106 protein-coding genes and 1 riboswitch (1 of these 107 only partly in view) are annotated in these 111007 nt (G+C 65.9%); of the genes, 56 read left to right on the top strand and 50 right to left on the bottom strand.

Annotation, left to right across the window (positions count from 1 at the left end; all coding sequences use genetic code 11):
- From CAP37_RS20280 to CAP37_RS20295, 4 genes are all read left to right on the top strand, one after another.
- On the top strand, positions 1–394 hold a 394-nt coding region (locus CAP37_RS20280; RefSeq protein WP_179190302.1), incomplete at its 5' end, for an ATP-binding protein.
- Positions 395–468: 74 nt separating this feature from the next.
- Positions 469–888: a hypothetical protein gene (locus CAP37_RS20285; protein WP_086126525.1), complete on the top strand. Its 420-nt coding sequence runs from the start codon at positions 469–471 to the stop codon at positions 886–888.
- The gene (locus CAP37_RS20290) at positions 888–2048 is read left to right on the top strand and encodes a helix-turn-helix domain-containing protein (RefSeq protein WP_086126526.1); all 1161 of its coding nucleotides are present in this window, start codon (positions 888–890) and stop codon (positions 2046–2048) included. The genes CAP37_RS20285 and CAP37_RS20290 overlap by 1 nt, the downstream gene beginning before the upstream one ends.
- 296 nt (positions 2049–2344) lie before the next feature.
- On the top strand, positions 2345–3202 hold the full coding sequence (locus tag CAP37_RS20295) for a lipopolysaccharide assembly protein LapB (protein ID WP_086126527.1): 858 nt from the start codon (positions 2345–2347) through the stop codon (positions 3200–3202).
- 277 nt (positions 3203–3479) lie between these two features.
- Here the strand turns inward: CAP37_RS20295 and CAP37_RS20300 are convergent, their stop codons facing one another.
- From CAP37_RS20300 to CAP37_RS20315, 5 genes are all read right to left on the bottom strand, one after another.
- Positions 3480–5339: a phosphoenolpyruvate carboxykinase (GTP) gene (locus CAP37_RS20300; protein WP_086126528.1), complete on the bottom strand. Its 1860-nt coding sequence runs from the start codon at positions 5337–5339 to the stop codon at positions 3480–3482.
- A gap of 382 nt (positions 5340–5721) precedes the next feature.
- Positions 5722–5865 (bottom strand): hypothetical protein, encoded by a 144-nt coding sequence (locus CAP37_RS21785; protein ID WP_179190303.1) that lies wholly within the window; start codon positions 5863–5865, stop codon positions 5722–5724.
- A gap of 52 nt (positions 5866–5917) precedes the next feature.
- Positions 5918–6325 carry a PaaI family thioesterase gene (locus tag CAP37_RS20305; protein WP_086126529.1) on the bottom strand — a complete coding sequence of 136 codons (408 nt, stop codon included), beginning with the start codon at positions 6323–6325 and terminating at the stop codon, positions 5918–5920.
- A 1-nt stretch (position 6326) separates the two neighbouring features.
- A complete protein-coding gene (locus CAP37_RS20310; protein ID WP_086126530.1) occupies positions 6327–7787 on the bottom strand; it encodes a mechanosensitive ion channel in 1461 nt (486 codons plus the stop codon).
- 83 nt (positions 7788–7870) lie between these two features.
- Entirely contained in the window at positions 7871–9091 is a 1221-nt protein-coding gene (locus CAP37_RS20315; RefSeq protein WP_086126531.1) for a threonine ammonia-lyase, read from the bottom strand.
- A 308-nt stretch (positions 9092–9399) separates the two neighbouring features.
- Here CAP37_RS20315 and CAP37_RS20320 point away from each other — a divergent pair, with 308 nt between their 5' ends.
- Positions 9400–11667 (top strand): ATP-binding protein, encoded by a 2268-nt coding sequence (locus CAP37_RS20320; RefSeq protein WP_373271109.1) that lies wholly within the window; start codon positions 9400–9402, stop codon positions 11665–11667.
- 13 nt (positions 11668–11680) lie between these two features.
- Here CAP37_RS20320 and CAP37_RS20325 read toward each other — a convergent pair whose 3' ends face one another.
- From CAP37_RS20325 to CAP37_RS20335, 3 genes are all read right to left on the bottom strand, one after another.
- Complete coding sequence (locus tag CAP37_RS20325; RefSeq protein WP_179190304.1) at positions 11681–11965, bottom strand: hypothetical protein; 285 nt, start codon at positions 11963–11965, stop codon at positions 11681–11683.
- Positions 11966–12200: 235 nt separating this feature from the next.
- Complete coding sequence (recQ, locus tag CAP37_RS20330; protein WP_086126534.1) at positions 12201–14117, bottom strand: DNA helicase RecQ; 1917 nt, start codon at positions 14115–14117, stop codon at positions 12201–12203.
- A gap of 4 nt (positions 14118–14121) precedes the next feature.
- Positions 14122–14541 (bottom strand): rhodanese-like domain-containing protein, encoded by a 420-nt coding sequence (locus tag CAP37_RS20335; protein WP_086126535.1) that lies wholly within the window; start codon positions 14539–14541, stop codon positions 14122–14124.
- 80 nt (positions 14542–14621) lie between these two features.
- On the opposite strand from CAP37_RS20335, the gene CAP37_RS20340 reads away from it, so the two are divergent.
- Together CAP37_RS20340 and CAP37_RS20345 are read left to right on the top strand one after the other, a co-directional pair.
- On the top strand, positions 14622–15668 hold the full coding sequence (locus tag CAP37_RS20340) for a homocysteine S-methyltransferase family protein (RefSeq protein ID WP_086126536.1): 1047 nt from the start codon (positions 14622–14624) through the stop codon (positions 15666–15668).
- 215 nt (positions 15669–15883) lie between these two features.
- Positions 15884–16834 carry a TerC family protein gene (locus tag CAP37_RS20345; protein WP_086126537.1) on the top strand — a complete coding sequence of 317 codons (951 nt, stop codon included), beginning with the start codon at positions 15884–15886 and terminating at the stop codon, positions 16832–16834.
- Positions 16835–16840: 6 nt separating this feature from the next.
- Here CAP37_RS20345 and CAP37_RS20350 read toward each other — a convergent pair whose 3' ends face one another.
- Positions 16841–17437 carry a cyclic nucleotide-binding domain-containing protein gene (locus tag CAP37_RS20350; RefSeq protein WP_179190305.1) on the bottom strand — a complete coding sequence of 199 codons (597 nt, stop codon included), beginning with the start codon at positions 17435–17437 and terminating at the stop codon, positions 16841–16843.
- Positions 17438–17531: 94 nt separating this feature from the next.
- Here CAP37_RS20350 and CAP37_RS20355 point away from each other — a divergent pair, with 94 nt between their 5' ends.
- The 7 genes from CAP37_RS20355 (at position 17532) to CAP37_RS20385 (ending at position 23742) form a co-directional block, all read left to right on the top strand.
- The gene (locus CAP37_RS20355; protein WP_086127167.1) at positions 17532–18827 is read left to right on the top strand and encodes a PAS domain S-box protein; all 1296 of its coding nucleotides are present in this window, start codon (positions 17532–17534) and stop codon (positions 18825–18827) included.
- Positions 18824–19507 (top strand): response regulator transcription factor, encoded by a 684-nt coding sequence (locus CAP37_RS20360; protein WP_086126539.1) that lies wholly within the window; start codon positions 18824–18826, stop codon positions 19505–19507. The genes CAP37_RS20355 and CAP37_RS20360 overlap by 4 nt, the downstream gene beginning before the upstream one ends.
- Before the next feature lie 146 nt (positions 19508–19653).
- Positions 19654–21063: a CmpA/NrtA family ABC transporter substrate-binding protein gene (locus CAP37_RS20365; RefSeq protein ID WP_086126541.1), complete on the top strand. Its 1410-nt coding sequence runs from the start codon at positions 19654–19656 to the stop codon at positions 21061–21063.
- Between the two features lie 2 nt (positions 21064–21065).
- A complete protein-coding gene (ntrB, locus tag CAP37_RS20370) occupies positions 21066–21929 on the top strand; it encodes a nitrate ABC transporter permease (RefSeq protein ID WP_086126544.1) in 864 nt (287 codons plus the stop codon).
- On the top strand, positions 21919–22791 hold the full coding sequence (locus CAP37_RS20375; protein WP_086126546.1) for an ABC transporter ATP-binding protein: 873 nt from the start codon (positions 21919–21921) through the stop codon (positions 22789–22791). The genes ntrB and CAP37_RS20375 overlap by 11 nt, the downstream gene beginning before the upstream one ends.
- Positions 22792–22831: 40 nt before the next feature.
- The gene (cynS, locus tag CAP37_RS20380; protein WP_086126549.1) at positions 22832–23275 is read left to right on the top strand and encodes a cyanase; all 444 of its coding nucleotides are present in this window, start codon (positions 22832–22834) and stop codon (positions 23273–23275) included.
- The gene (locus CAP37_RS20385) at positions 23275–23742 is read left to right on the top strand and encodes a nuclear transport factor 2 family protein (protein WP_179190306.1); all 468 of its coding nucleotides are present in this window, start codon (positions 23275–23277) and stop codon (positions 23740–23742) included. Before cynS ends, CAP37_RS20385 begins: the two co-directional genes overlap by 1 nt.
- A gap of 9 nt (positions 23743–23751) precedes the next feature.
- On the opposite strand, the gene CAP37_RS20390 is transcribed toward CAP37_RS20385, so the two are convergent.
- Positions 23752–24609 (bottom strand): LysR family transcriptional regulator, encoded by an 858-nt coding sequence (locus CAP37_RS20390; protein ID WP_086126551.1) that lies wholly within the window; start codon positions 24607–24609, stop codon positions 23752–23754.
- 98 nt (positions 24610–24707) lie between these two features.
- Here CAP37_RS20390 and bla point away from each other — a divergent pair, with 98 nt between their 5' ends.
- Positions 24708–25586, top strand: coding sequence for a class A beta-lactamase (gene bla, locus CAP37_RS20395; protein ID WP_086126553.1), 879 nt, complete (start codon positions 24708–24710; stop codon positions 25584–25586).
- A 6-nt stretch (positions 25587–25592) separates the two neighbouring features.
- Here the strand turns inward: bla and CAP37_RS20400 are convergent, their stop codons facing one another.
- Together CAP37_RS20400 and CAP37_RS20405 are read right to left on the bottom strand one after the other, a co-directional pair.
- Positions 25593–26462, bottom strand: coding sequence for a pirin family protein (locus tag CAP37_RS20400; protein ID WP_086126557.1), 870 nt, complete (start codon positions 26460–26462; stop codon positions 25593–25595).
- A 20-nt stretch (positions 26463–26482) separates the two neighbouring features.
- Complete coding sequence (locus CAP37_RS20405; RefSeq protein WP_086126560.1) at positions 26483–27358, bottom strand: pirin family protein; 876 nt, start codon at positions 27356–27358, stop codon at positions 26483–26485.
- Positions 27359–27460: 102 nt separating this feature from the next.
- On the opposite strand from CAP37_RS20405, the gene CAP37_RS20410 reads away from it, so the two are divergent.
- From CAP37_RS20410 to CAP37_RS20420, 3 genes are all read left to right on the top strand, one after another.
- The gene (locus tag CAP37_RS20410; RefSeq protein WP_218776888.1) at positions 27461–28345 is read left to right on the top strand and encodes a LysR family transcriptional regulator; all 885 of its coding nucleotides are present in this window, start codon (positions 27461–27463) and stop codon (positions 28343–28345) included.
- Between the two features lie 12 nt (positions 28346–28357).
- Positions 28358–29404, top strand: coding sequence for an RNA methyltransferase (locus tag CAP37_RS20415; protein ID WP_086126566.1), 1047 nt, complete (start codon positions 28358–28360; stop codon positions 29402–29404).
- A gap of 124 nt (positions 29405–29528) precedes the next feature.
- Positions 29529–30359: an SPFH domain-containing protein gene (locus tag CAP37_RS20420; protein WP_086126570.1), complete on the top strand. Its 831-nt coding sequence runs from the start codon at positions 29529–29531 to the stop codon at positions 30357–30359.
- Positions 30360–30366: 7 nt separating this feature from the next.
- On the opposite strand, the gene CAP37_RS20425 is transcribed toward CAP37_RS20420, so the two are convergent.
- The 7 genes from CAP37_RS20425 to CAP37_RS20455 form a co-directional block, all read right to left on the bottom strand.
- Entirely contained in the window at positions 30367–31623 is a 1257-nt protein-coding gene (locus CAP37_RS20425) for an FAD-dependent oxidoreductase (protein WP_086126572.1), read from the bottom strand.
- Entirely contained in the window at positions 31620–32768 is a 1149-nt protein-coding gene (locus CAP37_RS20430) for an acyl-CoA dehydrogenase family protein (RefSeq protein WP_086126574.1), read from the bottom strand. The genes CAP37_RS20425 and CAP37_RS20430 overlap by 4 nt, the downstream gene beginning before the upstream one ends.
- A complete protein-coding gene (locus CAP37_RS20435; protein ID WP_086126575.1) occupies positions 32765–33340 on the bottom strand; it encodes an OsmC family protein in 576 nt (191 codons plus the stop codon). The genes CAP37_RS20430 and CAP37_RS20435 overlap by 4 nt, the downstream gene beginning before the upstream one ends.
- A 36-nt stretch (positions 33341–33376) precedes the next feature.
- The gene (locus tag CAP37_RS20440; RefSeq protein WP_086126577.1) at positions 33377–34267 is read right to left on the bottom strand and encodes a sulfurtransferase; all 891 of its coding nucleotides are present in this window, start codon (positions 34265–34267) and stop codon (positions 33377–33379) included.
- Positions 34268–34537: 270 nt separating this feature from the next.
- Positions 34538–35446 (bottom strand): hypothetical protein, encoded by a 909-nt coding sequence (locus CAP37_RS20445; protein ID WP_086126580.1) that lies wholly within the window; start codon positions 35444–35446, stop codon positions 34538–34540.
- Positions 35439–36521 carry a type IV toxin-antitoxin system AbiEi family antitoxin gene (locus CAP37_RS20450; RefSeq protein ID WP_086126582.1) on the bottom strand — a complete coding sequence of 361 codons (1083 nt, stop codon included), beginning with the start codon at positions 36519–36521 and terminating at the stop codon, positions 35439–35441. Before CAP37_RS20450 ends, CAP37_RS20445 begins: the two co-directional genes overlap by 8 nt.
- Before the next feature lie 144 nt (positions 36522–36665).
- Positions 36666–38261 carry a sigma-54-dependent Fis family transcriptional regulator gene (locus CAP37_RS20455; RefSeq protein WP_086127172.1) on the bottom strand — a complete coding sequence of 532 codons (1596 nt, stop codon included), beginning with the start codon at positions 38259–38261 and terminating at the stop codon, positions 36666–36668.
- 166 nt (positions 38262–38427) lie between these two features.
- On the opposite strand from CAP37_RS20455, the gene CAP37_RS20460 reads away from it, so the two are divergent.
- Together CAP37_RS20460 and CAP37_RS20465 are read left to right on the top strand one after the other, a co-directional pair.
- Positions 38428–38649 (top strand): hypothetical protein, encoded by a 222-nt coding sequence (locus tag CAP37_RS20460; RefSeq protein ID WP_086126585.1) that lies wholly within the window; start codon positions 38428–38430, stop codon positions 38647–38649.
- A gap of 59 nt (positions 38650–38708) precedes the next feature.
- A complete protein-coding gene (locus CAP37_RS20465; protein ID WP_086126588.1) occupies positions 38709–39020 on the top strand; it encodes a hypothetical protein in 312 nt (103 codons plus the stop codon).
- A 48-nt stretch (positions 39021–39068) separates the two neighbouring features.
- Here CAP37_RS20465 and CAP37_RS20470 read toward each other — a convergent pair whose 3' ends face one another.
- Together CAP37_RS20470 and CAP37_RS20475 are read right to left on the bottom strand one after the other, a co-directional pair.
- Positions 39069–39989, bottom strand: coding sequence for a DNA-binding response regulator (locus CAP37_RS20470; RefSeq protein ID WP_086126591.1), 921 nt, complete (start codon positions 39987–39989; stop codon positions 39069–39071).
- Positions 39973–43398 (bottom strand): ATP-binding protein, encoded by a 3426-nt coding sequence (locus tag CAP37_RS20475; RefSeq protein WP_086126594.1) that lies wholly within the window; start codon positions 43396–43398, stop codon positions 39973–39975. The genes CAP37_RS20470 and CAP37_RS20475 overlap by 17 nt, the downstream gene beginning before the upstream one ends.
- Before the next feature lie 148 nt (positions 43399–43546).
- Here CAP37_RS20475 and urtA point away from each other — a divergent pair, with 148 nt between their 5' ends.
- The 7 genes from urtA to CAP37_RS20510 all read left to right on the top strand — a co-directional run bounded on the left by urtA (position 43547) and on the right by CAP37_RS20510 (position 50208).
- Positions 43547–44815, top strand: a complete 1269-nt coding sequence (urtA, locus tag CAP37_RS20480) for an urea ABC transporter substrate-binding protein (protein WP_086126597.1) — start codon at positions 43547–43549, stop codon at positions 44813–44815.
- 60 nt (positions 44816–44875) lie between these two features.
- Positions 44876–45790, top strand: a complete 915-nt coding sequence (urtB, locus tag CAP37_RS20485) for an urea ABC transporter permease subunit UrtB (protein ID WP_086126600.1) — start codon at positions 44876–44878, stop codon at positions 45788–45790.
- 24 nt (positions 45791–45814) lie between these two features.
- Positions 45815–47020, top strand: a complete 1206-nt coding sequence (gene urtC, locus CAP37_RS20490) for an urea ABC transporter permease subunit UrtC (RefSeq protein WP_086126603.1) — start codon at positions 45815–45817, stop codon at positions 47018–47020.
- Between the two features lie 19 nt (positions 47021–47039).
- Positions 47040–47783: an urea ABC transporter ATP-binding protein UrtD gene (urtD, locus tag CAP37_RS20495; protein ID WP_086126606.1), complete on the top strand. Its 744-nt coding sequence runs from the start codon at positions 47040–47042 to the stop codon at positions 47781–47783.
- Positions 47784–47793: 10 nt separating this feature from the next.
- The gene (gene urtE / locus CAP37_RS20500; RefSeq protein ID WP_086126608.1) at positions 47794–48483 is read left to right on the top strand and encodes an urea ABC transporter ATP-binding subunit UrtE; all 690 of its coding nucleotides are present in this window, start codon (positions 47794–47796) and stop codon (positions 48481–48483) included.
- A gap of 42 nt (positions 48484–48525) precedes the next feature.
- Positions 48526–49752: a formamidase gene (fmdA, locus tag CAP37_RS20505; protein ID WP_086126610.1), complete on the top strand. Its 1227-nt coding sequence runs from the start codon at positions 48526–48528 to the stop codon at positions 49750–49752.
- Between the two features lie 114 nt (positions 49753–49866).
- Positions 49867–50208: a zinc ribbon domain-containing protein gene (locus CAP37_RS20510; RefSeq protein ID WP_086126613.1), complete on the top strand. Its 342-nt coding sequence runs from the start codon at positions 49867–49869 to the stop codon at positions 50206–50208.
- On the opposite strand, the gene CAP37_RS20515 is transcribed toward CAP37_RS20510, so the two are convergent.
- The gene (locus CAP37_RS20515) at positions 50202–50711 is read right to left on the bottom strand and encodes a hypothetical protein (protein ID WP_086126616.1); all 510 of its coding nucleotides are present in this window, start codon (positions 50709–50711) and stop codon (positions 50202–50204) included. The genes CAP37_RS20510 and CAP37_RS20515 overlap by 7 nt on opposite strands.
- Positions 50712–50844: 133 nt before the next feature.
- On the opposite strand from CAP37_RS20515, the gene CAP37_RS20520 reads away from it, so the two are divergent.
- The 5 genes from CAP37_RS20520 to CAP37_RS20540 all read left to right on the top strand — a co-directional run bounded on the left by CAP37_RS20520 (position 50845) and on the right by CAP37_RS20540 (position 57786).
- A complete protein-coding gene (locus CAP37_RS20520) occupies positions 50845–51885 on the top strand; it encodes an aliphatic amidase (RefSeq protein WP_086126619.1) in 1041 nt (346 codons plus the stop codon).
- Complete coding sequence (locus CAP37_RS20525; RefSeq protein WP_086126622.1) at positions 51837–52697, top strand: CbbQ/NirQ/NorQ/GpvN family protein; 861 nt, start codon at positions 51837–51839, stop codon at positions 52695–52697. Before CAP37_RS20520 ends, CAP37_RS20525 begins: the two co-directional genes overlap by 49 nt.
- Before the next feature lie 3 nt (positions 52698–52700).
- The gene (locus CAP37_RS20530; RefSeq protein ID WP_179190307.1) at positions 52701–54338 is read left to right on the top strand and encodes a VWA domain-containing protein; all 1638 of its coding nucleotides are present in this window, start codon (positions 52701–52703) and stop codon (positions 54336–54338) included.
- 7 nt (positions 54339–54345) lie between these two features.
- Positions 54346–54443, top strand: a riboswitch (S-adenosyl-L-homocysteine riboswitch).
- A 31-nt stretch (positions 54444–54474) separates the two neighbouring features.
- On the top strand, positions 54475–57213 hold the full coding sequence (metH, locus tag CAP37_RS20535; protein WP_086126628.1) for a methionine synthase: 2739 nt from the start codon (positions 54475–54477) through the stop codon (positions 57211–57213).
- Positions 57214–57384: 171 nt separating this feature from the next.
- Positions 57385–57786, top strand: a complete 402-nt coding sequence (locus tag CAP37_RS20540; RefSeq protein ID WP_086126631.1) for a DoxX family protein — start codon at positions 57385–57387, stop codon at positions 57784–57786.
- Positions 57787–57810: 24 nt separating this feature from the next.
- Here the strand turns inward: CAP37_RS20540 and CAP37_RS20545 are convergent, their stop codons facing one another.
- The 3 genes from CAP37_RS20545 to CAP37_RS20555 all read right to left on the bottom strand — a co-directional run bounded on the left by CAP37_RS20545 (position 57811) and on the right by CAP37_RS20555 (position 62175).
- Positions 57811–59250 (bottom strand): NAD-dependent succinate-semialdehyde dehydrogenase, encoded by a 1440-nt coding sequence (locus tag CAP37_RS20545; RefSeq protein ID WP_086126634.1) that lies wholly within the window; start codon positions 59248–59250, stop codon positions 57811–57813.
- Between the two features lie 85 nt (positions 59251–59335).
- On the bottom strand, positions 59336–60577 hold the full coding sequence (locus CAP37_RS20550) for a type II toxin-antitoxin system HipA family toxin (protein ID WP_306297843.1): 1242 nt from the start codon (positions 60575–60577) through the stop codon (positions 59336–59338).
- A 44-nt stretch (positions 60578–60621) separates the two neighbouring features.
- A complete protein-coding gene (locus CAP37_RS20555; protein WP_086126637.1) occupies positions 60622–62175 on the bottom strand; it encodes a YifB family Mg chelatase-like AAA ATPase in 1554 nt (517 codons plus the stop codon).
- A gap of 408 nt (positions 62176–62583) precedes the next feature.
- Between CAP37_RS20555 and glnK the strand changes: the two genes are divergently transcribed.
- Both glnK and CAP37_RS20565 read left to right on the top strand, forming a co-directional pair.
- Entirely contained in the window at positions 62584–62922 is a 339-nt protein-coding gene (gene glnK / locus CAP37_RS20560) for a P-II family nitrogen regulator (protein ID WP_086126640.1), read from the top strand.
- Positions 62923–62953: 31 nt separating this feature from the next.
- On the top strand, positions 62954–64390 hold the full coding sequence (locus CAP37_RS20565) for an ammonium transporter (protein ID WP_086126643.1): 1437 nt from the start codon (positions 62954–62956) through the stop codon (positions 64388–64390).
- A 76-nt stretch (positions 64391–64466) separates the two neighbouring features.
- On the opposite strand, the gene CAP37_RS20570 is transcribed toward CAP37_RS20565, so the two are convergent.
- Together CAP37_RS20570 and CAP37_RS20575 are read right to left on the bottom strand one after the other, a co-directional pair.
- Complete coding sequence (locus CAP37_RS20570) at positions 64467–65789, bottom strand: type II toxin-antitoxin system HipA family toxin (RefSeq protein ID WP_086126646.1); 1323 nt, start codon at positions 65787–65789, stop codon at positions 64467–64469.
- 4 nt (positions 65790–65793) lie between these two features.
- Positions 65794–66111 (bottom strand): helix-turn-helix transcriptional regulator, encoded by a 318-nt coding sequence (locus CAP37_RS20575; RefSeq protein WP_086126649.1) that lies wholly within the window; start codon positions 66109–66111, stop codon positions 65794–65796.
- Between the two features lie 143 nt (positions 66112–66254).
- On the opposite strand from CAP37_RS20575, the gene CAP37_RS20580 reads away from it, so the two are divergent.
- The 5 genes from CAP37_RS20580 to CAP37_RS20600 all read left to right on the top strand — a co-directional run bounded on the left by CAP37_RS20580 (position 66255) and on the right by CAP37_RS20600 (position 70020).
- Positions 66255–66482, top strand: a complete 228-nt coding sequence (locus CAP37_RS20580) for a hypothetical protein (RefSeq protein WP_143435995.1) — start codon at positions 66255–66257, stop codon at positions 66480–66482.
- Between the two features lie 78 nt (positions 66483–66560).
- The gene (gene glcE / locus CAP37_RS20585) at positions 66561–67679 is read left to right on the top strand and encodes a glycolate oxidase subunit GlcE (protein WP_086126655.1); all 1119 of its coding nucleotides are present in this window, start codon (positions 66561–66563) and stop codon (positions 67677–67679) included.
- A gap of 13 nt (positions 67680–67692) precedes the next feature.
- Complete coding sequence (glcF, locus tag CAP37_RS20590) at positions 67693–68934, top strand: glycolate oxidase subunit GlcF (RefSeq protein WP_086126658.1); 1242 nt, start codon at positions 67693–67695, stop codon at positions 68932–68934.
- A complete protein-coding gene (locus CAP37_RS20595) occupies positions 68931–69290 on the top strand; it encodes a CidA/LrgA family protein (RefSeq protein ID WP_086126661.1) in 360 nt (119 codons plus the stop codon). Before glcF ends, CAP37_RS20595 begins: the two co-directional genes overlap by 4 nt.
- A complete protein-coding gene (locus CAP37_RS20600; protein ID WP_086126663.1) occupies positions 69280–70020 on the top strand; it encodes an LrgB family protein in 741 nt (246 codons plus the stop codon). The genes CAP37_RS20595 and CAP37_RS20600 overlap by 11 nt, the downstream gene beginning before the upstream one ends.
- Positions 70021–70036: 16 nt before the next feature.
- Here the strand turns inward: CAP37_RS20600 and CAP37_RS20605 are convergent, their stop codons facing one another.
- Positions 70037–70915 carry a LytTR family DNA-binding domain-containing protein gene (locus CAP37_RS20605; protein ID WP_086126665.1) on the bottom strand — a complete coding sequence of 293 codons (879 nt, stop codon included), beginning with the start codon at positions 70913–70915 and terminating at the stop codon, positions 70037–70039.
- A 140-nt stretch (positions 70916–71055) separates the two neighbouring features.
- On the opposite strand from CAP37_RS20605, the gene CAP37_RS20610 reads away from it, so the two are divergent.
- Positions 71056–72249: an acyltransferase family protein gene (locus tag CAP37_RS20610; protein WP_086126668.1), complete on the top strand. Its 1194-nt coding sequence runs from the start codon at positions 71056–71058 to the stop codon at positions 72247–72249.
- Here CAP37_RS20610 and CAP37_RS20615 read toward each other — a convergent pair.
- On the bottom strand, positions 72179–72664 hold the full coding sequence (locus tag CAP37_RS20615; protein WP_086126671.1) for a glutathione peroxidase: 486 nt from the start codon (positions 72662–72664) through the stop codon (positions 72179–72181). The two genes, CAP37_RS20610 and CAP37_RS20615, sit on opposite strands and share 71 nt — an antisense overlap.
- 166 nt (positions 72665–72830) lie before the next feature.
- On the opposite strand from CAP37_RS20615, the gene CAP37_RS20620 reads away from it, so the two are divergent.
- Positions 72831–73874, top strand: a complete 1044-nt coding sequence (locus CAP37_RS20620) for a response regulator (RefSeq protein WP_086126674.1) — start codon at positions 72831–72833, stop codon at positions 73872–73874.
- Between the two features lie 6 nt (positions 73875–73880).
- Here CAP37_RS20620 and lplT read toward each other — a convergent pair whose 3' ends face one another.
- A complete protein-coding gene (gene lplT, locus CAP37_RS20625; RefSeq protein WP_086126677.1) occupies positions 73881–75164 on the bottom strand; it encodes a lysophospholipid transporter LplT in 1284 nt (427 codons plus the stop codon).
- Between the two features lie 189 nt (positions 75165–75353).
- Between lplT and alr the strand changes: the two genes are divergently transcribed.
- Positions 75354–76469 (top strand): alanine racemase, encoded by a 1116-nt coding sequence (alr, locus tag CAP37_RS20630; RefSeq protein WP_086126680.1) that lies wholly within the window; start codon positions 75354–75356, stop codon positions 76467–76469.
- Between the two features lie 13 nt (positions 76470–76482).
- Here the strand turns inward: alr and CAP37_RS20635 are convergent, their stop codons facing one another.
- The 5 genes from CAP37_RS20635 to CAP37_RS20655 all read right to left on the bottom strand — a co-directional run bounded on the left by CAP37_RS20635 (position 76483) and on the right by CAP37_RS20655 (position 80757).
- Entirely contained in the window at positions 76483–78024 is a 1542-nt protein-coding gene (locus CAP37_RS20635) for a glycosyltransferase family 39 protein (RefSeq protein ID WP_086126683.1), read from the bottom strand.
- A 4-nt stretch (positions 78025–78028) separates the two neighbouring features.
- The gene (locus CAP37_RS20640) at positions 78029–78388 is read right to left on the bottom strand and encodes an SMR family transporter (RefSeq protein WP_086126686.1); all 360 of its coding nucleotides are present in this window, start codon (positions 78386–78388) and stop codon (positions 78029–78031) included.
- Positions 78389–78414: 26 nt separating this feature from the next.
- Entirely contained in the window at positions 78415–79890 is a 1476-nt protein-coding gene (locus CAP37_RS20645) for a UbiA family prenyltransferase (RefSeq protein WP_086126689.1), read from the bottom strand.
- Between the two features lie 67 nt (positions 79891–79957).
- Positions 79958–80356 carry a hypothetical protein gene (locus tag CAP37_RS20650; protein WP_086126692.1) on the bottom strand — a complete coding sequence of 133 codons (399 nt, stop codon included), beginning with the start codon at positions 80354–80356 and terminating at the stop codon, positions 79958–79960.
- Positions 80353–80757, bottom strand: coding sequence for a TerB family tellurite resistance protein (locus tag CAP37_RS20655; RefSeq protein ID WP_086126695.1), 405 nt, complete (start codon positions 80755–80757; stop codon positions 80353–80355). The genes CAP37_RS20650 and CAP37_RS20655 overlap by 4 nt, the downstream gene beginning before the upstream one ends.
- A 122-nt stretch (positions 80758–80879) precedes the next feature.
- On the opposite strand from CAP37_RS20655, the gene CAP37_RS20660 reads away from it, so the two are divergent.
- Positions 80880–81767, top strand: a complete 888-nt coding sequence (locus CAP37_RS20660; RefSeq protein ID WP_086126698.1) for a LysR family transcriptional regulator — start codon at positions 80880–80882, stop codon at positions 81765–81767.
- On the opposite strand, the gene CAP37_RS20665 is transcribed toward CAP37_RS20660, so the two are convergent.
- From CAP37_RS20665 to CAP37_RS20680, 4 genes are read right to left on the bottom strand one after another with little or no spacing between them, the layout of a single operon-like run.
- Positions 81748–82377: a Pr6Pr family membrane protein gene (locus CAP37_RS20665; protein ID WP_179190308.1), complete on the bottom strand. Its 630-nt coding sequence runs from the start codon at positions 82375–82377 to the stop codon at positions 81748–81750. The two genes, CAP37_RS20660 and CAP37_RS20665, sit on opposite strands and share 20 nt — an antisense overlap.
- Before the next feature lie 12 nt (positions 82378–82389).
- Positions 82390–83589 (bottom strand): AI-2E family transporter, encoded by a 1200-nt coding sequence (locus tag CAP37_RS20670; RefSeq protein WP_256927072.1) that lies wholly within the window; start codon positions 83587–83589, stop codon positions 82390–82392.
- Positions 83590–83644: 55 nt separating this feature from the next.
- The gene (locus CAP37_RS20675; RefSeq protein WP_086126704.1) at positions 83645–84709 is read right to left on the bottom strand and encodes a hypothetical protein; all 1065 of its coding nucleotides are present in this window, start codon (positions 84707–84709) and stop codon (positions 83645–83647) included.
- Positions 84710–84745: 36 nt separating this feature from the next.
- On the bottom strand, positions 84746–85879 hold the full coding sequence (locus tag CAP37_RS20680) for a PAS domain-containing protein (RefSeq protein WP_086126706.1): 1134 nt from the start codon (positions 85877–85879) through the stop codon (positions 84746–84748).
- A gap of 169 nt (positions 85880–86048) precedes the next feature.
- On the opposite strand from CAP37_RS20680, the gene CAP37_RS20685 reads away from it, so the two are divergent.
- Entirely contained in the window at positions 86049–86468 is a 420-nt protein-coding gene (locus tag CAP37_RS20685) for a hypothetical protein (protein ID WP_086126709.1), read from the top strand.
- Positions 86469–86472: 4 nt separating this feature from the next.
- On the opposite strand, the gene CAP37_RS20690 is transcribed toward CAP37_RS20685, so the two are convergent.
- Positions 86473–87423 carry a LysR family transcriptional regulator gene (locus CAP37_RS20690; RefSeq protein ID WP_086126711.1) on the bottom strand — a complete coding sequence of 317 codons (951 nt, stop codon included), beginning with the start codon at positions 87421–87423 and terminating at the stop codon, positions 86473–86475.
- Between the two features lie 113 nt (positions 87424–87536).
- Between CAP37_RS20690 and CAP37_RS20695 the strand changes: the two genes are divergently transcribed.
- From CAP37_RS20695 to CAP37_RS20705, 3 genes are read left to right on the top strand one after another with little or no spacing between them, the layout of a single operon-like run.
- Positions 87537–89054 (top strand): CoA-acylating methylmalonate-semialdehyde dehydrogenase, encoded by a 1518-nt coding sequence (locus CAP37_RS20695; protein ID WP_086126714.1) that lies wholly within the window; start codon positions 87537–87539, stop codon positions 89052–89054.
- A gap of 7 nt (positions 89055–89061) precedes the next feature.
- Complete coding sequence (locus tag CAP37_RS20700) at positions 89062–89349, top strand: putative signal transducing protein (RefSeq protein ID WP_086126716.1); 288 nt, start codon at positions 89062–89064, stop codon at positions 89347–89349.
- Positions 89346–90989: a GMC family oxidoreductase gene (locus CAP37_RS20705; RefSeq protein WP_086126720.1), complete on the top strand. Its 1644-nt coding sequence runs from the start codon at positions 89346–89348 to the stop codon at positions 90987–90989. The genes CAP37_RS20700 and CAP37_RS20705 overlap by 4 nt, the downstream gene beginning before the upstream one ends.
- Here CAP37_RS20705 and CAP37_RS20710 read toward each other — a convergent pair whose 3' ends face one another.
- Together CAP37_RS20710 and CAP37_RS20715 are read right to left on the bottom strand one after the other, a co-directional pair.
- Entirely contained in the window at positions 90990–91301 is a 312-nt protein-coding gene (locus tag CAP37_RS20710) for a hypothetical protein (protein WP_086126722.1), read from the bottom strand. It abuts the gene before it with no gap.
- Position 91302: 1 nt separating this feature from the next.
- Positions 91303–92715, bottom strand: a complete 1413-nt coding sequence (locus CAP37_RS20715; RefSeq protein WP_256927073.1) for an ammonium transporter — start codon at positions 92713–92715, stop codon at positions 91303–91305.
- Between the two features lie 263 nt (positions 92716–92978).
- On the opposite strand from CAP37_RS20715, the gene CAP37_RS20720 reads away from it, so the two are divergent.
- Entirely contained in the window at positions 92979–93740 is a 762-nt protein-coding gene (locus CAP37_RS20720; protein ID WP_086126725.1) for a TSUP family transporter, read from the top strand.
- Here the strand turns inward: CAP37_RS20720 and CAP37_RS20725 are convergent.
- On the bottom strand, positions 93730–94731 hold the full coding sequence (locus tag CAP37_RS20725) for a helix-turn-helix transcriptional regulator (RefSeq protein ID WP_086126728.1): 1002 nt from the start codon (positions 94729–94731) through the stop codon (positions 93730–93732). The two genes, CAP37_RS20720 and CAP37_RS20725, sit on opposite strands and share 11 nt — an antisense overlap.
- A 137-nt stretch (positions 94732–94868) precedes the next feature.
- Between CAP37_RS20725 and CAP37_RS20730 the strand changes: the two genes are divergently transcribed.
- From CAP37_RS20730 to CAP37_RS20745, 4 genes are read left to right on the top strand one after another with little or no spacing between them, the layout of a single operon-like run.
- Positions 94869–97757, top strand: a complete 2889-nt coding sequence (locus CAP37_RS20730; protein WP_179190309.1) for a VIT domain-containing protein — start codon at positions 94869–94871, stop codon at positions 97755–97757.
- Positions 97754–98467, top strand: a complete 714-nt coding sequence (locus CAP37_RS20735; protein ID WP_086126733.1) for a hypothetical protein — start codon at positions 97754–97756, stop codon at positions 98465–98467. Before CAP37_RS20730 ends, CAP37_RS20735 begins: the two co-directional genes overlap by 4 nt.
- Before the next feature lie 5 nt (positions 98468–98472).
- Positions 98473–99807 (top strand): hypothetical protein, encoded by a 1335-nt coding sequence (locus CAP37_RS20740; RefSeq protein WP_086126736.1) that lies wholly within the window; start codon positions 98473–98475, stop codon positions 99805–99807.
- The gene (locus CAP37_RS20745) at positions 99807–100100 is read left to right on the top strand and encodes a hypothetical protein (protein ID WP_086126738.1); all 294 of its coding nucleotides are present in this window, start codon (positions 99807–99809) and stop codon (positions 100098–100100) included. Before CAP37_RS20740 ends, CAP37_RS20745 begins: the two co-directional genes overlap by 1 nt.
- Before the next feature lie 13 nt (positions 100101–100113).
- Here the strand turns inward: CAP37_RS20745 and mrdA are convergent, their stop codons facing one another.
- Genes mrdA through CAP37_RS20765 form a run of 4 tightly spaced genes read right to left on the bottom strand, consistent with a single transcriptional unit; the run spans position 100114 to position 104647 of the window.
- Positions 100114–102087 (bottom strand): penicillin-binding protein 2, encoded by a 1974-nt coding sequence (mrdA, locus tag CAP37_RS20750; protein ID WP_086126741.1) that lies wholly within the window; start codon positions 102085–102087, stop codon positions 100114–100116.
- A 2-nt stretch (positions 102088–102089) separates the two neighbouring features.
- Positions 102090–102620 (bottom strand): rod shape-determining protein MreD, encoded by a 531-nt coding sequence (gene mreD, locus CAP37_RS20755; protein WP_086126744.1) that lies wholly within the window; start codon positions 102618–102620, stop codon positions 102090–102092.
- Positions 102617–103561, bottom strand: a complete 945-nt coding sequence (gene mreC / locus CAP37_RS20760) for a rod shape-determining protein MreC (RefSeq protein WP_086126746.1) — start codon at positions 103559–103561, stop codon at positions 102617–102619. The genes mreD and mreC overlap by 4 nt, the downstream gene beginning before the upstream one ends.
- Before the next feature lie 42 nt (positions 103562–103603).
- Entirely contained in the window at positions 103604–104647 is a 1044-nt protein-coding gene (locus CAP37_RS20765) for a rod shape-determining protein (protein WP_086126749.1), read from the bottom strand.
- Positions 104648–104918: 271 nt separating this feature from the next.
- Between CAP37_RS20765 and gatC the strand changes: the two genes are divergently transcribed.
- From gatC to gatB, 3 genes are read left to right on the top strand one after another with little or no spacing between them, the layout of a single operon-like run.
- The gene (gene gatC / locus CAP37_RS20770; RefSeq protein ID WP_086126756.1) at positions 104919–105218 is read left to right on the top strand and encodes an Asp-tRNA(Asn)/Glu-tRNA(Gln) amidotransferase subunit GatC; all 300 of its coding nucleotides are present in this window, start codon (positions 104919–104921) and stop codon (positions 105216–105218) included.
- Positions 105215–106705, top strand: a complete 1491-nt coding sequence (gatA, locus tag CAP37_RS20775; protein ID WP_086126759.1) for an Asp-tRNA(Asn)/Glu-tRNA(Gln) amidotransferase subunit GatA — start codon at positions 105215–105217, stop codon at positions 106703–106705. The genes gatC and gatA overlap by 4 nt, the downstream gene beginning before the upstream one ends.
- Before the next feature lies 1 nt (position 106706).
- On the top strand, positions 106707–108161 hold the full coding sequence (gatB, locus tag CAP37_RS20780) for an Asp-tRNA(Asn)/Glu-tRNA(Gln) amidotransferase subunit GatB (RefSeq protein ID WP_086126762.1): 1455 nt from the start codon (positions 106707–106709) through the stop codon (positions 108159–108161).
- 3 nt (positions 108162–108164) lie between these two features.
- Here the strand turns inward: gatB and CAP37_RS20785 are convergent, their stop codons facing one another.
- Together CAP37_RS20785 and pyrE are read right to left on the bottom strand one after the other, a co-directional pair.
- Positions 108165–108836 (bottom strand): DUF4124 domain-containing protein, encoded by a 672-nt coding sequence (locus tag CAP37_RS20785; RefSeq protein WP_086126764.1) that lies wholly within the window; start codon positions 108834–108836, stop codon positions 108165–108167.
- 10 nt (positions 108837–108846) lie between these two features.
- Complete coding sequence (pyrE, locus tag CAP37_RS20790; RefSeq protein ID WP_086126767.1) at positions 108847–109560, bottom strand: orotate phosphoribosyltransferase; 714 nt, start codon at positions 109558–109560, stop codon at positions 108847–108849.
- Positions 109561–109570: 10 nt separating this feature from the next.
- On the opposite strand from pyrE, the gene CAP37_RS20795 reads away from it, so the two are divergent.
- Positions 109571–110362, top strand: a complete 792-nt coding sequence (locus CAP37_RS20795) for an exodeoxyribonuclease III (RefSeq protein ID WP_086127184.1) — start codon at positions 109571–109573, stop codon at positions 110360–110362.
- Positions 110363–110366: 4 nt separating this feature from the next.
- Here the strand turns inward: CAP37_RS20795 and CAP37_RS20800 are convergent, their stop codons facing one another.
- Positions 110367–111007, bottom strand: the 3' portion of a protein-coding gene (locus CAP37_RS20800; protein WP_086126770.1) for an IclR family transcriptional regulator. The gene runs 154 nt beyond the window's last position; only the last 641 of its 795 coding nucleotides appear in the window; its start codon lies beyond the right edge, outside the window; the stop codon is at positions 110367–110369.

Here is a 111007-nt window from a genome sequence, read left to right on the forward strand (position 1 = left end):
CTCCACGGTAGAGTTGGTCAATGCGCTGGAAGAAGAGAAGGCCCAAGGCAAGACAGGGCAGATGGCCCACCGGCTTGCATATGTGGATCTGGTGATTCTGGACGAGTTGGGCTACCTGCCGTTCAGTGCATCAGGAGGCGCCTTGCTGTTCCACCTGCTGTCCAAACTCTACGAGCGCACCAGCGTCGTGATCACCACCAACCTGAGCTTCAGCGAGTGGGCCAGTGTGTTCGGGGATGCCAAGATGACCACGGCACTGCTGGACCGACTCACGCATCACTGCCATATTCTGGAAACCGGCAACGACAGCTACCGATTCAAGAACAGCTCCGCACAGCAACCACCACAGACCACCAGAAAGGAGAAGACAGCCAAGAACTTATCCACAACGTGAGCGTGAAGCTCACGAACCAGGGTGGGTCAAGATTCGATGGAAATGGTGGGTCAGCTTTGCGTGGAAATCAACAGGTGGCCGAACAGAAGCTCGACCTCGAAGCGGCCGAGGTGGTCAAGCTACCCGGCCTGGGTGAGGCTGGCACGGGCGCAGCCCCGGAGGATGAAAAGAAGGCTTTGCGCGAAATCGTCTCAAAGATGAACGACCTGTTCTCAGGGCACATCACCGAAGCAGACTTCCTCGGCGCCGTCACCACCTGGCAGGGGCACCTGGCAAACGACGAGCGCCTGGCCGCTCAGGCTCGCAACAACAGCGAGGAGCAGTTCGCGATGGGCGACTTCAAGGACGCCTTCACCGACATCGTCATCGAGGCTCAGGACGCTCACAACCAGATTGCAGAGCAACTGCTCAAGGACGAGCGCATCTTTGGTGCGATGCAGCGGATGGTTGCCAAGATGGTTTGGCAAGGGTTCCAGCAGCACAAGGGTGCCTGATGATTCAGAAAGATGTGCTCGACCGTTTGCGATACGAATCCGAGGGCCCCGGAATCGATTTCAAGCGAGCCCAATACCAGCTTCTCTCAAAGGAGGAGGACAAGAAGTCTGAGCTGTTGAAAGACGTTCTTGCAATGGCGAATTCATGGCGACAGGGAGACGGCCCTGCCTATATCTTGATTGGATTTCAGGACCGAGCCCCGAGCCCCGCAGAGGTGGTCGGGCTTGATGTGCACCTAGATGACGCTCAGCTCCAGCAGTTTATTGGGAGCAAGGTGAAGCCCAAGTTGGATTTCAGTTACGAGGAGTTCGAATACGAAGGGAAGGCCGTCGGAGTTATTTCAATTCCGAAGCAGAAGCGTCCGTTCTACGTCGAAAAATCATATGGACGAGTGCATTCGAACGTGGTCTACGTAAGGCGCGGGAGCTCGACAGCAGAGGCTGACCCCTTCGAAATCGCGAATATGCGCGACTCTGACCTGGGCCGTCATTCGAGCAGTGAGGTCTCTTTGAGGCTCCTGGATGTGTGCGGCAAGCCTCTTGGAGGCGAGTACGGTCCAGCCAGAACGGCATGGGATTTCGGAGACATCTCCAGTTTGCCATTGCTGAAATCACGCCACTCTTCCTTCTCAATATCCTTGGGAATCTGCAACTCCGAGTATTGGAGAGAGCTCGCCACTTTCATCCAACAAAAAGACGGCGCAGCTTTGACCCGGATTGAGCTTCACAACGCTTCGTGTGTAGCATTAACACACTGCAAATTGGAGGTAGTTGCATTTTTAGCTGGCGAGGAAGTTTCAGTGTTGCAGGACTTTGAACTTGAGCCACGCCCAAGCGCCAACGACCTGTTTGTCGGGTTGAACTTGTCCGAGCAACAGCGGCGAACGGCGATGCGGAAGGAGCTTCCCATGGAGGTTGTGGGGGGCAGAAATACTGCAGTATGGAGAATTGACAAGCTCCTCCCGGGGGAAAGCCTGACCTGTCCCCATGCGCTCGCCCTCTTTCCCAAGGTGTCTGGTGACATTCAGATTCAAGCCAGATTTCTTGCAGCGGACCAAAGGCCTGTCACCTTTGAACCGTCCCTGCGTGTTCAGGTAGAGAACGCAGTCGCAGACTTCGAGCGGCTTCGCGACTTGGAAAGCGAGCTGGAGCCCGAGTAGTCGCTTGCATGCAGAGCACAATAGTCTTGTGATGGCAAAGCACAATACTCGTGTACCGGCAAAGCGCAATAGTCGTGTGTTGGCAGCAAGCAAAGCTCTTGGCCTTACTGGCTTGACGCCCAAGGCACGTCGCAACGGACACAAGTGCCGGTGACCCTTAGTCCCGCCGGAAGGAGGGGGGGGCGTGCGAATCGGTGAGAGGGTTGGCGGTCGATTTCTTGGGGTGGCCCTAAGATGGAAACGACGGGAGAGCTCGGCGCCGTACGGGCCGTCTTTTTGCTCCCCAGGAGGTACCCTTGCAATTTTCCGCGTTTCAAGATTCTGGTGAGTTCAAACCCAATGTGAGCCAGTCCGCATCAGATTGGGCGGAACTGGGCACGAACTTGCTCGCCGTCGGTAGGCCTGCTGATGCGGTGACAGCTTTCAGCACAGCGCTTGCTCTGAAAGAGCGTGGCCTAGACACGATTTGGCCGGAGGATGAGTTTTTCTTCCACCTGGGCGATGCTCTCCTGTACAGCGGGGATGTTTCTGGAGCCCGCGAGGCGTATCAGAAGTCGTACGCACTCGAGGATTCCGGGTCCGTGGATGAGCAAGACCTGCGGCCTTCCCGTGCCTTGCCGCAGGTGCAGCGCCTGTCTACCGAGAAGGGGGTGCAGGAGGCACTGGCCAGGCCATACCGGTCGGCGAACCCGGACATGGACTACCTCCATGCGCTGGGGTGCAGCTTTTCTCGTTGTTATTGGGAGGCGGACGCTATCGAAGTCTTGGCAAACTTTCTGCCGAGCGCAACGACTGCAGGCGCCGAGGCTTGGTGGGGCTTGGGCATCAGCTACATCGAAGACAAACGCTCGCTCGAACTTTGCAAAAGAGCGATGCGAAACTGCACCGAGTGGGACCCGAAGTTTGACCTTGCGTTCTCCGAACTTGGAAGGCTCTACGTCCTGCTCAAACAGCCTCAGGAGGCGGTGGCCTCCTTCGAGGCCGCTATGCGGATTGGCGGGCATGACCCGCAGTACTACGCGCACTATGAGCTCTATGCGCTGGCCGTTGGCCTGACACAGAAGCAGGAGCAAATTGCCGAGGTCGTGAAAGTCCTGCGCGCGCGGTCCAGCACAAACGAGGCGCTACTGCAGGCGCTGGAGGCCACCCCGTAGGTGCGTTGAGCAGGGCCCTGTGTGGGCTCGAGCAACTGCGAAACCCAGCGTGTTGCGCTGGGAAGAGATGGGTTGCTGCCCTCCGAACGCGGGGAGTCTCATTCGAACCGCGACGTATGCAATTTTCCCGTCCGGGAGCCTAGTAGGCCGTACCGTGAATGCGCTAATTCGTTGTTGTTAAAGGATTTTTTGCGTTCTTGGGCCATCAGCTTAATAACACCCCGCCCCAAGAAAAAAGCCACCGCGTGCGGTGGCTTTTTTCTTGGGGCGAGGGGTTTCAGGCCGCCAGGCGCTTCTCGATCTGTGCCTTGGTGTCCTGCAGTTCCTGTGGCAGGTGGTGCGCGAGCTGGGTGAACAGCTCGCCGTGCAGTTCCATCTCCTTGGCCCAGGCTGCGCGGTCGATGTGGGTCACGGTGCGGTACTGCTCGGCGGAGAATTCCAGGCCATTCCACTGGATGTCTTCGTAGCGCGGGCTCACGCCGAAGGCATGTTCGGTGCCTTGTTGCGCGCGGCCTTCCAGGCGATCGATCATCCACTTGAGCACGCGCATGTTTTCACCGAAGCCCGGCCAGACGAACTTGCCGGCTTCGTCCTTGCGGAACCAGTTCACGCAGAAGATGCCGGGCAGCTTGGCGCCCTGGCTCGCCAGCTTCTGGCCCAGGTCGAGCCAGTGCTGGAAGTAGTCGCTCATGTTGTAGCCGGTGAACGGCAGCATGGCGAACGGGTCGCGGCGCACCACCCCCTGAGCGCCGAAGGCGGCGGCGGTGGTTTCGGAGCCCATGGTGGCGGCCATGTAGACGCCTTCGGTCCAGTTGCGGGCCTCGGTCACCAGCGGCACGGTGGTGGAGCGACGGCCGCCGAAGATGAAGGCGTCGATCGGCACGCCGGCCGGATCGTCCCAGGCCGGGTCGAGCGCGGGGTTGTTGGTGGCGGCCACGGTAAAGCGGGCGTTCGGGTGCGCGGCCTTGGCGCCGGTTTCCTTCGCGATCTGTGGCGTCCAGTCCTTGCCCTGCCAGTCGATCGCGTGGGCCGGCGCTTCGCTCATGCCTTCCCACCACACGTCACCGTCGTCGGTGAGTGCGACGTTGGTGAAGATCACGTCGCGGTCCAGGCTGGCCATGCAGTTGGGGTTGGTCAGCGAGTTCGTGCCCGGCGCCACGCCGAAGTAACCGGCTTCCGGGTTGATGGCGTACAGGCGGCCATCGGCATGCGGCTTGATCCAGGCGATGTCGTCACCGATGGTGGTGACCTTCCAGCCCTCGAAGCCCTTGGGCGGGATCAGCATGGCGAAGTTGGTCTTGCCGCAGGCACTGGGGAAGGCGGCGGCCACGTGGTACTTGCGGCCCTCCGGGTTGGTCACGCCCAGAATGAGCATGTGTTCGGCCAGCCAGCCCTGCTGCTTGCCCATGGTGGAGGCGATGCGCAGCGCGAAACATTTCTTGCCCAGCAGTGCATTGCCGCCGTAGCCCGAGCCGTAGCTCCAGATCTCACGCGTTTCGGGGTAGTGAACGATGTACTTGGTGGTGGGGTTGCACGGCCAGGCGTTCTGGTCCTTCTCGCCCTCTGCCAGGGGAGCGCCCACGGTGTGCACGCAAGGCACAAACTCGCCATCGGTGCCCAGCACGTCGAACACGGCCTTGCCCATGCGGGTCATGAGCTTCATGTTCACCGCCACATAGGCGCTGTCGGAGAGCTCGACGCCAATGTGGGCAATGGGGCTGCCCAGCGGGCCCATGCTGAAGGGAATCACATACATCGTGCGCCCGCGCATGCAGCCTTCAAACAGCGGTTGCAGGGTGGCACGCATCTCGGCGGGCGCTTTCCAGTTGTTCGTGGGGCCGGCGTCTTCCTGCTTTTCCGAGCAGATGAAAGTGCGGTCTTCCACACGGGCCACATCCGACGGGTCGGAGCAGGCCAGGAAACTGTTGGGTCGCTTGACCGGGTTGAGCCGCTTCATGGTGCCGGCGTCCACCAGCTGCTGGCACAGGCGCGCGTATTCCTCGTCGCTGCCATCGCACCAGACGATGTGGTCAGGCTGGCACAGTGCGGCCATGTCGGCCACCCAGGCGACCAGTCGCGCGTTCTTCACATGGGAGGGGGTGTTGAGGGCCAGGCCCTGCATCACGGGAGAATTCATGGATGGGCTCCAGAAGTTTGTAAAGCGGCGAGCCTCCAAGACACCGACAGCCGCAGACGTCACGGGCGGTGACGGGGCGGCTGTCTCGGGAATCCCGGGGCAAAAATCTGCGGTCGGCGCCTGGCTGCGGTGCGGGTGGCGCATGCAGCGAAAGAGACAAAAAAACGGGCTTGTGAACCCGGTCTTGATCAGCGTGTCGGCCAATGGGGCAATTTTATGAAAGTGCCCGGATGGTTACCAAGTAGTTACATGCAAAACCCGCATAACGTGATGCATTAAACGGTTTGCGGGGCTGGATGACCGGTTTTCCGGCGCCCACCCATGAAAAAAGCCGGAGTCCCTGGCGGGATTCCGGCCTTTCAACAGGGCGCTGACGAAGCGTTCAGGCCATGTAGATGGCGATGAAGGCCAGCAGGAACATGAGCACGGCGCCTGCGACCGGCAGCACGACGGGCATGTAGGGAACGATGGACTCCACCAGATCCTGGGATGCTTCGCTGGGGGTTTGGTGGTCGTGGCTGGACATCGTGTTCTCCGTCGGTGGGTTCAAAACTTCGAGGATTTTAAGGGAAGCCGCGTCAGAGCAACGCGTAGGTGGTGCTTGCCCGGCACACGCTCTTGCCATCGTTCGCACCGGTGATGTCGATCTCGCCGAACACCAGGTTCTTGCCAGCGCGCACCACGCGCGCGGTGATGCGCGCGTCCTGGCCGGACAGAGGCTTGAGGAAGCTGGTGTTGAGCTGTACCGTTGTCATGGGTCGCTGGTTGCCGAGCTGGGTCACGATCGCCAGCACCATGGCGGTGTCGGCGGCCGACATCATGGCCTGGCCGCACAGCATGCCGCCCACGCGCGAAAGCTGGTCGTTCTGCGGCAGCCGCAGCGTGACTTCGCCATCGGAGAACGACTCGACCTGCAGGCCCATGGCCTGGATCCAGGGAGCGAACCAGTCGGCCAGCAGGCCCTGAAGGGATTCCACAGTCGTCATGTCATTCCTCGCGACGGAAACGGGCGAGCCAGTGGTCCATAAGCTTGCCCGCCGCTTCGCGCCCACCCAGGCCGAACGACAGCGCCACCGCCACCGCCACCGCGCCCAGCGTGAGGCCAAAGGCGAGGTTGACGATGTCGTCGGCAATGCCCATGGCGCGCAGGCCCATGGCGATCACCAGCGCCAGGATGGCATAACGCCCGATGCGCGCCAGGCCTTTGGTGCCGGCGCCACTGGCCCGGTCGATGGCTTCGTAGGCCACGTTGGCGAGCCAGAAGCCAATGACCAGGATCGCCGAGCCGAGCAGGATGTCGCCGCCGAAGCGGATAAAGCTGCTGACGATGTCGCTGACTTGCGCAAAGCCGAGCTGCGCGGCGGCTTCCACGGTGGCAAACAGCATGGCGAAGAAAAGGGCGACGCGGCCGACCACTGCGGAGGCGCTGGTGCGCTCGAAGGCGTGCGCCATCTGGATGCGCGCGGGCAAGGTATCGAAGCCCAGCGTGGCCAGCAGTGTGGCGAGCAACTGGCTGGCAAAGGAGGCCACCAGCCAGGTGACCACCAGAATGAGCGCCGCAGCAATCAGGTTGGGCACCGCCTGCAACATGGTGTGCAGCATGTCGGTGGCCGGGCGCGAGATGGCCTCGACCTTGAGCGCGTCCAGCGCAGCAATCAGGGAAGGAAGGAAAACTGCCACGAAGACCAGCAGCCCGATCACGCGCGAGAGCCGCACGGTTTCAGCCAGGCCGGCGCGGTTGCCCAGTTTGTCCACGCCAGCGGTGTGGCTCAGGTGGGTGGTGAGGTTGCGCAGCACGGTGGCCAGGATCCAGCCTACCCCGCCGATGATCAGTGCGGCCACGGCGTTGGGCAGCATGTCCAGCGTCTTGGTGACCATGGCGCGCAGCGGGTCCAGCAAACCTTCGAGCTGCAGGGCACCCAGGATCGCCGGCACGAACAACAGGATCACCAGCCAGAAGAGCGCACCCGAAAGACTCTGGCCGATCGGCGCCATGTCGGCGTGTTCGGAGAGCTTCTCATCCAGCTGCGTCCGGTCCAGCAGCTTCTGCGAAACCGCGCGCACCACGCTGGCCACCAGCCAGCCCACCAGTGCAAGCACCAGACCACCCAGCATGCGCGGTGCGTATTCAAACAGTTGGGTGGTGAAGGCCGAGAAAGGCCCCGAGACCAGCGCCAGGTTCAGTGAGTTGAACACCGCGACCAGCGTGAGCAGGATCACCAGCCAGAACAGCGCCAGCGCCACTGCACCCTCGATGTCCACACCGGTGCCGGTGAGTTTGCCGAAGCGGTGGTTCACGCCGATGAAGCCCAGCGTCTTGCGCGCTGCCGCCCGCACCAGCACCGCAATCAACCAGCCCAGAATGAAGATGGCCAATGCGCCCAGCAACTGCGGAATGTGGGTGCCGAGCGCGCTTTGCAGCGAGTCCCACAGGGCGTTGGTGTTCATGGCTTCCTCCTTGGGGCGATGGAAATGCGGGGCATGATCTCAGAGCGCGGCGCGCCGCGTCAACCCGACAGCACGAAGATCTCTCACAACAGCGAGGCTTCAAAGCCGGCTTCCTGGAGGCGAGCGATGACTTGTCCCACGTGCTCACGCCCCCGTGTCTGCAACACCAGTTCAATGGCCACGTTCTGCGCCGCCAGCAACGTGAACGCGCGCTGGTGGTGCACTTCGTCGATGTTCGCGCCTGCGTCGGCCACGGTGGCGGTGATGCGCGCCAGGTTGCCCGGCACGTCGCGCGCGTTCACCTGGATGCGTGCGAGCCTACCGGCGCGCACCATGCCGCGTTCGATGATCGAGGCCAGCAGCAGCGGGTCGATGTTGCCGCCGCACAGCACCAGGCCCACGCGCTTGCCCGCGAAGCGTTTGGGGTGCTTGAGCAGCGCGGCCAGGCCGGCGGCGCCCGCGCCTTCCACCAGCGTCTTCTCGATCTCGAGCAGCATCACGATGGCTTGCTCGATGTCGCCCTCGTCGACCAGCACCATGTCGTCGACCAGATCGCGAATGATGGCTTGCGTGATCTCGCCCGGCGTGCCCACTGCGATGCCTTCGGCGATGGTGCTGCTGCCCTGTGGCAGGTGCGTGCCTTTGATGGCGTTGTACATCGCGGGGAACCGCTCGGTCTGCACGCCCACGATTTCAATGTCGGGCCGGATCGCCTTGGCCGCGGTGGCCATGCCGGAGATCAAGCCACCGCCACCCACCGCGATCACCAGCGTGTCCAGGTCGGGTTGCTCGCGCAGCATCTCGAGCGCCACCGTGCCCTGCCCGGCCACGATTTCCGCGTCGTCGTAGGGATGAACGAACACCAGCCCCTGCTGGTCGGCCATTTCGCGTGCGTGCGCCCGCGCTGCTTCCAGCGTATCGCCATGCAACACCACCTCCGCGCCGAAGCCGCGCGTGCGCTCAACCTTCACGCCCGGTGTGAAGCGCGGCATGACGATCACCGCGCGCAGTCCCAGCCGCTGGGCGTGGTAAGCCACACCCTGCGCGTGGTTGCCCGCGCTCATCGCGATCACACCGCGCGCTCGTTCATCGGCGTCGAGCTGCGCCAGCTTGTTGCACGCGCCGCGCTCTTTGAACGAGGCGGTGTATTGGAGGTTCTCGAATTTCAGGAAAACCTGGCAGCCGGTGAGCTGTGACAGTGTGCGGGATTCCACACAAGGCGTGTCCAGAATCTGGCCCGCCAGACGGTCGGCCGCGGCCTCGATATCGCTTGGATGCACTTGAATGTCGTTTGGTTGCTGCATGGCGCGATTGTGAACGCGCGCTGGTCGCCGAGCTGCCGTTAAAGCCCCACAGATTCGTCAAACACGCTGCATCAGTCACTTCCATGATTGATCAAGCTGGGTTATGGTCCGATCGAATGTCCGGCGATGTCCGGCATGGCGTCACTGGAAGGACTTCTGGAGGTGTCTGAATGAACAAGCGATCGTTGCCGCCGCCGGCCGCCGCGACCCGCTCGGTGCTGGATGCACGTGAGGGGCGCTCGCCCTTCGTGGGCGAAGGGCGCGTGTTCGTGCCGCACGGCCTGCGTCAGGCGCCGGTGCTCGATCTCATGTGCTCGCACTTCGTTCTCACCCTGGCCGCCCGCCAGGGTCCGCGCTTCAATGTGCGGCGCGACCTCAACACGCTGCTCTCGCTCGCTGGCCGCCACCTCGTGTGGCCTCACACCGTGCTCTCGCGCCTGCGCGAGTTCCTGCAGCGGCGCTGCAAGGAAAACGAACTCTGGCTCGATCACGACCGCCTGGCCACCAATGGCTTCATGGAGCGCTACGGCGTCTGGCGTGGTCCCTACGAGGAAGGCACGCTGTTCTTCTATCTGGATGAATACGCCAAGGAGTCGCCCAAAGATCTGCTCTCGGTGCTCGCCGTCACCGGCGAGTGGCTCAGCCAGGCGCTGAAGAAGCAGTCGACCCTGGTGGAGAAGAACATCGACGCGCTGGCGGGCTTGCTGCAACTGAACCGCGCCGAGCGCGCGCTGCTGCTGTACGGCACCCTGGCGCGTTACCAGCGCGACCTGCGCTCGATCCTGGTGGAGTTCAAGGTCAACAACGCACCCGAGGCCTACGCGGCCATCGCCGATGTGGCGGGCGTGAAGGCCAGCGAGGTCGGCGAAGCGCTGCGCGCGGGCTCGCGGCTGGAGCGCATCGGCATGGTGGAGAACCTCATCTCCGAGCACAACATCACCGACCTGGCCGATCTCATGAAGGTGAGTGAAAAGCTGCCACCGGTGCTCATGCGCGAGTACCGCACGCAGAGCGAACTGATGGCGGTGTTCACCCGCCCGGCGGCACGCTCGGCGCTCACGCCGAAAGACTTCGACTACGTGGGCGAAGACGTGCGCCTGCTCTGCGGCCTGCTGCGCGAGGCCGTGGCGCGCAAGGAGCCCGGTGTGAACGTGCTCATGTACGGCCCGCCCGGCACCGGCAAGACCGAGCTGGCGCGCGTGGTGGCACAAGCCGCCGGGCTGGAGCTGTTCGAGGTGGAGTACGCCGACCGCGACGGCAACGCGCTCTCGGGCCGCGACCGCTACCGGTCTTTGCAGATCGCTCAGGTGTTCCTGAAAGGCACGGCGCACTCGGCGCTGCTGTTCGACGAGGTGGAAGACGTGTTTCCGCCGATCTCCAGCGAAGCCGCCCAGATCATGGCGCGTGCAGAGCACGTGGCGGCCTCGCACAGCAGCAGCGTCAGCGGCAAGGCATGGGTGAACCAGATTCTGGAAACCAATGCCGTGCCCACGCTGTGGGTGACCAACCGCATCGAGCAGATCGACCCGGCGTTTCGCCGCCGTTTTGCCTACCACCTGGAGCTCAAGAGCCCGCCGCCCGGTGCGCGCGAGCAACTGGTGCGCAAGACGCTGGAAAATGCGCCGGTGTCCGACGCGTTGGTGGCGCGCCTGACCGAGCGCAAGGGACTTACCCCAGCGCAGATTCGCACCGCGCTGCGCTTCGCCCAGCTCGCTGCCAGCCCGGTGCGTCCCGCCACGCGGCGCCGCAGCAAGGCGGCCGATGGCCCGGCCCCCGTGCTGGACGCCTTGATCGAACGCCAGCTCAAGAACGCCGACCTTGCCCTGGGTCGCAAGCCCGATCTGGTGCAGCGGCCCAGCGCCACGCAGTACAGCCTGGACATGCTCAACGTCGAGTCGCGCTACGAGCTGCCGCGCATCATTGCCGCGCTCAAGGCGCGCGGCCACGGCTGCCTGTGCTTTCATGGCGCACCCGGCACGGGCAAGACGGCACTCGCCGAACACCTTGCTCAGCAGCTCGAGCGCCCGCTCATGATCCGCCGCGCCAGTGACCTGGTGAGCAAGTTCGTGGGAGAGACGGAGCAGCACATGGCCGCCATGTTCCGCGAGGCCGAGGCCGAGAAGGCCGTGCTGCTGCTCGACGAGGCCGACAGCTTTCTGCAGGACCGGCGCGGCGCACAGCGCACCTACGAAGTGACGGAAGTCAACGAGATGCTGCAGGGCATGGAGCGCTTCGCCGGCATCTTCGTCTGCACCACGAACCTGATGGACAGCATCGACCAGGCGGCGCTCAGGCGCTTCACCTTCAAGATCCGTTTCAAGCCTCTCACGGCGACACAGCGCGAAACGATGTTCGTGGTCGAAGCTCTGGGTGGCGATGCATCGAGGCTGGAGTCTTCACTGGCCGCGCGACTCGCAAAGCTCGATCAGCTCTGCCCCGGCGATTTCGCCGCCGTGAAGCGCCAGGTGGAAATCCTCGCGGAGGCTCTGGAGCCCGAGGAATTCATGGCCCAGCTCGAAGCCGAGCACCGCATCAAGCCCGAAGTGCGCGAAGCCCGGAACATGGGCTTCACCTGACGGGCAAATCCGCTCAGTGAAGCAGAGCCATTGGGCCGCTGGGGAGTTCTTCTGGCGAATAGTCGGGGTGGTTGGACACGAAGAAGCGCAGCTTCTGGTCCAGCCGCGCCACGCGGGTGTTGGCTTCGCTCTCGCAGTGGTGCTTTGAAATCAGGTTGAACAGCTTGCCGCGCAGGAACCAAAGGTCCTTCGGTGTTTCGCAGGACATGAGAGCGGCGTGGATGCGCGTGCGAAGCGGGTCCTTGATGTCGGCCATTGCCTCGTGGAATTCGTCCACCAGGAAGTCGAGCTCAAGCACCTGGGTGTCCTGGTCGTGAACTGGCTGGGTTTTGCCAAACCATGGCAACCTGAAAAACATGAAGCGCTCCGTTGTCTGACGTCCGGGAGATGAAGGAAATCCCGGCTACCTTCCATTCATCGACAGACGAACGGCGCGCTTGAGCGTGAAACAGTTCCTAAAGAGGGGTCGCCCGATGGGCGGCGTGCCCTGTCAGCCGTTGGTGAACAGTGGCGCAGGCGAGGGGGTTGTCACATCAACCAAAAGCACTCACCACCCGCAGCACCTCGGTGCCATAGGCTTCGCGCTTTTTCTGGCCGATGCCGGAAACGCCGTCCAGATCGGACAGGTTGCGAGGCAAGCGCGTGGCGATGGCACGCAAGGTGGCGTCGTGAAAGATCACGAAGGCGGGCAGGTTGTGCTCGCGCGCCACGCCGGCGCGCCAGGCCTTGAGGGCCTCCAGGCAATCGCGCTCGGCCAGGCTGAGCGGCTGGCCATCGTCGTTCTTCACGGTGGCACGCGATGCGCGCTGGCGGCTGCCGCGCGCCACGCCGGGCGCCTTGTCGGCCAGGGTGCGCAGCCACACCTGGCATTGGCCTTTGAGGATTTCACGCGCCCCATCGGCCAGGTGCAGCGTGTTGTAGGGCGCGTCGTGCACCTGCACGGCTTCACGCGCAATCAGCTGGCGCAGCAGGGCGCGCCACTGCGTTTCCGACCAGTCGGCGCCGATGCCGAAGGTGGAGAGCTTGTCGTGCCCGTGCTGCGTCATCTTCTCGGTCGACTTGCCGCGCAGGATGTCCATGATGTGGCCGGCACCGAAAGCCGTGCCGCTGGCTTGTTGCACACGGTAAATGCAGGAGAGCAGCTTGCGCGCCGATTCGGTGGCGTCGTGCAGCTCCGGCGGATGCAGGCAGTTGTCGCAATTGCCGCAGGGCTGGCTGTCTTCGCCGAAATACTTCAGCAATCTGACCCGACGGCAATCCGAGGCTTCAGCCAGCCCCAGCAACGCGTCGAGCTTGCCGCGCAGCACCTGCTTGAACTCGTCCGCCGCCGGGCTCTCGTCGATCATGCGGCGCTGGTTCACGACGTCCTGCAGGCCGTAGGCCATCCAGGCATTCGCGGGCTCGCCATCGCGGCCCGCGCGGCCGGTTTCCTGGTAGTAGCCTTCGATGTTCTTGGGCATGTCGAGGTGGGCGACAAAGCGCACATCGGGCTTGTCGATGCCCATGCCAAAGGCGATGGTGGCCACCATGATCACGCCTTCCTCGCGCAGAAAACGGTCCTGGTGCCGCTGGCGCACCGCGCCGTCCAGGCCGGCGTGGTACGGCAACGCGTTCAGCCCCGCCTCGCACAGCATCGCGGCCACCTCTTCCACGCGGCGGCGCGACTGGCAGTAGATGATGCCGGCGTCGTGCCCGTCGGGGCCCGTGTGTTCGTCGCGGATGAAGCGCAGCAACTGCGTGGTGGCGTCCTTCTTCTCCACCAGCTGGTAGCGGATGTTGGGCCGGTCGAAACTGCTGATGAAGGTGCGCGCCTGCTGCAGCTGCAGGCGCTCGACGATGTCGGCCCGTGTGAGGTCGTCGGCCGTGGCGGTGAGGGCCACGCGCGGCACGCCGGCGTAGCGCTCGTGCAGCACCACCAGCGCGCGGTATTCGGGGCGGAAGTCGTGGCCCCACTGGCTGACGCAGTGCGCCTCGTCAATCGCGAACAGGCTGAGCTTGCCGCGCTCCTGAAGCGAATCCAGCAACGCCAGAAAGCGCGGTGTGGTCAGGCGCTCGGGCGCGGCGTACAGCAGCGTGAGCTCGCCGCGCAGCATCTGTTTTTCGACCTTCTGGGCGTCTTCGCTGGACAGGCTGGAGTTGAGGAAGGCGGCCGCCACGCCGGCCTCCTTCAGGGCGCCCACCTGGTCGTGCATCAGCGCGATCAGCGGCGACACCACCACCGCAAGCCCTTGCCCAGCGCGCTCGCGCACGATCGCCGGCACCTGGTAACACAGCGACTTGCCGCCGCCCGTGGGCATGAGCACCAGGGCATCGCCGCCCCCACCCACATGCGTCACGATCTCGGCTTGCGGACCGCGGAAGGCGTCGTAGCCGAACACCTCGTGCAGCACGCCGAGGCTGTTTTCCAGCAGTTCGCCCGCGGGGGCGATGTCGATGGTGTCTTCGTGCATCGGGCTACATCTGTTCCCAGGGCAGGCCGTCGAAGCGCCAGCCGTTGAGGCTGGAGCGCTTGAAGGATTCGTTCAGCTCACCCTCGAAACCGTGCACCACGTGAGCCACGTCGGTGAAGCCGGCGGCTTCCAGCGCCTTGCCCGCATCGAGCGTGCGCTTGCCGCTGCGGCAGATGAGCAGCACGGGGCGCTCCTTGTCGCCGGCTTCTGCCGCCACCGCCTCTGCAAATCGCGCCGGGTCGGGCGTGAGGTCGGGGTACTCGTACCAGGGGATGTTTTCCACGCCGGGCGGGCGCCCCACATAGAGCGATTCGATCTCCATGCGCACGTCCACGAACAGCGGTGGCTCTTCGCCACGGGCGACGCGTTGTTCGCGCTCGGCCTGCAGCCAGGCCCAAGCCTGCTGAGGCGTGAGGTGTTTCATGCCCGGTATTGTCGGGGAATTCACAGGGCCGCCCGTCTGGCGCCACCCGGCCCACCCACGGTGCTTCTTACAATCCGGGCATGAAAGTCCCAGCCTACACCCGCGCCCAGGCGCTGCCCGAGTTCCTCCAGCAACGCATCGCCGTCCTCGATGGCGCCATGGGCACCATGATCCAGCGCTTCAAGCTCGACGAAGCGCAGTACCGGGGCGAACGCTTCAAGGACTTTCACAAGGACGTGAAGGGCAACAACGAACTGCTGAGCCTGACGCGGCCCGATGTGATCCGCGACATCCACGAAGGCTACCTGGCCGCCGGTGCCGACCTGATCGAGACCAACACCTTTGGTGCCACCACCATCGCGCAGGACGACTACGAGATGGGCCACCTGGCGCGCGAGATGAATCTGCAATCGGCCCGCATCGCGCGCGCCGCCTGCGACAAATTCAGCACGCCCGACAGGCCGCGTTTCGTGGCCGGCGCCCTGGGCCCCACGCCCAAGACCGCCAGCATCAGCCCCGACGTGAACGACGCCGGCGCGCGCAACGTCACCTTCGAGCAACTGCGCGCGGCTTACCTGGAGCAGGTGCAGGCGCTGGTGGAGGGTGGTGCCGACGTGCTGCTGGTCGAGACGATCTTCGACACCCTCAATGCCAAGGCCGCGCTGTTTGCCATCGACGAGTTCTTCGAGCAGTCCGGCGAGCGCCTGCCGCTCATCATCAGCGGCACCGTGACCGATGCCTCCGGGCGCATCCTCAGCGGCCAGACGGTAAGCGCCTTCTGGGCCAGCGTGCGCCACCTGCAGCCGCTGGCCGTGGGTTTGAACTGCGCGCTCGGCGCCGCGCTCATGCGGCCCTACATTCAGGAGCTGTCCAAGGTGGCGGGCGACACCTTCATCAGCTGTTACCCCAACGCCGGCCTGCCCAACCCCATGAGCGACACCGGGTTTGACGAGACGCCCGAAGACACCAGCCGCCTGCTGCGCGAGTTCGCCGCCGAAGGCCTGGTCAACATCGTGGGCGGCTGCTGCGGCACCACGCCGGATCACATCGCGGCCATTCACAAGAGCGTGAACCCGCTCGCGCCGCGTGCCCTGCGCAAGGACTTCTTCTACAAGGAAGCGGCCTAATTCCCGATACCTTGCGGGGTCAATCGGCCTCGCACACAATCGGCGTTCCCTTCAAGGGGAGTAGTCAGCTTGCCACCCGGCGCCATGCCGGGTTTCGGTGAGCGGGGTTTTCGTCAATACGCAGCCTGACGGCCGCCGGAAACCCCCAGCCACGCATTCAAGCGTGGCGGTGGCAAGACCTTGGGGTGTTTGTTCAACACCAACCCGAGGTTTTTATGGAAAGCATTGCCCCGCTGTGGCTGTGGGTCGTCTTCGTCGTGTTCGTCGTCGCGGCCCTGTTTGTCGATTTTGTCGTGCTCAAGAAGCAGGGCTCCCACGCCGTGGGCGTGAAGGAAGCGCTCAACTGGTCGCTCATCTGGGTGGCCTTGAGCTTTGTCTTCAACGCGCTTTTCTGGTGGGCGGTGAAAGACACCACCGGTTCGAGTGCGCTGGCCAACGAGAAATCGCTGGAGTTCCTCACCGGCTACCTCATCGAGAAGAGCCTGGCGGTGGACAACATCTTTGTCTTCCTGCTCATCTTCACCTACTTCGCCGTGCCGGCGGAGTTTCAGAAACGCGTGCTCATGATCGGCATCGTGGGCGCCATCGTGCTGCGCACGGTGATGATCCTGGTGGGCGGCTGGCTGATCTCGGAGTTCCACTGGGTGCTGTATGTGTTCGGCGCGTTCCTGGTGCTCACCGGCATCAAGATGTGGTGGGCCGCCGGCAAGGAGTCCAGCCTGGACGACAACCCCGCGCTGAAACTGCTGCGCAAGGTGCTGCCCGTGAGCAAGGGCTTTGATGGCGAGAAGTTTTTCACCATCGAGAACGGCAAGCGCATCGCCACGCCGCTCTTCATGGTGATCTGCCTCGTGGGCCTGACCGACGTGATCTTCGCGGTGGACTCCATCCCCGCCATCTTCGCCATCACGCAGGACCCGTTCATCGTGCTCACGAGCAATGTGTTTGCCATCCTCGGCCTGCGCGCCATGTTCTTCCTGCTGCAGGCCGCCGCCGGGCGTTTCCACCTGCTCAACTACGGGCTGGCGCTGATCCTGGTGTTCATCGGCGGCAAGATGCTGTTGATCGACATCTACAAGATTCCGGTGGCGGTGTCCCTGGGCGTGGTGTTCACCATTCTGGCCATCACCATGCTCTGGAGCAGCAAGACGGCCCCGAACACTTGAAGCCGTTCAGTCTGGAATCAGCCGGTCGATTTCCTTCTGCATGGAAAAGACCAGCTGGCTGTAGAGGTGCAGCTTTATGTCGGTCTGCCGCAGGCGCGCGCTCAGTCGCTGGGCCACGGCGCTGAGCAGCTTGGCGGCGGCGGTGGGTTCCTCGAGGATCAGGGCCTCGAGGGATTTGCGCGTGAGCACGGCGCACTGCACGGCGGTGCTCGCGGTGCAGGTGGCCGAGCGGGCAGCGCCGTCCATGAGCGAGATCTCGCCCATCAGGCTGCCCGGCCCCAGCACATTCACGGTCAGCTTGTCGAGGCGGCTGACCACGTCGGCCTCCACGGTCACTTCCCCATCGACCACCAGCGCCATGAAGCCGTCGTCACCGGTGCCGCCGCTGGCGCCCTGGCGGATGATGGCTTCGCCTTCCGCATAGCGCCGCAGCTCCATGAAGCCCATGGCCGTGAGGGCCTCGGCCTCGCTGAGCTGCACCAGCGCATGCGATGAACGCAGCAACTGCGCCGCCCGCAAGGCGGTGGGTGAGCCTTTCACGCGCGCGCGCCTGGCACCCGAAGCATTCAGGTGCGGGTTGAACAGTCGCTGGAGCAGGGCCATGGCAAGGAAGGCTGAGAGCAGGAACGAGCCGCGATTGTCGTCGGTCGAAGGGCGATGCACCGCTTTGGCACATCCGTTGCTTGGGGGATGTTCCATGCCGCTCGAATCTTCCGCCATCGTCAGCCGCCCGGAGGCGCCCCCCACCGACGCGTGGCGCGACCCGCTGGGCCTGTTGCTGGCCTCCACCGGCGAAGGCGTGTTCGGCGTGGACCTGGACGGTCTTTGCGTCTTCATCAACCATGCCGGCGCCCGCATGATCGGCTTCGTGCCCGACGAGCTGCTGGGTTGCAACATGCACGAGCTCACCCACCATTCGCATGCCGACGGCCTGCACTACCCGGTGGAAGACTGCCCGATCTTCAACGCCTTTCGCCAGGGCCTGCCCTGCCGCATCGACAGCGAGGTGTTCTGGCGCCGCGATGGCACGTCGTTCCCGGTCGAGTACTCCAGCCACCCGATCGTGGACGGCGGCCAGGTGCGTGGCGCGGTGGTGACCTTTGTCGACATCACCGAGCGCAAGCGTGCCGCCGACGCGCTGCGGCGCGCCAAGGATGAGCTGGAAGAGCGCGTGCGCGAGCGCACACTCGCACTGGAGACGGCGCTGAAACAAGTGCGTGAACTGGCAGCGTGGTCTGAGACCGTGCGCGAGGACGAGCGCACTCGCATCGCCCGCGAGGTGCACGACGAGCTGGGCAGCCTGCTGGTGGCGCTCAAGATGGACGTGAACTGGATGGACAAGCGCCTGGCCGAACAGGAGCAGCGAACCGCCGAAGCCGCGCACGACATGCGCGACCGCATGCGCTGCAAATGCCAGAACATGAGCCGACTGATCGAGAACGCGGTGGACAACGTCGGCCGCATCATCACCGACCTGCGCCCCAGCATCCTGGACCACCAGGGCCTGTGGGCTGCGCTGGAATGGCAGGCGCAGGAATTCGTGCAGTCGGCCGAGATGGCCCTGGATTGGTGCACGGCCGTGAGCGACGAGCCCGACCCTCCCGAACCGCTGGCCATGGCGGTGTTCCGAATCTTTCAGGAAATGCTCAGCAACGTCGGCCGCCACGCCAGTGCCGACCGCCTGAGTGTGGACATCGTCGTGCAGGAGACCGTGCTGCGCCTGACGGTGCAAGACAATGGCGTGGGCGCACCAGCGCAGGCCTTTGAAGCCGCAGATGCCTACGGCGTGATGGGCATGCGCGAGCGGGCGAGGCATTTCGGCGGCGACATACAAATCGACAGCGCACCAGGAAGGGGCACGCGAATGTGTTTGACTTTGACGCTTCCCCCCGCGCCGCCTGCGGCGTCACCCCCACGGGGGGCGACACCAGAGGCCCGTCCTGAGCCTGTCGAAGGGCGGTTCCTCGGTGTCCCTGGATCGGAGCACCCATGAACACATCGTTTGATCTTCTGGCCGAAACCATCCGCGTGCTCATCGGCGACGACCACCGCATCGTGCGCGAAGGGCTCAAACAGATCCTGGCGGACGCGCCCGACGTGCAGGTGGTGGCCGAAGCGCAGACCGGTGAAGAGGTGCTGGCGCAGGTGCGCGAACTGGGCGGCAGCCTGGGGCTCGATCTGGTGCTGCTCGATATCGCCATGCCCGGACTCGATGGGCTCGATGTGCTGCAGACCATCAAGCGCGAGCACCCGCGCCTGCCCGTGCTGATGCTCAGCACCTACCCGGAGAAGCAGTACGCGGTGCGCTGCATTCGCCTGGGGGCCTGCGGCTACCTGAACAAAAGCGCCGACCCTGACGACATGCTGGCGGCGGTGCGCAAGGCCGCGGGTGGTGCGGTGTTCGTGAGCCAGGCCACGGCCGAGGCGCTGGCCGCCGCCGTGGGCAGCACCGGCGCGCAGGCCGGGCCCGAAGCGCTCTCGCACCGCGAGTACCAGGTGTACCGCTTGCTCACGCAGGGCCGCACCGTGAGCGAGATTGGTGCACAGCTGGGCCTGGCGCCCAACACGGTGAGCACCTACCGCGCGCGCATCCTGGAAAAGACCGGCGCGAAGAACGACGTGGAGCTCGCGCTGTACGCCGAGCGCCACGCCCGCGCGCCCAAAACCGCCTGAACGGCGCGGATTTGTAGGGCTGGCCCTACACGGCGTCGTCAGGCGTCCCACGAAATCCGGCAGGACGCCGCCCGACGGTCGCGCTGGCACGGGTTCTGGCCCGTTGCTTGCAAATGCCACCTCGTCTTCAACTCACGAGGTGCGCCATGTCCGAATTCTTCGATCCCTACAACGCCGACCGTCCGCTCATGATGAAGTGCAGCTGCGGGCGCGACCACACCGTGGCCGACCACCACGCCGAAGTGGCCGCCGACGGTGCGGCGATCGAGCTGCGCCAGCGCAGCGAGACCGCCGAGTTCGAGGCCTACAGCAACGAGTTCATTGAAGCGACGCTGGTCAAGGCGCTGTTCCCGCACGACGAAGTGCGTCGCCGCTTCCTGCGCGCGGTGGGCAAGGGCACGGCGATGGCCGCCATTGCCAGCGTGCTGCCGGTGACCAGCCTGCAGGCCATGGCGCAGGAGAAGCAGGGCGCGCTGGAGAAGACCAACCTCAAGATCGGCTTCATTCCCATCACCTGCGCCACGCCGCTGATCATGGCGCACCCGCTGGGCTTCTACAGCAAGCAGGGCCTGAATGTGGAAGTCACCAAGACGGCCGGCTGGGCCCTGGTGCGCGACAAGATGATCAACAAGGAGTACGACGCCTCGCACTTCCTTTCGCCCATGCCACTGGCGATCAGCCTGGGCCTGGGCAGCAATGCCGTGCCGATGAACGTGGCCACGGTGCAGAACATCAACGGCCAGGCGATCACGCTGGCGCTGAAGCACAAGGACAACCGCGATCCAAAGAACTGGAAGGGCTTCAAGTTCGGCATCCCGTTCGATTATTCGATGCACAACTTTTTGCTGCGCTACTACCTGGCCGAGAACGGCCTGAACCCGGACACCGACGTGCAGCTGCGCGTGATCCCGCCGGCCGAGATGGTGGCCAACCTGCGCGCCGGCAACATCGACGGCTTCCTCGGCCCCGATCCGTTCAACCAACGCGCCGTGTTCGATGAAGTGGGCTTCATCCACGTGCTCACCAAAGACCTCTGGAACGGCCACCCCTGCTGCGCCTTCGGCACCAGCACCGAGTTCATCCAGAAGAACCCCAACACCTTCGCGGCGCTCTACCGTGCGGTGCTCACCTCGGCCGCCATGGCGCGAGACCCGAAGAACCGCGAGCTCATTGCCAAGGTGATCGCGCCCAGCCAGTACCTGAACCAGCCCGAGGCCGTGCTCACGCAGGTGCTCACCGGCCGCTTCGCCGACGGCCTGGGCAAGATCCAGACCGTGCCGGATCGCGCCGACTTCGACCCGATGCCCTGGCAGAGCATGGCCGTTTGGATGCTCACGCAGATGCAGCGCTGGGGCTACATCAAGGGCGATGTCGACTACAAGCAGGTGGCCGAGAAGGTGTTCCTGATCACCGATGCGCGCAAGTACATGAAGGACCTGGGCCAGCCGTTCGCGCCGGGTTCGGGCTACACGAAGCACACCATCATGGGCAAGCCGTTCGATGCCGCAAAGCCCGCCGAGTATTTGAAGAGCTTCGCCATCAGCAAGGCGGCCTGACCATGAAGGCGGCCACCCTCAACCTGCGCGCCGCGCTGGTGTCGCTGCTCATCTTCTTCGTGTTCGTGGGAGCGTGGCAGCTCTCGACCACGGGGCCGAGCATCGGCGGTGCTTCGGCCGGCATGACGGCCGAGGAGATCGAGTACGCGAAGATGATGGGCAAGGACCCCGGTGCCGCCAAGAGCACCGGTTTCCCGCCACCCATCGAGGTGGCCAAGGCCAGTTGGGAGCACCTGTCCGACCCGTTCTACGACAAGGGTCCGAACGACAAGGGCATCGGCATCCAGCTCGCGCATTCTCTGGCGCGCGTGGGTCTGGGTTTCCTGCTGGCCATGGCGGTGGCGATTCCTCTGGGCTTCCTCATCGGCATGTCGCCGCTCATGCGCAAGGCGTTTGATCCCTTCGTGCAGGTCTTGAAGCCCATCAGCCCGCTGGCCTGGATGCCACTCGCGCTCTACACGCTGAAAGACTCGGACGTGAGCGGCATCTTCGTCATCTTCATCTGCTCGGTCTGGCCCATGCTGATCAACACCGCGTTCGGTGTGGCCTCGGTCAAGCGGGAATGGCTCAACGTGGCCAGCACACTGGAGGTGAACCCGATCCGCAAAGCCTTTCAGGTGATCCTGCCTGCGGCCGCGCCCACCATCCTCACCGGCATGCGCATCAGCATGGGCATTGCGTGGCTGGTGATCGTGGCCGCCGAGATGCTGGTCGGCGGCACGGGGGTGGGCTACTTCGTGTGGAACGAGTGGAACAACCTCTCGCTCACCAATGTGATCTTCGCGGTGCTGCTCATCGGTGTGGTCGGCATGCTGCTCGACCTCATGTTCGCCCAGCTCCAGAAGGCGGTGACCTATGTGGAGTGACACCAGCGCCCGCGAAAGCGCGGTAGCCCCGAAGCCTGCCGCACCGGCTCCAACGAAAGCTCACAAGATGACCGGCTTCCTCCAGGTTGAAAAACTCGCCAAGGCCTACCAGGCCGACAAACCGGTGTTTGCCGATGTGTCCTTCGCGATCGACAAGGGCGAGTTCGTCTGCATCATCGGCCACAGCGGCTGCGGCAAGACCACCATCCTCAACGTGCTGGCGGGCCTGGACACCGCCACGTCCGGCCACTGCTTCATGGACGGTCGCGAGATCAGCGGCCCCAGCCTGGAACGCGGCGTGGTGTTCCAGAGCCATGCGCTCATGCCCTGGCTCACGGTGCGGCAGAACATCGCTTTCGCGGTCAAGTCGCGCTGGCCCGACTGGGGCCGTGCCGCGGTCAACCAGCACGTCGAAAAGTTCGTGGCGCTGGTCGGCCTGAGCCCGGCCATCGACAAGAAGCCGAGTCAGCTCTCGGGCGGCATGAAGCAGCGTGTGGGCATTGCGCGTGCCTTTGCCATCCAGCCCAAGATGCTGCTGCTCGACGAGCCGTTTGGCGCGCTCGACGCGCTCACGCGCGGCACCATTCAGGACGAGCTGATGGGCATCGTGCGCGAAACGCAGCAGACCGTCTTCATGATCACGCACGACGTGGACGAAGCCATTCTGCTGGCCGACCGCATCCTTCTCATGAGCAACGGCAACGAGGGCCCGAACGGCTACGTGGCCGGTGGCATGGCCGAGGTGGTGGTGAACCCGCTGCCGCGCGAGCGCACACGCGCGCTGTTGCACCACCTCGATGGCTACTACGAGCTGCGCAATCACATTGTCGATTTCCTGGTCAGCAGGGCAAAAGCCCACTGACCGTCTTTCATCCTTCTTTCAACACACAAAGAGGCAACCCATGAGCCGACTCGACGTCACCGAAAAGATCATCACCACCAAAGTCACCAAGGGCCTGAGCTGGGCCGACGTGGCGAAGAAGGTGGGCCAGTCCAAGGAATGGACCACCGCGCTGTGCCTGGGCCAGATGACCGCCACGCCGGCGCAAGCGAAGGTGCTGGGCAAGATCTTCGGCCTGTCCACCGACGAACAGAAGTGGCTGCAGGTCGTGCCCTACAAGGGCTCACTGCCCACCTCGGTGCCCACCGATCCGCTGATCTACCGCTTCTACGAACTGGTCAGCGTCTATGGCACCACCTTCAAGGAACTCATCCACGAAGAGTTTGGCGACGGCATCATGAGCGCGATCGATTTCAAGATGGACATGCAGCGCCAAGCCGACCCGAACGGCGACCGCGTGAACATCGTGATGTCGGGCAAATTTCTCCCCTACAAGCAGTACTGATGGAGCCGCGCCCGCCGCTGCCACCCTTCACCGCCGAAACCGCCGCGCAGAAGGTGCGCATGGCCGAGGACGCGTGGAATTCGCGCGACCCCGACCGCGTGGTGAAGGTCTACACGGAGGACACGCGCTGGCGCAACCGTGCGGAGTTCCCGGTGGGTCGCGATCAGGTGCATGCGTTTCTGGTGCGCAAGTGGGCCAGGGAACTGGACTACCGGCTCATCAAGGAGCTGTGGGCGTTTGACGCAAACCGCATCGCCGTGCGCTTCGTCTACGAATGGCACGACGACTCGGGCCAATGGTTCCGTTCGCACGGCAACGAGAACTGGCAGTTCAATGAGCACGGTTACATGGCACAGCGTCACGCGAGCATCAACGACCGGCCGATCTCTGAAGGCGAACGGCTGTTCCATTGGCCATTGGGGCGGCGGCCGGACGAGCACGCGAGCTTGAGTGCGCTGGGGCTCTGATCGGCAAATTCAACTGGCGGGCGCTTCCAGCCAGTCCTGGAACGCCTTCATGGCCGCCGTCTTGCGCCGTGTCTTCATGCGCGTGAGCCAGTAGCCGCCCACGTCCACCTCGACATCGAACAAGCGCACCAGGCGCCCGCTCTGCAGGTCGCGGGAAAACATCGGCACCGGCAGCAGCGCCACGCCGGCGCCTTGTGCCGCTGCTTCGGCCAGCACCTGCGAGGTGTCGAAAACCGGTCCCGTGAGCAGAGGCAAGTGCGCGCCCGCGGCTTCGAACCACTGCCCCCACTCGTCCGAACGGTAGGAACGCAGCAGCGTCTCGCGCCCGAGATCGCCCACGGTGCGGATGCGGTGCGACAGCGAGGGTGCGCACATGGGCGCAAGCGGTGCCGCCATCAGGTGCCGCGTCTGCAGACCCGGCCACTGCCCATCACCGAAACGGATCGCGCAGTCCAGCCCCTCGGCCGCGAGGTCGATGCGGTTGTTGTGCGTGAACAGACGAAGTTCCACGAAGGGGTGGCGCGCCTGGAAATCGCGCAGCCGAGGCAGCAACCACCCCACGGCAAAGGTGCCCACCGCGCCCACCGACAGCACTTCGCGCTTGTGCGCACTCTTGAAGCTCTCCAGCGTGGCCGACACGCGCGTGAACGCCTCCACCAGCGTGGGCAGCAAGGCCATGCCTTCGTCGGTGAGCATGAGCCCGCGCGGCACGCGCCGGAACAGCGGCTTGCCCAGGCGCTGCTCGAGATTCTTCACGTGCTGGCTCACGGCTGTCTGCGTGAGGTTCAGTTCGTCGGCAGCGCGCGTGAAGCTCAGATGGCGCGCCGAGACTTCGAAGGCGCGCAGGGCGTTCAGTGGCAGGTCCATGGCATCCCCAAGTTTTTCTCTGGTGAAGCCTTGATTATTTCCGTTTGAGTTTCAGGACGAACTCGACCAGGATGCGAAGCCTGTTTCAAGGAGAAAACATGTTTGCAAGACGCACCTTCCTGCTTACCCCCGGCGCTGGTCTGCTCTGCAGCCTGGCAGGTCTTCCCCCCGGAAATGTCTGGGCAGACACCAGCAACCTGCGCGATTCGCTGCGCGAGATCGAAGCCACCGCGCGCGGACGCCTCGGCGTTCACATCATCGACACCGCCACCGGCCGCGAGCACGGCTGGCGGTCGGACGAGCGCTTCCTCATGCTCAGTTCATTCAAGCTGCTGGCCAGCGCGCTCGTGCTCGATCGTGTGGACCGCGGCGTGGAGAAGCTGGAGCGGCGCATCCGCTATCGCAAGCAGGACCTCGTGTCCTGGTCGCCAGTGACCGAGCGCCATGTGGGCGGCGCGGGCCTGAGTCTGGCGCAACTGTGCGAGGCCACCATCACCACCAGCGACAACACGGCCGCCAACCTCATCCTCGCCAGCTACGGAGGCCCAGCCGCCCTCACCACGTATGTGCGCGGGCTGGGCGATACGGTGACGCGGCACGATCGCATCGAGCCCATGCTCAACAACCGTGCCGCCAGCGGCGAGCCGCTGGACACCACCTCACCGCGTGCGATGGCGCACACGGTGCGCGCGCTGCTGCTGGGCGACGCGCTCAAGCCGTCATCGCGCGAACAGTTGATGAACTGGCTGCTGGCCAACACCACCGGCGGCAAGCGCCTGCGCGCGGGCTTGCCGGCGGGATGGCGCATCGGCGAGAAAACCGGTACCGCCAACGACGACGCCAACGACATCGGCATGGCGATGCCGCCGCAGCGCGCGCCCATCATCGTGACGGCCTACCTGGCGGAAAGCCGCACCGATGCGGCAACCCGAGAAGCCGCGCTGGCGAGTGTGGGGCGGTTGCTGGCGCAGGCCTGAGTCGGCTCAAGCCGGTAACGGAATCCACTCGCCGTCGTCCCCCGGTGGCAGTGGAATGCGGCCAGCCTTCCAGTCGGCCTTGGCCTGTTCGATGCGCTCCTTGCGCGAGGACACGAAGTTCCAGAAGATGTGGCGTTCGCCCAGGGGCTCACCACCGAAGATCATCAGCGTGCTCTTCTCGCGCGCGGTGATCACGGCGTCCGTGTCGTCGCCGAACACCAGCATCTGACCGGGCACATAGGTCTGCCCTGCGTGCTCGATCTCGCCGCGCGCCACGTACACCGCCTGTTCCTTGTGGCCACCGGGCAGCGACTTGCTCGCGCCCGCCTGCCATTCGGTGTGCAGGTAGAACAGGGGTGAGTGCGTCTTCACGGGGCTCGTCATGCCGTAGGCCTCGCCGGCGATCAGGCGCATCCACACGCCATCGCCCTCGCGCACTGGCAGGTCGCGCGCGGGGTAGTGGGTGAAGGCCGGGTCGGCCTCTTCGTCCTTCTCGGGCAGGGCCACCCAGAGCTGCATCAGCTCCAGCCCACCGCCTTCGAACGACTCGGGGTGGCTGAAGCGTTCGGAATGAGAGATGCCGCGCCCGGCGGTCATCCAGTTCACGTCGCCTGGCACGATGGATTGCTTCACGCCCAGGCTGTCGCGGTGCATCACCTGGCCGCTGAGCAGGTAGCTCACGGTGGACAGGCCGATGTGCGGGTGCGGCCGCACGTCGGCACCCTTGATGTCCTCGGGCGCCAGCGTCACCGGCCCGGCGTGGTCGACGAAGATCCACGGGCCGACCATGCGGCGTTTTGCGTATGGCAGCACACGGCGCACTTTGAGCCCGTGGCCCAGATCGGCTTCGCGGGCGGTGATCACCATTTCAAGCATCGTGTTTCCTTTTCTTGGACTCAGGCCGTGGCGCCGACGATTCGCCCCATCTTGCCGCTCTGGAAATCGGCAAAGGCCTGGTGGATCTCGGCCTCCGTGTTCATCACGAACGGACCATACCCCACCACGGGCTCGTCGATCGGCTCGCCGGTGAGCCACAGTACGGTGGCGTCTTCCAGCACCTCGAAGCGCACGTCCTCGCCCTCGCGGGAGAACACCGGCATCTGCGCCGCGCCCACCTCCTGACCGTCGGCCAGGCGCAGGCGCCCGCGCAGCACCAGCGGCGCCGTGGTGTGGCCTTCGGCAGCAGGTAGCGTCACGCTGTGGCCGGCCTTCAGGCGCAGGTCCCACACCTGCATGGGCGTGAAGGTGTGCGCTGGGCCTTGGGCGCCGTTCAGTTCGCCCGCAATGATTCGGGCCACGCCGGCACCGTCGGCCAGCTCCACCTGCGGAATCTGGTCTCGCGTGATGCCCTGGTAACCGGGCGCAGCCATCTTGTCGCGCGCCGGCAGGTTCACCCAGAGCTGCACCATCTCGAACGGGCCACCTTCTTTGGCGAAACGCTCGCCGTGGTATTCCTCGTGCACGATGCCGGCCGCTGCGGTCATCCACTGCACTTCACCGGGGCCGATGGTGCCGCCGCCACCGCTGGAATCGCGGTGCGAGACCTCGCCGTCGTAGACGATGGTCACGGTCTCGAATCCGCGGTGCGGGTGCTGGCCCACGCCGCGCTGCTTCGTGGTCGGCTCGAAGCGCGTCGGGCCGCCGTAGTCGAGCATGAGGAAGGGCGAGAAGCGCTCAGGCCGGTCGTTGTACGAAAACATGCTGCGCACCGGAAAGCCATCACCGACCCAGTGGCCGCCGGCATTGCGTTGGATGAAGGAAACGGTTTTCATGGGGTGTTCTCCTGAATGAATGAGCACTGTACCGGCCCCGTGTTCCCGTGATAAGTCGGTAGGATCACAAATCATTTTTCATTGAGCTGAATAATCGTGGACTTGAACGACACCCTGGTTTTTGTGCGCGTGGCGCAGGCGGGCAGCTTCAGCGCGGCTGCGCGGCTCATGGGCATGCCGGTGTCTACGCTGAGCGTGCGCGTCTCGCGGCTGGAGCAGCGCCTGGGCGTCACGCTGCTTCAGCGCACCACCCGCCGCCTGAACCTCACCGAAGCCGGGCAGGCCTACCTGCTACACGCTGCGCGAGGTCTGGAGGAGATCGCGCAGGCCGAGGCACAGATCGACGCCGGCCGGCACGAGGCGCAAGGCCTGCTGCGCATCACGCTGCCCATCGACATGGGCGACGAACAATTGCTGGAGATCATCAGCACCTACCGCGCGCGCCACCCGGGCGTGTCGGTGGAACTGGTGTTTTCCGATGCCCGGCTCGACCTCGTGGAACAGGGCCTGGACGTGGCACTGCGCGCCGGTGAACTGGCCGATTCCAGCCTGGTGGCGCGGCAGATCGGGCAGGCCCGCTGGGCGCCGTTTGCGCACCCTGACTATCTGAAGCGCGCGCCCGCGTTGCGCCAGCCCAAAGACCTCGCGCAACATGCCGCGCTGTGCTTCAGCCCGCTCGGCCGCGAAAGCTGGACGCTGATGCGAGGCAAGACCCGCGTGAACGTGCCGCTGCAGAGCGCGTTTGCCGCCAACGACATGCGCCTGATCCGCCAGCTTGCGCTGAACGCCCAGGGTGTGGCGCTGCTGCCCGATTACGTGTGCCGCCGCGAGGTGGACCACGGGCACCTGGTGCCGCTGCTGCCGGGCTGGCATGCGCGCACCGATCCCATCCACCTCGTCTACCCCAGCCAGCGCTATGTGCCGGCCAAGCTGCGGCACTTCATTGATGAAGCGGGGCCTGCACTGTCGGCCCTCTTCGAGCGGTAAGCTTCGTTCCCCATGCGCATCGAACACCTCCGCCAGCGCCTGCGTGCGCTCGGCGCCAACCCCCGCCACGAGCAGCGCGTGCTGCGCCTGTGGTCTCAGGCGCTGCCGCAGGACGCCGGCAGGCGAGAGATCGGGAGCTTCCTGCCCTCCACCCTGGTGGCCGCGTTGCCCGCGTTCTCCGAAGAGCTCGCCGGCCTGGCCAAGCTGGTCTCCGAGCACCCCGGCGAGGACGGCTCGGCGCGCCTGCTCGTGGCCCTGCCCGACGGCCAGACGGTGGAGAGCGTGCTGCTGCCGCGCGATGGCCTGTGCGTGTCCACGCAGGTGGGGTGTGCCGTGGGCTGTGTGTTCTGCATGACCGGCACCACCGGGCTGATCCGCCAGGTCGGCAGCGCCGAGATCGTGGCGCAGGTGGCGCTGGCGCGCACGCTGCGCCCGGTGAAGAAGGTGGTGTTCATGGGCATGGGCGAGCCTGCGCACAACCTGGACAACGTGATGGAAGCCATCGACCTGCTCGGCACCGTGGGCAACATCGGCCACAAGAACCTGGTGTTCTCCACGGTGGGCGATCCGCGAGTTTTCGAGGCCTTGCCACAAGGCAGAGTCAAGCCCGCGCTGGCGCTCTCGCTGCACACCACCAAGGCCGACCTGCGCGAGCGACTGCTGCCGCGCGCGCCGCGCATCACGCCGGAAGAACTGGTCGACGCGGGCGAGGCCTATGCGCGCGCCACCGCCTATCCCATTCAGTACCAGTGGACCCTGCTCGAAGGCATCAACGACGGCGACGACGAGATCGAGGGCATCGTGCGCCTGCTGCACGGCAAGTACGCCATCCTCAACCTGATCCCTTACAACACGGTGGAAGAGCTGCCCTTCAAACGCCCCAGCTGGGAACAGGCCGCCGACATGGCGCGCCGCCTGCACCGCAGGGGCATCCTCACCAAGCTGCGGCAGTCGGCGGGGCAGGACGTGGAGGGCGGGTGCGGGCAGCTGCGGGCGCGGGCAGAGCGGCCCGGACGCGGGCGGGTGGTGCCGATCCGGGTGGAGGCCGGTGCGCCATAGCGCACTGCCGGTTCCACAGGCCTGCCGTTCCGTGACTTGATCTGCGAACCCCCGCTTGCTCACAGAGAATCGCCGCGCTTCGCGTCCTGCGCGGCGATATCAATAACTCTGGGAGGAATGATTCATGCGGCAACTGGGTTCTCTTGTACTGATCGCGTTTCTGGGTGGATGCACCCAGATCGACACCGGCAACGTGGGCGTCGAACGGACGCTCGGCAACGTCAAACAGCAGACGCTGGGCCCGGGGGTTTACTTCTCGATGTTCAAGACCGTGGACGAATTCACTGCCAAGGAAATTCCGCTGCAGATTCAGAACCTCAGACCGAAGAGCCGTGACAACCTCACCATGACCGACGTGGACCTGGACGTCTACTTCAAGGTGAATCCCGGCAAGATGGCGGTGCTCTTCACCAAGTACCAGGGTGATGTCTCCCGGGTCATGAAGCCCCATGAAGACGGCTCGTTCAGGGAAACTGGAGATGAGGTGGTTGGTATGGGCCGCGTGCTTCGTGAGGCCCGCGAAGCCGTGTACCGTGCGGTGGCAACTTTTGACGCCACCACCATGCACCTCAAACGCGACGAGATTGCCAACGCGGTGCGCGATGTTCTTCAGCGCGAGCTCAACAAGACCGACCCGGAGTGCTTTGAGATCACGAACATCAATGTTCGGTCGCTGGTGACCGATCCCGCTCTGGAATCCGCGATCCGTGATCGTGCGAAAGTGGATCAGGAGATCGAAGCGAAGCGAAAGCAGGGCGAGCTGGCCAAGGTGGAGGCAGAGCGCCGCCAGATCGAGGCAGAGGGTGAGGCGCGGGCGAACCGCATCATTGCCGACTCATTGACCAGCACGCTCATGCGGGCCCGTGAGATCGAGGCCATGTCGAAGTTTGCCGGCTCGGGCACCCACACCGTGATCCTGCCTTCGGGTGTCCAGCCGCTGGTTCAACTCAAGTGATGCAGTCTCAATGCAGCGTAAGCGGCCTTGAAGTCGTCTTGACCCGCACCACCGCCGGGCGCGGCTCGTAGGGCGCGGGCGTCGTGCCGCAGATCTCCGCCGCAATCGCGCGCGCCTGCCGCGCAATCGGTTCGATGAATCGGCTGGGTTGACCGTCGATGGCGATGCAGTCGCCCATGGCGTGGATGCGCTCATCGCTCGTGCGCAGCGTGGCGGCATCCACCGCAATGCCGTTGTTCCACACGAGGCCTGCGCTCTGTGCCAGACGCGGTGGGGTCTGCAGGCCGGCAGCGGCGATCACCTGGTCGGCGGCGAAGCGCTGGCCGCAGGTGGTGGTGAGGCGGTACCGGCCGGCGATCTGTTCCAGGGCAGCGATCTGAACGCCGCCGACAAAATGAATCGAGAGGTCCTTCCAGGCTTCCAGCAACGGCGCGCCTGCCGCTGCGGTGGGCCAGCGCGCGAGGGGCGCGGCCTGCACGTCGAGCAGCGTGATGCGGTGGCCGCCGAGAGCGAGGTCGTTGGCGAGTTCGCTGCCGATGAGGCCGGCGCCGACGATGGCCACGTCCTTCGGTGTGTCGCCCAGCGCGGTGCGCAGCTTCTGGTAGGCGGACAGGTGGTTGATGCGCCAGCACAGCGCGGCGGGCAGGCTGGCTGGCAGCGCGGCTTGCGCGCCGTGCGCGAGCACGAGCTGGTCGTACTTGAGGGTGCCGCGCGTGGTGCGCAGCGTGCGGGTGTCGGGGCAGATGCGCACGGCCTGCGTGTTCGCCAGCAGTCGCACGTTGAGGCGGTCCGCTGCCGCTGCGCCGCTCTGCCGTGCCAGCGACTCGGGCGCAAGGCCGCGCGCCATGGCGATGGACAGCATGGGCTTGTCGTACACGTCGCCCGCGCAGTTGCTCACGATCGTGATGGGCAGGTCGGCATCGTGCGCGCGCAGGGCTTCGGCCATCTGCCATCCGGCGCGGCCCGCGCCAACAATGACCACACCCGCTTCACCTCGCGTGGCCACCGGCGCGCTGCCGGCCATGCCGGCGCGCAGAGCGTCCATCGTGGGCGCGGTGTAGGGCGTGAAATCGGCCTTGGTCACGCCGCACAGCGGACAGGACCAGTCGTCGGGAATGTCGGCGTAGCGCGTGCCTGGCGGCAGACCACCGTCCGGGTCGCCGTCGGCTTCGTTGTAGATGTAGCCGCAGGCTTTGCAGATGTACGACTGGTACGGAGCAAGTGCCTGCACCGCCGCCGCGACGGTGGTCAAGGCGGTCTTCATGACGGCATCACCTCCGCAGACAGCCGCGCCATCTCTTTGCGCAGGTGCTTGATGGCTGGCGTGACGATAGCCACGAAATGAGATTCGCGCACGCGGCGCTGCACCTCCGAGCTCATGAGGTAACCGCGCGCGCCCTGATGCAGCAGCGCCGACTGCGCAGCACGCAGGCAGAGCTCGGCGCCGTGCGCGCGTGCATCCAGCACGTCGATGAAAAAGTCCACTGAAGGGTTGAACGGTGTCTCTGCGAGCCGCATCACGCGAACGGTCAGAGCGTCCAGTTCGGCCTGCAGCGCATCGGGCCGGTCTTCCAGGAACTGGTTCACGTGGCCGAGCTGTGCTTCCACCGCCCACATGGAATCGATGGCGCCCTGCGTGACGCCCACGGCCATACCGCACTGGAGCATGACGAAGGCGGCGCGGATGCGCGCGATGTACGGCTTGGCCGGGTCGGCCATCACCTCGTCGCTGCCGATGAACACGTCCTTGAGCCGCAGCGCGTAGGTGCCGGTGCCCTCCATGGCCGAGAAGCTCGGGCATTCGCGCAGCTCCACGCCAGGCGCGTCGCAGCGCAGGAGAAACATCACTTCCCGGCCCGCAAGTTGGTCGCCGTCCATCAACGCCGCCAGCACACCACAGGCGTGGTCGGGCCCGAGGTTGCTCACCCAGGGCAGGCTGCCGTTGACGAGATAGCCACCGTCCACCGGTGTGGCCTTGAGCAGCAGGCTTTCGATCTGGGCGTAGCTCTTCATGGGGTTGGACATGCCGGTGCCGCCCAGGGTGACGCCGCTGGCGTGTGCCGACAACGCATCACCCATGAGCGCCGGATTGCCCGAGGCCTGCATGTACAGGCCACACACCGCCTGGCACCACACCATGAAGCCGGTGGCGCCGCACACGCGCGAAACTTCGGCCATGGCGCGAATCGCCAGGCCGTAGTCGGCGCGGCCCACGGGAGCGTCCAGGTGTGCGCTGAAGGCGCCGAGTGTGCCGAGCTGCTGCAGCACCTCGCGCGGGTAGAAGCCTTCGCGGTCACAGGCTTCCACCACATCGGCCAGCGGGCCCTGCGCCACGGCGCGCACGGCGGCGATCAGCTCGTCGGCCGATGTCTCGTGGGTGAGCTCGCGGGGCAGGTCGTTCGGGTTCATGCGTCCACCAGTCCGATCGTCATCGGAATCGGATTGCGCATGGAGTTCGCCACCGGTGAATAGAAGTTGGCGTGCTGCACGATTTCATCGAGCACCTCGCGCGTGGCATCGCCTTCCACCAGCACCTTCACGCGGATCGCCTGAAAGCCCATTTCTGGTGGCGTTTTCTCCAGCGCGCCACCGGCACCCCAGGCAGCGGGGTTGCCGATGTCGCCTTCCAGAAACACCTCCAGCTTGCTGAGTTTCACGCCTTTCCAGGTGGCCACCGCGGTGATGCCCACCGCCAGGCAACCGCCCAGGCCCGACAGCACGATCTCGCCCGGCGCGGGCGCCGTGTCTTCACCGAACAGGTGCAGCGGCTCGTCCACCACCACCGGCGCGTGCTGGCCCACATACGACAGCGAGCGGTACTGCCCCTCCATCACGGTGTGGACCTTGTTGGTGCCCCGGCTGGCCGGGTTGCCCTTGCCCTTGGCGGCGAAGGCGGCGAGGCCGGTGCCGTCGATGGGGCGAAGGTATGCCTTTACGGTGGTGACAGGGCTGGTGGGTTCTAGGGTGTCGGTGGCGGACATGGTGTCTCCGGGGTGTTGAATGGATGCGATGAAAAATCAGGCGGCGAGGGCGAGACTGGGCTTGCGGCTCGACTTCGCCACCGGCAGGCCGGTCTCGATCGGCAGGCTGTCATCGCGCGACCACTCGTTCCACGAGCCGAAGTACATGCGCACATCGCTGAAGCCGGCCTGCTTGAGCGCGAGGAAGGTGTTGGACGCGCGCGCGCCCTTGAAGCAGTAGAGGTACACCGTGTCGTCGGGCGCCACACCGGCGGTGGCGCACTCGGCCTTCACCTCGTCGGGCGTCTTGAACACCGGGCCTTGCGCCGAAGGCTTCATGAAGCGGTACCACTCCACCCACTTGGCGCCCGGCAGGCGGCCCTTGCGCGGCGCGAAGTCCTTGCCGTAGGGCGACGAGCTGTCGCCGATCCACTCGTCCACATCGCGCACGTCGAGCAACACGGTGTCGGTGCCCAGGGCAGCCTGCACGTCGGCCTGGGTCAGCATCACGTCGGCCATGGGCAGCTCGGGGAATGTGGCGGGCACGGGGGTAGCGGCCTCGGTGGACACCGGCAGGTCAGCGGCTTTCCACGCGCTGAAGCCGCCATTGAGCACCTTGATCTTCGGGTAGCCCAGCCAGGTCAGCAGGTAGTAGCCCCGGCACGACTGGCCGTAGCCGCTGTTCATCGCGTCTTCGTAGAACACAGCCGTTTCCTTGCCCGAGAGTCCGGCGGCGCCCAGCGCTTCGGCGAAGGTGGCCTTCAACGCCTGCAGGCCTTCGGGCGTGGAGGTGGCCAGATACGTGAAGACCTCGCGCAGGTTCACCGCGCCGGGAATGTGGCCAGCGGCAAAGGTGTCTGCGTCTCGCGTGTCGATGACCACGACGGGTTCGGACGACTGCAGGGCCTGCAACTGGGCGGGGGCGATCAGGATGGCGTCGATGCTCATGGCAACCTCGTGAAGAAGGGGTGGTGGGCGGGATGGCCTGTGACCTTCTTTGCAACTGGCGTGCCAAGGTGGTGAGCACGTGGGTTAATGAGCGAGGAGCGTTGAATTTGCTGGAGTTATTGGGGGTGGGGCGGGCATGCGTCGGTGGCGGTAGCAACCTGGATGGTCCGCAGCACCAACACTGTGTCGACATAGTGTCGACACAGTGTTGGTGCTATGGGTGGCGTATGGTTGGGGGCCGTTTGAAGCTGTTCGGTGACCTTGACGTTGTCAACGCACGCCCTGCGCGATCGCAGCCTGCACCAGCTGCACATATCTTTCGACCAGCGAGCTTGCCTGCCGCTGGAGCAGCAGGCGTTCTTCGGTGTTGTCTGGTTGGTGGAACCGCCCGAACGCAAGCGCGCCCTTCATGAGGTGGCCATCCGTGTCACCGTGGGTGCAAAAGCTTCGCTGCATGCAATCGAGTGCCGCTTCTAGCGAAGTCCGATGCGGTCCTCGGTGAAACTGTTCTGCGAAGGCGCGGGCGCCCTCTTCCAGTTCACAGCCGTATTGCAGGACATGGACAAGATCGCCCGCATCTTTGTTGGCGCTGCGTTGATCGAATGCGATGGCCTTCAAAACGACAAACGCGAGTTGGTTGGCGTAGTGCACGCGCTCCACCGCAATGCCCTTTCCATCCAGAAGCTCGGCCTTGACCTCCTTCGTCTCATAGAGCGTTTGAGCAATGGACATATGGGGCATCGACATCACCGATATCGATTCCGCCCCAAGGGTCTTGAGTTTCGCCAGCTCTTCCTCGGACGCGTCGCACAGAAACTCCACGCGCACGGGCACGCCTCCCAAAGTCTTCGCTTCCCACTGCCAAGAGGAGACGCCGCCCTTCTCAAGCCGCATTTTCGAGAACCCGCGTTGCTTGAGCCGGTCGGCGATGGGAGCGTAGTCCTGGCCAGCGGCGATCACGGCAAGGTCGATCACCAGATCGAGGTCGGACGTGCCGGCGTGTGCCGGGATGTCTGGAGCACGCTCTGGCGTGAGGTACCTGGGTACCAGTCCGCCCATCAGGCGAACCGTGTCCTTCAGGCTGCCCATGCATCCGAGCACAGTGACCAGTGCCTGTTCACAGGCATCGGTGACTTCCGGCAGGTACTCGGACGCGGTTTCTGGCTTGAAGTCAGACATTGGGCGCACCCTTGACGAGAAGTTGGCCTTTTAATGCGTTGGCCAGTTCCCGACTGCGCCCTCCTGCGTTTGCCAATTCAAGGTACTGGACCACGGGGCTGGCGAAGCTACCCGGTCGATCTGCCAGTTCGAGGCGATGCTGCAGTGCGAATTCGTCGCACTCGTGGAGAGTGACGTTGAAGCCTTTGTCGGCGCGCTTGAGTCCCAGATGCTCTGCAACGGACGCAGTTGCCCCCACCCGCACGATCAGGTCGTAGCCACTGACTGCGGTAAGAAGTCGTGTGAAGCTGTTCGCAGCGTACTGTCCGGTGAAGGCCCAGTCATGGGGCTGTCCTTCGCCCATGCGTTTGGCCAGCATCTCCCCAAGGGACGCCGGGTTCTGCGTAAAGGCGAACCAGCGCAGCTTGCTCACCTTCCTGCTCTCCCAGTCGTTCGCCCATGTGTCGAGCAGTTCGCCCGGATCCAAGAGCCGACGGCGCACACTGCGCCCGTTCCCTTCGCTTTGAACCATGCCGCGCTTTTCCAGCTCTCGCATGAGCACTGAGACCGTATTGGGGCTGGCACCCGACGCATCCGCAAGGTCAGTGCCAGTGCGCCAGGTGTCCCAGTGGAGCAGCAGGGCGTGCAGAACTTTCTCACGCTCGGGAGTGAACAGCGAGCCCACATCTCTCCAGTTGGGCTTGAGGGGTGGGCGGTCAATGAGCACCTGTCGCATCCCCAGGCGAATAGAGAGGCTTCCACTGGCGTCAAAGTAGCCAATGCCTGATGCTTCCAGCAACCTGCGCGCGCCTTCGCTGAGCGTTTCGGCCCACACCATCACCTGATCGGTGCCGGCCTGTTTTGCAGCTTGCGTCCGCACGCGCTCGATGTCGCGGGGGTAGGCGTGCCGCTTGACCTCGACCAGGATGTTGCTGCGCTCGCCGTCAACCGTGATGCCCAAGCGCAGATCCCCTCTCTGCCCGTCGCTCAGGTCGGGTTCAAGCTCGATCTCGATGTCTTCAATTTGGACACGCTCAAAGAGCACCGAGCGGAATTGAGAAAGCAGCTTTTCAGTGGTTTGGTGTTCCTGGTTCATGGCGGGCCCTGGACATGGTGTGCTGTACAGCGTATTAATTGGTTCTTACATATGATACGCTGCAAACCATTAATACGCTGTACAGCGTATCATTGCATCCACGCCCGCGCGTTGGTTTTCATCAAAGTTTTTACCCCCCACCCCTCATCGCAACCCCGCCTTGCGCAGCCGGTAGCTGAACTGCCGCAACGTGAGCCCCAGGCTCTGCGCCGCGCGAGACTGGTTGCCCTGGTGCTGCGCCAGCGCATCCCGCAAGGCCTGTGCACTGTGCGAACGCACGCTCTGGTAGTCGCGCACCTGGCCCACCTCGCCAGGCAGCGCAGGTGGCGGTGGCGCGCCAGCACCCGGAGTCTGCGGCATGAAACGCTCCAGCGTCTCGGCCGTCACCAGCGTGTGGTCGGCCAGCAGCACCAGCCGCTCGATCAGGTTGCCCAGCTCGCGAATGTTGCCGGGCCAGGGGTGCGCTTCCAGCCGCGCCAGCGCATCGGGCGCCAGGTTCACGTTGCGCTGGTGCGTCTGGTTCGCGCGGTTCACAAAGTGCAGCGCGAGCGCTCGGATGTCCTCACCGCGCTCGCGCAGGCTGGGCAGGCGGATCGGGATCACGTTGAGGCGGTAATACAGGTCTTGCCGGAAGCGCCCGGCCTGCACCTCGGCGGCCAGCTCGCGGTTGGTGGCGGCCACCAGCCGCACGTTCACCTTCACCTCGCGCGTGCCGCCCAGGCGCACCAGCGTGCCTTCCTGCAAGGTGCGCAGCAGTTTGGATTGCATCGCCAGTGGCAGCTCGCCAATCTCGTCCAGAAAAATGGTGCCGCCATTCGCCTGCTCGAACCAGCCCGCGCGGGCCGCGTTGGCGCCCGTGAAGGCGCCTTTTTCGTAGCCGAACAGCTCGGATTCGAACAGCGTCTCCGGAATGGCCGAGCAGTTCACCTTGATGAACGGCTGGTCGTGCCGGCCGCTGGCCAGGTGCACCGCACGCGCAAACAATTCCTTGCCTGTGCCCGATTCGCCCAGCAGCAGCACCGTGGCCTGCGATTGCGACACCCGTTCCAGTTCGCTCAGCGCCTGCAGCAGCGCGGGTGAACGGCCGATGAGGCCGTAGCGTGCGCTCGCGCTGTCCAGCGCGCGGGCCAGCGCCGCGTTGCGCACCACCAGCTGGCGCGTCTGCTCCGCCACCAGCTGCTCCAGCTGCAGCAGCTGGCCCGCCAGCGTGGCCAGAATGCGCAGCACCGCCAGGTCGTCGTTCAGGTGGCGTTGCCGGCTGCGGATGCGGTGGCAGGCCAGCACGCCGATGGTCGCGCCGTTCACGTCGATCGGCAGCGCAATGAAGGCCACGGTCTGCGGCGGCAGCCGCTCGCGCGGTACGGTGCGAAACAGAAACAGCGGCTCGGCGTCCACGTCCTGCACGATGGCCGGCAGGCCCGAAGCCAGCACCCGCCCGGTGATGCCCTCGCCCCACCGAAAGGTGCCGCGCTGCACTTCCTCGGCGGTGAGGCCGTAGGAATGGCGAATGGCCGCCGTGCGCTCGCTCAGCTTGCCGCCCAGCGGCGCCTCGCTGGCCAGCACCATGCGCCCCCGGTTCAGCCCCAGCAGCTCACTCATCAGGTGCATCATTTCCCGCAGCACGAAGGCCGGCGCCAGGCTGCGCCCCACCAGCTTCATCACCTCGCGCATCAGCAGCAGCTCCTGCGCATGCCAGTCGGTGCCGGGCGGGGTGTCGGGGTCGGTGCGGTGGGGAGGCATGGGCGCGAGGCAAGCAAGCATCGCGCCCGCACTCGCACCGCCGCCTCCGCGCGCCGTTCAGAGGGGTAACGCCTGGCTGGGTAGACGCCAACCTTTTGGGTCGGTAGGCTCCGGCTGGTTTAAAGCTGAGCAGGACGGCGCTTTCCATTCCCTCTTGAGAAACCCCATGAAAAGAAATGTTGGAGATGGCTCTAGCGCGGGCCGACTTGTCACGGCGGCGTTCGGGCTGTTGTTCGTGGCGCTGGCCGTGGCCGTTGTGGTTGTTTCTGACCGCTCGATCGGCCCCTTGATGGCTGCCGCGGTCCTGGGCATCCTGGGTGTCGACGCCATGGTCAGCGCATGCCGTGGAAAGCGGTCTTTGCTTTCCCGCATCGGGCCACTGCCGTAAGCGCCGCAGCTTGGGTACGCTTCTTGCAAAAAGGTGGACCACGCCCTCTGGAGAAAACGATGGAATATGTGTACATGCCGCTGCAGCTGGCCCCGGCCGGCTTGAACCAGCCCATCCTGCCGAACTGGTCGTTCCATCTGTTCAACGTGAACCTGGGTGCGTCGTCCAACGCCGATCTTGAACAGGCGGCGCTGCAGAAGGTCGGCAGCTACGGCAAACAGATCGGACATCTTTCCGAGGCCCTTGAAGTGGTCATCCGCCAACTGCGGCTGCTTGACAGCAAGAACCTCTCGCGCGAAGAGCGGGACACCATCGCCGTCTTCCTCGGCGACGTGGCGGCGGTGCGCAAGTTGAAGGTTGAGGCCACCTAGACATGGCGACAGCGCCAGCGCAGCCAGGCGTGGCGCCACTTCGCTCGCTCAATCCTGCGGCAACAGCCGTCCCGCAATCGCTGCCGCCGCCGACCGCGTCTCCACCCCCAGCTTCTCGAACACATGCTCCAGGTGCTTGTTCACCGTGCGGTGGCTCATGCCCAAGATGTCGGCGATGTCGCGGTTGGTCTTGCCTTTGGCGAGCCACGAGAGCACCTCGGTTTCGCGCGGGGTCAGGGCGACGTCGCGCAGGCGCTGGGCGGCGGCGTTTTCCAGCGGGCTCCAGCTCAACAGCAGCATCGATTCGCCCAAACTCCCCTGGCCGAGGTGGCGGGCGAGCAGGCGGCCCTGGTCGCGGTCGCGGGTGGCGGTGCCATCGCGGCGGGCGGTGGCCAGCCATTGCGCAGCTTGCTCCAGTGCCGCAGTGCCGGTGCCGAAGGCGCGCTCGAGCCACACCATGGCCTGGGGCGATCGCCAGGCCATGCGGCCCAATGAATCCAACACCACGCTGCCGAGGCCTGCCACGTCCACCGCTTCCTGCGCGAGCCGCGCCACGCGGGCGTTGCGCACGTGGGTGGCCAGGCGGGCCATCACCTCGGGAATGCGCAGCGGCTTGACCACATAGTCCACGCCGCCGCTGGCGAAGCCGCGCAAGATCGGTTCGCTGTCGGACAGGCCGGTCATGAACACCACCGGCACGTGCGACCAAGCCGGTGTGGCCTTGATGCGCTGGCACAGGTCGAAGCCGTCCATGCCGGGCATCACGGCGTCGAGCAGCACGCCATCGGGAATCGCCACCTCGAAGCGTTCCAGCGCTTCGTCGGCGTCGCGTGCCGCCAGCACCACATAACCTTCGGCCACGAGCGCGTCGCCCAGCATGCGCAGGGTGTCGAGGGAATCGTCCACCACCAGAATCACCGGCTGGGTGGTCGGGGTGTCGGGCGGCGCAGTTTCAGACCAGGGTGTCATCGTCTGAGAGTTCCTCGGTGTCCCTGAGGTATTCGATCAGGGTTTGAAAGTCGAAACGGTCTGCGCAGGATTGCAGCAGGGCCAGTGTGGCGGCGTGGGCGGGCTCGGCACCCTGTGCTTGCCAGAGCCGCTGGCGCAGCGCGGCGGCCTGGCCTTGCCGCGCCAGCCGTTGAAGTTCTTCGCGCAGCGCCTCGGGCAGCGGCAGGCCGCTCACGCGCTGCCGGGTGCTGCTCTCGGCCGACAGGGCGGGGGCTTGCTCGGTGACCCAATCCAGCGCCAGCGCGTCGCGCAAGGCGTCCAGCAATTCGGACTCGGTCATGGGTTTGGCGACGAAGCCCTGGTAGTCGAGCGCCTTGAACTCTTCGGGCCGGTTGTCGATGAGGTTGGCCGAAACGAACACGATCGGCAGGCGAGAAGAAGGCAGCAGCTTGCGCACCGCTTCGGCGGTCTGCCAGCCGTCGAGCCCGTCCATGGTCAGGTCCAGCAGCAGCAGATCGGGTGGGTGCTGTTCGATGATCTCCAGGCATTCCTGGCCGCTCGCCGCCTCGCGCACCACGAAGCCCAGCGGCATCAGGATGCTGGCGAGCAACTGGCGGTGCAGCGGCTGGTCGTCCACCACCAGCACGGTGCGGCGTTCGCCCAGGTAGCCCGTGACCGCGCGCAAGGTCGACGGAATCGGCAGCGGGTGCTTGGGGTCCGACGGAATCGGCGGCAGGTAGAGGCGCAGCGAGAACGTGCTGCCATGTCCCTGCCGGCTCTTGAGCAGCAGTTCGCCGCCCATCATGTCGGTGAGCAGGTGCGTGATGGTCAGGCCCAGGCCGGTGCCGGAATCGCGCGCGCGCCGGCCAGCGCTGCCGCGCTCGAACGGTAAAAAGATGCGCTTCTGGTCCTGCGCGGCAATCCCGATGCCGGTGTCCACCACGTCGATGCGCGCCACCTGCTGGCGGAAGTCGAGCTTCAGCGTCACTTCGCCCTCGTCGGTGAAGCGCACCGCGTTGCTCAGCAGGTTGATAAGGATCTGCCGCAGGCGCTTGGCATCGGCGCGCACCCAGGCGGGCAACTCGCCTGCGCGGTGCACCGTGAACTTCAACCCCTTGGCTTCGGCCTGCGGGCGGATCATGCGCTCCACGTCTTCCAGCAGCTGACCCAGCGGCAGGGGCACCGGATCCAGCCGCAGGCGGCCGGCTTCGATGCGCGCCAGATCGAGCGAGCCGTCAATGAGGGTGTGCATGTGCTGGCCGCTGCGCTGCATGGTGGCAATCGTCTCGCGCACCCACACCGAGATGTCGCTGTTCTTCAGCAGAATCTGTGCGTAGCCCAGGATGCTGGTGAGTGGCGTGCGCAGCTCGTGCGTCATGCCCGCCACGTAGCGCGTCTTGGCCTGGCTAGCGGCCTCGGCGCGGTCGCGGGCCGACTGCAGTTCGGCATCGGTGCGCTTGTGCGCGTCGATCTCCAGCATCAGCAGCTGCGTCTGGCGTTCCGATTCGTCCTGCGCCATGCGCCGGCTGTCGGTGGTGAGCACCACCCACCAAGAGCACACCGCCGCGAACGGCACCAGGAAAGCATAGATCTTGAGGAGGGGCAGTTGCAGTGTTTCGGCCGGCGCGTGCAGGCTCTCCTGCACATACACCATGCCGATCAGCACCGCCATGATCGCGCTGATGGACAGCCACACCGTGAGGAACTGGCCAGCCCGGAAATTGATGCGCACCGCCAGGCCCCGGGGCAGCATGGCCGTGATCAACGCGCGCACCTGGTCGATGGCGCGCGAGTTGGTCTTGCAGCGGTCGTGGCAGCGCGATTCGAGCGAGCAGCACAGCGAGCAGATGGGCGCGCGGTAGGCCGGGCAACTGGCCATGTCTTCCGATTCAAACTGGTTCTGGCACACCGCGCAGCGCACCACCTCACCCGGCTTCCACTCGGCCGATGGCGTGCGGGCCAGGTAGTAGCGGCCTTTGGTGGCCCAGGCCAGCAGGGGCGCGAGCAGCAGCGCCAGGCCCAGTGCAATGAAGGGTGAAAACGCGGCGGCTTCTTCGCCCATCACCCCCGTGTAGGCCACGCTGGCCACCAGTGCCGCAATGATCATGGAGCCCATGCCCACGGGGTTGAAGTCGTAGAGGTGCGCACGCCGGAACTCGATGCCCTTGGGGCTCAGGCCCAGTGGCTTGTTGATGATCAGGTCGGCCACCAGCGCACCCACCCAGGCAATGGCCACGTTGCTGTAGACGCCCAGCACCTTCTCGATGCCGGCGAACACGCCGAGCAGCATCAGCAGCGTGGCAATCGCCACGTTGAACACCAGCCACACCACGCGCCCGGGGTGGCTGTGCGTCACCCGCGCAAAGAAGTTGGACCACGCGAGCGAGCCCGCATACGCATTGGTCACGTTGATCTTGATCTGCGCCAGGATCACGAACACCACCGTCATGAGCACCGCCAGGCCCGGGTGGCCCACGGCCTCGGTGAACCCGGCCAGGAACATCTGCGTGGGCTCGGCGGTGCGCTCGGGCGCCACCTCGAACTGCATGGCGGCAAACGCGAGAAAGGCACCGCCCGTCATCTTGAGCATGCCCATCACGATCCAGCCGGGCCCGGGAATCAGCACGGCCAGCCACCAGCGCACGCGGTTCTGGCGCGTGCGCTCGGGCATGAAGCGCAAAAAGTCCACCTGCTCGCCAATCTGCACCACCAGCGAGAAGATCACCGCCGCTGCCGCGCCGAACATCAGCGGCTGGAACTGATTGCTGCCCGAGCGCAGGCCCGTGAGGCTGGAAAAATCGCGGTACATCTGCGGCTGTGAGAGCGCGATCCACACAAACGGCAGCAGCAGCAGAAACAGGTACAGCGGCTGCGTCCAGGCCTGCAGGCGCGAAATGAGCGTGATGCCGCGCATGGCCAGCGGAATCACCACCACCGCCGAGATCAAGTAGCACTGCGGCAGCGGCCAGTCGGTCGCCATCTGCAGCGCCAGCGCCATGATCACCGCCTCCAGCGCGAAGAAGATGAAGGTGAACATCGCGTAGATCAGCGACGTGATGGTGGAGCCCAGGTAGCCAAAGCCCGCACCACGCGTGAGCAGGTCCATGTCCAGCCCATAGCGCGCCGCGTAGTAGGCAATGGGCAGGCCGGTGAAAAAGATGATCGCGCCCACCACCAGGATCGCCCACATGGCATTGGCGAAGCCGTAGTTCACGGCGATGGCGCCGCCGATGGCTTCCAGCGCCAGGAACGAGAGCGAGCCGAACGCGGTGTTGGCCACCCGCCACTCGCTCCATTTCCGGAAACTGCGCGGCGTGTAGCGCAGGGCGTAGTCCTCCATGGTCTCGTCGGCCACCCACGAGTTGTACTCCCGGCGGAACCGGAAGATTTTCTGGGTGGCCACGGGCGTGGCGGACTCGGGCAAGGGCATGCCCTGCACGCTAGCAAGAAGCGTCCCCGCCGCACAGATGCGCGCTCTACGTTATTTGACGTATGGGACGCGGGGGGTGTTTTCCCTAGTCTTCAACCCAGTCGGCACGTCGCCGTTCTCACCCTCCCAACCGTTCCAGGAGCCCCCCATGAAGCACCTCACCGATCCGAATGCCGTCTCCCTTGAAACCCCGGAAGCCAGCCGCCGCCGCGTGCTGCAGATGATGGGTGCCGCCGGCCTGGCCGGTCTGCCCGCCTGGAGCTTCGGCCAGCCCACTGCGCAGGTCAACACCACCAAGCTGGCCGTGACCGACACCGAAGTCACCGTCGGGCAGTTGCATTCTTCTACGGGCACGATGGCGATTTCGGAAACGGGTTCCATCCAGGCCGAGCAGCTCGCCATCGACGAGATCAACGCGATGGGCGGCATCCTGGGTCGCAAGATCAAGGTGATCAAGGAAGACGGCGCCTCCGACTGGCCGACCTTCGCGGAAAAATCGAAGAAGCTGCTGATCAACGACCGCTGCGCCGCCGTGTTCGGCTGCTGGACCAGCGCTTCGCGCAAGGCCGTGCTGCCGGTGTTCGAGAAGGAAAACGGCCTGCTGTACTACCCCACGTTCTACGAAGGCCTGGAGCAATCCAAGAACGTGATCTACACCGGCCAGGAAGCCACACAGCAGATTCTGTACAGCCTGGACTGGGCACAGAAAGAGAAGAAAGCCAAGACCTTCTTCCTGATCGGTTCCGACTACATCTGGCCGCGCACCTCGATGAAGATCGCGCGCAAGCACATCGAGAACTTCCAGAAGGGCAAGGTGGTGGGCGAGGAGTACTACCCGCTGGGCAGCACCAACTTCGGCTCGCTGATGAACAAGATCAAGCTGCAGAAGCCCGACTGCATCTTCGCCGCCGTGGTCGGTGGCTCCAACGTGGCCTTCTACAAGGCGCTCAAGGCAGCCGGCATCACCGGCGACAAGCAACTGCTGGTGACGCTCTCGGTGACCGAGGATGAAATGACCGGCGTGGGCGGTGAAAACTTCCAGGGCTTCTACTCGTCCATGAAGTACTTCCAGTCGCTCGACAACGAGAACAACAAGAAGTTCGTGGCCGCATTCAAGGCCAAGTACGGCAAAGACGCCGTGATCGGCGACGTGACGCAGGCCGGCTACCTCGGCCCCTGGCTGTGGAAGGCCGCGGTGGAGAAGGCCAAGAGCTTCGACGTGGACAAGGTGGTGGCCGCCTCGCGCACCGGCATCGAGCTCAAGACCGCACCCGAAGGCTACGTGAAGCTCGACCCGAACCACCACCTGTGGAGCAAGTCGCGCATCGCCATGGGCATGCCGGACGCGACGTTCAAGGTCGTAGCCGAGTCACCAGAGTTGATCAAGCCCGATCCATTCCCCAAGGGTTATCAGTAAGCCCACCCACGCCGCGGCGCGCGTGCGCCGCGGTGCGTCCCTTTGCCTTGGAGATCTGAAATGAGTTTCAACGACCTGCTCAACATCGGCCTGATGCAGGGCTTCGCGGGCCTGAGCCTCTTTGCGGTGCTGCTGCTCATGGGGCTGGGCCTGGCCATCATCTTCGGGCAGATGGGCGTGATCAACATGGCGCATGGCGAGTTCATGACCATCGGTGCCTACACCATCTTTCTCGGCTCCACGCTCGCCAACTCCATCAGTCCCGGCGCCGTGGCCGCCTACTTTCCGTTTGCCATCGTCGCGGCCTTCGTGTTCGCCTTCGCCGCTGGCTGGTTCATCGAGTGGGCGCTGATCCGCCACCTGTACAAGCGCCCGCTCGACACGCTGCTCGCCACCTGGGGCATCAGCCTGGCGATGCAGCAATGCTTTCGCACTTTCATCGGGCCGAAGGAAGTGAGCCCCACGCTGCCCGACTGGCTGCTGGGCTCGTGGGCACCCGCCGAGGGCCTGGACATCCCCATCAACGGCATGTTCGTGCTCGCCCTCACCGCGGTCGTCACGTGTGGCGTGCTGATTGCCCTGCACAAGAGTCGCTGGGGTCTGCGGGTGCGCGCCACGGTGAGCAACCGGGTGATGGCCAACGCCACCGGCATCGACACGAAAAAGACCGATCGCCTCACCTTCGCCATTGGCTGTGGCATTGCCGGCGTGGCGGGTGCGGCCTTCACCACCATTGGCTCCACCGGCCCCACCTCGGGCTCGCTCTACATCGTCGACGCTTTCCTGGTCGTCACCTTCGGCGGCGCGGCCAGTCTGCTGGGCACCGTGGTGTCCGCCTTCGGCATCGCGCAGACGCAATCGATCACCGAATTTTTCATGGCCGGCTCCATGGCCAAGATGCTCACGCTCTCGCTCATCGTGGTGATCCTGATGCTGCGTCCGCAAGGCTTGTTCGCATCCAAAGTGCGTCGCTGAATTTTTGACTCCCGGAGTACGTTCATGAACGCCCTGAAAGCCTGGATCCTTCGCTACCAGCTCGCCAGCCTGGTGCTGCTGACGGTGCTGCTCGCGGTGGTATTGCCACTCAGCCTCGACATCTTCCGACTCAACCTGGTGGGCAAATACCTCACCTACGCGTTTGTCGCCATCGGCCTGGTGATGCTCTGGGGCTACGGCGGTGTGCTGAGCCTCGGGCAGGGCGTGTTCTTCGGCCTCGGCGGCTACGCCATGGCCATGTTCCTCAAACTCGAAGCCTCAGACCCCGAGAGCACCAAGATCCAGTCCACCCCCGGCATTCCAGACTTCATGGACTGGAACCAGATCACCGAGCTGCCCGCGTTCTGGGTGCCGTTCAAGAGCTTTCCGTTCGCACTGGCCGCCGTCATCGTGGTGCCCACGCTGCTGGCCTGGCTCATCAGCTTCGCCATGTTCAAGCGCCGCGTCGGTGGCGTGTATTTCGCCATCATCACGCAGGCGGTGGCGCTCATCCTCACCGTGGCCATCATCGGCCAGCAGGGTTACACCGGCGGCGTGAACGGCATGACCGACCTCAAGACGCTGATGGGCTGGGACACCCGCACCGACAGCGCCAAGTACATCCTGTACTACGTCTGCGTGGGCATGCTGGTGCTGTCCATGGTGGTGTGCCGCTGGATTCAGACCAGCAAGCTCGGCACGTTGCTGCTGGCCATGCGCGACAAGGAAGACCGTGTGCGTTTCTCGGGCTACGACGTGGCCGACTTCCGCATCTTCGTGTTCTGCCTGGCCGCCGCGCTGTCCGGCATCGGCGGCGCGCTGTTCACGCTGCAGGTGGGCTTCATGTCACCCAGCTTCGTGGGCATCGTGCCTTCCATCGAGATGGTGATCTACGCCGCCGTGGGCGGGCGCATGAGCCTGGTGGGCGCGGTCTACGGCACGTTGCTGGTCAACGCCGGCAAGACCTTCTTCTCCGAGAGCTTCCCGGACCTCTGGCTGTTCCTCATGGCCGGCCTCTTTATCGGAGTGACCATGGCCTTTCCCATGGGCCTTGCAGGCGTGTGGGAAGAACGCATCGTGCCCTGGTGGAAGGGTCGCCGTGCCGCGCTGCGCGATGCCTCTGCCTCGCGCCCCCAGCCGCCTTCGCCACCGCCCCACGCGCCCATGATGAAGCAACCCCCCACGACCACCGTGAAGCTGCCCGAAGGCACCAGCGGCCAGAGCGTCTAGGCCACACGGAACACACGAAATGAGCAACACCGACTTCGCCCTTTCCGTGGAAGACCTCACCGTCTCGTTCGACGGCTTCAAGGCCATCGACGACCTCACGCTCTACATCGACAAGAACGAGCTGCGCGTGATCATCGGCCCCAACGGCGCGGGCAAGACCACGCTGCTGGACCTGATCTGCGGAAAGACCAAGGCCAGCAGCGGCAGCATCAAGTTCAAGAACCACGAAATCATCCAGGTGGCCGAGCACAAGCGCGTGCGCCTGGGCATTGGCCGCAAGTTCCAGACGCCTTCGATCTACGAGAACCTCTCGGTGTTCCAGAACCTCGAAGTGTCGTATCCGTCCGGCCGCTCGGTCTGGGGCGCACTCGCCTTCACCGCCACGGCAGAAATCCAGGCACGCGTGAAAGCCGTGGCGCAGGAGATCAGTCTGGGCGACAAGCTCGACACCGAGGCTGGCCTGCTCTCGCACGGGCAGAAGCAGTGGCTGGAGATCGGCATGCTGCTGATGCAGGAGCCCGAGCTGCTGATGCTCGATGAACCCATTGCCGGCATGAGCGCGCGGGAGCGCGACCTCACCGCCGAATTGCTGCAACGCATCTGCCAGAACCGCGCCGTGATCGTGATCGAGCACGACATGGACTTCGTCAAGAAGATCGCCCACAAGGTCACGGTCATGCACCAGGGAAAGATCCTGGCCGAGGGTCCCATGGACCAGGTGCAGGCGGACCCGAAGGTCATCGACGTGTACCTCGGCCACTGAAGGAACCACCATGCTGAAAGTCAAGGACCTCGTCGTCGCCTACGGCCAGAGCCAGGCCCTGCACGGTCTCTCTTTTGAGACGCGCGAGAACGAATGCGTGGCCATCATGGGCCGCAACGGCATGGGCAAGACCACGCTGTTCAAGAGCCTCATGGGCGTGCTGCCCACCAAGACTGGCCATGTCTCGATCGCGGGCCAGGACGTGACGAACGACGAGAGTTTCAAGCGTGTGGCCAAGGGCCTGGCCTACGTGCCGCAGGGCCGCATGATCTTCCCCACCCTCACGGTGGAAGAGAACATCCAGACCGGACTGGAGAACGCGAAGGATCGCACCATTCCGGAAGAGATCTACGCGCTGTTCCCGGTGCTGTGGGATATGCGCCGGCGCAAGGGCGGCAATCTCTCGGGTGGCCAGCAGCAGCAGCTCGCCATTGCGCGCGCGCTCGTCACCGACCCCAAGGTGCTGCTGCTCGACGAGCCCACCGAGGGCATCCAGCCGTCCATCATCAAGGACATCGCCAAGGCGCTCAACGAGATCCGCAAGATGCGCAAGATCACCATCGTGGTCTCCGAGCAGGTGCTGTCGTTCGCCATGGATGTCGCTGACCGGCTGTTCGTCATCGAAGGTGGTCGCCTGGTGCACGAGACCGAGCGCGGCGACACCGACCAGCAGCGCATCAAGTCCTACCTGTCTGTCTGATCCCCACCCTTTCCCTGTCCACCATCGAAGGAGCAACACGCCATGGCCGAAACGCTGATCAAGGTCGACCTCACGAAGTCACCGCTGGAAAACGAGAACATCCACAACCGCTGGCACCCTGACATCCCCATGGCCTGCTGGGTCAAGCCGGGGGATGAATTCATTCTGGAAACCTTCGACTGGACGGGTGGCTTCATCAAGAACAACGACAGCGCCGACGACGTGCGCGACATCGACCTGACGACGGTGCATTACCTGAGCGGCCCGGTGGGTGTGAAGGGGGCCGAACCTGGCGACCTGCTGGTGGTGGACCTGCTGGACATCGGCGCCAAGGAAGACAGCCTCTGGGGCTTCAACGGCTTCTTCAGCAAGAAAAACGGTGGCGGTTTCCTGACCGAACATTTCCCGCAGGCCCAGAAATCCATCTGGGATTTCCACGGCATGTTCACCAGCTCGCGCCACGTGCCCGGCGTGAAGTACGCGGGGCTGATCCACCCCGGCCTCATCGGCTGTCTGCCCGACCCCAGGATGCTGGAGATGTGGAACACGCGCGAGCAGGCGCTGATCGATTCCGACCCCGCCACCAGCGGCCTGGCCAACCCGCCCTTTGCCGGCACGGCGCACATGGGCAAGATGACCGGTGCCGCGCGCGACAAGGCCGCCGCCGAAGGCGCGCGCACCGTGCCGCCGCGCGAGCACGGTGGCAACTGCGACATCAAGGACCTCTCCCGCGGCGCCAAGGTGTTCTTCCCGGTCTACGTGGAAGGCGCGGGCCTTTCCGTGGGCGACCTGCACTTCAGCCAGGGTGATGGCGAGATCACCTTCTGCGGCGCTATCGAGATGGCGGGCTGGGTGCACATGAAGGTCACGCTCATCAAGGGCGGCATGGCCAAGTACGGCATCAAGAACCCGATCTTCAAGCCCAGCCCGATCACGCCCACCTACAACGACTACGTGATTTTTGAAGGCATCAGCGTGGATGAGAGCGGCAGGCAGTACTACCTCGACGTGAACGTGGCCTACCGCCAGGCCTGCCTGAACGCCATCGAGTACCTGAAGAAGTTTGGCTACTCGGGCGCGCAGGCTTACTCCATCCTCGGCACCGCGCCGGTGCAGGGCCACATCAGCGGCGTGGTCGACGTGCCCAACGCCTGCGCCACGCTGTGGCTGCCCACCCAGATCTTCGACTTCGACATCAACCCCAACGCCAGCGGCCCGATCAAGCACATCGACGGCTCGATCCAGATGCCGCTGTCGCCCGACAAGTAAATTCCACCCCCGCGCCGCTTCGCGTCACCCCCTCAAGGGGGCCACACCTACGGCCCGGCAAAGCCGGTTCGGTGGTGCGTGCTGGCGAAGACACGCGAACCAAGGAGCTTGAATATGCCGACCTACGACTACGACTGCCCGTCCTGCGGTGGCTTCGATGCGTTCCGCTCTTTGAGTGAGCGCAACGAGCCAGCGACCTGCCCGGACTGCGGCACGGCTTCGGCGCGCGTGTTTGTGACCGCGCCGCGCCTGGCGCTCATGGACAGCGGCACGCGCTCGGCCATGGGTGTGAACGAGCGTGCGCGGCACGAGCCCAAGCGCTCGGGCGACTATGCGCGCCTGAAGCACCCGGCCGGCTGTGGGTGCTGCAGCACCGGCCGCAGCAAGGCGACGGTAACGGCACCGAACGGCGCAAAGGCCTTCCCCAGCAAACGCCCCTGGATGATCAGTCACTGAGCACGTCGGGGCCGAACTCCGGTCCCCGCGCGAACCAGCGGCCCATCGGCGGCAGGCAGCTGGCGCACCGGCACGGTGACGATCACGGTGCTGTGCTGGCGTCGTTCCTTCAGGTCGCCGTGGGCTTCGATGCGCAGTCCAAGTTCACCACCGCCGTCTGCCAGGCCGCGCAGCAGGTCGGCCACGGGAATGTGGCAGTCCCACGACCCCGGGTCCCGTGGACCGCAGGCCACGTGGGGGCGCAGGCGTGCCGGCCCGTCGGGGGTGCGGCGCACGAAGGGAAACACGTTGACCTGCTCCAGCGGGTCGGTGGCGATGAAGGTGAGCGTGAGGCGGGTCGAGGCTTCACCCAGGCTGGTGGGCGTCACGCCAAAGACGACGAAAGGGGCGTCGTTCGAGAGGTACTGGGTGACCGACGGATGCCCGTCCAGCGACGCGTGTGACTCGGCTGCCACGGCCGCCAGCAGGATCGCGCTCGCCAGCATCGCGTTCGCGGTTCGCATGTGGGTTGTCTCCTCTTGTGGAGCAGATTCTGACGCCATCGCCGGCTACGTCAATTGACGTATTCGCCACCTGCGAAGCGCCTCCCACAATGACCGAACTCCCATCCATTTCCAACAGCGAGCGCGTACAGCCATGATGCACGGCGACATTTCAAGCAGCAAGGACACGGTCGGTGTGGCCGTGGTGAACTACAAGATGCCCCGGCTGCACACCAAGGCCGAGGTGCTGGACAACGCGCGCAAGATCGCGGACATGATCGTCGGCATGAAGTCGGGCCTGCCGGGCATGGATCTGGTGATCTTTCCCGAGTACAGCACGCACGGCATCATGTACGACGCCAAGGAGATGTACGACACGGCCGCCACCGTGCCCGGCGCGGAGACCGACATCTTCGCCGAGGCCTGCCGCAAGGCGAAGGTGTGGGGCGTGTTCTCGCTCACCGGCGAGCAGCACGAGGAGCACCCCTACAAGGCGCCGTACAACACGCTCATCCTCATGAACGACCAGGGCGAGATCGTGCAGAAGTACCGCAAGATCATGCCGTGGGTGCCCATCGAAGGCTGGTACCCGGGCGACTGCACCTACGTGAGCGAAGGCCCCAAGGGCCTGAAGATCAGCCTGATCATTTGCGACGACGGCAACTACCCCGAGATCTGGCGCGACTGCGCCATGAAGGGCGCCGAACTGATCGTGCGTTGCCAGGGCTACATGTATCCCGCGAAAGACCAGCAGGTGCTGATGGCCAAGGCCATGGCCTGGGCCAACAACACCTATGTGGCGGTCGCCAATGCCTCGGGCTTCGACGGCGTGTACAGCTACTTCGGCCACAGCGCGCTGATCGGCTTCGACGGCCGCACGCTCGGCGAATGTGGCGAGGAAGACTACGGCGTGCAGTACGCCGCGCTCTCCACCAGCCTGATCCGCGACTTCCGCAAAAACGCGCAGAGCGAGAACCACCTCTTCAAGCTGCTGCACCGGGGTTACACCGGCCTGATCAATTCGCGCGAAGGCGACAAGGGCGTGGCCGCTTGTCCGTATGGTTTTTACGCCAACTGGATCAACGACCCCGAGGGCACGCAAAAGGCGGTGGAAGCGATCACGCGGCCCATGGTGGGCACGGAGGAATGCCCGATCGAAGGCATTCCCAATCCGTCCACCGCAGGCCACCGCTGAACGTGTCTTCCGCCGACCCGCTGGCCGACTGGCGCCTGCACGAGCAACCCTTTTACCAGCCAGTGGGCAGCGAGATCGCCGCGTTCGAGGCCGCGCGATCGGCGCGACTGCCGCTGCTGCTCAAAGGCCCTACCGGCTGCGGCAAGACGCGTTTCGTCGAGCACATGGCCTGGCGCCTGAAGCTGCCCCTGGTGACCGTGGCCTGCCACGAAGACCTGAGCGCGGGCGACCTCGCCGGCCGCTGGCTGCTCGACGCCCAGGGCACGCGCTGGATGGACGGCCCGCTCGCGCTCGCCGCGCGCCACGGTGCCATCTGCTACCTCGATGAACTGCTGGAAGCCCGCGCCGACACCACCGTGCTGCTGCACCCGCTGGCGGACACGCGCCGCGCATTGCCACTGGAACGGCGCGGCGAGCTGCTGCAGGCGCACCGCGATTTCCAGCTCGTGGTCAGCTACAACCCCGGCTACCAGGGCCTGCACCGGGACCTGAAACCGTCCACGCGGCAGCGCTTCGTGGCGCTCGGTTTCGACTACCCCGCACCCGCAGCGGAAGCCAGCATCGTGGCTCACGAAGGCGGTGCCGGCGACGAACTGGCCATGCGCCTGGTGCAGCTCGCCACGCGCACGCGCCACCTGCGCGACGAGGGTCTGGACGAAGGCGTATCCACCCGCATGCTGGTGCACGCCGCGCTGCTGGTGCGCGCCGGCCTCACGCCGCACGACGCCGCATTGCAGGCCATCGCCGAGCCGCTGAGCGACGACCCCGACGTGGGCGCCGCGCTTCGCGCTCTGGTGCGCGCGAGCTTCTGAACCGTGGATGCGCCGGGCCAGGTTCGTCGCGTGGCGCGGGCCTTGTGGGGGCGGCCCTTGCAGACCGCCTGGCAGCTCGCTGATCTGCGCGCCGATCGCCGCGCCGTGCTGACGCTGGAGGAGGGGACCGATCCCGTGCTGCACCTGCCTGTCCTTGTGGATGGTTCTTCCGATCTCTGGCTGGCCACAGCCGCGCACGCTGCTGCCCATCTGCGCTTCGGCGGCGAGCGGCAGTCGCGCAAGGGCCTCAAGCCCGTGCAGCAGGCGCTGCTCGGGGTGCTGGAAGACGCCCGGGTGGAGTGGCTCGCGTTGCAGGAACTGCCCGGCCTGCGCGCCGTGTGGTGGGCCTTCCATGCCGACGCGGCCGCTTTGCGCGGCGCCGGTTTCGAGGACCTGCTCGCGCGCCTGTCCGCCAGCCTGCTCGACCCTTCGCACGAAGACCCGCACGCCTGGGTGGCGCGCGTGCGCCGCCTGTTCTTCAAGCCGGATGGCCACACCCTCGCACTGCGCACGCCCGAGCAAGTGCGCGAAGCGGCCTCACTGCTCGGCAACGACATCGGCCAGATGCGCCTGCCCTTCAACGCCCGCACCTACAGCGTGCAAGCGCGCTACCGCGACGACAACACCCATCTCTGGTGGCCCGACGCGTCCCTGCCACCCTCTGACACCACGCTGCAGGCCGACGCCGCGCCACCCATCGAGGATGCACCCGCTGCATCGCCCGAACCGGCGCACACCGAGCCCGACGCCGTGCACGCCGAGTGGGACCACCGCATCGGCCGCTACCGGCCTCGCTGGTGCAGCGTGTACGGCGGCGCCACGCCCGCAGGACCACCGGCCTGGGCGCCCGGCGCGCTGGCCCAGGCGCAACGCTTGATGGTGAAACGCCTGGCGGGTCTGGGCGGCCCGTGGCGGCACGGCAGCGGTCGCTCCACCGAAGGCGACGAGCTGCACCACGCGGCGCTGATGGACAACGCGCTCGATCGGCGTGCCCTGCGCACGCCGGACCCGCGCATCCACCGCCGCCCCTGGCGGCCCCCGCCACCCCTGGCCGTGCTGCTGCTGCTGGACGCCTCGGCGTCCACCGCGCGCGCCGACGGGCGTGAGGGCAAGGGCGAAGGGGAATTGCTCGCGAGCATGCAGCGCAGCGCCGCCACCGCGTCGCTCGCCTTGCAGCGCCTTGGCCACCGCAGCGGCCTGTGGGCGTTCTCCAGCCAGGGCCGCCACCGCATCGACATGCCCTGCCTGAAACACTGGGACGAACAACTGCCCGCGCTGTCTCGCCTGCGCGGTGGCGGTTCCACCCGCCTGGGCGCTGCGCTGCGCCATGCGGTGCACCTGTGTGAGCTGGACGCGCGCCAGCATCCGGGCTGGCAGCACGTGGTGGTGGTGCTGACCGACGGCGAGCTGCACGACATCGACGTGCACGACCCGGGATATCTGACCGCCGACCTGCAGCGCGCCGCGCGCGAAGCCCGGTCGCTCGGCGTGGCGGTGCGGGCGCTGGTGTTCGAGCCCGGTGATGCCCGCACGCTGGAGAACACACTGGGACGGCGAAATGTCACATGTTGCACGACCACCGCGGGCTTGCCCCGTGCGCTGACGGGCCTGCTGGCGACGGCGCAGCGATCCAAAGGCTAAAATCGCACCTCTCAAGGAGCGTTGCAGCGCCGGCGGGTTTTCACAGCCCCCACCGTGCGTCAGGCTTGAGTGGGCGCGAACAGGCCCAAACGGCGCTCACCCAGTCTGTTGTCCGCAACCTGCCTTGGTGAGTCTCATGTCCTCCGATACCGCTTCCCCGTCCCCGTCCGTTCCTCCCATGCTGCTCTCTGGCCTGGAGCCGCTGCGCATTGGCGAAGGGAGCCTGTTTGTAAACGTGGGCGAGCGCACCAACGTCACCGGGTCCAAGGCCTTTGCCCGCATGATTCTGGAAGACCGCTTCGAGGACGCCCTGGCCGTGGCGCGTCAGCAGGTGGAGAACGGGGCCCAGATCATCGACGTCAACATGGACGAGGCCATGCTCGACAGCAAGGCCGCCATGGTGCGATTCCTCAACCTGATCGCGGGCGAGCCCGACATCGCGCGCGTGCCGGTGATGGTGGATTCCTCCAAGTGGGAGGTGATCGAGGCCGGGCTGCGCTGCGTGCAGGGCAAGGGCGTGGTGAACTCGATCAGCATGAAGGAAGGCGAGGACGAGTTCCGGCGCCAGGCCGGGCTCGTCAAGCGCTATGGCGCGGCTGCCGTGGTGATGGCCTTCGACGAAAAAGGCCAGGCCGACACCTACGAGCGCAAGATCGAAATCTGCGAGCGCGCCTACCGCATCCTGGTCGACGAGGTGGGCTTCCCGCCGGAAGACATCGTCTTCGACCCCAACATCTTCGCCATTGCCACCGGCATCGAAGAGCACAACAACTACGCGGTCGACTTCATCAACGCCACGCGCTGGATCAAGCAGAACCTGCCGGGCGCCAAGGTGAGTGGCGGCGTGTCCAACGTGTCGTTCAGCTTCCGCGGCAACGACCCGGTGCGCGAAGCCATCCACACCGTGTTCCTGTACCACGCCATTCAGGCCGGCATGGACATGGGCATCGTCAACGCCGGCATGGTCGGCGTGTACGACGAGCTGGAACCCGAGCTGCGCGAGCGTGTGGAAGACGTGGTGCTGAACCGGCGGCCCGATGCGGGCGAACGGCTGGTGGACGTGGCCGAGAACGCCAAGGGCGCCGCGCGCGACGACAGCAAGAAAAACGAATGGCGCGCGCTGCCCATTCGCGAGCGCCTTTCTCACGCGCTGGTGCGTGGCATCAACGACCACATCACCGAAGACACCGAAGAGATGTGGCGCGAGATCGAAGCCGGTGGCGGCCGCCCGCTGAATGTGATCGAAGGCCCGCTGATGGACGGTATGAACGTGGTCGGCGACCTGTTTGGCCAGGGCAAGATGTTCCTGCCGCAGGTGGTGAAGAGCGCGCGCGTGATGAAGCAGGCCGTGGCGCACCTGCTGCCTTACATCGAGGCCGAGAAGCTGGCGCTGCAGGCTTCCGGCGCCGACGTGAAAGCCAAGGGCAAGATCGTGATCGCCACCGTGAAGGGCGACGTGCACGACATCGGCAAGAACATCGTCACCGTGGTGCTCCAGTGCAACAACTACGAAGTGGTGAACATGGGCGTGATGGTGCCCTGCCACGAAATTCTGGCGATGGCCAAGGCCGAGGGCGCCGACATCGTGGGCCTCTCGGGCCTGATCACGCCGAGCCTGGAAGAGATGCAGTACGTGGCCGGTGAGATGCAGAAGGATGCGCATTTCCGCGAACGCCGCATCCCGCTGATGATCGGCGGTGCCACCACCAGCCGCGTGCACACGGCGGTGAAGATCGCACCGCACTACGAAGGCCCGGTGGTCTATGTGCCCGATGCCTCGCGCAGCGTGAGCGTGGCGCAGGGCCTGCTGAGCGATCAGGCCGCCGCGTACATCGCCGAGTTGTACGCCGACTACGACAAGGTGCGCACCCAGCACGCCAACAAGAAGCAGACGCCGCTGTGGCCGCTGGAGAAGGCGCGCGCCAACAAGACGCCGATCGACTGGAAGGCCTACACGCCCGCCAAGCCCAGGTTTATTGGCAAACGCGTGTTCAAGAACTTCGACCTGAACGAGATCGCGCGGTTCATCGACTGGGCTCCGTTTTTCCAGACCTGGGACCTCGCCGGCCCGTTCCCCGAAATCCTGAAGGATGAGGTGGTGGGCGAGGAAGCGCGGCGCGTGTTCAGCGATGGCAAGCGCATGCTGCAACGCCTGATCGAAGGCCGCTGGCTCAGCGCGAGCGCGGTGGTCGGGCTGTACCCGGCGAACTCGGTGCGCGACGACGACATCGAGCTCTACACCGACGAGAGCCGCAGCGAAGTGGCACTGACGTGGCACGGGCTGCGACAGCAGGCCGAGAAGCAGGAGATCGATGGCGTGATGCGGCCCAGCCGCTGCCTCGCCGACTTTGTCGCACCCAGAGGCGTGGCCAACGACTACGTGGGGCTTTTTGCCGTGACGGCGGGTCTGGGCGTGGAGAAGAAGGAAAAGCAGTTCATCGACGACCACGACGACTACTCCGCCATCATGCTCAAGGCCATTGCCGACCGCATGGCCGAGGCGCTGGCGGAGTGCATGCACCACCGCGTGCGCACCGACCTCTGGGGCTATGCGGCCGACGAGGCGCTGAGCAACGAAGAACTCATCAAGGAAAAGTACCAGGGCATCCGCCCTGCACCGGGCTACCCGGCCTGTCCGGATCATTCGGTCAAGCGCGGCATGTTCGAGCTGCTGCAGTGCGAAGACATCGGCATGACCCTGACCGAAAGCCTTGCCATGACCCCCGCCGCCAGCGTGAGCGGCTTCTACCTCGCCCACCCCGAAAGCACCTACTTCAATGTGGGCAGAGTTGGCGAAGACCAGGTGGAAGACCTGGCCGCGCGCAGCGATGTGGCGCGAAATGAGCTGCAGCGCTGGCTGGCGCCGAACCTCTGATCGGTCGCGGCGCCACATCGACGATGTCTCCACGGCAGAGCTGCGAAAGTTGCTGCCCTGACCGAGGGCGCTAGCTGCGTGACGTCAACTGCGCGGGAACCGATTCGTCGGGCTCGAGTCAGCCTTCAGTGACAATCGCCCGTTCTTCAATCACCGTCATTTCTTCAGCCAATGAACGCACTGAACAATCTCTTCAACCAACCCCGCCTCGGCATCATCCTCCTGCGCTGGACGCTGGCCATCCTCATGATCTTCCACGGTTGGGCCAAGGTCACCGGCGGTGTGGGTGGCATCGAAGGCATGCTGGTCGCCAAGGGCTTGCCCGGCGCGCTTGCCTACGGTGCCTACTTGGGCGAACTGATTGCGCCACTGATGTTGCTGGTGGGTTTCTGGGTGGTGCCGGCGGCGCTGGTGATCGCCATCAACATGGTGTTCGCCCTGGTGCTCGCGCACTCAGGTCACTTCATGGACATCACGCAAACCGGCGGCTGGCGGCTGGAGCTGCAGGCGTTCTTCCTGATGACGGCGCTGGTGGTGGCGTTCACGAACCGCCTGGGTCCGAACAAAGGATGAGCACCACCAGCACGTCGCCGACGATTAAACGTTCATGATCGTCACGGCCCGCGCGTTCAGGTAGGCATCCATCGCCTCCGGCCCACCCTCGGAGCCGTAGCCCGAATCCTTGATCCCGCCGAACGGCATTTCGGCCGAAGGCATGGCGGGCATGTTCACCCACAGCATGCCCACTTCAACGCGGCGCGCCAGCAGGTCAGCGTTCTTGAGTGAGCGGGTGAAGGCGTAGCCGGCCAGCCCGAACGGCAGGCGGTTGGCCTCGGCAATCGCTTCCTCCAGCAGGTTGAAACTGCGCACGGCGGCCATGGGGCCGAAGGGTTCGTCGTTGAACACCCGGGCGTTCAGCGGCACGTCGGTCAGGATGGTGGGCTGCCAGAAATTGCCGGCCTCTCCGATGCGCTCACCACCGGTGGCGAGTGTGGCACCTTGTTCCACGGCATCCCTGGTGAACTCGGCCATCGCGGTCACACGGCGCGGGTTGGCCAGCGGGCCCATCTGCGTGCCGTCGGCGGTGCCATCGCCCACGGCCAGGCCCTTGGCCTGCTTCACGAGTGCGGCGGAAAACTCTTTCGCGATGCTCTCGTGCACGAGGAAACGCGTGGGCGAGATGCACACCTGCCCGGCGTTGCGAAACTTCGCGGCGCCGGCGGCTTTCACGGCCAGGGCGATGTCCGCGTCCTCACAGACGATCACCGGTGCGTGGCCGCCCAGCTCCATGGTCACACGCTTCATGTGCTGGCCGGCCATGGCGGCCAGTTGCTTGCCCACCGGGGTGGAGCCCGTGAACGTGATCTTGCGGATCACGGGGTGCGCGATCAAGTAGGTGGAGATTTCGGCGGGCGTGCCATAGACCAGACCCAGCACGCCGGGCGGCAGGCCGGCGTCGGCAAAGGCGCGCACCAGCTCGGCGGGCGCAGCCGGGGTTTCTTCGGGCGCCTTCACGATCATCGAGCAGCCGGTGGCCAGCGCGGCGGCCAGTTTGCGCACCACCTGGTTGATGGGGAAGTTCCAGGGCGTGAACGCGGCCACCGGGCCGATCGGGTCCTTCAGCACCATCTGGCGCATGGCCAGGTTGCCGCGCGAAGGCACGATGCGGCCATACACGCGCAGGCCTTCGTCGGCGAACCAGTCGATGATGTCGGCGCCCGCCAGCACCTCGCCCTTGGCTTCAGCCAGCGGCTTGCCTTGCTCAAGCGTGAGCAACCGGGCGATGTCGCCCGCGCGTTCGCGCAACAAGACCGCGGCCGCGCGCATGGTCTTCGAGCGGTTGATGGCGGGGGTATCGCGCCAGGTCTCAAAGCCCTTCTGAGCGGCATCCAGCGCCAGGTCCAGGTCGGCCTTGCGCGCATGCGCCACGCGACCGATTTCCTGGCCGGTGGCCGGGTTGAACACCGCCAGCGATTCGCCAGCAGTGGCTTCGCGCCATTGGCCGTGGATGAAGAGAAGCGTGTTCGGATAGCTCATGTCTTGTTCCTGAAAAGAAGGGCTTCGGTTGCGTAGAACCGGGAACCATACCAGTTGCGCGGCAATGGCGTGCAGGCCAGACGGCTCAGGCGGACAGCAGTGCTTTTCGCTGATCGAGAAGGAACGGCCGGTCGATCTGGTCCCCCAGCAGCGTGATGGTGTTCCCATCCACGCCAAGGGATGAGAAATGGGATCGCCAACCTTCCACCACGCGCGCCACGCGTGCGGCCTCGTCTCGCGCCTCGCGCCCCGTCAGTCCGTAGGATGCCGACATCGACAAGGCGTTGTCCACATGGCTCACAGCGCCGTCGTCGCCCACACCCATGGACTGATAGCCCAGCGCCTGGCCAGCAGGCAACACGTCGAACGCGGGGCTCAGACGGTATTGCTGGTTGTCCATCGCCAGCAGCGCGTGGTTTTTTTCGTGGTCGTCGGTGTTGTCGATCAGGATGTTGAACACCAGTCGGCGAAACAGCTCTTGCATGTCCTGCCGGTGCAGGTCACCGGTCACCACGCCGCGGCGGCGCAACCACTGGGCCAGGGCGGGGTAGCTCATCTCGCTGCCCGCAGCGCGCAGCGCCACATGGGCAGAAATGGCGTGCAGGCGCTGGTCATGCGCGCGGTCGAAGCGTTCAACGGCCACCGCAGTTCCGCGGGCCAGCGCAATGGCGCGCGTGCGTGCCACACGGATGCCGGCCATGGAGGCCAGTGTCATGCTCGCATGCTCGATCAACCCGTCCTGCGAGCCGGCTTCTTCGCCAAATTTCAATACCCAGGCCTGTCCGTCCACCTGCATCAGCGCCTTGGGCCGCGCACCGCCCATGGTGGCGCCAGGCGCGATCAAGCGGCGTTCGTGCTCCTGCATCGGCGCACCGATCTGCACCTTTCGGACCAATGCGTGGACTTGTTCCACTTCGCCCAGGGAGGGCAGGGCGGGCTGTGTGTGGGGGAGGTACCGATCGGAGTCTTTGGACACGCCGAGTGCGCCAAAGCGGTCGTCCCCAGTGAAGTACAGCAGCTCCAGCAGCGACATTCGTGGCGGTCGCTCCAACAGCCTGATCACGCGTTCACCCCAGTTGCCCGGCCGAGTGTCTTCGACCGCACCTGCCACGCAGTCCTTTGCGGGAGGATGGTGCTCTCGTTCGAGGAAAGGAAGGTCTTCGCTGAGCGCAAAACCCTGGCGCAGCCAATGAGTTGTATAGCGAAGCGAAACGCCGCGTCCAGACATCACCAGATTCAACTCCCCCACCAGCGCTGGCTGCCGTGGTCGTCCGAGGTACCAGAGATACAACCTATCGGGCGGCTGGTATGGCATGGCGTCGCCCATCAAGGTAAATCAAGCTCGGATTTCCTCTGGCTGGGGTATCTGGCTCAACCACCCTGCTGCAGAACCCGCCGGTACTGCACCGCCTCCGCCACATGCCCCACCCCCACCGTCTCCGTGCCGGCCAGATCGGCAATGGTGCGGGCCACGCGCAAAGCGCGGTGGGTGCTGCGGGCGCTCCAGCCCAGGCGCGCGGCGGCGTTGTTCAGGAACTGGATGGCCTGGGCGTCGGCACGGGCGTGTTCGGTGAGCGCCTGTCCGGCCAGGGCCTGGTTGGCGGTGCCCTGTCGGGTGTCAGCCCGCGCGCGGGCAGCGATCACACGCTCACGCACCGCCGCGCTGCTCTCGCCCTTCACTTTGTCGTCCAGCAGATCGCCGGGTGCCAGCGCGGGCACTTCCACGTGCAGGTCGATGCGGTCGAGCAAAGGCCCGCTGAGCTTGCCCTGGTAGCGCGAGATCTGATCGGGCGTGCAGCGGCAGGCCCGGGTGGGGTGGCCCAGAAAGCCGCAGGGGCACGGGTTCATGGCGCCGATGAGTTGAAAGCGGGCCGGGAACTCGCTCTGCATGGCCGCGCGCGAAATGCGGATGTGGCCGCTCTCCAGCGGCTGGCGCAAGGCCTCCAACGCGGTGCGCGGGAACTCGGGCAGCTCGTCCAGAAACAACACACCATGGTGGGCCAGCGAGATTTCTCCCGGGCGCGGAGGTGAGCCCCCACCCACCAGCGCGACCGCACTGGCGCTGTGGTGCGGCGCGCAGGTGGGCCGCTGGGCCCAGCGCTCCAGCGTGAAGCGGCCCGCCAGCGAAGCCACCGCCGCGCTCTCCAGCGCCTCGGTGGTGCTCATGGGCGGCAGCAGGCCGGCGAAGCGCTGCGCCAGCATCGATTTGCCCGAACCCGGCGGTCCCACCATCAACATGCTGTGGCCGCCGGCGGCCGCAATCTCCAGTGCGCGGCGCGCGGCGGCCTGGCCTTTCACGTCCGCCAGGTCGGCACAGGCCGGGTCCACGGACACCAGGGTCGGCACCAGGCGCGCCCAGCCGCCGTCATCGGGTGGCTCGGCGTGGTCTTTACCTTCAGGGAGGAAGCGGGCCACCACATCCAGCAAGTGGCGGGCTCGGTACACCTCGGCCTGGGGCACCAGCGCGGCTTCTTCGGCGCTGCCGGGTGGCAGCACCAGCCGGGCGGGCGCTTCGTGGGGGCCGGCGTCGCGGTGCAGGGCCAGGCTCATGGCCAGCGCGCCGCGCACCGGGCGCAGTTCACCGCCCAGCGAGAGTTCGCCGGCAAACTCCCAGCCCGCCAGCCGCGAGCTGTCAATCTGGCCACTGGCGGCAAGGATGCCGAGCGCGATGGGCAGGTCGAACCGGCCCGAGTCCTTGGGCAGGTCCGCCGGGGCGAGATTCACGGTGATGCGCTTGTTGGACGGGAATTCGAGCCCTGCGTTGGCAATGGCCGAACGCACCCGTTCGCGCGCTTCCTTCACTTCGGTGTCCGCCAGCCCCACCAGGGTGAAGCTGGGCAGGCCGTTGGCCAGATGAACTTCCACACAAACGGGCCGTGCTTCCAGACCGAGCAGCGCACGGCTGTGCACCAATGACAAACCCATCGCCGATTTCTCCCTGTTTCGGTGCGTTTTTGGGGCCAACGCGTGTGAAGGGACACGGCCGGCGCAACGCACTCATTTGGTGCGCACGGCTTTGGGGTGGCAGTCCTGGCCGGTGCGAAGGCGCGGATGATGGCACAGCCGACGTGGAGCGAGCGATACCCGATACCCGCACCGGCATGGGGAAGTAGGTGAATGCGGTCCATTGGACGGACCAAAGGTGACGGGCACTCAGCTCGCTGGCATGGTCCGTGCTTGGGGGTGTAAGCGATTGATTCAAGCCCAGGGAGTTCCCATGAAACAGTCCGCTTTCCGTGTTTGGTCTGCCTCCGGGGTAGATCAAGCCCGTTTCACCATCGGTGTCGGCCTCGCGGCCTGATCACCCTCCTGTTCTAGAAGAGGAATCACAGCATGAAAATGGTTTCAGCCATCATCAAGCCGTTCAAGCTGGACGAGGTGCGAGAAGCACTTTCCAGCATGGGCGTGCAAGGCATCACCGTCACCGAGGTCAAAGGTTTTGGGCGTCAGAAGGGCCATACCGAGCTGTACCGCGGTGCTGAATACGTGGTCGATTTTCTGCCCAAGGTGAAGATCGAAGCCGCCGTGTCCGACGAGCTCGTCGAGCGCGTGATCGAAGCCATCGAAGGTGCCGCACGCACCGGCAAGATCGGCGACGGCAAGATTTTCGTCACCTCCCTGGAACAGGTGGTGCGCATCCGGACCGGCGAGACCGGCAAGGAAGCGCTTTGATCACCGCCACTGGAAAAGAAAGATCACCGAAATGAAAAAACTCATTGCAACCCTGTTCCTGGGCATGGGCCTGGCCTTTGGTGGCCTCAACGCCATCGCTCAAACCGCGGCACCGCCCGAGGCGCCTGCGGCCTCTGCGCCTGCAGCCACCGAAGCGCCTGCTGCCATGCCGGCGCCCGCCGCCGAGGCTCCTGCTGCCGCCGCGCCCGCCGAAGCACCCGCTGAGGCTGTCAAGGAAACCATGGACAAGGGCGACGTGGCCTGGATGATGATTTCCACCGTGCTCGTCGTCCTCATGGTCGTGCCGGGTCTGGCACTGTTCTATGGCGGCCTGGTCCGCAGCAAGAACATGCTGTCGGTGCTGATGCAGGTGATGGTGGTGTTCTCGCTCATCGTTGTGCTGTGGGCCATTTACGGCTACAGCCTGGCGTTCGGCGGAGAAGGCCTGATCATCGCCAACCTCGACAAGGTGTTCCTGCTGGGCATCAAGTCCGACACCATGTCGGCCACCTTCACGCCTGGCGTGGTGATTCCCGAGCTGATCTTCGTGACCTTCCAGGCCACGTTCGCCGGCATCACCTGCGCGCTGATCGTGGGCTCGTTCGCCGAGCGCATGAAGTTCGCTGCCGTGCTGCTGTTCTGCGCCCTGTGGTTCACCTTCAGCTACATCCCGATCGCTCACATGGTGTGGGGCGCTGGCGGCTACCTGTTCGACAAGGGCGCGCTGGACTTCGCAGGCGGCACCGTGGTGCACATCAACGCCGCCATGGCAGGCCTGGTGGGCGCCTACATGCTGGGCAAGCGCCTGGGCTACGGCAAGGAATCCATGGCGCCTCACAGCCTGACGCTGACCATGGTCGGTGCCTCGCTGCTGTGGGTGGGCTGGTTCGGCTTCAACGCCGGCTCCAACCTGGAAGCCAACGGCGGCGCGGGTCTGGCCTTCATCAACACGCTTCTGGCCACCGCCGCTGCCGTGCTGGCCTGGTGCATCGGTGAAGCACTGGGCAAGGGCAAGGCGTCCATGCTGGGCGCAGCGTCCGGCGCCGTGGCTGGTCTGGTGGCCATCACCCCGGCCTGCGGCTCGGTGGGCCCCATGGGCGGCATCATCATCGGCCTGGTTGCGGGCTTCCTGTGCCTCTGGGGCGTAAATGGTCTCAAGAAGATGCTGGGCGCGGACGACTCGCTCGATGTGTTCGGCGTGCACGGCGTGGGCGGCATCGTGGGTGCGCTGCTCACCGGTGTGTTCTCTGCCGGTTCGCTCGGTGGCATCAAGGGCGACGACTACTCCATCGGCAGCCAGCTGCTGGTGCAGGCCGAAGGCGTGCTGATCACCATCGTGTGGTCGGGCATTGTGGCCTTCATCTGCTACAAGATCGTCGACATGATGATCGGCCTGCGGGTGACGGAAGAAGCCGAACGCGAAGGTCTGGACATCACGGCCCACGGCGAGACTGCCTACAACCGCTGATACCAGCGTTCTCCAAGGTTTTGAAAACCCGCGTGCCGAAAGGCGCGCGGGTTTTTTTATGGAGCGCAGGCCGTGCTCAGCCCACGAAAACCCGAGCGCGATCCTGCATGTGGCCGCTGATGAGCGCAATCTCATCAGGATCAATTGCAGCCTCCCGTGCGAAGGCGCCCCACCGGGCGATCGCCGAGCGCACGGTGTCAATCACATCCGGGAGTTCGGCCAGCAGGTCGAAACGCTCTGCCACCGCGCGCACATCGGCGCGGGTGATGCCGTCGAATTTGCCGTTGATCGACATCTGGTGCTGTTGCACCCATTCGCTGCCCGGCCTGTACGCGTGCGTGATGTCGTAGGCGGGCGCCAGTTCCCAACGGCCGTGCTGCCGCATCAGAAACGAAAAGTTCTTCGTGTGATCGTCGTTGTTGACCGCCAGCACATTGAAGACCATGCGACGCAGAACCTGCACCATCGCAGCTTGATCGACCTTCAAGGACTGCGCCGCGTTGAAGAGCTGGTTGTAGCTGTGCGTTCCCACCTGCTTGTAGTTCAGATGTGAAATCGCGCAGAGCGTCTGCATGTGATGCCGCACATTGCCGGTGCGGTCGAAGCGTTGCGTCATGAAGTGCGCTCGCCCGTTCTCGCGCAGCAGGCGGCACGGCGACATCTCGATGGCGGCGGCCAACACCATCTGGTGGTAGGCGTACTCGATCCGGCCGTAGCTCCCGGAAGGGCCAAGCTGGTTGTCCGGTCCCATGCCGTCGAACTTGAGCAGCCACGCCTCGAATCCCTCGGGAATGTCGAACTGGCCCGTGCGCACTTCCTCGGTCTGCGGGTTCCAGGCGATCGTGGCCTTGGCGCGAGCCCCGCCAGCCGATGTACCGACCTGAATGATTTGTTTGAGTGCAGCCTGCGCATGGTCCTCGCTGTCGAATTCGCCATGGACCGCCATGCGTGCCGCTTCTACGAGCTTGCCCATTTCGATGGCGGAGGGTTTGGTGGGTGTCGGCCCGCGCATAGGGCCAAAGGTCAGCACCCCCATGCCGCGCTTACCCATGTAGGCCAGTCGGTCCAGCGGGGTGACGGCTTCCCTGCGCACGCCATGATCAGCCATCCAGGCGTCGATGAGAGCATTGCCAAAATCGTCTGGCAGTGCGTCGGCCAGCATGGCGGGCAGCCGCTTGAAAGTCGCCTCGGGCAAATCGGTGAACATGAATGGCTCACTCGATTGCGCCAGCGGCATCGAGAGGGGAGCGAGTTCTACGCCACCGCGAATCCAGGCGGGGTCGTACTGGAAGGCGTAGAAGTTTTTCGTGGGCTCCAATGCCACAGCGCCTACGCGCTTGCCCCATGCGCGTACCTCCACGGCATGCACGGTTTTGTAGGGTGTGTTCCGCGTGGCCATTTGGTCAATCCTTGTTGGGCTCGGGCTTGCGACGCTTGTAGGCCCGCTGACGCGGCTGCCGCTGGTTGATCATGTCCAGCGGGTTGATGGTCACAGGAGGTTGCAGCGTGGTGAGCCAGTCTTCTCGCCGCAAGGCTTTCAACACAGAGACAAAAGAGGCGAGGGTCGATCCTGCCCCCGCTTCGAGCCGACGCACCGCGTTGATGGACATGTCCGTTTTCCGGGCCAGTTCCTCAAGCGTCAGATTGGCGCGCAGTCGCTGCGCGCGCAGCTGCTCACCCAATGCGGCGAGCAATTCTTCTGTGGTTTGGCCATTGCTCATAAAACCCTGTTTTCGGATATTTGAACGAGATATTCTCTATTTATATTCGATTTTGAATAAAAATGACATACCTGTGCCGGTAGCCAATCCCAGGCTTGCGTAAGATTCGCACCCGCATGCTTCACGACATTCAGGAGGAAACCATGTCCCTTGCCCAGCCGCGCCTCGTCGCCATCGCACTCTTCGCCAGCCTGACCATGGGTGGCCTCGCCGCCCAGACCACCGGCAGCGACGGCAAGCGAAAAGCGCCCTCGAAGGTGACCTTTCACAAGGCGCCGTCTGAAGAGAGCCCGCAGGTAAGGGCGCAGCGGCTCAAACGCGAATGCAAAGGCCGGCCCAACGCCGGCATGTGCGCCGGGTACACCCGCTGAGGCTGTCTCGCTGCAATTGCACGGCTCTGTGCAGAAAATTCAAGGCTCGCCACGGGGCCTGCGACTACCATCGCAGCCATGCCTGAAAGCCCCCACGAGTACCCCAGCCAGCTGATCGAACAGGTGCGCGCCGCCGCTGCAGCGCGCACACCGCTGCGCATTGCAGGTGGCCACACCAAGGCCTTTTACGGCGAGCCCGTGCGGGGCGAAGCTTTGAGCACCTCCGGCTGGACGGGCATCGTGAGCCACGAGCCGAGTGAGCTGGTGGTGACGGTGCGCGCGGGCACACCGCTGGCCGAGCTGGAGGCGGTGCTGGCCGAACAGGGCCAGTGCCTGCCATTCGAGCCACCGCATTTCGGGCCCGGCGGCACCGTGGGCGGCATGGTGGCGGCCGGTCTGGCCGGGCCAGCGCGAGCCAGCGTGGGCACGGTGCGCGACTACGTGCTGGGCGCGCGCTTCATCAACGGGCGCGGCGAGTTGCTCACCTTTGGCGGCCAGGTGATGAAGAACGTGGCGGGCTACGACGTGAGCCGTGTGCTGGCCGGATCTCTGGGCCAGCTCGGTGTGATCACCGAAGTGAGCCTGAAGGTGCTGCCATTTGCGCCGGCCGAGGCCACGCTGGTGTTCGAACTGGGGCAGCACGAAGCGCTGGAGCAACTGCACCGCTGGGGCGGGCAGCCTTTGCCGATCGACGCGAGTTGCTGGGTGAAGGACGACACACAACCCAGCGCGCCCGATCTGCTTTTCCTGCGCCTGCGCGGTGCCGTGGCGGCGGTGGACGCGGCGTGTAAACGCATGCTGCGCGAAGCCGGCGGAACGCGCATGGACAACGCGCAGGCCGGGCCCGACTGGGCGCTGTGTCGCGACCAGCGCCTGCCGTTCTTCATTGCGCCATCGCCGGATCTGTGCCTTTGGCGTTTGTCGGTGCCGCAGACCGCGCCGGCGATTCCATTGCCGTGGGCGCAGCTCATCGAATGGCAAGGTGCGCAGCGCTGGCTGTGGGCGCCCGCGAGTGCGGCGGCTGAAATCCGCGCCGCCACCGCAGCGGTGAACGGCCATGCCACGCTCTTCCGCACTGGCGCCGACGGCGCACCAGGTGTGCCGCGCTTCGACGCGTTGACCCCCACCATCGCCGCCATCACCGAGCGCCTGCGCGCCGAGTTCGATCCCGCCCGCATCTTTGCCCAGCCCGTTTGAGAGCGCACCCGCCATGCAAACCCAGCTCTCCCCCGAATACCAGCAGCGTGCCGATGGCCGGGCGGCCGAGGCGATTTTGCGCAAGTGCGTGCACTGCGGCTTCTGCACCGCCACCTGCCCCACCTACCAGTTGCTCGGCGATGAACTTGACGGCCCGCGCGGGCGCATCTACCTCATCAAACAGGTGCTCGAAGGCACCGAGCCCACGCGCAAGACGCAGCTGCACCTGGACCGCTGCCTCACTTGCCGCAACTGCGAAACCACCTGCCCCAGCGGCGTGGACTACGGCCACCTGGTCGACATCGGCCGCAAGATCGTCGATGAAAAAGTGGCGCGGCCGGCCGGTGAAAACGCGGTGCGCTGGTTGCTGAAAGAAGGTCTGCCCTCACCGCTGTTCGGCCCGGCGATGAAGCTGGGTCAACTGGTTCGCCCGCTGCTGCCTTCCGGCTTGAAGAACAAGGTGCCGGCTCCTCAAGCCACAGGTCGACTGCCCACGACCACGCATGCGCGCAAGGTCCTGCTGCTGGCCGGCTGCGTGCAGCCCGCGATGATGCCCAACATCCACGCCGCCACCGCGCGCGTGCTCGATGCCGCTGGCATCCAGAGCGTGGTGGCACCGCAGGCCGGCTGCTGCGGCGCGGTGAAGTTCCACCTGAACGACCAGGACGGCGGCAAGGCGCAGATGCGCGCCAACATCGACGCGTGGTGGCCCTATATAGACAGTGGTGTCGAGGCCATCGTGATGAACGCCTCCGGCTGCGGCGTGACGGTGAAGGAATACGGCCACATCCTGGCCGACGACCCGGCGTACGCCGAACGCGCTGCCCGCGTGAGCGCCCTCACACGCGACCTGAGCGAACTGCTGCCGTCTCTGGTGCCGGCGCTGCGCCCGAAGCTCAAGCACACGCCCGATGCCTCACGCGTCATCGCCTTCCACCCGCCTTGCACGCTGCAACACGGCCAGCAACTCAAGGGCGGCGTGGAGCAACACCTGGCCGCGCTCGGTTTCACCGTGCAGGTGGCGAAGAACGAAGCCCACCTGTGCTGTGGGTCGGCCGGCACGTATTCGGTGCTCCAGCCCGACATTGCCTACACCCTGCGCGACCGCAAGCTCGGCCACCTCGACGAACTGAAACCCGCCGTGATCGCCAGCGCCAACATCGGCTGCATCACGCACCTGCAGAGCGGCACGGCCACACCCGTGCGGCACTGGGTGGAGGTGCTGGACGACGCGCTGGGCGGCCACCCGGCATGATCCCCGCGCTCGCCACCCTGCTCGCGTGCCAGTTGCTGGGCGAGGTGGTGGTGCGGTGGGCCGCCCTGCCCGTGCCCGGGCCCGTGGTGGGCCTGGCCCTGCTGCTGGCCGGGCTGGCGCTGCGGCCGAAATGGGTGGATGCCATCAAGCCCACCTCGCAGGGTCTGCTGCAACACCTTTCGCTGCTGTTTGTGCCGGCTGGCGTGGGTGTGATGCAGCACCTGCAACGCCTGGGCAGCGAAGCGCTGGCCATCGGTGTGGCGCTGGTCGTGAGCACCTTCGTGGGCCTGGCCGTCTCGGCCTGGGTGATGATCTGGCTCATGCACCGACAGGGGAGGCGCAACGATGGCCCCTGAATCACCGCAGCGCCTCATCGACATCTGGGTCTACCTCTCGGCCACACCGCTGCTGGGCCTCACGCTCACGCTCGTGGTGTACCAGGCCGCGTTCACGCTGTACCGGCGCTGCGGTTTTCATCCACTGGCCAACCCGGTGCCGCTGGCCGTACTGGTGCTGGCGACCTTGCTCTGGGCCACCAGCACGCCCTACGCCATCTACTTTGAAGGCGCACAGTTCGTGCACTTCCTGCTCGGTCCCGCCACGGTGGCGCTGGCCGTGCCGCTGTTCGAACAGATGCACCGCCTGCGCCGGCTCGCGCTGCCACTGCTTGGCGCGCTGGTGGCCGGCGTCCTGGCCACCACCACCACCGCCATCGTGCTGGCCTGGGCCCTCGGCGCCTCCACCGCCACCATCGCCTCGCTCGCACCCAAGTCCGTCACCATGCCCGTGGCCATGGGCATCGCAGAAAAAATCGGCGGCCTGCCCTCGCTCACCGCCGTGCTCGTCATGGGCACCGGCGTGCTCGGCGCCGTCGGCGCACGCTACCTGTTCGACGCCCTGCGCATCCGCGACCCGGCGGTGCGCGGCTTCGCCCTCGGCACCATCGCCCACGGCATCGGCACCGCACGGGCGTTTCAGGAGAGCGAGGAGACGGGCGCCTTCGCCGGGCTGGCGATGGGGCTGAGCGCGCTGTTCAGTGCGCTGGTGCTGCCTTCGGTGGCGGGGTTGTTGTTGCGGTGGGTGTAGCGAGGAAGCGGCGAGCTCACAAGCGCTGTCCCATCACATCCCTGTACCGCCGACTGCACGGCACGATCGCTCCATCGCGCAGGTGCAGCCGCGCATCCCCGCTGTCCAGCGGTTCGATCTCGGCGACGTGATCCAGGTTTACCGCGTGGCTGCGGTGCACGCGCACGAAACGCTCGGGGTCGAGCTGTTGCAGGAATTCGGTGAGGGTGGCGCGCAGCAGGTAGTCGTGGCCGTTCACGTGGAGCCCCACGTAGTTGCCCTGAGCCTGCACCCACGCTATGTCTGAAGCCGCCACCAGAAATTCGCGTCGGAGTTTGCGCACGAGGAAGCGGGTGGGGCGGGCCTCTGGCTGCGGTTCGGCTTCGGCGCCGGGCGGGGGCTCGGGGGCGTCCAGCACACGGGCCTCGCCGGTGAGCCGCAGCATGAGGAAGCGGTAGCTCAGGATCGCGGCCAGGATCATGGTGTAGCTGCGCACGTCTTTCAGGTATTCGTAGGCGAGCTGCACCGACCACGGACCGAAGTCGTAGCGCTCGCCCATCAGCGCATAGCCGGCCCGGCGCAGCCACCACATGCCGCCCACGTGCAGCGCGCAAAACGCGAAGCTGGCCAGCAGGTGCAGCGGCAGCGCCCTGCGCAGCGTGTCCCAACGAACCGGAAAGCGCCGCTCGAACCACACGATGGCCGGGATCAGCGCGCCGATGACGAGCGCGCTGGTGGTTTCCCAAAGCACCGGTTCCCAAAGTTGAGGCTGCCTGGCCGCCACGCGGTCCAAGTCCATCCAGGTCACCACGCTGTTGAAGGCGGCCTGCATGGCAAGCACCACCACCCAGAACCCGACCTCGACCGGGCGCCGAACCGCGAGGTAGCGAGTGAACCAGTTGGATGCAGGGGCCATGGCCGCGAGTCTAGAACCTGTGCCCCGGCCCGCGTGTCCGCCATTCGTCACAGCCGGCCCGCGAACCGTCCCAAAACGTCTCCTGCTGCCACCGTTGGCCCCAAAAATCGGCGCATTCGAGCTTGCTGGAGAGCCCATTCATGAACCGCCGACACGACATCGACGCGCTGCGCGCCCTGGCATTTGCCATGGTGATCCTGTACCACGTGGGCATGTACTACGTGGCCGACTGGCACTGGCACATCAAGAGCCCGCACGCGGCCGAGTGGCTGCAGTGGCCCATGCGCGCCCTGAACCTCTGGCGCATGGACCTGGTGTTTCTGATCTCGGGCATCGCTTTCGGTTTTTTGCGGCGCGGCCTCTCGCCGGTGCGACTGATCGGTGCGCGCAGTGTGCGCCTGCTCCTGCCGCTGGCCTTCGGCATGGCGGTGGTGGTGCCCTACCAGCCCTATGTGCAGATGCTGGCGCAGGGATTGATCGAGCCGGGGTTTGGTGCGTTCCTGGCGCGCTACTACACGGGCGGGCCGTGGCCGAAGGGCGCCTTCGATGGGTCGGACTTCGGCGTCACCTGGAACCACCTCTGGTACCTGCCGTACCTGTGGCTCTACACGGTGGTGCTCGCACTGCTCACGCCGGTGCTGGAATCGGCGCCGGGCCAGCGGCTGCGGCTGGCGTTCACGCGGCTTCGGGGTGCCGCCTTGCTGGTGCTGCCGGTGCTGCCGCTGGCCCTTTATTCGCTCACGCTGTGGCCACGCTTCCCACCCACCCACGACCTGATCCACGACGCCTGGCTGCACGCGGTGTACTTCACGCTGTTCCTCTACGGCCACTGGCTCGGGGTGGACGCTGGCTTGTGGGCGGCGCTGCGCCGCCTGCGCTGGATCGCGCTGGTCCTGGCGGTGGGTGTGTTTGCCCTGCATGTGGGGTTGCGCATCACACTGGCCGGCACCGACCCCGCGTGGCGCCAGGTGGCGCGGCTGGTGGCCGATGCCTATCTGTGGACCAGCCTGGTGGCGGTGCTGGGCTGGGCCCACCACACGCTCAACCGGCCCTGGCCGTGGCTGGCCTGGGCCAACGAATCGGTTTACCCCTGGTATGTGCTGCACCAGACCCTGATCATTTTTCTGGCGGTGCAGCTGGCGCCCCTCGCACTCGGGCCCTGGGTGGAGCCGGTGGTGCTGCTGCTGGGCACAGCGCTGGGCTGCTGGCTCATCACCGCCGGGCTGGTGCGCCGGGTGGCCTGGCTGCGCCCCCTCTTCGGTCTCAGGCCGCGAGCGCAGCTTCCACATCCGCACCCAGCTTCTCCGGCGCGTCCTGCGGGGCGTAGCGTTTGATCACCCTGCCGTCCTTGCCCACCAGGAATTTCGTGAAGTTCCATTTGATGGCCTTGCTGCCCAGCAGGCCCGGTGCCTCGGCGGTGAGCCACTGGTAGAGCGGGTGGGCAGCGTCGCCATTCACGTCGACCTTGCTCATCATGGGAAAGCTCACGCCGTAGTTGAGCTGGCAGAAACTTGAAATCTCATCGTTGCTGCCCGGGTCCTGGCTGCCAAACTGGTTGCACGGAAACCCCAGCACCACCAGGCCCCGGCTGCCATAGGTCTGGTGCAGCTTTTCCAGCCCACCGAACTGGGGTGTGAAGCCGCAGGCGCTGGCGGTGTTCACGATCAGCAGGGGTTTGCCGCGGAACTGCGCAAGCGACACGGTCTTGCCGTCGATGGACTGGGCTTCGAAGTCGTAGATGCTGCTCATGGCGGGCTCCTTGGGGTGGCGGGGGCGGTGCTGGATTGTGGCGCGGGCGCTGAATTGACGACGAAAGTGTCACAGTCCCCGCGCTCGGGTATGGCGCAAGGCTGGCAATTCCCGGTTCTTCGCGGGCATACTGCCTCGAAACATTTAAAAACAAACGAGGCAGGTGATGGTGGCATACACAGTCGCGCTGGTGGGCTTCTCACAGGCGGAGTCGTCCACGTTCGAGTCCTTCCTGCGCCTCGCGGCCCGCCGGCCTCCCGGCTACCGCGTGCAGGACGAGGTGATGGACGCGCAGATTCTGGTGGTCAACGCCGACAACGCACAGGCATTGCACCTGGTGCGTTACGCCGACCTGCCCGGCAAGGTGCTGCTGGTCGGCAACACCGATGGCGGCACCGGCTGGCCCTTGCAGCGCAAGCCTGTGCGGCTGGTGAGTGTGCTGACCGCGCTCGATGGCATCGTCGGTGTAACCAGTGCGGCGGCACCGGCAAAAAAGCGCTCGGGCAACTCGGGTTTTCAGGCCGCCGAGCCTTACCAGGCTTCTCAGCTCCAAGGGCTGGACGCCAGCATGCGCCGGGCGAGCAGCCGCCGGGGTGCCGACACCGAATTTCCCCCCACCCGCCCCATGCTGCGCGAGGCGCGCCCCGCGCCGGCCGCCGGGCGCACCGGCGTCATGCGCATGACCGATTTCGGCGGACTTGACGACCTGCCTTCGCCACCCGCTCCCGCCGCGCGGTCCACCCGCTCACCCCGTTCACGCCTGAGCCCCGACAAGGGCGCCGCCGCCCCCATGGCCGAGTTGCCACGCGGTGACATGCTGCTGGTGGCCGAGAGCCTGGTGGAAGGCCGCATCCTGCTCAAGCGATTCAAGAAATACAACCTGTCGGTGGACTGGTCACGCGAGGCGCCGCAAGCGCTGGTGATGCTCAAGGCGCATCACTACCGCCTGGTGGTGATCGACCGGTTGAAAGGCGAGCCCGACGCCTACCAGATCTGCCGTTCGGCCAAGCAGGCGAAAGGCCCCAAGGGCGCGCCGGTGGTGATCATGTTTGCGCCGACCGCCGGCAGCATGGACCGCATGAAAGCCGGCCTGGCCGGCAGCGACGCCTACATGTCGCGCTCGATCTCGGAAGCCGAGCTGTACAAGGTGCTGGCGCAGCACCGCTTGGTCAGCCTGGATGGATTCGCCCCAACCAACGTGGGCTTCTGAACGGCTTCAGCCGTGCAGGTCGTCCCTGCGCGCGATTTCCAGCAGGCGTTCGAGCTCGTGCGGATGGTGCTTCTGGTTGTAGCGGTGCCACAGCGCAATCAGGGCCATGAAACCGGCCACCAGCACGCCGAACGCGGTGATGGCGGCAAACGCCGACCAGCCCATGCCGGTGGAGAAACTGTAGAGCGCGCCCAGGCAGAGGATGCAGGCCTGCTCGTTGAAGTTCTGCACCGCAATCGATCGGCCCGCGCCCATCAGGTTGTGGCCGCGGTGCTGCAGCAGCGCGTTCATCGGCACCACCAGGAAACCGCCCAGGCCGCCCAGCAGCACCAGGAACGGTGCGGCCACCCACACGTTGTCGATGAAGTTCATCAGAATCACCAGCGCCCCCATGCCGATGCCCAGCGGCATCACGCGCGTGGCCTGGTCCAGCCGCATGCGCATCGAGGCCACCACCGCGCCCACCGCCGTGCCCAGCGCCACCACACCCACCAGCGATGAAGCCTGTGTGGTGGTGTAGCCCAGCGCGGCACCCGCCCACGCCAGCACGATGTAGCGCAGGTTGCCCGAAACGCCCCAGAACAAGGTGGTGGTGGCGAGCGAGATCTGGCCCAGGCGATCGCGCCACAGGCGGTTGTTGCAGCGCCAGAAATCCGGCAGCAGCGCGAGCGGGTTGTCGGGCATGGGGCGCGGCGTCACGCCCGTGAGCGGAATGCGGGTGTTGAACCAGGCGGCCAGCGCATACACCAGCATCAGCATGGCCACGGCGGCTTCGGCCGGGCGGTTGATGCCGGTGGTGACGCCAGGCAGGTCGATGGACAGCAGCCAGCCCGAGAGCAGCGGGCCCACGAGCTGCCCGCCGAGCAGCACGCCCAGAATGATGGAAGCGATGGTGAGCCCCTCGATCCAGCCGTTGGCCTTGACCAGCTGAGACGGTGGCAACAGCTCGGTGAGGATGCCGTACTTGGCCGGCGAATACGCCGCCGCGCCCAGTCCGACCATGGTGTAGGCCAGCAGCGGGTGAATGCCGACCAGCATCATCAGGCAGCCCACCAGCTTGATGGCGTTGCTGATGAACATGACCTGGCCTTTGGGCTTGGCGTCGGCGAACGCCCCCACAAAGGGCGCCAGCACCACATAGAACAGCGCAAACAAGGGCACCAGGGCGGCGCTCTGCCACTCAGGGGCACCGCGCGTGCGAAGCAATTCGATGGCCGCCACGAACAGCGCGTTGTCCGCCAGCGAACTGAAGAACTGCGCCGTCATGATGGTGTAGAAGCCGCGCTTCATGGCGATGATTTTGTGCGCCAGGGCGCCCTCGCACAGGCTGGCTGAGCGGGCTGCGCCGGCGGTTTTGTGCGACAGTTGACGGGTGTCTCCAAGGGATGCGGGGTTATAGCACGCTGCCCTGAAAACACCGGCCTTCCCGAGTGACACGGCCGCCTATCTCCCGCTCTGCACCGCGACATTCCGCACGCCATGCCCCGTCCCATTCTTGCCACCGTTCACCCCGAGGCCCTGCGCCACAACCTGCAACGCGCCCGACAGCTCGCCCCCGATGCCCGGGTCTGGGCTGTGGTGAAGGCCAATGCTTACGGCCACGGCATCGAACGCTGTTTCGACGCCTTGCGCAGCGCCGACGGCTTTGCCCTCCTTGATCTCATGGAAGCCGAACGCGTGCGCGCACTCGGCTGGCGCGGCCCCATCCTGTTGCTCGAAGGCGTGTTCGAACCGCGCGACCTCGAACTCTGCTCGCGGCTGAACCTGTGGCACACGGTGCACTGCACCGAACAGATCGACTGGCTCGCCGCCCACAAGACCCAGGCGCCGCACCGCGTGTTCCTCAAGCTCAACAGCGGCATGAACCGCCTGGGCTTCACGCCCGACGCGTTCCGCAGCGCGTGGGCGCGGCTCAATGTGCTGCACCAGGTGGAGGAAATTTCCTTCATGACCCACTTCAGCGACGCCGATGGTCCGCGCGGCATCGCCCACCAGCTCGCGATTTTTGAAACCGTCACCGCCGACCTGCCCGGGGAGCGCACCTTGAGCAACAGCGCTGCCATCCTGCGCCACGCCAGTGCGCGCGTGGGCGCGGTGGCGCTGGCTGCGGACTGGGTGCGCGAAGGCATTGCGCTTTACGGCAGCGCGCCCGACTTCCCCCAGCACAGCGCGGCCGAATGGGACCTGCAACCCGCCATGACGCTCTCCAGCCGGATCATCGGCACGCAGACGCTGCAAGCCGGCGACACCGTGGGCTACGGATCGGCCTTCACGGCTGAAGGACCCTTGCGCATTGGCGTGGTGGCTTGCGGCTACGCCGATGGGTATCCCCGCCACGCCACACTGGGCACGCCGGTGCTGGTGGGGGGCGTGAGAACCCGCCTGATCGGCCGCGTGAGCATGGACATGCTCACCGTCGATCTAACGCCTCTGGATGCCGCAGGCGTGGCGTGTGGGGTCGGCACGGAGGTCGTGCTCTGGGGCCGCGCTGCCTCGGGCGAATTGCTGCCGGTTGACGAAGTGGCCGCGTCTGCCGGCACCATCGGCTACGAGCTGATGTGCGCGGTGGCCGCGCGCGTGCCGTTTTCTGCCTGAACCTGGCAGCCGGTCAGCGCCGCCCCGGCGAACACGCCGCGAAGCCATAGCGCTCGCAGAACGGGTTGCCCAGCAGCGGCAGCCACGTCGGAATGTCGTGGAACTCGCGGGCCACTTCCGCCAGCACTGTGTCGCGGTAGGGCTGGAACCTGAATCTCGCACCGTCCACGGCGAAAAACGCCACGCCATCGATCTCGAAGCGGCGCTTGCTCACGCGCTCGAAGTAGGGGGCGAACGCCGCGAGGTCGGGGTCGTCGTAGGCAAAGATGCGCAGCGGCTTGCCTTCGTAGGTTCGGAAGTCGACGATCTGGTCGTCCTGCCGCGCGTGGTGGCGGCCCACGCCAAACACGGGGACGTAAGCGCCGTGGTGGTAGGCCAGCATGCCGGCCGGGTTGTAGGTGCGCGCCATCAGGGTGGCGCCTGGCGGCAGGTCGCGCCGAAGTTCGGCCACCACCTGTGCCGTCTTGCGCAGGAACACCGCACGATCGTGGATCTTGAAGGGTTGCCACCAGGTCAGTGGCGCCCAGGCAATGGCGGCCACCACCAGCAGGTGCGGCACCGAGAGCGCCACCGTCCAGCCCATGGCGTTTCGCAAGGGCCGCGCGTCCATGCGCAGGCCCACCCACAGCACGAACAGCGGCACGAAGCCCAGCACCCAGTGCAGGCCGATGCTGCGGCGCGTGCTCAGCAGCAGGAACACCAGCAGCGGAAAAAGCCACAGCACGGCCAGCGTGCGCGCGGTGACCGGTGAAACCCCGCTGGCAACCCGCGTGGCCGCGCCGCGCCACAGCAACCAGGGCGTGAGCAGGTAGAGCGCCATGCCGACATACACGCCGAAGGACGCCAGCGACCAGTGCGAGCCCTCGTTGCGGTTGAACACGTTGAACATCACATTGGTCCAGCCGTGCGTGGCGTTGAAGGCCACGTTCAGCGCGATGGCGGGCAGGGCGAAGGCGAAGATGAGAAACGGCACCCACCAGCGCTCGCGCCGCCAGCCGAAGCAATGGGCTGCGTAGGCAAAGCCCAGCAGAGCTGCGAAGTACTTGGAAAGAAAGGCCAGGCCGAGGAACAAACCCGCCAGCACATACCAGCCCGAGCCACGCTCGCTGGCATCGGCGCGCAGGTAGGCCCAGGCGGAAAGCGCCATGAAGAACACCAGCGGCGTGTCGGTGGTCACCAGCACGAACAGCCACGACCACGGCATCACGAGGTACACCGCGCCTGCGAGCCAGGCGCTGGCCTCGCGCTCCTCGGGCAGGAAACGGCGCAGCAGGTCCACGATGCCCAGCGCAATCGCGCTGGTGACCAGCAGCGTGAAGCCGCGCAGCGCCAGCGGGTGTTCGCTGATCTGGCGCAACACCGCCAGCAGCCAGCCCACCATGGGCGGGTGATCGGAATATCCCCAGGCCGGGAACACGCCCCACTGGTAGAAAAAGGTCTCGTCGCCGGTCATGGGGAACCCGGCCGCCAGCACGATCTTGAGCAGCAACGTGACGGCGAAGGTGCCCCAGAAGACCTGGCGCGAGGCGTGGGCGGAGAACTCGGAGGCGTGCATGGCCTCAGGCGTCCAGCGCGAGCAGCGAAACCCCGACCACGATGAGGGTGCACCCCGCCACGCGCAGCCACGAGAACGGCTCGCCCAGCCAGAGCACGCCCAGCGCCAGCGTGAGCACAAAGCCCAGGCTCACCAGCGGGTAGGCCACGCTCACGTGCAGGCGCGAGAGCACCCAGAGCCACAGCACGGCACTGAGTCCGTACAGCACCAGACCCAGCCAGACCATCGGGCTGGTGAGTGCGTGCAAGTAGGTGGCGCCCACGTCGGCGCCCGCCGGCGCGCCCATGCCGCGCTTCATGGCGATCTGGGCCGCCGAAGAGAGCAGCACGCAGAACAAGGCCAATGCCAGGGCGATGGACTTCATGTGGAGGATCTCTCGGTGGGACGGGTTCAGAAGCCGATCGTGGCCGTCAGGCCGATGCCACCCATGGCCATCAGCGTGACCCAGCTGAAGGGGTCGCGCAGAGCGAATTGCAGCGGGTCTTCTCCGCGCAGTTCACGCCGCCCGGTCTTGAGCCAGATGCGCATGATCCACAGCAGCAGAACGGGCGCTGCGGCCCACAGCCACTCGGGCTGGCGGTAAAGCGCCAGGCTGTTCTGGCTGTCGATGTAGAGCGTGAGCACCATCACCGCCAGGAACCCGCTGGCCATGCCCATGGCGCGCAGCGAAGACAGGTCGCGCGGCTGGTAGCCCCGGCCAGGCGCGAGCGTGGTATTGCCGTCGTCCAGTTCTTCCAGCTCGGCGCAGCGCTTGACGAGCGCGAGGCTCAGGAACAGGAAGATCGAGATTGCGAGCAGCCAGTTGGAGAGGTCGACCCCGGCGGCCACTGCGCCCGCGCCGATGCGCAGCGTGTACAGGCCTGAAAGCACCAGCACGTCGATGAGGGCCAGCCGCTTGAGCACCATGGAATAGGCCAGCGTGGTCGCGGTGTAAGCCAGCAGCAGTGCGGCGAATGCGGTGGAGACGGCGAACGCCAGCACGAATGCCAGCACCATCATCACGACGCCCAGCAGGACGGCCGTGGGAATGGCGATGGCGGCCGAAGCCAGAGGGCGGTGGCGCTTGATGCGGTGCACCCGGTCGTTGGGCAGGTCCAGCAGGTCGTTGAACAGGTAGGTGGCCGAGGCGCACAGGCCAAAGGCGACGAAGGCCAGCGCCACCATGGCCCAACGGTGAGGGTCCAGCGAGTGTGCGGCCAGCAAGGGCACAAACAGCAGCGCGTTTTTGGACCACTGCTTGAGGCGGATGGCGCGCAACACCGTGAGCAGGCTCAGGGGCACGCGGTCGAACACGCGAGCCTGGGCGTGAATCTTTTGCAGGCGTTCGATCACCGAAGGCGGCGCATTTACCGCCACCGCCTGCGAACTGCCTTCCCACACCGCCAGATCGTCGCGACTGTTGCCCGCATAGGCCCATCGGTCGTGGCCGCTGGCGCGCGCGTGCGCCTCGATCGCCGCGCGCTTGTGACGCCGGCTCAGGTTGAGGCCATCGCCCCGCGCATTGGTGCCCAGCGCGTCCTGAAACAGCTTGAGGTGCGCCGCCACCTCGCGCACGATGCGCACGTCTGCCGCACTGGCCAGCACCAGCGGGCGGCCGCGCGCGCGCTCCTCGCGCAGGAACTGCACGAAGCGCTCGTTGTACGGCAGGCGCGCCGGGTCGGGGCGCACCGCACCGGCCAGGCGCTGCTTGAACCCGGCCTTGCCCAGCAGCAGCCAGGCCAGCATGCGCAGCAGGTTGAACGGGTTGCGCCGGATGAACAGCATCACCGACTCGTACAGCGTGTCGCTGGGCGTGAGGGTGCCGTCCAGGTCCACATACAGTGGACAGGTTTCGGAAGCGGGGACGTTGGCGGCGAAAGGCGTCAAGCGGTGGGTCCGTGAAAGGGTGGACCGATTTTAGGGGTCGGTCCCCGATTCAGCAGCCGGGCACCGCTCAGCTGGGTGCGTTGCGCAGCGCGGGCGGTGTTTTGACCCGACCTGCGAGCCAGTGCAAGGCGACCGCTGGCACCAGCAGACACAGCATGCCCAGCCCCCACCCGGTCCACATCAGCGGCGCGACCCAGTCGATCAGGCTGGTGGTGGAGGGCAGCACCTGGACAAGCCACTGCACCAGATCGAGCCAGGCCGCCTGCAGCGACTGCACCCAGGCCGGGTCGACCCACAACGCCGCCCACGCAGGCACGGGCCATTGCCCAGCCGCCGCAGCCACCTCGCCGGCCTGGCCCGTGGCACCCAGCCCGAGCAGCCACCGGGTGACCGAGACCGAGAGAGCCACCAGGCCGGTCCAGCCGGCGGCCAGAAAGGCGAACACGGCCCAGACCAGTGCCTTCATGACAGCGCTCCCGCCGGCTGCAGGCGCCAGGCGCGCGTGAGGGCGTCGAGCAGGGCCGCTTCGCCATCGGCCTCGTGGCCGTCGGCCTGCACCACGGCGTGGCACAGGTCCACGATGCGGGCGCGCAGCGCGGGGTCGCGCACTTCGTTCAGCAGTTGCTGGCGGCTGCCTTCATCCATGCGGGCCGAGCCAGTCCACTCGCCATGGGCCGCTGCAAGCAGGTCGGTGCAGAAAGTTTCGATCACTTCCTTGAACGCCTCGGGCGACAGCCCGAGCTGCCGTGAGGCGTTCAGCCTGTCGAGTGCGCGCAATTCGGTGAACGAGTAGTTGCCGTCGGCTACCAGGGCCATGGCCAGCAGGCGGGCGGCGGCCTGGGGGCTGTCGTTCGGGTAGGAGCGCATGGTCGTGTCCTTTCAGAGAGAGGTTGTTGGCGTGCCCGTTGGGGCGAAGCCGCGAGTCTAAGGGTGCAACTGGATCGGAAAAAGCAGAAAATCAAGGAACAACTATCACTAAAAACCGAACCATGATTCAGGAACTCAACTACAAGCACCTGTACTACTTCTGGGTCGCTGCCAAGGAAGGCGGCATGTCGCATGCGGCGGCGCGGCTCGGCATGGCGGTGCAGACCGTCAGCGCCCAGGTGCGGCTGCTGGAACAGTCGCTGGGGCATGCCTTGTTCAAGCCCGCCGGGCGGGGCCTGGTGCTCACCGAGGCGGGGCGCATCGCGCTGGAGCGGGCGGAGCAGATCTTCCAGCTCGGCGAGCAACTGCACGCCGCGTTGGGCGAGGCCGCGAGCCAGACGCGCGTGCGCCTGGTGGTGGGCATCTCCGACGGCCTGCCCAAGCTGGCCGTGCGCGATCTGCTCGCGCCCGCGCTGGCCGAGCCGAACCTTCGCCTGCACTGCCACGAAGACGACTTCGAGGACCTGCTGGCCGACCTCGCATTGCACCGGCTCGACGTGGTGCTGTCCGACCGGCCAGCGCCCGCCAATCCCAACCTTCGGCTGTACAGCCACGCGCTGGGCTCGTCGCCTTTGGGCTGGTACGCACCACGGGATTTGCTGGCACAGGCGCGCCGCGACTTTCCGCAAAGCCTGTCGCAGGTGCCGGTGCTGCTGCCCACAGCACATTCGTCTGTGCGCCTGCGCATCGACCAGTGGTTCGAGCGCCATGGTGTGGTGCCGCGCGTGGTGGGCGAGTTCGAGGACAGCGCTTTGCTCGCGACCTTCGGCGCTTCGGGCATGGGCGTGTTTCCCGCCGCTGAGCGCATGCGCGATGCCCTCGCGCGGGGCTATGGGCTGAAGTGGTTCGCTCCCTGCGAGGGTGTGCAGGAGCACTTTTATGCGATTGGCACCGCCCGTAAGGTGCAGCACCCGCTGGTGCAGCGCTTGCTCAGTGCACCGCCCGCCTGAGACGCCAGCGCGCCACGGCGACGAACGCCAGGCCCATGACCAGAAACACCACCAGCAGGCCGATGGCGTTCAGCAGTGTTTGCCGATAGCCCAGCACGGTCACGTCGATGAAGGGATAGGGGTAGCTTTGCAGCCAGTGTCCGCGCACCAGCGCGTAAACCAGGTAGACCATGGGCCAGGCCGCCCACGTCAGCGGCGCATGCCATGCGTGGCGCACGGGCGGCACCGCCAGCCACCAGTGCAGCAGGCACAGCAGCGGTGTGATGTAGTGCAGCGTCACGTCGGCCAGCCATTGCAGGCCTTGCGGGTTCCACACATGACGCAGCAGCAGGTGGTAGGCCAGCCCCACCAGCGCGATGCTCACCGCCACTCCGGTGGCCACACCGGGTGACCGGAACCAGCGCGTCGGCAGCGAAAGGCTCACGGCCACCAGAAGGTTGGTGAGCACGGTGAAGTAGCCGAGGTAGATGACCAGCGCGCCGGGCACAGTGCCCCCCTGTGACAGCACCAGGCGGATCGTCAAGGCCAGTTGCAGCACCACCCCGAACCAGGCCACCACGGCCACCAGTCGGGTAAACGTGGGATGGCGCCAGCGCGTCTCGGCGTTCAAGCTGTTGCCCGATCAGGGTCTGACTTCGTCGCTGGGGGCGTCGGTCGACGGTGCTGCCGCCGTGGCTTCGGCGTGTGCAGCGGCGGCGGAAGCGGCTGCTGCCCGCGCCCGCGTGGTGGTCTGGATGCCCCAGATGGCCACGAACATCGCGGCGATCACCGGGCCGACCACGAAGCCGTTGATGCCCATCACCGCAATGCCGCCGATGGTGCTGATCAGCACCAGGTAGTCAGGCATGCCGGTGTCCTTGCCCACCAGCAGCGGGCGAAGCAGGTTGTCGACCAGTCCGATCACCATCACGCCATAGGCCACCAGCGCCGCGGCCCAGACGGTCTCGCCGGAAGCGAACAGCCAGATCGCCACCGGGCCCCAGACCAGCCCCGCACCCACAGCGGGAAGCAGTGAGAGGATCGCCATGAGCACCGCCCAGAGCAGCGCGGCGTTGATGCCGATCACCCAGAACGCAATGCCGCCGAGTGCACCCTGCACCAGCGCCACCACCAGGTTGCCCTTGACGGTGGCTCGCAGCACGGTGCCGAACTGTTGCAGCAGTTCCTGCTTGTCTTCGGGTGGCAAGGGGATGGCGGTGCGGATGGCGCGCACGATCGACGTGCCGTCGCGCACCAGGAAGAAAGCCAGGTACAGCGCGACGAACAGGCTGACGACGATGCCCAGCACGTCCTGGCCGAAGTTCACGGTCTGCGAGGCGATGATCTGACTGCCCTGGGTGAGCGCCTCGGTGAGCTTGCGCACCAGCAGGTCGAAATTGCCCAGCCCGAAGCGGGCCAGCAGGTCATTGATCCACTCGGGCAGCGCGTTGAAGATGCCCCGCAAGGTGTCGGCCGGCCGAAGCTCACCCGATTCGATGCGCTCATAGAGCTGGGCCGCTTCACGCGCCAGCGAGGCACCCACCAGCACCGCCGGCAGCACCACCACCACCAGGGCGGCGAGCATCGTGGTGAGCGCCGCCAGGTTGCGGCGCTGCTTCATGCGCGGCAACAGCCAGCGGTTGAGCGGCGCAAACAGCAGCGCGATGATCACGCCCCAGAGCACGGTGCCGTAGAACGGCAGCAGGATCCAGACGAACGCGGCCGACACGCCCACCAGCAGCACCCGCAACATCAGGGAACCCGAAATCGCCGCCATCGGTGGTGGCGCAACGGACGTCACGCTGGTCGTTGGTTTTGGGGGGTCCTGGATGGGGTCGGTCATGGGGTCCGTGGGAAGTGGAAGTCGCGCCAAGTATGCGGCAGGCGGCGGCCTCCAGTCAGGGGCCATCGCGCAGGAATCTTTCGATCGATGACTTGTCGCCAGGGCGCTGGAACACGATCATCACCGCCAGCACCGGCCCCTCCTGTGCCGCCTTCACGCGCCGGTAGTCCGGCATCACGCAGCCGTTGTGGCGTTCGCCCTCCTGCTCGGAGTTCCCCATGGCGATGTAGTTGGGTTGGCCGACATCGTTGCGGTAAAGCGCGAAGTGCACCCGGGTGCGGGGCACGGGCACCGGGAGGTTGAAGCCGTCGGGGCGAAACGTGATGGTGAACTCCGTGCTGGGTGCACCGCTCACATCGGGCCTGTGCTCGGCCATCCGCCGCTGGCCATCGGCGTCGACCCAGTGCAGGCGCAAATGGGGCGTGCCTTCGCGGGCGGACCACAGCAGGTGAAGGTCTGCGCCATTCATGCAGTAGCGCGGGTGGGTGCGCCCGGTCATGTCTTCCCAGAGCTCGCCCACGCGCTCGTCTACCCGCACCAGCCGCAGGCCCGGCGGCGCCAGCAGCGCCTGGGAAAACACCGCGCCCGCCGACGGCAGCTGGAATTGCCGAACGGGTTGCACCGCATGCGCCAGCGCGATGGGTGGACCCGGGTCGCGCGGGTTGTCCTGCAGGTGGCGCGCGGCCTTTTGCAGCGGCTCCACGGCGAGGAACACGGCCCACGCCGGCACGGCGAGCACCAGCAGGCCACTGAGCGAAAGTGCCACGCACTCCCCCACGGTCAACGCGGGGTTCTGCAAGCGCCCCAGCCCCAGGTGGGTGCCGAACCAGATCAGCGGCGCCACCGTGAGAAGCAGCCCGTAGAAAACCGCCAGACCCTCCATGCCCGACACAGAGTTCGCTGGCAAGAGCACGGCCAGGGCGGCGACCGGGCCTGCCACCAGCGAAGCGACACGCACCACCAGCCAGCTGCCCCCCTTGCCCTGTGCGCGCATGAATCGATGCTCCAGCCAGAGCACAAGCCCGATCAGCGTGACCACCACAGCGGCGGCGATCGTCCAGTCCCGCTGCGTCTGTGCAGGCAGGGCGGTCAGGGCACCAATCAGTTGCAACGGGTCCATGGGCAAGCGGCAAGTGGCGACGACGGCATCGTACGCTCAGTGCGGCATGGACAGATCGCGCAACAGGCGCGAGAGCAGCTGTGACTGGCTTTGCACGCCCACCTTGATGAAGACCCGCTTGAGGTTCGTGCGCGCCGATTCGTAGGTGGTGCCGGCCGCCTGAGCCGCGTGTCGCAGGTTCAGGCCATTGAGCAGGCCCAGCACCAGCCGCACCTCCGAAGGCGTGCAACCGTAGTGCTGGCGCAGCAAACCGGGGGCAGCCGGGTCGTTCACCTCCGTGCGGGTCACGGTGAGCACGGCCAGGGCGCGGCGCGGCAGGTAGCGGCCGGCATCCACCCTGGCCGGTGTGGCCTGCAGGTTCAAGCTGATAGTCCCTTGCCGCAGCAGCACGGCGGGCCGGGTCACCGCAGCGTCTTGCATGGGTGAAATCGCTCCTGCCACCAGCGCACGCAGGTGCGGCAGCGTCTGAGCCGAGGTCGTGGACAGCCGGCCCTCACGCAGCCGCAGACCGATGCCGGCGCGCAGCAACGCCTCCATGGCGCGGTTCGCATGGACCACGCGCAGGTCCGCATCCACCAGCGCCACACCGTGGGGCAGAGCGTCCAGCGCAGACATCTCCAGGCCCGACGCCTCTGCGCGTTCGAGCCGCACCGCCATGCGCAGCGCGCGCGTCATGTGGCGACTCAGGCGCTCGAACGCGCTCACTTCGCTCCGGTCGAACGTGGGCATGTCGGGCGAGCGCAGGAGGGTGACGTTGGCCACCACGCCTTCTTCGGCGAGCAGTGTGTTGCCCAGCGTGTAGCGGAAATCCTGCGGGCGCATCCACTCGTTGTAGTACGTCGACCGGTAGAGGGCCTCGTCGCCGCGCAGGAAGGTGTGCAGGCGTTCGTTGGTGCGCACCACACCCGGGCGGTGCAGACGCTCGCTGAGTTCGATCCACGGGTTGTCCGGTGCGAAGTACAGCGCGTCGAACTCAAGCAGCCAGCGCGGCGCGATGCCCTCGAGGGCCACGGGCCGAATGCGCCCCGTGGGCTTGTCCAGAAAGTAGAAGGTCTGCCCGTTGGATGGAAACGCCTCGGCCGCCAGCCGCATGGCATCGGCCCACGCACCCGGCTCGAACACCGTGCGGTAGACGGTGTCGGTCAGCGACTCTTCCAGATCGGCTCGCATGGGCGCGGATGGATGGAATGGCGTTGGATGGCGTGCAGCGCTCCCATTTGGGAGATGCGCACGGCTCGGGACTTTTCTACGCTTGGCCCGTCCCCGCATTCTGGAGCGTCCTGGCGATACCCGCCAGCCTTTCCACCGCCTTTTCCCACTTTTGAATTCAGGAGCAGCCATGGCCTTGACCACTTTGTCCGGCACCGTCACCGGCATTCGCCACTCCACCGAAACCGTGGGGCAGATCGGGAAGAACGGCGGGTCCGTCCAGACCGGCCAGGTAATGGCCTTCCGGGTCGATGAGCGTTCCGCGCAGATCAAGCTCAAGGACATGCCCGATCTGCGCGACGGCGAACGCGTCACGCTGGCCGGCCGCACCAAAAACGGCACCTTCCGCGCACTCGCCTTGCGCAACGACCAGACGCGCGCGGTGTACGCCACGGCGGCCTGGCCCGGCTACGTCATAGGCGCCATCCTGGTCATCCTCGGCATTCCGCTGAGCCTCATGATCATCGGCCTGCCGTTCCTGGTGGTCGGCCTCTACACGCTGTACCAGGCCTACAGCTACGCGCGGGCGGAGAAGATGTTGCAGGTTTGACGCTTCAGCCCCGCACCCCGAACCCTTCCGCCCACACCACCCGCAGCCACGCCACGAACGCCGACACCGAGCGTGGCACATGGCTGGCGTAGGGCCGGATGGCGTAGATCTGCGGGCTGAAGGTGCCGACCGACTGCCAGTCCGCCAGCACCTCCACCAGCTTGCCCGATTGCAGCGCTGCCTGCGCGCTGAAATCGGGCAGCAGGGCGATGCCGAGGCCGGTGATGGCCGCATCGCGCAGGGCCTCGCTGTTGTTGGCGCAGAAGGGGCCCGATACGGGCACCGTCAAGCGCTGTCGTTGTGCCTTTCGGCGCCCTTCGGGTGGCATGAAGTGCCATGCCGGTGTGTCTTGCGCGCGCGGGTAGTGCAGGCAGTCGTGCTGCGCCAGGTCTTGCGGCGTCGCGGGCGTGCCGCGGCGCCGCAGGTAGTCGCGGCTCGCCACCAGCACCGAGCGGGTGCTGCACAGCGGCCAGGCCACGTGCGTATCGGGTGGCGAGGCGGTGTGGCGGATCGCGAGGTCGAAGCCTTCCGTGGCCAGCGAATTCAGTCGGTCCGACATGTCCAGCTCCAGCCGCACCCCGGGATGGGCCCGCAGGAATTCGGCGATCCTGGGCACCAGTTGCTGGCGCGCAAAGGCCACTGGCGCCGTGACCCGCACGAGGCCGGTGGGCTCGTCGGCCAGATCGCGAACGCTGGAAAAACTCTGCGCGATGCGCTCGAAAGGCTCACGCATACCCTCCACCAGTTGCTGGCCCGCTTCGGTCAGGCGCACGCTGCGCGTGGTGCGCTGCACCAGAGGCACGCCAGCGGCATGTTCCAGCTCGGTGATGCGCTGGCTCATGGCGGCCTTGCTCACGCCGAGCCGCTGGGCCGCTGCGGTGTAGCTGCCCTGCTGCGCCAGCACGCCGAGCCAGTGCAGGTGGGTCCAGAGGCCTTCGATTTTTTTCTCGTTCATGCCGGTATTGTTCACTAACGTGAACAATCAATTCAAGTTCATGCACTAGGCGCGCGCGGTGGCGCTGCCTAAACTGGCCGTCTTTCCCCGGTACATTCACCCGCGAGACCGCCATGGCCACTGCACCTGCTCCCATCGACCACTTCATCCAGGGCGCCATCACCGCCGGCAGCTCGGCGCGCCGCCAGGATGTCTTCAACCCCGCCAGCGGCGCCGTGTCGGGCCGCGTAGCCCTCGCCAACGCAGCAGACGTGGCCGCCGCTGTGGCCGCCGCGCAAGCCGCCTTCCCGGCCTGGGCCGACACGCCGCCCATTCGCCGTGCGCGCGTGTTGTTCAAGTTCCTCGAACTCGTGAACCTGCACAAAGATGACCTGGCCCGCATGATCACCGCCGAGCACGGCAAGGTGTTCACCGACGCACAGGGCGAGGTCTCGCGCGGCATCGACATCATCGAGTTCGCATGCGGCATTCCGCAGTTGCTCAAGGGCGACTTCACGGACCAGGTGTCCACCGGCATGGACAACTGGACGCTGCGCCAGCCGCTGGGCGTGGTGGCCGGCATCACGCCGTTCAACTTCCCCGTCATGGTGCCCATGTGGATGTTTCCGGTGGCCATTGCGGCGGGCAACAGCTTCGTGCTCAAGCCCAGCCCGATCGACCCTTCGCCCGCGCTGTTCATGGGCGAGCTGTTGAAGAAGGCCGGCCTGCCCGATGGCGTGTTCAACGTGGTGCAGGGTGACAAGGAGGCGGTGGACGCGTTGCTGGTGCACCCGGACGTCAAAGCCATCAGCTTCGTCGGCTCCACGCCGATCGCCAACTACATCTACGAGACCGGCGCGCACCACGGCAAGCGCGTGCAGGCGCTGGGCGGCGCCAAGAATCACATGGTGGTGATGCCCGATGCCGATCTGGATCAGGCGGTGGATGCGCTGATCGGCTCCGCCTACGGCTCGGCCGGCGAGCGCTGCATGGCGATCAGCGTGGCGGTGCTGGTGGGCGACGTGGCCGAACGCATCATGCCGCTGCTGGTTGAGCGCACAAAAACGCTGCAGGTGCTCAACGGCACCAACCTCGCCGCCGAGATGGGCCCCATCGTCACAGCGGCCGCGCATCAGCGCATCACCGGCTACATCGAAGCCGGCGCGAAAGAAGGCGCGAAGCTGCTGGTGGATGGCCGTGGCTTCGATGCCTCGAAGGCCGGCGCCGGTTGCGAGAACGGTTTCTGGATGGGTGGCACGCTGTTCGATCACGTGACGACCGACATGAAAATCTACCGCGAAGAGATCTTTGGCCCCGTGCTCAGCTGCGTACGCGTGCCCGACTTTGCGCAGGCCGTGCAGATCATCAACGACCACGAATTCGGCAACGGCGTTTCCTGCTTCACGCGCGACGGCAACGTGGCGCGCGAGTTTGCACGGCGCATCCAGGTCGGCATGGTCGGCATCAACGTGCCGATTCCCGTGCCCATGGCCTGGCACGGCTTTGGTGGCTGGAAGAAAAGCCTGTTTGGCGACATGCACGCCTACGGCGAAGAAGGCGTGCGCTTCTACACCAAGCAGAAGAGCATCATGCAGCGCTGGCCCGAATCGATCGGCAAAGGCGCGGAATTTGTGATGCCAACAGCAAAATGACAATGTGATGGCCGATGGCAACAGTCCTTACAACCCGGTTGACGGTGACTGGAAGACGCTCGTGACGTTCTTCAGCCCGACCGAGGCGTTCCTGTTGCGTGGTTGTTTGCAGGCGGGCGGTGTGCCGGCGGCGGTGGCCGATGCCCACCTGGTGCAGACCCACACCCTGCTTGCGGGCGCCATCCCGGTGCGGGTGATGGTGCCCGAGCATCGATTTGCCGAGGCCGAGGCGGTGGTGGCGGCTTTTCAGCGCGGCGATTTCGCGCTCGACGATTCAGATCCTGACGCACCATGAGCGAACCCACCTTCGACTTCATCGTCATCGGCGCGGGCACGGCGGGCTGCCTGCTGGCCAACCGGCTTTCGGCCGATGCATCGAAGCGGGTGCTGCTGGTGGAGGCGGGCCGCAAGGACGACTACCACTGGATCCACATTCCCGTGGGCTACCTCTACTGTATTGGCAATCCCCGCACCGACTGGCTCTACCAGACCGAGCCGGACCCCGGCCTCAACGGCAGGCGCCTGCGGTATCCGCGCGGCAAGACCCTGGGTGGTTGCTCCAGCATCAACGGCATGATCTACATGCGCGGCCAGGCGCGCGACTACGACCAATGGGCACAGCTCACAGGCGACGCCGACTGGCGTTGGGACGCCTGCCTGCCCGACTTCAAGGCGCACGAGAACCACCATCGGCTCGATGCCACGAAGGACCCGACGTTTGCGAAACTGCACGGCCATGGCGGCGAGTGGCGCATCGAGAAGCAGCGCCTGCGCTGGGACATCCTCGACGCCTTCGCGCAGGCGGCACAGCAAGCCGGCGTGCCGGCCACGGCGGATTTCAACGGCGGTGACAACGAGGGCGTGGGTTATTTCGAGGTGAACCAGAAAGCTGGCTGGCGCTGGAACGCGTCAAAGGCCTTTCTGCGGCCCGTGCAGCACCGCCCCAACCTCACGGTGTGGACAGAAACACTCACCGAGAAGCTGATGCTCGAACGCGACGCCACTGGCGCGCTGCGTTGCGTGGGCGCAGAGCTGCGGCGCGGCGGACAGCGTGTGTCGGTGCGCGCGGCGCAGGAGGTGGTGCTCAGCGCCGGCAGCATCGGTTCGCCCGCCATCCTGCAGCGCTCGGGCATCGGCCCGGCGAACCTGCTTCAACAACACGGCATCGAGGTGCAGCACGAGCTGGCCGGCGTCGGCGAAAACCTGCAGGACCACCTGCAGATTCGTGCCGTGTTCAAGGTGCAGGGCGCGTCCACGCTCAACGTGCTGGCCAGCTCGCTCTGGGGCAAGGCGCGCATCGGGCTCGAATACGGCTTCAGGCGCAGCGGCCCCATGAGCATGGCGCCCAGCCAGCTCGGCGCCTTCACGCGCAGCGATCCGCAGCAGCCCTACGCCAACCTCGAATACCACGTGCAGCCGCTCAGCCTCGATGCGTTTGGCGAACCGCTGCACGCGTTCCCCGCGTTCACGGCCAGCGTGTGCAACCTCAACCCCGGCAGCCGGGGCCATGTGCGCATCACCTCGGCCAGCGCCGACGACGCGCCCGCCATTGCACCGTGTTACCTCAGCACGCCCGAAGACCGCCGCGTGGCCGCCGACAGCCTGCGCGTGACGCGGCGCATCGTGGCGCAACCCGCGTTGTCGAAATACCAGCCGCAGGAGTTCAAGCCCGGCCCGCAGTACCAGAGCGACGAGGAACTGGCGCGGCTTGCAGGCGATATCGCCAGCACCATCTTCCACCCGGTGGGCACCACCAAGATGGGTCGTGCCGACGACGCATCGGCGGTGGTAGACAGCCATCTTCGCGTGCGCGGCGTGGCTGGCTTGCGCGTGGTGGATGCGGGGGTGATGCCCACCATCACCAGCGGCAACACCAACAGCCCGACGCTGATGATTGCGGAGAAGGCCGCCAGCTGGATCAGGCAGGGCGCCTGACTAACGCAGACGCCCGATGTAGCGGTGCTCTTCAAGCGGCGGCGCCTCCCGCAGCACTTGCGCCGCCACCTCCAGCATCGTCTTGCGTGGGGCTGCGCCCATGCCCACGATGGCGGCTTCGAGCTTGTCGGCCCAGAGCAGCAGCTCCGTGTGCCCGTCGCTGGCCGCTTTCTCGCGCGCATGCCGAACGATTTCGCGTGCGTAGTCGGCGTTCGTCGCCATCCATTCCGTGTCGGTCACGCGGCCGGTCTTGCGCCGCAGCAGCACGTGCAGGTGCGCAGCGATGGCGAACGCGTTGCCGCTGGCGCTCATGTCAATGGCCCAGCTGCTCGTTGTGCAGTGAGGTGTCCAGGCCCGCTCGTTCGTCGCCTTCTCTAACGCGCAAGGTGGCGAAGCGCGAAGTGATCCAGAGCACCACGGCCGTCATCACCAGGCTGTAGGTCAGCACCGCCACGCAGCCGACCACCTGCGCCAGGAAGCTGGCCTCCACACCGGAGATGGCCGGGTCGGCCAGCACGCCGGTGAGCAACGCGCCCACCAGGCCACCCACGCCATGCACGCCGAAGACGTCCAGCGAATCGTCTGCCCGCAACTTGCGCTTCAAGGTGGTGGCACCCCAGTAACACGCCACGCCGGCCACGATGCCGATCAGCAGCGCGCTGCGTGGCGAGACGAAGCCTGCCGCCAGCGTGATGGCCACCAGGCCAGCGACCACGCCCGAGCACAGGCCCAGCAGCGAGGCGCGTTTGCGCGCGAACCACTCCGCCGCCATCCACGACAGTGCGCCCGCCGCCGCAGCGATGTGCGTGACCAGCAATGCCAGGCCGGCGCGGCCATCAGCGGTGAGCGCCGAGCCGGCGTTGAAGCCGAACCAGCCCACCCACAGCAGGCCGGTGCCGGCCATGGTCAGGCCCAGGTTGAAGGGCACAAAAGGTTCGCGCCCATACCCCGCGCGCGGACCGAGCGCGTAGGCGCAGACCAGCGCCGCTGCACCCGCGTTGATGTGGACCACCGCACCGCCCGCGAAGTCGAGCACGCCCAGCTGTGCCAGCCAGCCTCCCGGCTCCCAGACCCAGTGAGCGATCGGCGCATACACCATCAGCAGCCACAGGCCAGCGAACAACAGCAAGGCGCCGAAATGCATGCGCTCCACCAGCGCCCCCACCACCAGGGCACAGGTGATGATGGCAAAGGTGAGCTGGAACATGGCGAACACCGACTCCGGCACATGCGGCGCAATGTGGCTCACGGCCACCTGGCCCTTGGCGCCCAGAAATTCCATGCCGGCAAAGCCCATGCGATCGATGCCGCCGATGAAAGCGCCCACAGCGCCACCGGGCGTGAAGGCCAGCGAATACGCCAGCCCGAACCACAGCACGCTGACCACCGCGGCAATGCCGACCACGCTGGCCATGGTGTTGATCACATTGAAGCGGCGCACCATGCCGCCATAAAACAGGGCAATGCCGGGCAGCGTCATGAGCAACACCAGTGCGGTACTGACCATGAGCCAGGCGGTGTCCGCGCCCTGGATGCTGGCGGCGTCCACCAGCCCCGGCGCGCTGAGCGTGACTTCCTGCACGGCGGGTATCGCTTCGGTCTGCGCAGCCACCAGACCCGGCCAGAGCAGCAGGGCCGGAATCGGGCGAAAAGCGCGGAAGAGGCGAGAAGCGAACCGAAGGCGACAAAACAGTGCCTCCCGCACGAAAACACGGTAGTGGTGCATGAAATAACCTTTTCCAACGACGAGCAACAACGTGCATTTCCTGTGCCAAGTGCGCGAAAAAGCAAGGGAAAGCCCCGATGCACAGCGCTGGTGCGGGCCTTTACAGTGCAGGCACTCGCAAGCAGCGCACCGCGCTGGTGACCGCGGGGGACCGAGGAGACAACCCAGTCCTTCAAGAACAAGATCTTTAGCGTCCCCAGAGATGCCCGTTTACTCAACCGACCCCTGTGGGTCGGTTTTTTTTTGGCGGCGACAATCCCGGGATGGAATTGCTGCTTGTTTCACTGGCCTCGTTTTTTGCCGGATTCGTGGACTCCATCGTGGGCGGCGGTGGGCTCATCCTGGTCCCGGCGCTCTTCGCGATGTTCCCCACCACCCACCCGGCCACCCTGTTTGGTGTGAACAAGGGGGCCTCGGTCTGGGGCACAGCCGCCGCCACGCTGCAATACGCCCGCCGCGTACAGATGCCCTGGCATGCGCTCCTGCCGGCGGCTGCGGTGGCCTTTGCGGGCTCCATGCTGGGCGCCTGGACCGTGACCGTGATCTCGCCCGACTTCCTGCGCCGCGCGCTGCCCTTGATCCTGATCGTGGTGCTCGGGTACACGCTGGCGCGCAAAGAGCTGGGCCGCCACCACGCGCCGGTGTTCGCCGGGCAGCGCGAGACGCTGGCGGCCTGCCTGCTGGGCGTCACCATCGGTTTTTACGACGGCTTTTTTGGTCCTGGCACCGGCAGCTTCTTCGTGTTTCTGTTCGTGCGCTGGCTTGGCTACGACTTTCTGCACGCCAGCGCCAGCGCCAAGCTGCTCAACACGGCGTCCAACCTCGCGGCACTGCTGCTGTTCGCCTGGAAAGGCCACGTGTGGTGGCACTTCGTGCTGGCCATGGCGGTGGCCAACGTGGTGGGCAGCCTGCTGGGCACGCGGCTGGCGCTGAAGCACGGCAGCGGCTTCGTGCGGGGCGTGTTCATCGTGGTGGTGACGGCGCTGATTCTGAAGACGACTTACGACGCCTGGATCAGGGCTTGAGTGGGTCTTGCGCCACCGCGCGCAAAGCGTCGATCAGGCCGACGATGTTGGTGATCTGCAGCTTGTCGTAAATGGAGCGAATCTGGTTGCGCACCGTCGCTGGCGAGCGATCGAGCATCTGCGCAATTTCTTTGTAGGTGCTGCCCCGCACCACCAGTTCGGCCACCGTGCGTTCCCGCGGCGTGAGGTCGTCGACCGCGCAGCGGGGCCGGGCGCGCACAAAGAGCAGGCCCTGCTCTACCCGGACCGAGACCACCGCGACCGGGCCCCGGTGTTGGCTGTGCCCACGCAGAAAACTCTCGAGCAGATCCCGGGGAAGTCGCGGGCCCTTCCAGCCCGCCCAGGCGGCCTTCAGCAAGCTTTCGAACGGCTCGTCCGCGTGGTAGATCGCGCCTCGCTGGTCGCAGATGGCGCTGCCATGGCCGCCGACGTCGGGCGATTCCATACGGTCGAGGTGCGCCACGCGGTTGAGCGTCAGTGCCTGCATCACGTGGGGGGCCAGCAGGGCAAGCAGCTCCCTCTCTTGATGCGTGCCTCGCGCGGCTTCGTTGGCGCGAAACAGCGTGACCCAATGCACGAGCTGCGTGCTCGGGTCGAAGTCGCTGGAGATGAAGAAGTTGGCCTGGTCGAAGCGCTTGCCGTATTCGAGCAACGGCGCCTGATCGCGGCCGTGGAACCAGTCCCGTGCATTGAACGCGAGGGTGCTGCGCGGTTGCTGGCCAGCTGCCTGCGCGGCGGTGTCCAGGTGCTTCACTTCCTCGTAGGCCGACAGCATCTCCTCGGGCTGGTTGTGCAGGTGGATGGTGTGAATGTCGATGCCTTGCGCCGTGTTCGTGGCGGTGCCCCACATCGACGAATCGAAAGGCAGCGCCTCGCGCACCAGTTGCAGGGCGGCATCCTGGAATTCCGCGATGGGCAGCTCGTGGGAAAGGCGGTAGAGCCGCAACAGGATGGCGCTCAGTTCGGCCTGCCCGAGTGAAGGTGACTGCATGGAACGCGTTGGGTCAGCGGATGGGAGCGGGGCCCGCCGTGCGCGGGGGCGGTTGGTCAATGATGCATCTGCACTATGTCGCGGTCGATGCGGCGTTCGTAGTATCCAGCAGATCATCGTCTGCCCGTCTGGTGTCCATGGCCTTCCTGTTGGGGTTTTCGCGCCGTCTCGCGCTGTGTGTTCGTCAAGTGTTGTGCCCTGCGGCTGCGTTGCTGGTAATGCTGGGCAGCCTGAGCTTGCCGGTGTGGGCACAGCGCGCCAATGAAGAGCCCTTCGTCCCGATCCGCTGGCTCGCCCCCGAGGCGCGGCTGCCCGTCGAGCTGCGCCGTGTCGACGTGCGCGCCGAGATCGTGGGCCGTGCGGTCACCACGCGCATCGAGCTGGAGCTCTACAACTCCAACGCGCGAGTGCTCGAGGCTGAGTTGCAATTTCCGTTGCTCGAAGGCCAGTCGGTCACCGGCTTCGCGCTCGACATCGACGGTGAGTTGCGGGAGGCTGTGCCAGTGGAAAAGGCCAAAGGGCGGCAGGTGTTCGAAGACGTGACCCGTGCAAAGGTCGACCCGGCGCTGCTGGAAGTCACCGCAAGCCGGCACCACAAACTGCGCGTGTACCCCTTGCCGGGGCTTGCCAGCCGCCGCGTCCAGTTGGAGATCAGCGAAGTGGTGCCGGGCGAGGGCGCGATGACCTGGCGCTTGCCACTGGCGCCGCAACCGCGCACCGGCCGCCTGGATATTTCTGTTCGCGTGGCGGGCGTGTCGCCGCGCGCGGTGTCTGCGTTGCTGGGTGCACGGCGCCTGCCGGTGCGTGGCGATGCCGGCGGTGCGCGCGTCGCGCTGGCGGCCACCGGTGGTCACAGCGGCGGGGAATTGCGTGTGGCGCTGCCGGCGGCACCGGGCCCCGTGCTCGCCACCCAGCAGTTCGATGGCGAGGGCTATTTCTACGCCGAGCTGCCGGTGGCGGCCATGCATTCCCCGCGGGTGCGACCCCGCCGGGTGGGGTTGGTCTGGGACGCGTCCGGCAGCGGCGAGCGGCGAGACCGCGCGCGTGAGCTCTCGCTGCTCGACGCCTGGTGGCGTGAACTCGGCGATGTGGAGGTGCTGCTGCAGCCGGTGCGCGACGTGGCCGCTCCCGTGGAACGCTTCGAGGTGAAAGCCGGGCGGTGGGATGCGCTTCGTGAGCGGCTGTCGACCATGCGCTACGACGGCGCCACCCGCGTGAGTGCCTTAAACGCACCCGAGGGCACTGATGTGGCACTGCTGTTCTCCGATGGCCTGGGCAACTGGGGCGCGGCGGACGGCGCGATCCTGCCAGTCCAGCCGGTGCCCACGTTCGCCATAACGTCCGTGGCGGGTGCCGATGCAAACGCGCTGCGTCGCATGGCACAAGCCAGTGGCGGCGCCCTCATCGACTTGCTCTCTACAAGCCCCGCCCAGGCGCTGCAGGTGCTTGGACGTGAATCCCTGCGCGTCGTCTCAGTGATGGCCCAGGGCGCCGAGGATCTGGAAACCGCTTCGGCCCAGCCGGAGCAAGGGCGCGTGGTGGTGGCTGGGCGCTTCACCGCGCCCGATGCGCGCATTGATGTGCGGCTGCGGTCGCCTGGCGGCGCGGAACAAACGAGAACAGTGCGCGTGTCATGGGCACCGGGCAAGCCGGGTGGGGTGGCGGCCTGGCGCTGGGCCGCGTTGCGCATGGCGCGGCTGGAGGCTTCCGGTGATTCGCAGCGCGCGGCCGTGCGACGGCTGGGCATGCAGTTTCGCCTGCCCAGCCGGGAAACCTCGCTGATCGTGCTGGACCGGGTGGAAGACTACGCGCGCCACGGCATCGAGCCGCCGCCCAACCTGCGCGCGCAGTGGGTCCTGTTGCGTGGCGAGTCCGACAGCCGCGAAGTGGCGGCGCGCGCGCAACACCTGGAGCGGGTGGCAGCGCAGTTTGCTGCGAAGGTCCAGTGGTGGGAGAAAGATTTTCCGAAGGACGCACAGCCGCCCAAGCCGAAGACTGCATCCCTCGTGGGCTCACCACCGCCGGCACCCGCGCCCACCGCCGTGATGTCCATGGCAGCGCCGGTGGCGGCTGAAAGCGTTGGTGCTTCCAACTTTGCCAGCATCCAGTTGCGCCCTTGGCAACCTGATGCGCCCTACGCGCGGCGCCTCCGAGAAGCCGCGCTCGAGGCGCTGGAGTCGATCTATTTCGACGAACGCCCTTCGCACGCCAGCAGCACCGCCTTTTTTCTGGATGCAGCCGACATCCTCTTCGAGCGCGGCCAGCGCGCCACTGCCCTGCGCGTGCTCTCCAACCTGGCCGAGATGGAGCTGGAGAACCGCCATGTGCTGCGCATCCTGGCCTACCGCCTGTTGCAGGCGGGCGAGGTGCCGGCGGCGTTGCCGTTGCTGGAAAAGGTGCTGGCCTTGAGCACGGACGAACCCCAGTCCTGGCGGGACCTGGGCCTGGCCCTGGCGCGCGCAGGACAGCCGCAACGCGCGGTCGATCAACTCTGGCAGGTCGTGTCGCGCCCGTGGAACGGACGCTTTCCCGGTGTGGAGCTGATCGCGCTGGCCGAACTCAACGCCGTCGTGGCCCAGGCCCAGGCTGCTGGAACGCCGCTGGACACGCGCGTGATCGACGTCCGCCTGCTGCGCAACCTGCCGCTGGACTTGCGCGCCGTGCTCTCCTGGGACGCCGACAACACCGACATCGACCTGTGGGTGATCGACCCCAACGACCAAGCCGCCTACTACGGCAATCGAATCACCTATCAAGGTGGGCGCATGTCTGCCGATTTCACAGGGGGCTATGGTCCGGAAGAATTCTCGCTGCGCCGGGCCCGGCCCGGGACCTACACGGTGCGGGCCAGGTTCTACGGCCACCGCCAGCAGATCGTGGCACCTGCCACCACCTTGATGTTGCGCCTGACCACGGGCTTTGGCACACCACAGCAGAAAGACGAGGACGTGGTGCTGCGGCTTTCGGGGCGCGGCGACATGGTCACCGTGGGCACATTCCAGATCGAAGAAACGAGCAAACCATGACATTCACCCCTTTCCTGCGTTCTGTTTTCATTGGCTTCGCTGCCGCTATCTGCTTCGCTGGAGGAGCCGCCGCGCAAGGCTTGCCGCCCGCTGTGGAGGCCGATCGCCTGCTGCAGCTTGGGTCTGCGGAAATGGCCAAGGGCGAGAAAGGCGACGCGGCCGCCTGGGCCAAAGCCGCTGCGGCGCTCAAGGGCGCGGAAGCCACGGGTGTGCGCATGCCCGACAACTTCGGCTACCACTACGGCCGCGCGTTGCACGCCGTTGGCCAGCACCAGGCCTCCCATGAGCGGCTCGAGCGCTACCTGCGCACCTTTGGCACCAAGGGCAAGTACTACAGCGAAGCGCTGGCGCAATACACCAGCGTGCAGAACGCGCTGGCTGAAGGCCGCGTGGCCGCCGAGAAGCAGGCGGTGGTTGACCGCGGATGGCGCTGGGTGAGGTCGACCTGGGTGCACGCCGGCGACGAGGGCACCGATTGCTACAAGGCCACCCGGCGCGTGAAAAACCAGTCTTCCAGCGCCCGCGAAATCGATTGCGATTGCAACGTCACCGAGAACGACCACCCCGCCTACCGGGGCAGCCTGCTGACCATCTGCAAGATCCGCTGGCAGGGCAACACCGTGCTGGACAAGGCGTCGTCGTTCTACGTCGACCGGGACTACTCGACCCGTCGTCAGGACTTCGAGAGCTTCAAGTCCAGCGAGGAATGAGCAGCATGGTTCGGGTTTGCCTGGCGCTGGTGTGCGCTTTTCTCCTGTCCGGTGCGTCCCTGGCCCAGCCCAGGGACGTGGGCGACCAGGGCACGCTGTTCCCGACCGGGGGGCGCGAGCAGATGCACTGTTTCCCCACCGGTACCGCCGCTGTGCCCGAGATCTGCGGCAACTTCGAGGTGCGGTGGAAGCTGTCCACGTTGATGGGTGAGCCGATCGCCAACTTCGGTCTGGTGTGGTCGCTCACCGGCGTGCGAATTCTGGTGGACAAACGCAGCCAGTTCTACAACCTGAAGTCGCTGCCCCCCGCTGTGGCCAAGGCCGCGCAAACCAGCGAGCTCATGCTCTATGGGCTGGGTCTATTCACTGGCGAGAACGGCGCCACCCTGGCGGTGGATGTGGACACGGGCGCGCCGGCCCGGCCTGATGGCAAGGTCTCCTTCAACGTGCCGGGCAGTCCGGACTGGGGCCGCTTCATCATCAGCGGCGGCTCGGCCCTGGACCACCGGGGGATGGTGGCGCATGGCCAGACGGGCTGGTGCGCGGAGAAACACCGCAGCTACCTGACGCCCCCGCAGGCCAGAGACGAGATGCGCAGGCGCACGAAGTTGACACACTTGTTGGTCTGCCCGCGCACCTCCGCCAACCCGGGCTTTCTGGAGGGGGCGCTCCAGTCGCATTGCGAAACCGCTCCGAAGGCGGCCTGGTGCGAGAAGAAGCCTGAAAAGGCCGAGACACCCGAGAAACCGGACCTTCGCTACGGCGACGCGCTGGACAAGGTGACCGACAAGCCAGCGGTGCAACGCAAGCACGCGCAACTCGTGGACGCCTTCCGGCGCGAAGCCGACGCCGCCTGCTCGAAGGAGTTGGCGCCGGTGCAGGCGTGCCTGCGCAAGAGCTGCCCCGATGCCGCCGGGCCGTCCGAAGCTTCCTGCAAGTCGATGCCGAACAGGCCCGCGCGCATACTCGGCCCGCTGCTCACACGCAGCGACAGCGGCCCCTGCAACGCGCGCTGTCAGCGCGAGCGAGAAGAGGCGCGCGAAGAAGCCCGGCTTGAGCGAGAACGCGAGAACGACACGTTTCGGGAGCGGGTGGCGGCGTGGGACGCGCAATGGAGTGGGCTGGCGAACCAGTGCGAAGAGAACAAGCAGGCCCGAGCCGCTCAGCACCAGTGTTTTCAGGCCTCCGAACGGCAATGCAATCCGACAGGTTTGACCGCCAGGACCTGCCTGGATCGACGCATGGTGCACGCGCCCACCGAGGGGGCTGCGGAAGCGGTGCAAGCCAGGGAAACGACAGACCGCATGCGGGCCGAGCAGCGCCCCAAGTTCCTCGACTGATGGGAGTCCTTCTCTCGCTGAGCATCGGGCTGCTGTGGGCACCGCTGGCGCTAGCGTCGCCCACCGCCAACGAATTCGAACGCTGTCACCGCGGAGCTGCGTTGAGCTTGCAGCACTGCCTGAGCGAGGCCGGCATGGGCGATGGAGGCGCCTGCTGGCCTCAGGCGCGGGCCTATCACGAGGATTGCCGCAGGAAGGTGGTGCAAGAACACCAGCCACCCGATGCGGCGCGCGTCGAAGCCATGCGGGAGGCGGCGCGCAGGAGGCAGGCAGTGCCGGGGGCGCGGCCCTGAAGGGTTGGTTTCGCTACGGTGCCGAGGCCGGCGTTGACGATTCCGGTGGCCACGGCATTTCGCTGGCCCGCAGCGGCTTGCCGATCGGCGCGCCGGCCTGACCCACGCGCACGGCAGCCATGTCTTGCGGGTTGGGGTACTGGTCGAGCAGCAGGTAGTCGAACACGCGGCGGGCGATGGGAGCTGCGTGGGCCGCACCAAAGCCGGCGTTCTCCACCACCAGTGCCAGCGCCACGCGCGGCTGGTCGGCAGGCGCGAACGCAATGTAGAGCGAGTGGTCGCGCTGGTGTTCTTCGAGCTTGCGGGAGTCGTAGCGGTCGCGCTGACCGATGGTCACGGCCTGGGCGGTACCGGTTTTGCCACCGCTGGCGTAGCCGGCTCCCGCGAACACGCGGGTGGACGTGCCTTCGGTGGTCACGGCGGTCATGGCGTCGATCACGGTGCGCACATGCTCGGGCTTGTAGCCCAGGTTTTCCGGTGGCGGTCCGGGCAGCGGCGTGCGCTCGCGCGTGATCACGTTTTCGGTGGCCATGGTCAGGTGCGGCTTGTACTTGACGCCACCGTTGGCCAGCGTGGCCATGGCGTGCGCGAGCTGCAGCATGGTGAAGCTGTTGTAGCCCTGACCAATGCCGAGCGAGATGGTCTCGCCCGCGTACCAGCGCTGCTGCTCGGGACGCTTGTAGGTGTTGCGCTTCCAGGCCAGACTCGGGAGCACGCCGCGCACCTCGCCCCGCAGGTCGATGCCAGTGATCTGGCCGAACCCCAGCGGCTTCATGAAGTCGTGCATGGTGTCCACGCCCATCTCGTTCGCCAGCGAGTAGTAGTAGGTGTTGCTGGACTTCACGATGCTGCGCTTCATGTCCACCGCGCCCAGGCCGCCGTCGTCGTGGCTGCGGAAGCGGTGGCCGCCGAACATCCAGAAGCCCGGGTCGTTGATGACGGTGCTGGCGGTGCGCGTGCCGGTTTCCAGGGCGCCGAGCGCCATGAAGGGTTTGTAGGTGGAGCCGGGCGGGTAGGTGCCGCGCATCGCGCGGTTGAGCAGCGGCTTGTCCAGCGATTCGTTGAGTGCGCGCCAGTTCTCCACGTCGATGCCTTCGACGAAGAGGTTGGGGTCGAAGGTGGGCTTGCTCACAAAGGCCAGCACTTCGCCCGAGCGCGGATCGATCGCCACCAGCGCGCCGCGCCGCTCGCCATACATGTCTTCGATCAGCTTCTGCAGCTGGATGTCGATCGACAGCACCACGGTGTTGCCCGGCGTGGCCGGCGTGTGAGCCAGCGAGCGCACCGCGCGCCCACCGGCTGAGGTTTCCACGCGTTCGAAACCGGTGATGCCGTGCAGTTCCCGCTCGTATTGTTGTTCGGCGCCGAGCTTGCCGATGTACTCGGTGCCCCGGTAGTTGGCCTGGTCTTCTTCCGGCCATTCGCCAATCGATTCCTTCTCGCGCTGGTTGATGCGGCCGATGTAGCCAATGACGTGGCTGGCCACATCGCCGTTCGGGTACTGGCGCAGCAACCTGGCGCGCACTTCCACACCGGGGAAGCGGTAGCGCTGCACCGTGAAGCGCGCCACCTCCTCGTCGGTCAGGCGCGTGCGCAGCGGCAGTGAATCGAAGCTGTGTGATTCCTCCACCAGTTTGCGGAAACGCCGCTCGTCACGCGGCGTGACCTCCACCAGCTCGCCGAGCCCCTTGATGGTGGCGTCGAGGTCGTCCACGCGCGAAGGCACGATCTCCAGCGTGTAGGCGGAGTAATTGGTGGCCAGCACGCGGCCCTTGCGGTCCAGGATCTGGCCCCGGTTGGGCACCACCGGCAGCACCGCAGTGCGGTTGCTCTCGGCCTGCGCCAGCAGGTCTTCATGCCGCGTCACCTGCAGGTAGACCATGCGCGCGGCGACGAGGCCGAAGGCGAACACCACCGCCAGCCCGATCAGCAGCACCCGGGTGCGGAACTGGGCCAGATCGGCTTCGACGTTGCGGAGTTCCGTCATGGCTAGAGCGGCCGATTGTCGTCGGGGTTAGGCGCACGCCTTTGAGGCGCCAGCAGCAGCACGCTGACCACCGGCCAGAGCAAGGCCTCGATCACCGGCGCCAGCAGGTACAGCAAGCCCGGAAAGGTGCCGCCGGCGGCCATGCGCACCAGCAGTTCGAGCAGGTGTGCTGCCACGAACAGCGGCAGCACCTGCACCGCCTGGTTGGGCACACTGAACCACAGCAGGCGCCGGTGCATGGAGATGCCCAGGAACCCGAGTGCGGTGTAGGCGAGGGCGTGCTGGCCGAGCAGCGCGCCCTGGTGCACGTCCATGGTCAGGCCAAACGCGAAGGCCACGCCCACGCCGATGCGCAGCGGCTGGTGCACGCTCCAGAACACCAGCAGCACGGCCAGCACATCAGGCACCCAGGCCGCGCGCCCGAACATCCCCATGTTCAACAGCATGTTGAACATCAGCGCGCTGAGCAGGCTGAACCAGATGAAGACGGGGTTGGCGGGCAACAGCAGCTGCTGACCGGGACGCATGATCATGGTGCGGTGCTCCGGTTGCCGGGACGGACCGCACCGCGCACCGGGCGCTCGGCGGGGGCACTGACCAAGGGCGAGGGAGGCACCACTTCGCCGGCGGGCGCGAGCACCAGCACATGCAGGGTTCCCTGCACCCGCGCCATGGGTTCGCAGCGCACGCGCGTGAAAGACGATTCGGCCTGGCGCTCCACCAGCGTCACGCGCGCCACTGGCAGGCCGGCGGGGTAGATGCCATCCACGCCGCTGGTGGTGAGCAGGTCGCCCTCGGCGATGTCGGCACTGGCGAGTGTGTAACGCAGTTCAAGGCCGTCGCCGCTGGCGGAAGGTTCGCCGTGGGCCACGCTGCGCACACCGGTGCGCGCATTGAGCACGGGAATGGCCTGATCGCGGTCGATCAGCAGCGTGACTTCGGACACCAGCGGATACACCCGCGTGACCTGCCCCAGCACGCCGCTCTCATCGATGACCGGCGAGCCGGCCTGGATGCCGTGCGTCTGGCCCCGGTCGATCACGATCTTGCGTGAATACGGGTCGGCGGCGTCGTAAAGCACCTGTGCGCCGGTGGCCTGGGCGCCGCTTCGTTCGCGCATGGCCAGCAGCTGGCGCAGGCGCTGGTTTTCCAGCGTGATCTGTTCGAGCTGCAGGCTGCGCTGAGCCTGCGTGGCCAGCCGCTTCAAGGCTTCGGCCTCGCCCTTCTGGGCCGCATGCAGGGAGGTGAAGTACGTGCCCGCCATGGACACCAGTTCGACCGGCTGCAGCACCGCCCATTGCACCGGATACAGCACCGCCGCGACGGCGGTACGCAGCGGCTCCGCGACCCGAAAACGCAGGTCGGCCACCATGAGGAACAGCGCCACCGCGCTGAACACCACCAGCTTGGACAGGGCCGAAGGGCCCTGCTTGAAAAAGGGGGGCGGGGTCCGGTCCAGGGTACCCAGAGGCATAGGGGGTAGGGTATCGCGGCCGTGCCGAAGAACGGCCCGGACTTATTCGCTGGTGAAGATGGTGCCCAGGCGCTCCATGCGCTCCAGCGCCATGCCGCAGCCTCGCACCACGCAGGTCAGCGGCTCCTCGGCCACCAGCACGGGCAAGCCGGTTTCCTCAGCCAGCAGGCGGTCCAGATCGCGCAGCAGCGCGCCACCGCCGGTGAGCATCATGCCGCGCTCGGCGATGTCTGCGCCCAGCTCGGGAGGCGTGTGCTCCAGCGCCATCTTGACGGCCGAAACGATGTTGTTCAGCGGGTCGGTGAGGGCTTCGAGGATTTCGTTGCTGGAAATGGTGAAGCTGCGCGGCACGCCCTCGGAGAGGTTGCGGCCCTTGACTTCCATTTCCTTGACTTCAGAGCCGGGGAAGGCAGAGCCAATGTTTTTCTTGATCGCTTCGGCGGTGGGTTCGCCGATCAGCATGCCGTAGTTGCGGCGGATGTAGGCAATGATGGCGTCGTCAAAACGGTCCCCGCCCACGCGCACGCTGCCCTTGTAGACCATGCCGCCCAGCGAGATCACGCCCACTTCGGTGGTGCCGCCACCGATGTCGACCACCATGGAGCCGGAGGCGTCCGACACCGGCAGACCAGCGCCGATGGCGGCGGCCATGGGTTCTTCGATCAGGTAGACCTCGGATGCGCCGGCGCCCAGGGCCGATTCGCGGATGGCGCGTCGCTCGACCTGGGTGGAGCCGCACGGCACGCAGATGATGATGCGAGGGCTCGGCCTGAACATCGAGCGCGGGTGCACCATCTTGATGAACTGCTTGAGCATCTGCTCCGTGACCGTGAAGTCGGCGATCACGCCGTCTTTCATGGGGCGGATGGCTTCGATGTTGCCGGGCACCTTGCCCAGCATGGCTTTGGCTTCGTGGCCCACCGCCTGGATGGTCTTCTTGCCCTGGGGGCCGCCTTCGTGGCGGATCGACACCACCGAGGGTTCGTCAAGCACGATGCCCTTGTTGCGCACGTAGATGAGGGTGTTGGCGGTGCCGAGGTCGATGGCCAGGTCGGTCGAAAACTGCCGACGGAAAGCTTCAAACATGGTGCGTGGATCCTGTGGGGCACGGGCGCGGCTTCGCGCGCTCGTCGCCGGGGGTGGGGCCGGGGGTGGGGCCGGGCATCGGTGCTAAGTGGTTGATTCCAAGGCGGAAACGCTGTCGCGGAGGGTATCGCCGTTAAACCTTGGATAATACCGTATCCCCTGTGTACAACTGCACGCAATTGGGGCGCAATTTGACCGCTTACACGTCGTTTCAGGGGCGATCGTCGCCTCGTGAACGCTTGCCTCATTCCACCCGGATCCCGTTTCAGCCATGTCCCTGACCCTGTCCGACATCGGGCGCATTGCCAACCTGGCGCGCCTGGAACTTACCGATGCCCGAAGCGAGACGCTGCGCGTCCAGCTCAATGGCTTCTTCGACATCGTCGAGCAGATGAACGCCGTGAACACGCTGGGCGTAGAGCCGCTGGCACACCCCACCGCGGTCATTGACCACGTGTCGCTGCGCCTGCGCCCGGACCTGGCCAGCGAGCCCAACGACCGCGAAGCCAACCAGAAAAGCGCACCGGCCGTGGAGCGCGGCCTGTTCCTCGTGCCCAAGGTGATCGAATGAACGATCTGCATGAACTGGGTGTCGCCGGCCTCGCCGTGGCCATTGCCGACAAGAAAACCAGCAGCGTCGAGGCCGCGCAACACCTGCTGGCCCGCGCGAAGGCGCACGCCTCGCTAGGCGCCTACCTGGCCTTCAACGAAGACGCCACGCTGGCCCAGGCCCGCGCGGCCGATGCGCGCATTGCCGCTGGCGAGCGCACGCCACTGCTTGGCGTGCCGCTGGCGCACAAGGACATCTTTGTCACCAAAGACTTCCCCACCACCGCCGGCTCGAAGATCCTGGAGGGCTACCGCAGCCCGTTCGACGCCACGGTGGTGCGGCGTCTGGCCGAGCAGGGTGCGGTTTCCCTGGGCAAGCTCAACTGCGACGAGTTCGCCATGGGCTCGGGCAACGACAACTCGGCCTACAGCCCGGTGCACAACCCGTGGGACATCGAGCGTGTGCCAGGCGGCTCTTCCGGCGGTTCTGCCGCAGCGGTGGCTGCTCGCCTGGTGCCGGCGGCCACGGGCACCGACACTGGCGGCTCCATCCGCCAGCCCGCCAGTTTCTGCGGCGTCACCGGCATCAAGCCCACGTACGGCCGCTGTTCGCGTTACGGCATGGTGGCCTTCGCTTCCAGCCTCGACCAGGCCGGTCCCATGGCGCGCAGCGCCGCCGACTGCGCCACCCTGCTCAGCGCCATGGCCGGCCCCGACATCGACCGCGATTCCACCAGCCTCGACCACCCCGCCGAGGACTACACCACGCTGCTCGGCCAGCCACGCGAAGGCGCCAGTGCCGCGCTGCCGCTCAAGGGCTTGCGCATCGGTCTGCCGAAGGAATTCTTTGGCGGCGGCTGCGCAGGCGATGTGCTGGTGGCCGTGCGCGCTGCGCTCGCCGAATACGAGAAGCTGGGCGCGACACTGGTCGATATTTCGCTGCCGCGCACCGAACTCTCCATCCCGGTGTACTACATCATTGCGCCGGCCGAGGCCAGCTCCAACCTCAGCCGCTTCGACGGCGTGAAGTTCGGCCACCGCGCCGCAAAGTACGACGACCTGATCGACATGTACAAGAAGTCGCGCAGCGAAGCCTTCGGCCCCGAGGTGCAGCGCCGCATCATGATCGGCACCTATGTGCTCAGCCACGGTTACTACGACGCCTACTACCTCAAGGCCCAGCAGATTCGCCGCCTGATCGCGCAGGATTTTCAGGCCGCGTTCACGCAGTGCGACGTGATCGCCGGCCCTGTGGCGCCCACCGTGGCCTGGAAGATTGGCGAGAAGAGCGACGATCCGCTGGCCAACTACCTGGCCGACATCTACACCCTCTCCACCAGCCTGGCCGGCTTGCCCGGCATGAGCGTGCCAGCCGGCTTTGGCGCGGGCGGCATGCCCGTGGGCCTGCAACTGGTGGGCAACTATTTCCAGGAAGGGCCGCTGCTGCAGGCCGCCCATGCCTTCCAGCAGGCCACCGATTGGCATGCCCGCGCGCCGGGGGGCTACTGAAATGAACACCAGCACATCCCTTCTTGTGCAAGGCTACGAAGTCGTCATCGGCTTCGAAACGCACGCCCAGCTCTCCACCCAGTCCAAGATCTTCAGCCGCGCGCCGGTGGCCTTTGGCGCCGAGCCGAACACACAGGCCTGCGCGGTCGACCTGGCCCTGCCGGGCACGTTGCCGGTGATGAACAAGGCCGCGGTCGAACTCGCCATTCGCCTCGGCCTTGCGCTCGGTTCGCACATTGCCGAGCAGAGCGTGTTCGCACGCAAGAACTATTTCTATCCCGACCTGCCCAAGGGTTACCAGATCAGCCAGTTCGAGATTCCGGTGGTGCAGGGCGGCGAGGTGTCGTTCTTCCTCGGATCTGAAAAGAAGACCGTGCGCCTGGTCCGTGCCCATCTGGAAGAAGACGCTGGCAAGAGCCTGCACGAAGATTTCGTGGGGCAGAGCGGCATCGACCTCAACCGCGCCGGCACGCCGCTGCTGGAGATCGTGACCGAGCCCGACATGCGCTCCAGCGCCGAGGCCGTGGCCTACGCGAAAGAGCTGCACAAGATCGTGACCTGGATCGGCGTCTGCGACGGCAACATGCAGGAAGGCTCGTTCCGCTGCGACGCCAACGTGTCGGTGAGGAAACCCGGCGCCGAGCTGGGCACGCGGCGCGAGATCAAGAACCTGAACAGCTTCAAGTTCATGCAGCAGGCCATCGACTTCGAGGTGCGCTGGCAAATTGAGCAGATCGAAGACGGACACAAGATTCAGCAGGCCACCGTGCTGTTCGATCCCGACACGGGCGAGACGCGCGCCATGCGCACCAAGGAAGACGCGGCCGACTACCGCTACTTCCCCGACCCCGATCTGCCGCCGCTGGTGATTGAGCGCGAGTGGGTGGAACAGGTGCGGGGCCAGATGCCCGAACTACCTCGCGCCATGGCCGAGCGACTGGTGCGCGACTATGGCCTGCCCGAGTACGACGCCACCACGCTCACGCAGAGCCCTTCGATGGCGGCGTATTTCGAAACAGCAGCCAAGGCCAGTGGCCAGGCCAAGCTGGTCAGCAACTGGATCATGGGTGAGGTGTCGCGCCGGTTGAACGCGGAGGAAAAAGAGATTGCCGCCGCGCCGGTGAACGCCGCACAACTCGCCGTACTGATCGGGCGCATTGCCGATGGCACGGTGTCGAACAACGCCGCAAAACAAGTGTTCGACGCCTTGTGGATCGGTGAAGGGACCGAGGTGGACGCCGTCATCGAAGCCAAAGGCCTCAAGCAGATGAACGACAGCGGCGCGCTGGAAAAAATCATCGACGAAGTGATGGCCGCTAACGCCGACAACGTGGCTCAGTTCCGCGCCGGCAAGGAAAAGGCCTTCAACGCGCTGGTCGGTCAGGTGATGAAGGCCAGCAAGGGCAAGGCCAACCCGCAGCAGGCGAACGATCTGCTGCGCCAGAAACTGGGTTGAAGGTCAGCGCGAGGCGGCGCCGGTGCGGGTGCCGCCCGCAGCGGCCCAGAGCTGCTTGAGCTTGACCAGTTCTTCGTCGAAGCGCGCGTTGATGCGTTGTTTCTCCTGGGCCTGCTCGTCAAGGAAACGCTTCTGCACCACCATCTGCTTCTCGTTGTCTTCGATCTTGCGCTTGAGCCAGTTGGGGGCCTTGCTGGCGTCGCCCTGGTAGAACTCCATCTCGACGTCGATTTCCTTGCGCTGCAGCACCAGCGCCTGCTCGCGCTTGTTCACAGCGCCAATCACTTCGTCAATCTGCCCCAGCGCTTCGGCGCGCTCCTTGTCGTGCACGCCCTGGTTGGGGTAGCGGATGAGCAGCGCGCGTTCGCGGCGCTTTTCTTCCTGTACGCGCGCACGCTGCTCGTCTTCCACGCGACGCTGCGCTTCCAGCTTCGCGCGCTCGTCGGCGGTGTAACTGGGCGGCACCACCTGGCGCACGATGCCGGTGTTGCCCCGCTTTTCCTGTTCACGGTCCAGGCATTCCACGATCGGCCGGTCGGAGGTGAGGCGCCGCCCTTTGCTGTCGACGCAGGAATACACGCTGCCTTGCGCCTGTGCCCCGCCCGCGAGCGTGGTGCAAAGAGCCAGCAGCGCGAATCGAGCTGTAAAGAGGGGGTGGGAATGGTGGTGCGGCATCGGGTTGGGTTCAGGTCACACCGTATCGCTGGCGGTAGGCCAGTACACGATCGCGGTGGGCATCAAAGCTGCCACCAGTGTGGTCCGTCAGATATTGCAGCAAATCGGCCAGCGTCGCAATCGCACAAACGTGCAGGCCGAGCTGCCGCTGAACGTGCTGAACCGCACTGTGATCCACATCGCGCAGCATGCCATCGGGCCCTGCTTCCGTGGCTTTTTCCTGGCGGTCCAGCGCGATCGCCACCGCGTGCGGCACCGCACCGGCCGCGCGGATGAGCGCGATCGACTCGCGCGCCGCAGTGCCGGCGGACATCACGTCGTCCACGATCAGCACGCGTCCCTGAAGCGGCGCGCCCACCAGCGTGCCCCCTTCGCCGTGGTCCTTGGCCTCCTTGCGGTTGTAGGCAAAGGGCACGTTGCGCCCCAGCCGCGCGAGCTCCACGGCCAGCGCGGCGCCCAGGGGAATGCCCTTGTACGCGGGGCCGAAAATCATGTCGAATTCGATGCCGCTGGCCAGCAGGGCTTTTGCATAGAATTGCGCGAGCCGGCCGAGCTTGGCGCCGTCGTCGAACAGGCCCGCGTTGAAGAAATAAGGGCTCAGGCGACCGGCCTTGGTTTTGAACTCACCGAACTTCAGCACGCCGGCGTCTACACAGAACTGCACGAATTCCTGCGCCAGCGCATCGGGGGCCTCGGCTTGTGCCGCGCCTGCTTGCAAACCCATGGGGACATCCTTGTTCAAACTGACCAGCCTCAACCTCAACGGCATCCGTTCCGCCACCACCAAGGGGCTGGAGAAATGGCTGTCCGCGCACCGGCCCGATTGTATTTGTGTGCAGGAGGTCAAGGCCCAGGCACTCGATGTGAGCGGCCGCTTCGAGCAGATCGCCGGTCTGCAGGGACATTTCCACTTTGCCGAGAAGAAGGGTTATTCGGGCACGGCGGTGTACACGCGCCACGAGCCCAGCGATGTGGTGATCGGCTTTGGCTGCACCGAGTTCGACGCCGAAGGGCGCTACACCGAACTTCGCTTCGATACGCCCCAGCGCAAGTTCTCGGTCATCAGCGCCTATTTCCCCAGCGGTTCTTCTGGCCCCGAGCGCCAGGAAGCCAAATACCGCTTCCTCGCCCAGTTCTTTCCGCACCTGCTGGCACTCAAGGGTGAGCGCGAATTCATTCTGTGTGGCGACGTGAACATCGCGCACCAGAAGGAAGACCTGAAGAACTGGCGCAGCAACCAGAAGAACAGCGGTTTCCTGCCCGAGGAGCGCGCCTGGATGTCCAGTCTGCTGGCCGATGCGGGCCTCGTCGACGTGTACCGCCGCCTTCAGCCCGACACCACCGACGCCTGCTACACATGGTGGAGCAACCGCGGCCAGGCCTACGCCAACAACGTGGGATGGCGGCTGGACTACCACCTGGCCACGCCCGCCCTGGCAGAAACGGCCCGCGGCGAATCGATCTACAAGGGCGAAAAGTTCAGCGACCACGCGCCGATCACGATCGACTACGACTTCAAACTGTAGGGCATCAACCCTTGCCCAGCGGTGGCCGGCCGAACAGGCTGGAGGCGTTGCTGATCGGGCCCAGTTCGGCGGCGGCGTCCAGCAGCGTGGGCGCCAGCTCCTGCATCCGCTCTTGCGTCAGGCGCGTTCGCGGGCCCGCGATGCTCAGCACGCCAATGGCCTCCTTGCGCCGCAGCACGGGCGCGGCCATGGCGGCCATGCCGGGCGCGAACACCTCGTCGATCATGGCGTAGCCGCGCACGCGCGCAATGTGCAGGATGTCCAGCAGCTCCTTCACCGTGGTCGGTGCCTTGGGGCCGTAGTCTTTGGGAAGACCAAAGCCCTGCCGGCTGACCAGTTCGAGTGCGCGCTCGTCGCTCAGCGTCAGCAACCACGCGTGGCCCGACGAGGTGCACGAAAGGCGCGCTTCGGCGCCCATGTCGGGGTCGTAGCGCAGTCCGACCTGGCGTGCGCCTTGCGACTTGGCCACCCAGGTCAAGCGGTCGTCGTCGACGATGGACAGGCGTGCCAGCTCGCCGGATTTTTGCGCCAGCCGCTCCACGATTGGCTCGGCGATGTCGACGATGCCCGCGTTGCTGAGGTAGCCCAACCCCAGCGAGACCACCTTGGTGGTGAGCACATAGTCGCCCTGTTTGCGTGCCTGGC

The sequence above is a fragment of the Hydrogenophaga sp. IBVHS1 genome, assembly GCF_002127265.1.
Taxonomy (GTDB): Bacteria; Pseudomonadota; Gammaproteobacteria; order Burkholderiales; family Burkholderiaceae_C; genus Hydrogenophaga.

What these genes read in the sequence shown, in the direction of transcription:
- CAP37_RS20290 (WP_086126526.1), top strand. Translation starts at nt 888, where the DNA reads ATGATTCAGAAAGATGTGCTCGACCGTTTGCGATACGAATCCGAGGGC.
- CAP37_RS20300 (WP_086126528.1), bottom strand. Translation starts at nt 5,339, where the DNA reads ATGAATTCTCCCGTGATGCAGGGCCTGGCCCTCAACACCCCCTCCCAT.
- CAP37_RS21785 (WP_179190303.1), bottom strand. Translation starts at nt 5,865, where the DNA reads ATGTCCAGCCACGACCACCAAACCCCCAGCGAAGCATCCCAGGATCTG.
- CAP37_RS20305 (WP_086126529.1), bottom strand. Translation starts at nt 6,325, where the DNA reads ATGACGACTGTGGAATCCCTTCAGGGCCTGCTGGCCGACTGGTTCGCT.
- CAP37_RS20310 (WP_086126530.1), bottom strand. Translation starts at nt 7,787, where the DNA reads ATGAACACCAACGCCCTGTGGGACTCGCTGCAAAGCGCGCTCGGCACC.
- CAP37_RS20315 (WP_086126531.1), bottom strand. Translation starts at nt 9,091, where the DNA reads ATGCAGCAACCAAACGACATTCAAGTGCATCCAAGCGATATCGAGGCC.
- CAP37_RS20320 (WP_373271109.1), top strand. Translation starts at nt 9,400, where the DNA reads ATGTGCTCGCACTTCGTTCTCACCCTGGCCGCCCGCCAGGGTCCGCGC.
- recQ (WP_086126534.1), bottom strand. Translation starts at nt 14,117, where the DNA reads ATGCACGAAGACACCATCGACATCGCCCCCGCGGGCGAACTGCTGGAA.
- CAP37_RS20335 (WP_086126535.1), bottom strand. Translation starts at nt 14,541, where the DNA reads ATGAAACACCTCACGCCTCAGCAGGCTTGGGCCTGGCTGCAGGCCGAG.
- CAP37_RS20340 (WP_086126536.1), top strand. Translation starts at nt 14,622, where the DNA reads ATGAAAGTCCCAGCCTACACCCGCGCCCAGGCGCTGCCCGAGTTCCTC.
- CAP37_RS20345 (WP_086126537.1), top strand. Translation starts at nt 15,884, where the DNA reads ATGGAAAGCATTGCCCCGCTGTGGCTGTGGGTCGTCTTCGTCGTGTTC.
- CAP37_RS20350 (WP_179190305.1), bottom strand. Translation starts at nt 17,437, where the DNA reads ATGGCCCTGCTCCAGCGACTGTTCAACCCGCACCTGAATGCTTCGGGT.
- CAP37_RS20355 (WP_086127167.1), top strand. Translation starts at nt 17,532, where the DNA reads ATGCCGCTCGAATCTTCCGCCATCGTCAGCCGCCCGGAGGCGCCCCCC.
- CAP37_RS20360 (WP_086126539.1), top strand. Translation starts at nt 18,824, where the DNA reads ATGAACACATCGTTTGATCTTCTGGCCGAAACCATCCGCGTGCTCATC.
- CAP37_RS20365 (WP_086126541.1), top strand. Translation starts at nt 19,654, where the DNA reads ATGTCCGAATTCTTCGATCCCTACAACGCCGACCGTCCGCTCATGATG.
- ntrB (WP_086126544.1), top strand. Translation starts at nt 21,066, where the DNA reads ATGAAGGCGGCCACCCTCAACCTGCGCGCCGCGCTGGTGTCGCTGCTC.
- CAP37_RS20375 (WP_086126546.1), top strand. Translation starts at nt 21,919, where the DNA reads ATGTGGAGTGACACCAGCGCCCGCGAAAGCGCGGTAGCCCCGAAGCCT.
- cynS (WP_086126549.1), top strand. Translation starts at nt 22,832, where the DNA reads ATGAGCCGACTCGACGTCACCGAAAAGATCATCACCACCAAAGTCACC.
- CAP37_RS20385 (WP_179190306.1), top strand. Translation starts at nt 23,275, where the DNA reads ATGGAGCCGCGCCCGCCGCTGCCACCCTTCACCGCCGAAACCGCCGCG.
- CAP37_RS20390 (WP_086126551.1), bottom strand. Translation starts at nt 24,609, where the DNA reads ATGGACCTGCCACTGAACGCCCTGCGCGCCTTCGAAGTCTCGGCGCGC.
- bla (WP_086126553.1), top strand. Translation starts at nt 24,708, where the DNA reads ATGTTTGCAAGACGCACCTTCCTGCTTACCCCCGGCGCTGGTCTGCTC.
- CAP37_RS20400 (WP_086126557.1), bottom strand. Translation starts at nt 26,462, where the DNA reads ATGCTTGAAATGGTGATCACCGCCCGCGAAGCCGATCTGGGCCACGGG.
- CAP37_RS20405 (WP_086126560.1), bottom strand. Translation starts at nt 27,358, where the DNA reads ATGAAAACCGTTTCCTTCATCCAACGCAATGCCGGCGGCCACTGGGTC.
- CAP37_RS20415 (WP_086126566.1), top strand. Translation starts at nt 28,358, where the DNA reads ATGCGCATCGAACACCTCCGCCAGCGCCTGCGTGCGCTCGGCGCCAAC.
- CAP37_RS20420 (WP_086126570.1), top strand. Translation starts at nt 29,529, where the DNA reads ATGCGGCAACTGGGTTCTCTTGTACTGATCGCGTTTCTGGGTGGATGC.
- CAP37_RS20425 (WP_086126572.1), bottom strand. Translation starts at nt 31,623, where the DNA reads ATGAAGACCGCCTTGACCACCGTCGCGGCGGCGGTGCAGGCACTTGCT.
- CAP37_RS20430 (WP_086126574.1), bottom strand. Translation starts at nt 32,768, where the DNA reads ATGAACCCGAACGACCTGCCCCGCGAGCTCACCCACGAGACATCGGCC.
- CAP37_RS20435 (WP_086126575.1), bottom strand. Translation starts at nt 33,340, where the DNA reads ATGTCCGCCACCGACACCCTAGAACCCACCAGCCCTGTCACCACCGTA.
- CAP37_RS20440 (WP_086126577.1), bottom strand. Translation starts at nt 34,267, where the DNA reads ATGAGCATCGACGCCATCCTGATCGCCCCCGCCCAGTTGCAGGCCCTG.
- CAP37_RS20445 (WP_086126580.1), bottom strand. Translation starts at nt 35,446, where the DNA reads ATGTCTGACTTCAAGCCAGAAACCGCGTCCGAGTACCTGCCGGAAGTC.
- CAP37_RS20450 (WP_086126582.1), bottom strand. Translation starts at nt 36,521, where the DNA reads ATGAACCAGGAACACCAAACCACTGAAAAGCTGCTTTCTCAATTCCGC.
- CAP37_RS20455 (WP_086127172.1), bottom strand. Translation starts at nt 38,261, where the DNA reads ATGCCTCCCCACCGCACCGACCCCGACACCCCGCCCGGCACCGACTGG.
- CAP37_RS20460 (WP_086126585.1), top strand. Translation starts at nt 38,428, where the DNA reads ATGAAAAGAAATGTTGGAGATGGCTCTAGCGCGGGCCGACTTGTCACG.
- CAP37_RS20465 (WP_086126588.1), top strand. Translation starts at nt 38,709, where the DNA reads ATGGAATATGTGTACATGCCGCTGCAGCTGGCCCCGGCCGGCTTGAAC.
- CAP37_RS20470 (WP_086126591.1), bottom strand. Translation starts at nt 39,989, where the DNA reads ATGACACCCTGGTCTGAAACTGCGCCGCCCGACACCCCGACCACCCAG.
- CAP37_RS20475 (WP_086126594.1), bottom strand. Translation starts at nt 43,398, where the DNA reads ATGCCCTTGCCCGAGTCCGCCACGCCCGTGGCCACCCAGAAAATCTTC.
- urtA (WP_086126597.1), top strand. Translation starts at nt 43,547, where the DNA reads ATGAAGCACCTCACCGATCCGAATGCCGTCTCCCTTGAAACCCCGGAA.
- urtB (WP_086126600.1), top strand. Translation starts at nt 44,876, where the DNA reads ATGAGTTTCAACGACCTGCTCAACATCGGCCTGATGCAGGGCTTCGCG.
- urtC (WP_086126603.1), top strand. Translation starts at nt 45,815, where the DNA reads ATGAACGCCCTGAAAGCCTGGATCCTTCGCTACCAGCTCGCCAGCCTG.
- urtD (WP_086126606.1), top strand. Translation starts at nt 47,040, where the DNA reads ATGAGCAACACCGACTTCGCCCTTTCCGTGGAAGACCTCACCGTCTCG.
- urtE (WP_086126608.1), top strand. Translation starts at nt 47,794, where the DNA reads ATGCTGAAAGTCAAGGACCTCGTCGTCGCCTACGGCCAGAGCCAGGCC.
- fmdA (WP_086126610.1), top strand. Translation starts at nt 48,526, where the DNA reads ATGGCCGAAACGCTGATCAAGGTCGACCTCACGAAGTCACCGCTGGAA.
- CAP37_RS20510 (WP_086126613.1), top strand. Translation starts at nt 49,867, where the DNA reads ATGCCGACCTACGACTACGACTGCCCGTCCTGCGGTGGCTTCGATGCG.
- CAP37_RS20515 (WP_086126616.1), bottom strand. Translation starts at nt 50,711, where the DNA reads ATGCGAACCGCGAACGCGATGCTGGCGAGCGCGATCCTGCTGGCGGCC.
- CAP37_RS20520 (WP_086126619.1), top strand. Translation starts at nt 50,845, where the DNA reads ATGATGCACGGCGACATTTCAAGCAGCAAGGACACGGTCGGTGTGGCC.
- CAP37_RS20525 (WP_086126622.1), top strand. Translation starts at nt 51,837, where the DNA reads ATGCCCGATCGAAGGCATTCCCAATCCGTCCACCGCAGGCCACCGCTG.
- metH (WP_086126628.1), top strand. Translation starts at nt 54,475, where the DNA reads ATGTCCTCCGATACCGCTTCCCCGTCCCCGTCCGTTCCTCCCATGCTG.
- CAP37_RS20540 (WP_086126631.1), top strand. Translation starts at nt 57,385, where the DNA reads ATGAACGCACTGAACAATCTCTTCAACCAACCCCGCCTCGGCATCATC.
- CAP37_RS20545 (WP_086126634.1), bottom strand. Translation starts at nt 59,250, where the DNA reads ATGAGCTATCCGAACACGCTTCTCTTCATCCACGGCCAATGGCGCGAA.
- CAP37_RS20550 (WP_306297843.1), bottom strand. Translation starts at nt 60,577, where the DNA reads ATGGGCGACGCCATGCCATACCAGCCGCCCGATAGGTTGTATCTCTGG.
- CAP37_RS20555 (WP_086126637.1), bottom strand. Translation starts at nt 62,175, where the DNA reads ATGGGTTTGTCATTGGTGCACAGCCGTGCGCTGCTCGGTCTGGAAGCA.
- glnK (WP_086126640.1), top strand. Translation starts at nt 62,584, where the DNA reads ATGAAAATGGTTTCAGCCATCATCAAGCCGTTCAAGCTGGACGAGGTG.
- CAP37_RS20565 (WP_086126643.1), top strand. Translation starts at nt 62,954, where the DNA reads ATGAAAAAACTCATTGCAACCCTGTTCCTGGGCATGGGCCTGGCCTTT.
- CAP37_RS20570 (WP_086126646.1), bottom strand. Translation starts at nt 65,789, where the DNA reads ATGGCCACGCGGAACACACCCTACAAAACCGTGCATGCCGTGGAGGTA.
- CAP37_RS20575 (WP_086126649.1), bottom strand. Translation starts at nt 66,111, where the DNA reads ATGAGCAATGGCCAAACCACAGAAGAATTGCTCGCCGCATTGGGTGAG.
- CAP37_RS20580 (WP_143435995.1), top strand. Translation starts at nt 66,255, where the DNA reads ATGTCCCTTGCCCAGCCGCGCCTCGTCGCCATCGCACTCTTCGCCAGC.
- glcE (WP_086126655.1), top strand. Translation starts at nt 66,561, where the DNA reads ATGCCTGAAAGCCCCCACGAGTACCCCAGCCAGCTGATCGAACAGGTG.
- glcF (WP_086126658.1), top strand. Translation starts at nt 67,693, where the DNA reads ATGCAAACCCAGCTCTCCCCCGAATACCAGCAGCGTGCCGATGGCCGG.
- CAP37_RS20595 (WP_086126661.1), top strand. Translation starts at nt 68,931, where the DNA reads ATGATCCCCGCGCTCGCCACCCTGCTCGCGTGCCAGTTGCTGGGCGAG.
- CAP37_RS20600 (WP_086126663.1), top strand. Translation starts at nt 69,280, where the DNA reads ATGGCCCCTGAATCACCGCAGCGCCTCATCGACATCTGGGTCTACCTC.
- CAP37_RS20605 (WP_086126665.1), bottom strand. Translation starts at nt 70,915, where the DNA reads ATGGCCCCTGCATCCAACTGGTTCACTCGCTACCTCGCGGTTCGGCGC.
- CAP37_RS20610 (WP_086126668.1), top strand. Translation starts at nt 71,056, where the DNA reads ATGAACCGCCGACACGACATCGACGCGCTGCGCGCCCTGGCATTTGCC.
- CAP37_RS20615 (WP_086126671.1), bottom strand. Translation starts at nt 72,664, where the DNA reads ATGAGCAGCATCTACGACTTCGAAGCCCAGTCCATCGACGGCAAGACC.
- CAP37_RS20620 (WP_086126674.1), top strand. Translation starts at nt 72,831, where the DNA reads ATGGTGGCATACACAGTCGCGCTGGTGGGCTTCTCACAGGCGGAGTCG.
- lplT (WP_086126677.1), bottom strand. Translation starts at nt 75,164, where the DNA reads ATGAAGCGCGGCTTCTACACCATCATGACGGCGCAGTTCTTCAGTTCG.
- alr (WP_086126680.1), top strand. Translation starts at nt 75,354, where the DNA reads ATGCCCCGTCCCATTCTTGCCACCGTTCACCCCGAGGCCCTGCGCCAC.
- CAP37_RS20635 (WP_086126683.1), bottom strand. Translation starts at nt 78,024, where the DNA reads ATGCACGCCTCCGAGTTCTCCGCCCACGCCTCGCGCCAGGTCTTCTGG.
- CAP37_RS20640 (WP_086126686.1), bottom strand. Translation starts at nt 78,388, where the DNA reads ATGAAGTCCATCGCCCTGGCATTGGCCTTGTTCTGCGTGCTGCTCTCT.
- CAP37_RS20650 (WP_086126692.1), bottom strand. Translation starts at nt 80,356, where the DNA reads ATGAAGGCACTGGTCTGGGCCGTGTTCGCCTTTCTGGCCGCCGGCTGG.
- CAP37_RS20655 (WP_086126695.1), bottom strand. Translation starts at nt 80,757, where the DNA reads ATGCGCTCCTACCCGAACGACAGCCCCCAGGCCGCCGCCCGCCTGCTG.
- CAP37_RS20660 (WP_086126698.1), top strand. Translation starts at nt 80,880, where the DNA reads ATGATTCAGGAACTCAACTACAAGCACCTGTACTACTTCTGGGTCGCT.
- CAP37_RS20670 (WP_256927072.1), bottom strand. Translation starts at nt 83,589, where the DNA reads ATGACCGACCCCATCCAGGACCCCCCAAAACCAACGACCAGCGTGACG.
- CAP37_RS20675 (WP_086126704.1), bottom strand. Translation starts at nt 84,709, where the DNA reads ATGGACCCGTTGCAACTGATTGGTGCCCTGACCGCCCTGCCTGCACAG.
- CAP37_RS20680 (WP_086126706.1), bottom strand. Translation starts at nt 85,879, where the DNA reads ATGCGAGCCGATCTGGAAGAGTCGCTGACCGACACCGTCTACCGCACG.
- CAP37_RS20685 (WP_086126709.1), top strand. Translation starts at nt 86,049, where the DNA reads ATGGCCTTGACCACTTTGTCCGGCACCGTCACCGGCATTCGCCACTCC.
- CAP37_RS20690 (WP_086126711.1), bottom strand. Translation starts at nt 87,423, where the DNA reads ATGAACGAGAAAAAAATCGAAGGCCTCTGGACCCACCTGCACTGGCTC.
- CAP37_RS20695 (WP_086126714.1), top strand. Translation starts at nt 87,537, where the DNA reads ATGGCCACTGCACCTGCTCCCATCGACCACTTCATCCAGGGCGCCATC.
- CAP37_RS20700 (WP_086126716.1), top strand. Translation starts at nt 89,062, where the DNA reads ATGGCCGATGGCAACAGTCCTTACAACCCGGTTGACGGTGACTGGAAG.
- CAP37_RS20705 (WP_086126720.1), top strand. Translation starts at nt 89,346, where the DNA reads ATGAGCGAACCCACCTTCGACTTCATCGTCATCGGCGCGGGCACGGCG.
- CAP37_RS20710 (WP_086126722.1), bottom strand. Translation starts at nt 91,301, where the DNA reads ATGAGCGCCAGCGGCAACGCGTTCGCCATCGCTGCGCACCTGCACGTG.
- CAP37_RS20715 (WP_256927073.1), bottom strand. Translation starts at nt 92,715, where the DNA reads ATGCACCACTACCGTGTTTTCGTGCGGGAGGCACTGTTTTGTCGCCTT.
- CAP37_RS20720 (WP_086126725.1), top strand. Translation starts at nt 92,979, where the DNA reads ATGGAATTGCTGCTTGTTTCACTGGCCTCGTTTTTTGCCGGATTCGTG.
- CAP37_RS20725 (WP_086126728.1), bottom strand. Translation starts at nt 94,731, where the DNA reads ATGCAGTCACCTTCACTCGGGCAGGCCGAACTGAGCGCCATCCTGTTG.
- CAP37_RS20730 (WP_179190309.1), top strand. Translation starts at nt 94,869, where the DNA reads ATGGCCTTCCTGTTGGGGTTTTCGCGCCGTCTCGCGCTGTGTGTTCGT.
- CAP37_RS20735 (WP_086126733.1), top strand. Translation starts at nt 97,754, where the DNA reads ATGACATTCACCCCTTTCCTGCGTTCTGTTTTCATTGGCTTCGCTGCC.
- CAP37_RS20740 (WP_086126736.1), top strand. Translation starts at nt 98,473, where the DNA reads ATGGTTCGGGTTTGCCTGGCGCTGGTGTGCGCTTTTCTCCTGTCCGGT.
- CAP37_RS20745 (WP_086126738.1), top strand. Translation starts at nt 99,807, where the DNA reads ATGGGAGTCCTTCTCTCGCTGAGCATCGGGCTGCTGTGGGCACCGCTG.
- mrdA (WP_086126741.1), bottom strand. Translation starts at nt 102,087, where the DNA reads ATGACGGAACTCCGCAACGTCGAAGCCGATCTGGCCCAGTTCCGCACC.
- mreD (WP_086126744.1), bottom strand. Translation starts at nt 102,620, where the DNA reads ATGATCATGCGTCCCGGTCAGCAGCTGCTGTTGCCCGCCAACCCCGTC.
- mreC (WP_086126746.1), bottom strand. Translation starts at nt 103,561, where the DNA reads ATGCCTCTGGGTACCCTGGACCGGACCCCGCCCCCCTTTTTCAAGCAG.
- CAP37_RS20765 (WP_086126749.1), bottom strand. Translation starts at nt 104,647, where the DNA reads ATGTTTGAAGCTTTCCGTCGGCAGTTTTCGACCGACCTGGCCATCGAC.
- gatC (WP_086126756.1), top strand. Translation starts at nt 104,919, where the DNA reads ATGTCCCTGACCCTGTCCGACATCGGGCGCATTGCCAACCTGGCGCGC.
- gatA (WP_086126759.1), top strand. Translation starts at nt 105,215, where the DNA reads ATGAACGATCTGCATGAACTGGGTGTCGCCGGCCTCGCCGTGGCCATT.
- gatB (WP_086126762.1), top strand. Translation starts at nt 106,707, where the DNA reads ATGAACACCAGCACATCCCTTCTTGTGCAAGGCTACGAAGTCGTCATC.
- CAP37_RS20785 (WP_086126764.1), bottom strand. Translation starts at nt 108,836, where the DNA reads ATGCCGCACCACCATTCCCACCCCCTCTTTACAGCTCGATTCGCGCTG.
- pyrE (WP_086126767.1), bottom strand. Translation starts at nt 109,560, where the DNA reads ATGGGTTTGCAAGCAGGCGCGGCACAAGCCGAGGCCCCCGATGCGCTG.